The following is an 86,862-nucleotide window of genomic DNA, read 5'->3' as shown; positions in this document are numbered from 1 at the left end:
ACTTATGGCAAACTGATGTCTCAGGCATAGCAGTTGTGACTTATGTGGGTTGTGGTGATTTACATAAGATCATAAATTGCTGTGCCTGTCACGTTTTGGGGATTCGTCAGCCCTTCGGGCAGCGCATGTTTGGCATCTATGCTACGTTATCGCCTATTTATGGGGAATAACCACATTACATCGGCTCTGCCTTGCCTAAATACCAAACAGCCTGCTGCAAATTTAACCTCGAAAGATAAACAGGCCTGATAAAACTCATAAAAAAGGCGCCGATATAGGCGCCTTTCATGATTTACATTAACTGTTAAATCAGTTTTTTAATAAATGACTTTAATTCATCAGCAAATTCATCGCGACGAAGTGCAAATTCAATAGTCGCTTTTAAATAACCAATTTTACTTCCACAATCGTGGCTACGGCCTTTTATAGCGTATGCATCTACTTTTTCGTGTTCCATTAACATCGCAATTGCGTCAGTTAATTGAATTTCATTGCCTGCTCCTTGCGGAGTTTTTGCAAGTAACGGCCATATGTTTTCGCTTAATACGTATCGACCCACTACAGCTAAGTTAGATGGCGCTTCGTCTACTGGCGGTTTTTCTACCATGTTAAAAATTGGCGAGCTTTCACCTTGTTTTAAGTCAACATCGCCTAAATCAACCACACCAAACTTATCTACTTCATCCATTGGTACTGGCTCAACCATTATTTGGCTATGCTTGTTTTGCTCAAAATTAGCGATCATTTCTGCTAAGTTATCTTTTTTAAGATCGCTCTCTACATCATCAATAATTACATCAGGTAGAATAACTACAAACGGTTCGTTACCAATAATAGGCGCAGCACAACTAATAGCATGGCCTAAGCCTTTTGCTTCACCTTGGCGTACGTGAATAATGGTTACGTCTTTAGGGCAGATTGCTTGCACTTCGGCAAGTAGTTGCCGCTTTACACGCTTTTCTAAAGTAGCTTCTAGTTCAAAGCTCGTATCGAAGTGATTTTCGATTGAATTTTTACTTGAGTGCGTTACTAACACTATTTCTTTAATGCCTGCAGCAACGGCTTCGTTTACTACATATTGAATTAAAGGACGGTCTACCACTGGCAGCATTTCTTTAGGAATTGCTTTAGTGGCTGGTAACATACGAGTACCAAGGCCTGCTACTGGGATGACTGCTTTCATTTTATGTTTTCCTTAATCTTTTATTATACTGAAAATGGATATTGAATCGCTTCGTGGCATTGATAGCCTGTTACTTCAAAGTCGTCTCGTGTTACCCACGTTTCTATGTCTTCTAATGATTTAATTTTTGGATTAATTTTTAACTGAGGAGATGCAAATGGCTCACGCGTTAACTGCACATCACGCATCAGCTCAAGTTGGTTTTCGTAAATATGTGCATTAGCAATTTTATGATACGCCTTACCCGCTTTGTGGCCGGTAATTTGAGCCACTAGCGCAAGCAACACAAAACACTGAATTTGATTAAAATTAAGGCCAAGTGGCACATCACAGCTTCGCTGGTATGACGTTAAATATAGCGTATCACCAAGTAAGGAGAAAGTGTGTGTATGCATACACGGGCGCAGGCAACCAAGCTCAAACTCACCTGGATTATAAAACGTGATTATTTCACCACGGTCATCAATGCCATTTTTTAAGTTATTAATAACTTTGGAAAGCTGATCAAGCGTTGAGCCATCTGGTCGTTGCCAACCACGACCTTGTACGCCGTAAACACGCCCCATGTCATCCTCACCTTTACGGTTAGGATTATTAAGCCATGCATTGTTATCGTTTGCGTTAGCATCCCACGTTTTACAGCCAATTTCACGAAATTGCGCAGCGCTGTCGTACCCGCGTAAATAGCCTAGCAATTCAGCAATCGCTGCTTTGTAGTAACTTTTGCGTGTAGTGATCATCGGAAACTGATTATTAGCCACATCGTATTCTAAATCAGCATTGATAACGGTTAAACAACGCGTACCTGTACGTTTATTTTCGACCCACTGTCCTTCGTCAACAATACGCTGACATAATTCTAAATATTGTTTCATGCGTTACTTCTTATTATGCTTTAGCTGTGGTTATTTGTTTAGGTTGTTTATATGCCCAAATTAATAAGCCTAAACCACCTACAATCATAGGTAACGAAAGTATTTGTCCCATTGATATAAAGTCGGCAAATAAACCTAATTGTGCATCGGGTTGGCGGAAATATTCAATACAGAATCTAAACACGCCATAACCTAATAAAAATACACCGGCTACGCTGCCTGCTGGGCGCGGTTTTTTAATAAACCATTGCAGGATTAAAAACAGCACTAAGCCTTCAAAAAATGCTTCGTATAATTGCGATGGGTGACGCGCAAGCGGACCGCCCGTTGGAAATACCATTGCCCATGGCACGTCGGTAACTCGGCCCCATAATTCACCGTTTATAAAGTTACCAATACGTCCAGCTAAAAGCCCTACAGGAACCAGTGGTGCAACAAAGTCGCCCACTTGAAGAAGCGACTTTTTACGCGTCCACGAAAAAATTGCGACGGCAGTTATAACGCCAAGTGTTCCACCATGAAACGACATACCGCCCTGGTCTATTCTAAATAAATACAGTGGGTTTTCTATAAAGTAACTAAACTGGTAAAACAATACGTAGCCAATACGCCCGCCTAGTATTACCCCTAACATGCCGTAAAACAGTAAATCGCTTACTTGCTCTTTAGTCCAACCCGAATTTGGCTTTGATGCTTGACGATTTGCAAACCACATCGCAAATGCAAAACCTATTAAATACATTAAGCCATACCAACGTACGCTTAGCGGTCCAACAGAAAAAATAATTGGATCAATTTGAGGAAACTCAAGTGCCATAAAAAATAAACCTTTAGCTAAAAACCATTTTAATTGCGATAACTACAAGCAGCACCGCGAAAACTTTTTTAATTGTATTAACAGGTAAATAGTGAGTTGCTTTGGCGCCAATAGGCGCAACAAACCACGAGGTAATAACAATTCCAAATAATGCAGGTAAATAAACAAATCCAGCAAAACCATGCTCTAAATCGGTAACATGCCAACCTGCGCTGATGTAACCAATAGAGCCAAATAATGCGATAACAATTCCGCACGCGGCTGCGCAGCCAATTGCTTTTTTTATATCAACCGAGAAATAATTAAGCATAGGTACTATTAAAGCACCACCGCCAATACCAATTAAACCTGATAATCCGCCCATTATCGCAGAAAATCCACCTAAAATAGGACCTGCCGGTAACGGTTTATCTGACATCGGTTTATTACGCGCAGATAGCACCATTCTTGCTGCAATAAATACAACACTTATAGCAAACACTGTACGCAATATTTGTTCAGGGATTAAACTTGCTGCAAAGCCACTAATAAGTGCACCTAAAGCCACGCCCGACATAACCCATGGGGCAATATCCCAAGGCACGTTATCATTTTTATGATGAGCCAGCGCTGAAGACGTTGAAGTAAATAAAATAGAAGCGAGTGAGGTTGCAATAGCAATTACTAATACATGATCAGCCGACGTTACATTAAATGACAGTAGCAGAGTGCTTAGAACTGGAACGATAATTAAACCGCCACCAATGCCTAGTAACCCAGCTAAAAACCCAACAATACAGCCTAGTAGTGCGCAGCTTGCGACTAACAAACCTAAGTCATACATAGTAATCTCAAATACCCTTTTAAGGTTTATATATTAAAGGATTATAAAACTAATAGCATCTGTGTATTGCAATTAATTAGGCGTATAAGCTTATTTGGGAGTGTAAAACAAATCACCTAATTTATGCTCTAGCATAAAGCTTCGCGTTAAACGTAGTACTTGTTTGGCTGTGGATTGCGCTAAGCATTCACTTAATAGTTGTTCCATGTCACTGACATTTAAACGCCTAAGTACCCATTTAACTTTATTAAGCGATGATAAATTCATACTAAGGCGCCTGTAACCCATGGCAATAAGCAAAATAGCCCCTTCAGGATCGCCACCTAGTTCACCACACAAACTAAATGGCAGTTCATATTGTTCACATTCACGCGCTACTTTATTTAGTACCCTGAGTACGCCCGGGTGATAAGGGTTAAAAAGTTCGGCAACTCGTGCATTAGCCCTGTCTACTGCTAATAAATACTGTGTTAAATCGTTACTACCTACTGAGCAAAAATCGACTTTTTTTGACCACTCTGGAAGCATAAATACACTTGAAGGTACCTCTAGCATTATACCTATGTCGGGTCTTTCTATGGTTTGCTCTGGGTATTTTTCACTTAACTCAAAATAAGCCTGTTCAAATAACGCAAGTGACTCATCAACTTCTTCAGTGCCACTGATCATAGGGAGCATTATTTTTAAATTACCCAAACCAATGTTTGCTTTAAGCATCGCTTTTAGTTGATCTAAAAATAACTCTGGGTGATCAAGGCTAATACGAATGCCACGCCAACCTAAAAATGGGTTTTCTTCGGTAATGTTAAAGTAATCGAGTACCTTATCGCCCCCAATATCCAATGTACGCATAACCACAGGATTAGGATGATAGCTAGTTAGTACTTCTCGGTACCAATTTTCTTGCTCTGATTGCGAAGGAAACTGACCCTTTTGCATAAACCACGCTTCGGTACGGTAAAGCCCCACACCGTCACAAATATGCGCGCTACTTTGCTCGGTATTAAGCTCAAGGCCTGCGTTTAATAATAAGCTAACATGCTCACCGTCAAGCGTAATTGATTCTGAGTCTTGCTCTGCTAAAAAGCGGTTATTAAGTAGGTTATCTTGATGCTGTAACTCTGTGTATTCATCCATCAACATTTGCGAAGGCGATATATATAAACGCCCAGCAAATGCATCTAAAATCATCGGTTTGCCATTAAACTGCAGTAGAGGTAAATCTTCTATACCCCAAATGGCAGGGATCCCCATCGCACGCGTTAATATAGAAGCATGGCTATTTGCAGAGCCATTTACGCTTACAACGCCTGTTAAGTGACCTTTTGGCACCTCAGCTAGCATGGCGGGTGTTAAGGTATTAGCAATTAAGATAGTGTTGGCCGGATAATTTTTAACAGCGTGCTCGGTATTTACAAGATGGTGTAATACGCGAAGACCAATGTCTTTAACGTCAACAGCACGCTCTTTTATATAAGGGTCTTGCATGGCATTAAATTGAGATATTAAACGCTCTATTACAATTTTTAGGGCGCTTTTAGCACACCAGCCTTCTTGTAATTGCATTTCAACATTATGCCCTAAACTTTTAGCGTCAAGCAGTTGTTGATACACATCAAATACCGCAAGAGCTTCGTGCGGAATAGAATCGCTTAGCGTCATAGATAGGGTATTAAATTCTTTGCGCGTTGCAGCTACAGCTTGTGTAAACAAACGGCGCTGCTCAGTAACGTCACTGTCTTTTAAAAGCTCAATAGATTTAAAATCGAGTTTTGGTAATACAACAAATGCTTGCCCTATACCTATTCCAGGCGCGCTCGATACGCCTTTTAAAACAGACGTTTGATGAGATGACTCATCTTGGCGGAGTATTTCTTTAATTTCAGCATGCGCTAACTGTGAAGCAAGCTGGGCAGAAAGCGTTATTAAAAACGACTCTTCGTCTTGGCTAAATACACGTGCCATTTTTTGTTGAACAACAATAACACCCAGTACTTTTTTTTGATGAACAACGGGTACAGATAAAAAAGCGTTGTAGCCTTCTTCATTTACTTCGGGGGAGAGCTTAAAGCGAGGATGTGATTTAGCAAATGCAATATTAATAGGTTCTTCGCGTTGTGCTACTAGGCCCACTAAGCCTTCGGTAAACCCAATTCTAAACTTACCCACCGCATCAGGATTTAACCCTTCGGTAGCCATAAGTACAAAATTGTCTTGGCTGTAATCTGCAAAATAAATGGAGCAGCACTGGGTTTTCATGGCATCTTTAACCATTTGCACAAAGCACACTAATGCGCTGTCTAAATTCGCTTGTCGCGATACAGACTCCGCAATAGATCTCAGTGTAGCCAGCATACCCTGCTCCTTTATTGTATCGAGAAATTACTACCTTTTACTTCGCCAATGATCTTTATGTTGTTCTCTCTTATTAAAAGGCATGGCGAAAGGAGCAAACTCTTTCATTACTCGTCGATAAACATCCCGTTTAAACGATACAACCTGTCTTACAGGATACCAATAACTTACCCAGCGCCAATCATCAAACTCTGGATGATGGGTTTTAAGTAAATTTACATCTTCGTCTTTACAGCGTAATTTTAGTAAAAACCATTTTTGTTTTTGCCCAATACACACCGGACTAGAGTCTCGGCGGATTAATCGTTTGGGTAATTTATAGCGTAACCAATGTTTTGAGCTTGCGACTATTTCTACATCTTCTGGTCGCAACCCTACTTCTTCGTGTAATTCACGGTACATGGTTTGTTCTGCAGTTTCGCCATCATCAACACCACCTTGGGGAAATTGCCAAGAGTGTTGACCATAACGTCTGGCCCAAAAAACCTGTCCCTGATTATTGCAAATCACAATTCCGACATTGGCACGAAAACCTTCGGCATCAATCACCTTAGTGCCTCATTTGTAAGTCGATTTTTAATGATTGTTCCACATTAGCCGCAATACGGCAAATACTATTATACCCAAGCCAATTAGTGAGCTAAGTTTGAGCTTTTAGTATGTTGATAAATTAATAGAGAATAGGTAAATATTTAGAAAATAACTCAGCAAAGCTATTGCGGTTCTTGTTTTCCTCTAGTTACTCACAGTTTGTGCATAACTTTTGTAAAACACGCTCATTTTGCAAACAAATCCACAATATTAGATCTTAAAACTTAGCTTCTCCACAGATTCTGTGGATAAACATGTTCATATAGTTGTATTTATCCTTACAACTTTGAAATGGCTTAATCAAAACTGAACGTGCACATTTAAAAAAACCTGCAGAGTCAGTAACTTAAAGTAAAGTAGCTTAATTTCAATATGTGCAAAATTAACACAAACAACAGGCGTGCAAAAAACGTACAACCCTAAAGATATCCACGGCTTAGCCTATTTGCTATCATGGCTATGGTATTTATACAACCGAAATTAAGAATATGCGACCTACAAAACCACACTCAATAAACGACTTAATGCAGCGCGTTAACAGTATTGCCGGATTAACACTTGGGCAACTTGCAAACCAGTACTATTTTAAAACACCTGATGATTTACTACGTGAAAAAGGCTGGACTGGGCAACTCATTGAATACGTACTAGGCGCTACTGCAGGCTCAAAACCCCTCCCCGATTTTGAAGATTTAGGAATTGAGCTAAAAACACTGCCTATTTCTTATAAAGGTAGGCCACTGGAAACTACGTTTGTATCGGTTACACCTTTAATGAACGTGACGGGAATGACGTGGCATACCAGCTCTGTGCGTAAAAAACTAAATCATGTTTTATGGCTGCCAATTTTAAGCGAACGTGATATTGCGCCGTTTGACAGAACCATCGGCAGCGGCTTTTTGTGGCAGCCTTCACCTGAACAAGACGCTTTGTTACAGCGCGACTGGGAAGAGCAAATGGAGCTAATTGCGCTAGGTAGAGTCGACGAAATATCAGGCCATTTAGGCGATGCTATGCAAATACGCCCCAAAGCTGCTCATAGTAAAATAGTCACTGATGCTATTGGCCCAAATGGGCAAATAATTAAAACCCTACCCCGTGGTTTTTATTTAAAAACCAGTTTTACAGGTGATATTTTAAAGCAGCAGTTTCAGCTATGAGTGCGTAAGAAGTTAAAGCATGAGTAAAGCGTTATACTTTTGTGCTCCACTCTTTAGTGCTGCGTACATCAACAAGCTTAAAGCATACAATTTATTTTCATCTCTTTGGAAAAAGTATCAGGCATAAAAAATCCCCGCATAGGCGAGGATTTTATCATCTAAAATTAAAAGTTATATTCTATGTAAAATAGAATTACTGACCTTTAACTTCTTTAAGACCGTTGTACGGTGCTTTATCACCTAATTGCTCTTCAATACGTAGCAATTGGTTGTACTTTGCAACACGGTCAGAACGGCTCAGTGAACCTGTTTTGATTTGACCTGCAGCAGTACCCACTGCTAAATCAGCAATTGTTGAATCTTCAGTTTCACCAGAACGGTGAGAAATAACAACAGTAAAACCAGCATCTTTAGCCATTTTGATTGCAGCTAAAGTTTCAGTTAAAGAACCGATTTGGTTAAACTTAATTAAGATTGAGTTAGCAATACCGTTGTCGATACCACGTTTTAAAATCTTCGTGTTAGTTACAAATAAATCATCACCTACTAATTGGATTTTATCACCCATTAGTTTAGTTTGGTGTGCAAAGCCATCCCAATCAGACTCATCAAGACCATCTTCGATAGAAACGATTGGGTACTGATTAGTAAGATCTTGTAAGAAGAAGTTAAATTCTTCAGAAGTGAATTTTTTACCTTCACCTTTAAGATCGTAGATGTTTGCTTCTTTGTCGTAAAACTCAGATGCAGCACAATCCATCGCTAAAGTAATATCTTTACCTAGCTCGTAACCTGCGTTTGCAACAGCTACTTTGATTGCAGCAAGAGCCGCTTCGTTAGATGCAAGGTTAGGTGCAAAACCACCTTCATCGCCAACCGCTGTTGAATGACCATCAGCTTTAAGCACTTTAGCAAGGCTGTGGAATACTTCAGCGCCCATACGTAGGCCTTCGCGGAAGTTTTTAGCGCCAACAGGTTGGATCATGAATTCTTGAATATCTACAGAGTTATCTGCGTGCTCACCACCATTGATGATGTTCATCATTGGAAGTGGCATAGAGTAAACACCTGGTGTGCCATTTAAGTCAGCAATATGTTCATAAAGCTCAACTTTTTTAGACTGTGCAGCTGCTTTCGCAGTTGCTAGTGATACAGCTAAGATTGCGTTTGCACCTAATTTTTCTTTATTTTCGGTACCATCTAAATCTAGCATCACTTTATCAACAGCGTTTTGATCTAATGCATTTTGACCAGCTAAAGCATCAGCAATTTCTTTATTAATATAACCAACTGCTTTTAATACGCCTTTACCTAAGTAACGTGATTTATCACCGTCGCGTAACTCTAATGCTTCACGAGTACCAGTAGATGCGCCTGAAGGTGCTGCTGCACGACCCCAAGAACCATCTGCTAAATGTACGTCTGCTTCAACAGTTGGGTTACCACGCGAGTCCATAATTTCGCGACCGATTACTTTTACGATTTCTGACATCTTGATTCCTCTATATTCCCAAAATGGTGAGTTCAGCTAACTTTACTACGTTTTATATAGCTTAGTCAGCCCTTAAAACAAAAAAGCCGTGCAATATGCACGGCTTTTAAAATTACGAATTCGCTTTTTGGTGGATGTGCGCAGCTGCTACAAACCCTTCAAATAACGGATGACCATCACGTGGCGTTGACGTGAATTCCGGATGGAACTGCGCGGCAATAAACCATGGGTGATCTTTATTTTCGATAATTTCTACCAGTTTTTTATCTTCTGATAAACCAGTAAAGCTTAAGCCTGCTTTTTCAAGTATTTCTACGAAGTTATTATTTACTTCGTAGCGATGACGATGACGTTCAACAATTTCGTCGCTGCCATATACTCCATGTACTTTAGAACCAGGCGTTAAATGACACTTTTGTGCGCCTAAACGCATAGTGCCACCTAAATCAGATTTTTCGCTACGTGTTTCAACATTACCTTCAGCATCTAGCCATTCAGTAATTAAGCCAACTACCGGTGCTTCTGAATTTGCATTAAATTCTGTAGAGTTTGCATCTGTTAAACCTGCAACATTACGTGCATATTCAATTAATGCTACTTGCATCCCTAAACAAATACCTAAGTATGGTACTTTATTTTCACGTGCATATTTAGCTGCTAAAATTTTACCTTCAACACCACGTCCGCCAAATCCACCCGGTACTAAAATAGCATCTAAGTGTGAAAGTAATTCAACACCTTTGCTTTCTAAGTCTTGTGAATCTACGTATTCAATGTTGATTGTTAGGCGGTTTTTAAGACCCGCATGCTTTAATGCTTCGTTAACCGATTTGTACGCATCTGGTAATTCAATATATTTACCAACCATACCAATGGTCACTTCACCCGTTGGGTTAGACTCTTGATAAAGTACTTGTTCCCACTCAGCTAAATCAGCTTCTGGTGGATCTAAGTGAAAACGACGACATACAAAGTTATCTAATTCTTGTGTTTTTAATAACGCAGGAATTTTATAAATGCTGTCTACATCGGGTAGTGAAATAACCGCTTTTTCTTCTACGTTTGTGAATAATGAGATTTTTGCACGCTCATTATTAGGTAGTTTACGGTCTGAACGACAAATAAGAATATCTGGTTGAATACCTACTGAGCGTAACTCTTTAACAGAGTGCTGAGTTGGTTTCGTTTTAACTTCACCGGCAGGGCCTAAAAATGGCACTAGCGTTAAGTGAATAAATAGCGCGCGTTCGCGGCCAATTTCAGTTCCCATCTGACGAATTGCTTCAATAAACGGTTGTGATTCAATATCACCTACAGTGCCGCCAATTTCTACAATAGCAATATCATAACCTTCAGCACCGTCGTATACACGCTGCTTAATATCGTTAGTGATATGTGGAATAACCTGAATAGTAGCACCTAGGTATTCACCACGGCGCTCACGACGTAATACGTCTTCATATACACGGCCTTGTGTGAAGTTATTACGACTAGTCATTTTGGTACGGATAAAACGCTCGTAGTGACCTAAATCAAGGTCAGTTTCTGCGCCGTCTTCTGTAACGTAAACTTCACCGTGTTGAATTGGGCTCATTGTGCCTGGGTCAACGTTGATGTAAGGATCCAGCTTTAAAATGGTAACATTTAAACCACGGGCTTCTAAAATAGCGGCCAGTGAAGCTGCGGCAATACCTTTACCCAACGAAGAAACAACTCCGCCAGTAACGAAGATAAATTTTGTACTCATGCGAACCCTAGAATATCAGGAATTAAAAGGAATATAACACCCAAAGAAGAGCCTAAGGGTATATCATCAAGACGGGGCGAAATTGTACCAAAACACTGCTTATCAATCCAGCTAAAATTAGCTAATACGCGCACAAAAAATGTGCACTATTTAACATTAAGCCTATTTTACTTTTTTAATCGCATCCCACGCACTATCCATCTCTTCAAAGGTTGCTGTATCTAAGCTTTTACCTTGCGCATGCAAATAAGCGTTTACCTTTTCAAAACGCGCTGAAAACTTATCATTAGCGCTACGAAGCAGTTGTTCGGGATCTCGTTTAACATGGCGTATAACATTAACAGTGGCAAAAAGTAAGTCGCCGAGCTCTTCCGCTGTATGATCAGATAGCGGGTCTTGCTCAATCGCTTCTTTTACTTCAAGCACTTCTTCACTCACTTTATCTAGTGCACCATGATACGTTGGCCAATCAAAGCCAAGGGAAGCCACGCGTTGTTGAATTTTTTTGGCTTTACTTAAGCTTGGCATACTGCCAGGAATATCTTGCCAAAAAGAAGGGGGTTCGGTTTGCGCTCTAGCACTTCGCTCCTGTGCTTTGATTGCTTGCCACTGCTGCGATAATTGATCGTCTGTTAGCTCTTTTTTTTCACCAAACACATGCGGGTGACGACGGGTAAGCTTATCGTTTAATTGCTCTACTAGATCATTAAAATCAAATAGATTTTGCTCTTGTGCAAGTTGCGCATAAAAAACTATTTGAAATAGCAAATCACCCAATTCACCTTTAAGCTCATCTAAGTTGCCTGATTCAATACAGTCGGCAACTTCGTACGCTTCTTCTAGCGTATGCGGCACAATAGATTTAAAATTTTGCTTGAGATCCCACGGACAACCGCCCTTGGGATCTCGCAGTGTTTTCATTATGCTAAGAAGTTGTGTAAGCGCTGTATTATCATTCATGATTAATGACCACGCTTGGCATCATGTACACCTTCAATTTGGTGTAATTTAGAAAGAACACGGTTAGTACCCGATAAGTCATGTACTTCTATTTGCATTGTAAATATAGCTAACTGATTATCTTCAACCGTATTTACGTTCATGTTTAAAACATTTACTTTTTCATTAGCAAGTACTGAGCTTATATCGCGTATCAACCCTGAACGATCGGTGGCTTCTATTTTAATACTTAGTGCGTACGAGCCGTTAATATCATCTGACCAACTTACCGAAATAACACGCTCAGGATGCTGGTTTTTTAAGTTATTAAACGAATCACAGTCTTCCTTATGAACACCTATTCCTCGACCTTGGGTTATATAACCTATTATTTCATCGCCAGGTACTGGGCGACAGCACTTGGCTACATGGCTCATTAAGCTGCCAACACCATCAACCACAATGCCGTTTTTATCACCAGTTACTTTACTTGGTGCTTTAATGCGAATAACCGGCTCATCTTCTGTCCGATCACTTACAAAGTTAAGCATTTGATTGAGGCGAACATCGCCCGCACCAATCGCAACCATTAAGTCATCCAGCTCTTTAAAGTTAAAACGCTTAATGGCTGGCTCTAAATCTTTATATGTTAAATTGAGCTTTTGTAATTCACTGTCGAGAATTTCTTTCCCCGCACTTAAGTTTTTGTCGCGGTCGAGCTGTTTAAACCAGTGGTGGATTTTAGCTCTAGCACGGGATGACTTAATGTATCCTAATGACGGGTTTAACCAATCACGACTTGGATTTGGTTGTTTTTGGGTGAGTATTTCTACCTGATCCCCTGTTGTAAGTTGATGCGTAAACGGCACTATTTTGCCGAATATTTTTGCACCAATACAACGATGCCCCACATTTGAGTGAATGTAGTAAGCAAAATCAAGCGGTGTAGCGCCAAGTGGTAAATCGATAATATCGCCGCTTGGGGTAAATATGTATACGCGATCTTCTACTACTTGGTTTTTAAGCTCTTCTGCTAAATCGCCACCATCAACCACTTCTTCTTGCCATTGGAGTAGCTTACGCAACCAGCTGATTTTTTGCTCATAACCCGAGCCGCGCCCTGGTAATGCACCTTCTTTGTACATCCAGTGTGCAGCCACTCCTAACTCAGCATCTTGATGCATGTCGCTGGTACGAATTTGTATCTCTACCGTTTTACCTTCAGGTCCAAATACCACGGTATGAATTGACTGATAGCCGTTTTGCTTTGGGGTTGCTACATAGTCGTCAAACTCTTTATTAAGATGACGCCAATTGGTGTGCACAATGCCCAGCGCACCGTAGCAGTCTTGCAGGCGTTCAACGACGATACGCATTGCCCGAATATCAAAAAGCTGATCAAACTCGTAGTTTTTTTGCTGCATTTTTTTATAAATGCTGTAAATGTGCTTAGGACGACCATAAACTTGGGCTTCTATGCCCGCTTCACTTAAACGGTTTTTTACTTGCTCAACCATATCTTCCATGTAGGCTTCGCGTGTAAGGCGTTTGTCGTCAAGTTGTTTGGCTATGCTTTTATAGGTGCCTGGGTGCAAATATCTAAACGATAAATCTTCCAGTTCCCATTTTAATTGCCCTATTCCTAATCTGTTTGCCAATGGTGCAAAAATATCAGCCGTTTCTTTAGCGGCAATGACGCGGTCTTCTTCATCCGCATTTTTTACATTGCGTAAATGACATACCTGCTCGGCAAGCTTAATGACCACGGCGCGCACATCTTCAACCATGGTTAATAACATTTTTCGAATATTATCAACTTGCATAGTGCCTTTACCTTGATGCGATAAAGTACTAATAGTGGCCATTTGTGCAACCCCAGTTAGCAGCATGGCAATGTTATTCCCAAGCTGCTCTTCGATGGTTTCAAGCGATATTAAGTCGTTTAAAAAATACGGGGTTAAATACGCAGTAGCTAACGATTCGGGGTCGAGATTTAGCTCAGCTAAAATTTCAACCATTTCGATTGCAGTAGTTTGCCTGCTTTCACTATCACATTTTACGCAGAGCGCTTGGGCTTTAGTAAGTAGCTCTGTTTTTTCTTCAGACAAGGCAAGAAATGAAAGCCGAGTGCTAAAATCTGTTGTCTCATCTTGTTGATGTGATTGTCGTGTAGCTACCATAATGCGTTCTACCTCCGTTGAAATAACGCCATAGTTTCAATATGCCCTGTATGAGGAAACATATTCATTAGCCCAATTTTATTAAGATCAAAGCCAGCTTGTGAAATAATTGCGCTGTCACGGGCTAAAGTAACAGGGTCACAAGAGACATATAAAATAGTTTTAAACTGCTTTAAAGGTAATTCCTCTAATACAGCCATAGCACCAGTCCTCGAAGGATCGAGTACAAGCACATCTAAGTTTTTGCTAAACCATGGGGCGCTCTGTATGCTTTGGGTTAAATCAAAGCAATGAAACTGCGCATTGGTAATAGAGTTAGTTTGCGCATTTTGAGCAGCCATTGCAACCGCTGAAGTCACACCTTCTACACCAATTACAGATTTTGCTTGTTTTGCTAACACTAATGAGAAATTACCAATCCCACAAAATAAATCCAATAAATTTTCATCACCTTTTAAATCAAGCCAATTTGCAGCTTGCTTTAACATAGCTTCGTTAACTTGCGCATTTACCTGAATAAAATTACCTAAACCAAATTCAAATTTTAGATCAAATTCTTTAAGATAATAAAATGGCATGGCTAAGTGTGAATGTTCTATTGCATCGCTCTCGCTTTGCCATACAATTTTAAACTGCTGGCTTTTTGTTATGTGCTCAACCAAAGCCTTTGTATCATCATTAATTGCTTTAGTGTGACGAATAACAACAAAGTTTTGTTTATCACTTTGGCATAACTGTAAATGGCTTATACTGTGCAGTGCTTTGTGTTGATTAATTAAATCATCAAAAAGTGTAAAAACATCTGTAAATACTTCATCAAGTACTGCACATTTATTAATACTCACAATATTTTTTGAGCCACTTGCTCTGTAACCCACGCGCATTTTTTTAGCTGCTTTATCAAACATAACAGCTATACGAGCGCTGCGTCTGTAATGCACAGGTTTACTTAATAATGGGGCTTGCCAGTTTAAGCTGTTTAATTTAGCAAACTTACTAAATAACTGAGTAACTGCAGTTTGTTTTTCTACAACTTGTTGGCTTACTTCTAAATGCTGTAATTGGCAACCACCACACTGATTATAGTGCTCACAAAAAGCATCTACTCTTGATTCACTCGCTTGAATAACTTTAGTTACTTTTGCACTACTGTATTTAGCTTTATCTTCGACGAGTGTTGCTTTGACTGTTTCGTTTGGTAATGCACCGCTTACAAAACATACTTTATTGTTATGTTTAGCAATGCCACGCCCTTGATGATCCATTCCCGTTATAGTCAATTCTAGTGTTTGTTGCTTTAACGGTTTTTTTTTCGCTTTAAAAATTTGCGCCATTAGGCATTACCTTAACTTTATTTATGAAGCACCTATATTTAGATGCTTTAGAATGCGTGTTGAACCGTATATACTCAAGTCATACTAATAACGATAAAACGCTCTCATTATGACCAAATTAGGCTTACGCGATTCTGTTTTAACACTGACCCTGATCCCAACGGTGATCATAGGATTACTACTTGGTGGCTATTTTACAATAAATCGTTACATTGAGCTTGATGAAATTTTATATCAGCAAGGCACTACTATTTCTGAGCCCCTTGCTATTGCGCTTGAGCAACCCATGCTCGAAAAAAACAAACAGCTATTGAATCGCCTTATAAGCTACACACATAACAAGCACTCCCCTACAATTAAGTCGATTGCAATTTTTGATAAAAATAATGCGCTATTAATGACCAGTAATTATCACCGCTCATTTGAAAAGTTAATTAGTCAAAAAACGCTCATAAATTTAAAAACCACCCATGTGCAAAAGTCAGATGAGCTTGTTACATTTTTCACACCCATTATTAACCATACAAGTCACGATTCTAAATGGGACCCGTCGGCTTTTCAGTCATCTCTGGGCACCGTTATTATACAGCTAAATAAAGACCAAGCTGTTATAGGGCAACAACGAGCTTTATTAATTAGCGGTATTGTAATTATTTTATCATTGGTGTTTGCAGCTATTTTAGCTTTAAAGTTAAGCCGCATGTTTATGACGCCGCTTAATAAGTTAGTACTTGCAACCGACAAGTTAGTTGAAGGTAAAAGAAGTACTGGCCTTAACGACAACATGATTGGTGAGTTTGAGTTACTTCGAGAAGGCTTAAACACCATTGCTCACACTATGGTGATGCAAAAAGATGAAATGCAAAAAAATATTGATCAAGCAACAAGCGACTACCGCGAAACACTAGAGCAATACGAAACGTCAAATATAGAGCTCTCGTTTGCAAAAAAAGAAGCGCAAGATGCTAACCGTGTAAAATCAGACTTTTTAGCTAAAATGAGTCACGAGCTTCGTACTCCGTTAAACGGTGTTATTGGATTTACACGCCAGCTTTATAAAACACCGCTGAATAAACATCAAAAAGATTACCTTGACACTATTATGCTCTCAGCAAATAGTTTAATGACTATTATTAGCGACATTTTAGACTTCTCCAAACTAGAAGCGGGGGCAATGGAGCTTGAGTCGATTCAGTTTCAACTTCGTGATGCTGTAAATGAAGTAATGACACTACTCGCTCCTAGCGCACACGATAAGCAATTAGAGCTATCCATTTACATTAACCAACAAGTACCGGATGACTTAACAGGCGATCCCACTCGCTTTAAACAAGTCTTAATAAACCTGTTAAGTAATGCGATTAAATTTACCGAAAAAGGCTCTATTAAGGTCGACATAAGCCATCGGTTACTCGACGACGAACGCACTTCTTTACTTGTGTCAGTAACAGATACTGGCGTGGGTATACCTATGGATAAGCAAGACTCTTTATTCACTCCATTTGGGCAAGCAGACTCAAGCATTACACGTAAGTTTGGTGGTACAGGCCTTGGTCTTATTATTACCAAGCATATTGTTGAAGCAATGAGTGGTCGTATAACGTTAAATTCTGCGCCTGGTAACGGTACCTGCTTTACATTCAATAGTGTGTTTAGTTTGCCAAATCACGTATTTACAAATGACTTACCGACTAAATCGCTCATTGGAAAGCGTATCTTATATTTAGAGCCACATGAGCATACGCACCATGCCGTACTTTCGTTATTAACCCAGTGGGAATCAAACGTTACGGCATGCTTTAACGAAACTAGCTTTTTAGACGCTATAAAAAATACTGAACATAAATATGACGTTTGCTTAATTGGCCATATGGCATCAGTTGATGATATGCAGCAACTAAAAAGCTATGTAAAAGCCGTGCGTGAATCTACTGATTACTTATATTTAATGCTTAATACTGTATCGCACAATATGCGAGAAGCCTTTATAGGCAGCGGAGCTGATGCATGTTTAAGTAAGCCACTTAATCACCGTAAGTTATGTGAAGTACTTGCAGCACCTTACAGACTTGACCACCCGACTCATAATATTGAACAAAACGATCAAGCTCTACTGCCGTTAAAAGTATTGGTTGTTGATGATAACGATGCTAATTTAAAACTTCTCCATACTTTGTTAAGTGAACAGATTGAAGTAATAGAAACGGCTCATAATGGTTCACAGGCATACAGTTTAAGTAAAAGTCATAAATACGACATAATTTTTATGGATATACAAATGCCAATTATGGACGGTATAACCGCATGTAAGCTTATACAAGAATCATCACTTAATGAAGACACACCCATTATCGCTGTAACGGCACACGCCCTTCAAAGCGAAAAAGAGCAACTACTAAAAGATGGCTTTAAAGGCTATTTAACTAAGCCTATTGATGAAGATATGCTTAAACAAATTATTAGCGACCATAGTCCACAGACTCCTGTTAATCGTGACAAAGCTAAGACAGATACACCACAAAGTCCTGCACCATTTCAAAGTAGTAGAATTGATTGGGCACAAGCCCTGCAGCGTGCTGGCGGAAAGAGCGAGTTAGCGCTAGAGATGCTTAACATGCTACTTTTAAGTGTCCCTGAGACCCTTACATTACTTGCTAAAGCAATAGAGAGTAACGATTGCCAGCAAGTGTTAAGTATTGTCCATAAGTTTCATGGTGCATGTTGTTACACTGGTGTACCTAAACTTAAATCACTCGCAGAAACAATCGAAACATCGCTTAAAAATAAATGCTTGTTAGAGAATATTGAACCTGAATTATTTGAGTTACAAGATGAGCTTGAAAACCTACTTGCAGATGCAAGTGTGACCGAACTACAAAGATAAGCTTTGAATTTTAGATACAAAAAACGCGGTATTTACCGCGTTTTTTAATTAAGCTCTTTAAATGCTTATGTTTGCTTATCTTACATTCTTGCTTCAATCATTAATCGTTTCATGTCACGTACGGCTTTATCAAGCCCATCTATAGCTGCACGAGCAATAATAGCGTGACCAATATTTAGCTCATAAATCTCAGGCATTGCAGCGATTGGTTTCACGTTATGATAATGAAGACCATGGCCAGCGTTAACAATCAAACCTAAGCTTGCTGCGTATTTGACACCTTCACGAATGTGCTCTAACTCTTTGTGTAAATCAGTATCATTTGTTGCATCGGCGTACGCGCCTGTGTGTATTTCTACATAAGGAGCACCACATTCTTTGGCTGCATCTAACTGTGCTTTATCTGCATCAATAAATAGCGATACTTTAATACCCGCTTCGGTAAGCGTTTTTGTTGCTGCTTTAATTTTATCTATATTACCGGCTACGTCTAAGCCACCTTCGGTTGTTAATTCTTCGCGCTTTTCAGGTACTAAACACACGTACTCAGGTTTTACTTCAAGCGCTATTTTTATCATTTCATCGGTAACAGCGGTTTCAAGATTCATACGAGTTTGAATGGTTTTAGCCATTACATAAACGTCGCGATCTTGAATATGGCGTCTGTCTTCACGTAAGTGAATCGTAATACCGTCTGCGCCTGCATGCTCTGCTACACTGGCTGCATGAGCTGGATCAGGATAGCTTGTTCCACGCGCTTGGCGAAGTGTTGCAATATGATCTACGTTTACACCCAAAAGAATATCTTTCATTTTCTTACCTGTAAAATTACGTTTGTTGAGAGGCCATAAATAGCTCGCGGCTTTTTAATGGTTTACTACCTAATAAGGGTTTTAATAAATAGCGACTTAATTGCTTTGCCATATATAGCACATCATTTTGGCTAAAGTCATGATTTGCTATGGCGTTGAGTTGTTTGCCACTAAATCCAGAACGCGTATCTTCTTGTACTAAAAAACCAAGTTCGGGGAAATAACTATACGTCTGCTTTTCATCTATTGGTTCACCACTGGCGTCAAAACTAAAATCCACGCCATAACCGAGTAATTCCAATAGTTGAAACTCGTATGAGCGAAGCACTTCTTGTAAATTGGCCCCGCTGTTTAGGTTTGATAGATGAGTTTTATATAGCTCAAATACTTGTTCAATTGGCTCGTTAACAGGAACGATACGATTAGTAAGCTCATTTAAATAAAAACCACAATAAAGCTCATCACCTTTTAAAAAGTGCGAGTTCCCATGCAGTTCAAACTTATTGATATATTTTAAATCGTACTTGCCACTGTAATTAACAAGCAGTGCCTGAAACGGCTGAAGTTGTGCTTTATGTTTAGTGGCCTGGCGACCACTAATTCGGGCCAGCATTCTTAACTGACCAACGCCTTCTACAAGCATATCTAACATTACTTGGGAGTCACTATAAGGACGCCGATGTAATAAATACGCGGTGTAGAAGTCGCTATCCATTCACTAAGCTACTGCTTGGCTTAGTCTTCACTGTAACCTAAGCTTCTTAGTGCACGTTCATCGTCAGCCCAACCCGACTTAACTTTAACCCAAAGCTCTAAGAATACTTTGTTATCAAGCATTTCTTCTATGTCTTTACGGGCTTCACGGCCAATGGTTTTTAGCTTTTCGCCTTTATTACCAATAACCATGCGTTTTTGTGTTTCGCGCTCAACAAGAATCAACCCGTTGATATGCCAAATACCATTGTCTTGCCATTTAAACTGCTCAATTTCAACAGTTACAGAATACGGCAATTCTTCGCCCATAAAACGCATTAGTTTTTCACGAATTACTTCAGCTGCCATAAAGCGCATTGAACGGTCAGTTACATAATCTTCCGGAAAGTAAAATTCGCAAGGAGGTAAGCGTTTAGTTACTTCTGCTTTGATTAAATCAACATTTTTACCTTGCGTTGCCGATACTGGCATAATTCCAACAAAATCAAACTTGTCACTTAACCACTTCATATGAGGCAACACAAGGTCACGGTCTTTAACTTGGTCTATTTTATTAATAACCAATAATACCGGCTTACCACTTTGCGATACTTTATTAAGTACCATGTCGTCATCGGCATTCCAATGAGTGCCCTCAACTACAAAAATAATAAGCTCAACATCGCCGATAGAACTAGACGCGGCACGGTTCATTAAACGGTTAATCGCACGTTTTTCTTCAACGTGTAGACCTGGTGTATCTATGTATACCGCTTGGTGTTTACCTTCGGTATGAATACCCATAATACGATGACGCGTGGTTTGTGGTTTACGTGAGGTAATACTCACTTTTTGCTCAATAATTTCATTAAGCAAAGTCGACTTACCTACGTTCGGGCGCCCTACAATAGCAACCATTCCACAAAACGTATCTACATCACCTTCATGAGGCTGTATTAGGGTATCAAGGTTCATTTTTAAGTATCTTCAATGCTTTTTCAGCAGCTTTTTGTTCGGCTTTACGGCGCGAGCTACCTACAGAAATTATGCTATCCATTCCATCAACAATACATTCGACCGTGAATGTTTGATTGTGTGCTTGGCCTTTGGTATCAACCACAGTGTAACCCGGTAAAGATAATTTACGGGCTTGCAAATACTCTTGCAGCAGGGTCTTCGGATCTTTTTGGTTAAGCCCTGGTGAAATAGCATCTAATCGTGATTCGTACCATGACAATATAAGATCGCCACAGCTATCAATACCTGAATCTAAAAATGCAGCGCCAATAATAGCTTCTACTGCATCAGCAAGCGTTGACTCGCGACGGAATCCGCCACTTTTAAGCTCGCCCGGCCCTAAGCGTAAATAATCGCCTAGGCCAAATTCAAGACCAAACTCGGCAAGTGTTTGACCACGCACAAGCGTTGAGCGCATGCGGCTTAAATCGCCTTCACGCGCTTTAGGAAATTTGGCATAAAGTGCATTGGCAATCACAAAGCTTAAAATAGAGTCGCCTAAAAATTCTAGTCGCTCATTATGCTGGCCTTTGTGGCTGCGGTGCGTCATTGCTTGCTCAAGTAAACCTTGATCGGCAAATTCATAGCCAATTTTTTTATATAATTCTGTTACATTTTTTTTCATCGTTACTGAATATTACCTAGGCGCTCAAAGCGAACACCAGTTGGAACCCATCCTGGTAAAATATCATCAGGGCCATTCTCAAATTCAAAACTCATCCATATAAAGACAGCTTTACCCACCAAGTTTTCTTTTGGTACAAAGCCCCAAAAGCGACCATCTTGGCTGTTGTCGCGGTTATCACCCATCATAAAATAATGATCAGCAGGAACAGTCCATTCATCAGAAGGCGTGCCCGGTTGCTGGTAGTAACGCCCTTTTCTCTCAGGCGCTTGTGGGTTGATTAATATATCATGCGTAACTGTTGTTAAATTTTCATTTACACGAGCTAGAGGCATTGGGCCTTGTTTAAATTCGTTATCATTAATTAGTTTAAAATCAATTTTATTGAATTCATTACATAAAAGCTCACCCTGCTGGGTTTCGCCTTCTTTACAATTTGGCTGAATATATAAACGTTTATCGCGATAAACAATTTTATCGCCAGGTAAACCAATTGTACGTTTAATATAGTCAACATTTTCATCTAAAGGGTATTTAAAAACAACAATATCACCACGCTCAGGCTGCCCAATATCAACTAATTGAGTACGCCAAACAGGGTCTTTTATTCCATATGAATACTTTTGTACTAAAATAAAATCACCTACTAATAATGTAGGCATCATTGAACCGGATGGAATTTGAAACGGTTCAAAGATAAATGATCTAAAAATAGTAATTGCTGCAATCATCGGGAAAATCGACTTTGCTGTTTCTGTTAGTACTGGTTCTGGTGCAATTAATGCCGCCGTTTCTTCATCTAACGGAGCTCCAGCAGACGTTTGCGCTATCGCTAAGCGCTCCTGTCTTTTAGGTGCATACATTAAGTGATCTATTAACCATATTAAGCCTGAGCCTAAAGTTAATAACACCAATAAAACTGAAAAATAACCAGCCATTTATAATCCTTTGTTTTTATTTGCCAACTTTTAAAATAGCTAAAAACGCTTCTTGAGGCACTTCAACATTACCTACTTGCTTCATACGTTTTTTACCATCTTTTTGCTTTTTAAGTAGCTTTTTCTTACGGCTCACATCACCACCGTAACACTTAGCAATTACGTTTTTACGTAATTGTTTTACCGTGGTACGGGCAATAACATGTTGTCCGATAGCAGCTTGAATCGCTATATCAAACATTTGACGTGGTATAAGCTCTTTTAACGCATCAGCTAACTGGCGACCACGAGACTGTGCACCATCTCTGTGAACAATTATCGCAAGTGCGTCAACGCGCTCACCATTGATTAAAATATCAACACGCACCATATCTGATGTTTGAAAGTGTTTAAAGTTATAATCAAGCGACGCAAAACCACGGCTAGTAGATTTTAATTTATCAAAGAAGTCCATCACCACTTCAGCCATAGGTAGCTCGTAAGTTACAGCTACTTGCTTTCCGTGATAAGTCATTTTTGTTTGGCTACCACGTTTTTCAATACACAAAGTAATAACGTTACCTAGGTATTCTTGTGGTACCAAAATATTAGCTTCAACAATCGGCTCACGAATCTCTATAATATCGTTTACTGCAGGCAAATCAGATGGATTATCAATCTGAAATGTACCTTCTTTAGTAACTATCTCATAGATTACCGTAGGTGCTGTTGTAATTAAATCAATATCGTATTCACGCTCTAAACGCTCTTGAATGATTTCCATGTGTAGCATACCTAAAAAGCCACAGCGGAAACCAAAGCCAAGTGCAGTTGAATTCTCTGGTTCAAAGAATAACGACGCATCGTTTAAGCTTAATTTATTAAGTGCATCACGGAACGATTCATACTCATCTGATGCAATTGGGAACATACCCGCATAAACCTGAGGCTTAATTTTTTGAAAGCCAGGTAAGCGAAGTGGAGCTGCATTTTTTTGATGAGTAATAGTGTCACCTACTGGCGCACCATGTATCTCTTTAATACCAGCAATAACAAACCCTACTTCACCTGTTCTTAAAATACCGGTGTTGGTTTGCTTAGGAGTGAACACACCTACTTGGTCGGCAGTATGTATATGCTCGTTCGACATTATTTTTATTTTGTCGCCAGTGCGTAATTCACCGTGCTTAATACGCACTAGTGATACAACGCCTTGGTATGGGTCAAACCAAGAATCGATAATAAGTGCTTGTAAAGGTGCATCTTTGTCGCCTACTGGCGGCGGTACATCTTTAACAATCATTTCAAGAACTTCGGCAATACCTACACCTGTTTTAGCGCTACACTGCACTGCATCAAGGGCATCAATACCAATAATCTCTTCAATTTCTTCTGCAACACGTAAAGGATCCGCTTGCGGTAAATCGATTTTATTAAGTACTGGAATTACTTCTAATTCCATTTCAATAGCGGTGTAACAGTTAGCTAGTGTTTGTGCTTCAACGCCTTGGCCTGCATCAACAACAAGCAACGCGCCTTCACAAGCAGCTAAAGATCGTGAAACTTCATACGTAAAATCAACGTGTCCTGGAGTATCAATGAAATTAAGTTGGTAGGTTTCGCCGTCGTTCGCTTTGTAATTCAACGTTACACTTTGCGCTTTAATGGTAATACCACGTTCGCGCTCAATATCCATTGAATCCAAAACTTGTTTTTGCATTTCACGGTCGGTTAAACCGCCACAAACTTGGATCAAACGATCTGAAAGGGTCGATTTACCATGGTCAATATGGGCGATGATCGAAAAATTACGGATATGCTTCATAAACTGGATTCTATACTTCTATTTTAATGGACTAAATATGAATACCTAAGTGACTTGAAAATACTTGCTTTAGGATGCCATAAGCTAGATTTGTATATAACAAACTGTACTTACGCTTTTTAAGATGGGTTACAACCATTTTATGTATTGAATAACAATAAGTTATATTTACTTAACTTAAATAATTCAGCCAGATAAAATAATTTAAAAAACCACGATTCCCTGTATTTCCAAGTTACTTTGGTATAAAACGGCAATTTTACATTTAATTGGCGTCAATCACCATCTATTTGAGTTAAAGGGATACTAATTGGGTGAATTTTTATAACTTTTATATCGTGCTTTAGAGATTTCACGCGAGTTTTAGCTATAAAAAAGCCAGTAACGCCACCTAGAGCAGCAGCTAAAATCTGCCAGCCTTCGGAAGCTATAAACAATTGCGCCGCAACAAATGCAAAAATAAGACTCAAAAGGAGCGGTAGCATGTAAACCGCAAAAGCATGCTTAACAACATGACTATCATCTAGTGACAAAGTGACCTTTTGCCCTATTTCTACAGAGGATTCAAATTTATAAGGAAAGGTTTTTTTTGCAGTGCCAAATAATTTACTAAACACTTGTGAGCCGCAACGACCATTGCAGCCTTCACAAGCTTGTTTTTGCTGTGCTTCTAAATGAGCAATGTGGCCATCGAGGGCCACAACAGTGAGGGTTTGTTCAATCATAACAATCCTTACGGAATCGTCTATAGTGCGCGGGTAACTGACTCTGCAATCGCTTTTGCGGTCATACTCGGTACATTACCAACAACCGAAACATCAAAATTACCGCCATTATGCACATATACTGTCGTTGCACCAGAAGTGAGTGCTCCACTTAAACGCTTACCTGGTAATGGGCGCTGAATAAATACAGAAACCTCAACAAAACCATCAGAGAACAAGTAATAATCAGTTAACTCGTTATTTAAATCGAGCTTATGTCTGTCTGATTTTAGCAACTCAAAGCCATCTGGTAACCAGCTAATTTTCCAATTAGTGGCAGTACTATCTTCATTTATAAGTGCATCGTTTGGCAAAGGCGTTGGAAAGTTTCGATTGAGCACTTCAACTAGCATACCGGCTGGCTGCTCTGTCACACTAATATGTGTAAGCTGTAACTGCTCTAAGGCTTCACCTTCATGGTTAACGTACGCGGCTTTTAGCAACAACGACGATTCCATATCCAGCCAAATCCAATAATTATATTTATACTCGTCTTTAGATTCAATGCGAACAAGTTGCGCTGCGCGCCCTGCAATACGCCCTTTGCCGCCTAGTACAAAATCATAGTGCGCACTTAAGCGATCTATATCTTTAAATAGTACTTCAGGGATTGGACCTGCTATTGAATCTGTTTTTAGAGAATATGGTTCAGACTGAGGTTCAAAATAAGTAACTTGATTATCGATACGGACCATTTCAAGCCCAGCACCGTTAAGTAAACTTAAATGCTCAAGTTCGGTGTCACCTTGTAAAGCATGCACCCATCGGTAGGGTTCCATTGTTTTACCTTTGACAACCACAAACGAGGCGTCAAAATTACGGGTGTGAACGGCATTAGCCATTTTGAGTAATAAATCTTTGGCAGGATTTGTGTCGTTGGCAAATGCATTGAAGCTTACTACCAACGACAGAACAAAAGTGATTACTTTCATTTAATTAGTTTTTTTCCTCAGACGCTTTGGTATTAGTTTGCGCTGTTTCTAAAGAATTCGCAACTCGTGCTTGGCGTTGATGCTCAAGAACTAACGCACCAATACGCTGTTGCTGTAGTTCACGTAAACCTTGCTCAGCATTTTCAAGCGCAGGCTCAGACGAATAACTTACTGGCGAGGCCATACCTGCTAGCGGTGTGGTTTGCAGTAATGGAATTTCACTTTGCTGCTCATTGTTACTTTGAGGAAGCGTATTAACGCCCACAATAGCAAACATCGCTACACTTGCTGCAATAGCTAATTGGGCAACTGGTTTGCGCCAATTAAAAGCGACTACTTTATTATCTTGTACTGTTTCAGTGATTGCTTGAGGCTGTGTTTTTGACTGACTAAAGTCAGCATAAACAGGCTCGCTTTCTAGTGCTAATGCAACGCGATCGCTAATATCAATATGTATGTCGTTATTATTTTTTTGAGCACGCATCGCATCACCAATTAACGCATAACGGCCAAACGTAGTTACATCTTGCTCTGCAATTTTTGCATCAGTTAGATGTTGCTCGCCATCAAGTAATGCCGATAACGCTTCGTTATCTAACTTGTTAAGGTGTGCTTTTGTCATACTAAGACTCGCCTATTAATGGGTTTAATTTGTTATCTATTGCTTCACGGGCACGAAATATACGCGAACGCACAGTCCCGACTGGGCAATCCATTACCACTGCTATTTCTTCATAGCTCATCCCTTCTATTTCTCTAAGGGTGATTGCGGTTTTAAGATCTTCAGGCAAACTATCAATCGTATTAAAAATAACAGCGCGTACTTCTTCGCTTAAAAGTAGGTTTTCAGGAGATGCATTCGATCGCATTGAATCTGCACAATCATAAAACTCGGCATCTTCAGCGTCTATATCATTTGCTGGCGGCTTACGCCCCTGGGCTACTAAGTAATTTTTAGCACAATTAACGGCAATACGGTATAACCACGTGTAAAAGGCGCTGTCACCTCTAAAGTTAGGAAGTGCACGGTAAGCTTTAATAAAAGCTTCTTGTGCTACATCAGCAATATCGCCTTGGTTAGATACATAACGTGAGATCAAACCTGCAATTTTGTTTTGATACTTCTTTACTAATAGGTTGAAGGCGTTTTTATCTCCTTGCTGGACCCTTTTTACTAGCACTAAATCTAATTCCTGCTCGCTCATTCGAGCCGGTACTCCTATGTCTGATTTTTGCTTGTTATTCATATTGTCGTCATTGTTCACAAATACTCTGACCTCTTTATGAATAAAAAGTTCTGCTTAATATTATTTTTTTATAAAATAGATGATAATAACGGCGCTAAGCCTTTAAAATCACTACGTAGTAGTATGACAAATATGATACAACTACAGATATTAAAAACAAATATTGCTCTATATGAGCATTGTAACCGCAAAGTACCTCTGACATGAACCAAAATAAACATCACATTGCAGATGTCGCTATTATAGGTAGCGGCGCAGCAGGCTTATCACTTGCATTATCTCTAGCTAATTATTGTAACGTTACCGTGATCAGTAAAGGAGCGCTTACCGAAGGTTCTACTTTGTATGCCCAAGGCGGTATAGCTGCTGTATTTGATAAACAAAACGACAGCATAGAATCTCATGTTGAAGATACTCTCGATGCAGGCGGCGGTTTATGCGATAGAGACGCTGTTCATTATACCGCCAGCAATGCTCACGATTGCCTACAGTGGTTAATCGACCAAGGCGTACCCTTTGATATGGAGTTTGATAGCAAAGGAAAAGAGCGTTTTCACTTAACACGTGAAGGTGGTCACAGCCATCGTCGTATATTGCATGCAGCCGATGCAACAGGCAAAGCGGTGCAAACAACACTTATCAGCCAAGTTAAAATTCATAAAAATATAACGCTTTTAGAGCAATACAACGCCATTGATTTAATCACAGATAAAAGCGCCGGAAAAACAGGCTCACACATTGAAGGCATGTATGTGTGGAACAAAAAAGCTAAAAAGGTAGAAACCATTTCAGCTAAATTTGTTGCTCTTGCAACCGGTGGTGCAAGTAAAGTGTATTTATATACATCTAATCCAGACGTATCAAGTGGTGATGGTATTGCAATGGCTTGGCGTGCAGGTTGTAAAGTTGCCAACATGGAATTTAATCAATTTCATCCAACAAGTCTTTATCATCCAGAGCTACAAAACTTTTTAATTACCGAAGCCATGCGCGGTGAAGGGGCTTATTTAAAGCGCCCTGATGGAACTCGGTTTATGAAAGACTTTGATAGCCGTGAAGAGCTTGCTCCACGCGATATAGTGGCACGCGCAATCGATTTTGAAATGAAGCGCTTAGGCGCCAATTGTGTTTATTTAGATATTAGCCACAAAGATAAAGACTTTATTATTGAGCACTTTCCTACTATTTACGCAAAATGCTTAAGTGTAGGCCTCGATATAACGAAAGAAGCAATCCCAGTTGTGCCTGCTGCGCATTACACCTGTGGTGGTGTAATGACTGACTTTAACGGCAAAACAGATCTCGATAACTTATATGCTGTAGGTGAAGTTGCTTACACAGGCTTACATGGTGCAAACCGTATGGCAAGTAATTCACTATTAGAGTGCATTGTATTTGCCCACGCTGCAGCTAAAGATATTTTAAGTAAAATTGAACATGCACCAGAGCCGATAGCGCTTCCTCATTGGGATGAGAGCCGTGTTAGTAACTCAGATGAAGAAATTGTTATTACCCATAACTGGCATGAACTACGTTTATTTATGTGGGATTATGTAGGTATTGTACGCTCTACTAAACGCTTAGAACGAGCTCTGCATAGAGTTGAGTTGCTACAGCAAGAAATACACGATTACTATGCAAACTTTAGAGTAAGTAACAACTTACTTGAGCTTCGTAATTTAGTGCAAGTATCAGAGCTAATTATTAGAAGTGCTATGGAGCGAAAAGAAAGCAGAGGCTTGCATTACACTATTGATTACCCTGAACAAAGTGAAAACCCAACGCCGACTATTTTGACTCCAAAACGCAATTAATTGCGCCGACAGTGGCACGTTTTAGACGCGCATAACTTTGCTCATTAACGCCATTGGCTGAAATTATAAGCCAATGGTTGTTACTAAAACCTTTAATATGAAGCCATATATTATTACCATAAAATCGGCTTTTGTTACTTATTTCACCCTGAATTTTTAAGCTCTCGCCCTCAAATCTAAATAACTTTGGTTCTAATATTATAGTTCCCTCATTTGGGTGGATTGCTAATACTTTGCGCCACATTATCAAGCCAGCTAGTGCATTTAGTATTAAACAAAAAAGCATGGCTAATAGTGAATCTAAAAATAAACATAATATAAAACTGAGCATACAAAAAAAGACCACAATTGGTTTGTGGTCAGCTTTATTATTTGTAACCGTAAACCTATACACGAACTCGGTCTAAGATCAGCGAAACCATACCGTTTAACTGCTCGTCTTTACATTCTTCATGACCCATAAACCATGCAAATAAGTCAGGGTCTTCTTCTGTTAGCAAACGCTGAAAGATAGCCTGTTGCTCTGCGCTCAAAGAGTCGTATGCTTCTTCTACAAACGGCATAAACAAAACATCTAGCTCTAACATGCCACGACGACAAGCCCAACGAATACGTGCTTTACTATGAATTTCAACCATTTTAAACCTCATACTTAATTGACTCGAGTTTAACAAACACAAGCCTATTTAGCAGCTATTAATCTCTCATTAAATAATAAACCCGCACCAATAAGCGCTTGTCTGTACCATACGTAACAACTGCGTTATTATGTCACTTCATTTATATTGCAAAGAAGGTTTTTATGTCGAGCGTTTATGCATGTCCGTTATCTCATCAACTTATTAGCCTCTGCGGTGCTGATAAATTATCTTATTTGCACGGACAAATCACTCAAGATCTAAATAAATTAACCAGCAGTAATTATTTGTGGGCTGGCCATTGCAGCGCCAAAGGTAAACTTTGGGGTGTATTTAAATTATTTTCTTACCAAGATAGCTACTACCTTGCGGGTAGCCAAGCTGAAGTTGAAAAATCATTAGCTGAACTTAAAAAATACGCTGTATTTGCAAAAGTTGATATTACTGAATGCTCAAAGCGTTTAATTGGTTTAATTGGTGATGATTTATCGGATGTACTGGCACAACTTGATATTAGCTTTGAAGGCGATGCAAGCGCGTGTGATTTTACGAATGGTAAAGCGCTAAAATTAGCTGATAACCGTGTTTTAATAATGGTTGATAACCAATTTAGCATGCCTGATAACGTATCCACACTTGATAACGAAGCCCCTTGGCAACAAGCAGCGATGCTTGCCGGTGAGCCTCAGCTAAGTGCAGATGCAATTGGCGAGTACGTTCCTCAAATGGTAAACCTACATGCTATTGGCGGTATAAGTTTCAAAAAAGGGTGTTATACCGGTCAAGAAACAGTAGCCCGTATGAAGTACCTTGGTAAAAATAAACGTGCAATGTATATCGTTTCAGGGCAAAGCGAAGGGATTCTTTCAGAGCCTGATTTAGAAACCCAATTAGGCGAAAATTGGCGCCGTGCAGGTAAACTTATTGCACAAAGCTTTGATGAGCAAACAAATAAATTAACAGGCCTCGTTGTGTTGCCAAACGATACTGATGTAACTCAGGTACTTCGTGCAAAACACACACCTCAGGTGGAGCTAAGTATTCTGCCTCTACCCTACTCTCTTGAAGATGAATAAATAGGAATGACTATGATCGTTGCGGCAAACAAAGTGGTAAAAATGCATTATTCAGTAATGGATAATGATGGCAATAGCATTGATAACTCGTTCGGTGGTGAGCCACTACACTTTATCATTGGCACAGGCTATTTAATTTCAGGCCTAGAAAATGCTTTGCTGGGCAAGCAACCAGGCGACACGCTTAGCGTAAAGGTTGAACCTGAAGAAGGTTACGGCGAGCGCCACGAAAACCTAATGCAAGCAGTACCTAAATCAATGTTTGAAGGTATGGAAATTGAAGTTGGCATGCAATTTCGTGCATCAACAGATGATGGTGACCAATCAGTAATGATCATCGATATCCAAGATGAAGAAGTGATTGTAGATGGTAATAACCCACTTGCAGGTATTACACTTAACTTTGATGTAGAAATACTAGAAGTACGTGATGCTACAGAAGATGAATTAACTCACGGCCACGTACATGGCGAAGGTGGGTGTGGCCACGACCACTAATGCACTGCTAAACAGATAAAAAAAGCGCCTAAGGCGCTTTTTTATATCATATTGTTACGCTTTACCGTTTCAGCTTTTGGCTTACTAGGCAGCGCGATTGATACGTTTTTTTCTTTTAAAGCAGCTAGTAAACCTTTTTGATCGTTTGTACCAACTCTATACAAGGTGCCATCTTTGAGCGTTAACTGTATTGCACTAAAGCCAGATACTGTATACACCCAACCATCGTGAGTAATTCGCATACCAATACCGTGCCTGTATGAGTTTTGAACTGCTTTTGCTTCTACTACTTCGCTAAGCTCAATACTTTGCCCAGCAACACCTGGACCAAACGCCCAGCTAATATTTTTATCATCTACTTTTACTGTTAGGCCATGGAACAAAAAGCCCACCAGCACTAAAATCCCAGTAAATATTATTAAAGGTCCATCAGCGCCTAACAAGTTCCACGCAAGCGCCACAAAACCGCCAATCCACGCTAATACAAAAAAGATAAACACCGCATACTGTTTATGCTGATACATAATATTCTCTAAATTAAATAAATACTTAAAAGCTGTATACCAATGTAGCACTCAGCTCTGAGTCAAACTTGAGTTTATCATCTTCGGGTTTTGAATTATAACGATACATGTAGGTAAATTTGAGTGATACCGCGCCAATCACTTGGCTTATCAGTGCGGTTTCCGATTTTAAGCGAGAATTAAGACCTGAAAGCGACTGCTCTATACTCACATCTTGATTAAAACGAGTGCGCTTAGAAACCAAGCGTTCCCACTGCATTGCAACACGTACTAAATAACCGGTTTTATCAATTTCATCTTCGCTCACATCCGAATCTTCATCGGCGACTGAACGGTATAAACCAGGTCCTATATCAATATCTACTTTGTTTTTAGAGCCTTGATATACACGCGCACCATAGCCTGTCGCCACCGTGCTTTTAAAATCAAGTCCACTAAATTCATCTTCTTCGTAATCACCGTAAATAAAAAATGAGGAGTTTTTAACACCTACTTTATAGTTACCTTGCGCTGATACAAAAATACGATTAGCTGTAACATCAGTGCCACCGCTTTCATCGTTTTCATCACGCTTATAAAGAGAGTCTATTTTAAATTGGTTACGCCACTTTTCAAAATCTTGGTATAAATTACCTTTGAGCTTAAAACTGGTCGAATTGGTGTTACCTTTACTTAGAATAAAACCAAATTCAGTATCACCGTAAAGCATATCACCTTTGTGTAACTCATGAATTTCTTCATCAGAGAGCTTGCCATATTCATGAAAATCTTCAAATGGATCAACAGCCCAACTTGGGCAGCTAATTATTAAAAAAATTAAAAATAAATACTTACGCACAACACTCTCTCTGCACACAATTATAAAAATAAGCGGTATTGCTTATTCACTCTCTTTCCATAAAATATGACAAAACGGAGCATCTTTATCACGACTAATCAAAATTTTAGCAAACAAAACATCATCATTTTCAAATTCTAAACCAACTAGCACCTGAATAAAGTGCTCTGGCTCTATCTCAAGGGCAACAAAATCTTGCCACTGATCGTCTGGCTCGTCTTCTTCAATAAAGCCTAGGTCTTCTCTAAACTCATTAAAGTCTTCAACATCTTTATCACTCAAGTTATTTGGCGCTAGCTCTAAAAAAATATCATAAGCTTGGTGAGTAGCTTCTTCTACCGTATATAAACGTGGACCCGACATATGTGCTTAACCTTAAGCTTTTAAGTTGCGCTATATTATCAAATCTCATCATCATTTTGATAAAAAAAAGCGTAAAACACTGACTTTTTTGTAACTGAGTCATGCTTTATTCAGCATGCAGCTCAAACAATAAATAACAATTTAACTAACCCATTGAATATCAAGATTACTTTTTTAATTTAAGCTTAAAATAACAACGTAAAAAATTTTATTATCTCAAGTTCTAATTGTTTAGCTTTTTCTCATCTAAATCTAACCCTTTAAGACTACAGCTTTAGCAATAAATTCCATTTATTTAAAAAATACCGTCACTTTACTTAATTCTTATAACAACATAAGCTCAACTAACAGGTCAGAGGAGTGTGTAATGATAAAACTAGAAAAACAAAATGGCATTGCAACCGTCACGCTTAGCAGAGCAAAAAAACAAAACGCATTAAGCTTTGAAATGTTTGTAGAACTAAACAAAGCCATTAAAAACATAAAAAGAGACCGCAGTATTCGTGCTGTAGTAATAAAAGGCGATGGCGAACATTTTTGTGCAGGGCTTGATATATCAGCCGTAATGGCGGCACCATTGAATATTATAAAATTATTGCTTAAATGGTTACCTGGCAATCAAAACTTAGCGCAAAAAGTAGTATTAGGCTGGCAGTCACTGAGTGTGCCCGTTATTGCACAAATTGATGGCAACTGTTTAGGGGGTGGTTTACAAATAGCACTGGGTGCCGATTACAGGATTGTTCATATTGATGCCAAACTTGCCATTATGGAAGCACGTTGGGGGTTGTGCCCCGATATGGGCGCCAATGTAATGATGAGCGGTTTAGTTAAGCGTGACCAAGCACTTTGGCTTGCAAGCCACGCAAACCCAATCACAGCACAACAAGCAAATGAGCTAGGTTTAGTTACTCAGCTTACCGATGATACTCAACAAGCCACGCAAAACATGATCAATACATTACTTGAGCGCTCACCCGATACGCTTGCTGCTATTAAACGTGTTACACAACTTAGCTATAAACCAAACCAACGAAAAATACTCGCTAAAGAAACTTTCAGCCAAATTCGCTTACTGCTAAACCCAAACACTAAAAAAGCAATTGCTAAAGCAAAAGGAAAAGCGGATATAACCTACGCAAATACAAAGCATTGGTAGACTATTGCACAATGCATAAAAGAGTTTGATTTGTTAAAGTTAAGCTCTTATCTTTTCTGTGAGCCACTTTGATGAAATATCTGCTCAGTAGCGCTATTATATTACTATGTTTAGCCTGCGCTAAACTCATTATGCACTTTATTGGTGGAAGCTTTCCTGCACCGCTACTCGCTATGGTTATTTTATTAGTTTTACTCTTATCGGGTATTGTAAAAGAGCAACATGTAAAACCATGCGCCTCCCCTATTTTAAATATTATGCCTATCTTTTTCATTCCAGCTGGCGTGGGATTTATTGAGCATCTCGGCCTTATAAAATCGCACTGGGCATTTTTAGCCTCAGTTGTGGTGCTTGTTCCTATAACTACCTTATTGCTTGTTAGCAGTGTAATTGCGTACTTTAAGGGAAGAGAAAATAATGACTAATTTTACTTTTTCCGATATTTCAGAGCTACAGCCTAATTTATGGTGGCTAAGTATTCCTTTCATTATTGTATTATTTTTAGCGCTAAGGGCCGTAAACCAAAGTATAAAAAGCAGCGTATTTAAATCGCTCACCAACCCCGTATTTTTAAGTATTAGTATTATTGCTTTATTACTCGTTAATCTAAATTTGCCTTATACGCAATTTGCCACGCACAGCAAATTACTAAGCTGGTTATTAGAGCCCGCAATTGTGGCTCTAGCGCTTCCTTTATATCAGCAGTTTACACACGTACGAAAAAATCTATTACTCATAGTCGCAACATGTAGCTTAGGCATTGTTAACGCAACCGTTGTGGCATTTTTGCTAAGCATATTATTTAACGCACCTGCACAGCTAAGTGCATCTGTTGCCGCACTCAGTGTGACGACCCCAATATCTTTAATTGTTACCGACTCGTTAGGAGGGATTAGCTCACTTGCTGCGGCTTTAGTTATTTTTATTGGTTTATTAGGCGCTTTATTTGGTTTTATGCTTTTTAAACTCATTAATATTTTTAATCACGAATCTCAAGGCGTTGCCATGGGCACAGCTTGCCATGCAATTGGGACCGCTGCTGCTATTGCTGAGCATCCAAAAGTAGGCGCTTACTCATCAGTTGCAATGGCACTAAGTGCTTTATTAACAGCGATTATAGTGCCGCTGTTATATCCATTTTTAGTCAACATTTTGCTATAGTTGGAAAAATACAACATAGCCCTAACATAGAGCGCTTTATGATCAGTTCTGAAATCGAACAGTTTGAAAAATATTACACCATGCTTACTGAGTATATGATTACCTACAGTATGCAAATTGTTGGCGCTATTTTTATCGTCCTCATTGGTTTGTGGATAGCACAAAAGCTTGCCAAATTTGTAGCCGCGTTAATGACCCGCCATAATGTTGACATTACGCTCACTAACTTTGTCAGTAGCGTGGTAAAAGTACTGCTCATTGTAATGGTTATAATTATTGCACTTGGCAAAATAGGTATCAGCGTTACACCATTTGTAGCAGCCATTGGTGCTGCATCTTTAGGTGCTGGTTTAGCGCTGCAAGGAATGCTTTCTAATTATGGTGCAGGCCTTGCCATTATAGCCACGCGACCTTTTGTTGTTGGTGATACTATTGAAGTTAAAAATGTAAGCGGCCAAGTTAAAACAATTGAGCTTGGCTACACTATTTTAATCAATGAAGAAAAAGTAGAAATCACCATTCCAAATAAGCACATAGTGGGTGAAATACTTCATAACTCATTTAGTTACTCATTGGTCAAAGGTGAAATAGATATAGCTTATAGTGCATGCTCTGATAACGCGATTAGCCTCATTGAAGACGTACTTAAAGCACATGAATTAGTCGCACAAAATCCGTTATCACAAGTGGGTATTGAACGCTTTGCCGATAGCGGTGTTACAATAAGCTACCGATATTGGGTGCCTACTACTAAAATTATCGAAACCAAACTGGCTATTAACGGTGGTGTTTATAAAGCAATTAATAACGCTGATATTGAAATTCCATTCCCTCAACGCGTCATTACAATTAACAAAGCCGACCTAGAAAGCTAATTTATTTTTATAGTGAGCTTGCACATCTGCAAGCTCATCCTTTCCTACCCCCTCTGCTCAGAATAAACTCAAATAGTTGTGTTATAGATTTATTTGCCATATAAATAGTGTTAATAAATATCAATACGCACTTAATTTTAATAATAAAAAAACAATAATGAGTAATGATGATGCGCAACCCCTTCTACCTAGGCGATTGGCAAGTAACACCTTCAACTAACTCAATTCAACTCACTGGTAAAGCCAAACAGTTAGAGCCCAAAGCGATGGAGGTTTTATTGCATTTGTGTCAACAAAATGGCGACATTGTAAGCAGCGATGAATTGCTCAATAAATGCTGGAAAAATACTGATATTGGCGATAATCCATTACATAAAACTATCACTCAGCTAAGAAAAGCGCTCGGTGATAAAGCCAATGAACCACATTATATTGAAACTATCCGTAAACGTGGCTACCGCATTATTGCAAAATTATCTTTTCCGTTAGCAGATCCTATCCCAAGCACTAAAAGTACATGGCAGGGAGGATCCCCTTTCTTAGGCCTGCGTGCATATAACCCAAATGATACCCACGTTTTTTTTGGCCGTACCCAATCTATAGCTACCCTGCTGGAAAGGATATCTAGCCAGGTAAATTACGGTCGTGCTTTTTGCTTAATACTTGGCCCTAGTGGTACAGGTAAATCCTCGCTTGTTAATGCTGGAATTTTACCAAAACTGCTAGATGAGCGAGGCTATAATGGCATCGGTGTTATTTCCTACACCCAGATCGACTTTGCAGATGTGCATAAAAATAGACTTTTTCTAGACTTAGCTTCTGCATTACTTGATTGGGATATAAACGACCAGCCTGTGTTTGAAGGATTAAGCGCGCAAACACTTGCAGAGCAACTAGAATTGGCAATAGATGGCGTAATTAACGCCATACAAGCTGCACTTAGTAAAGCCTCTACACAACTTAAAACACCCCAGTTATTTTTATTTATTGACCGCTTAGAAGTACTGCTTTCTTCTCCTATATTTAGTAGCGAAACACGCAGCCATTTTTTGTCGGTTATTGAGCGCTTAGCAATCTCTAAAGCCGTGATTGTATTTAGTGCGTGTCGTAACGACTTTTACCCTTTAGTTGTTGAACAACCAAGTTTAATGGCAGGCAAAGCTCATGGCGCGCACTACGATTTAACACCGCCAAACCGCCAAGAACTCCAACAAATTATTCGCCTGCCAGCGTTAACCGCTAATTTAACGTTCTCCAATGACCCACAAACTCAAACACCACTGGATGAAATATTGTGCGCCGATACCGCCAATAACCCCGATGCATTGCCCATGCTGCAATACACATTGCAAGAGCTGTACTTACAGCGCAGTGATAATAACGAGCTACTGCACAGTGTTTACAAAAAACTCGGGGGTATTGAGGGGGCCATAGGCAAAAAAGCAGAAGATATATTTATTGACCTTAGTAATGAGCAACAGCAGCAACTAAAAAGCGTATTATCACAACTGATCACTTTAAACCCAGATGGTAAAACCATTACGAGCCGCGCTGCCCGCTGGCAAACATTAACCAACACAAGTCAAAAAGAGCTTGTGCAAGCCATGGTCGATAGCCGTTTATTTGTATCGCATTTACAAAACCAAGAAGCCTGTTTTAGTCTTGCTCACGAGGCATTATTGCGTCAATGGCCGCGCGCAAAACAATGGATTAATGACCATAAAGATGCCTTAGCAATAAAAAGTCGTTTACAACATCAAACACGAAATTGGGTAGATGAAGGCAAAAGTAGTGCTTACCTCCTAGCGCCAGGTAAACCACTACAAGAAGCGCAGCTATTACTTAACGACAAACTGTTTAAATTAGATGATAACGAGCATGCTCTTATCAAAAGCTCTGTAAACAAAATAAAAACAAAAATAAGAGCAAAACGAGTGACCGTTGCTTTATTGTGCTTACTTACATTTACCGCGTTATTGATGAGCTTCATTAGTTTTAAAGCCCAACAGCATGCGCAAAACAAGCAGCTTGAGGCCGAAAGCTTACTAGGGTTTATGGTCGGCGACTTTGCCGATAAATTACGTAGCGTTGAACGTATGGACTTACTTGATGGTATTAGTAATAAAGCACTTGAGTATTTTACTAATCAAACTGACGATTCAAGTTCACTTTTTAGCTTTAGCGATAATAAAGCACAATTTAACAACCGTTTTCAGTACGCACAAACCCTCGAAGCAATGGGTGAAGTAGCTTATTCCCGAGGTAAAACTGATGAAGCCTTTACCGCCTTTGAAAACGCCCGCACCCGCCTTGAGGCATTATTAAAAATACAGCCTAATAACTTAGAGCTACTAACGCTTGCAGGTGCCAATGCCTTTTGGCTTGGTCAATTAGCTTATGATCAAAATGATCATCAAGCTACTGAGCAAATGTTTAAAAAATACCACGCTTACAGTAAAAAAATGTATGCGCTGGCAGCCAATGATTTTAACTCCATTATGGAATTATCGTATTCATCTAATTCTTTAGGTTCTTTATACATAGAAAAATCCAACTACAGCGCTGCAAAAAAGAACTTTGCAGAGTCACTTTTACTTAAAAATAAAGCGCTTAAACTGAAACCTAATAACAAAGATTTACTTCGAGATAAATCCGATACGATTAGTTGGCTTGCAAAAACAGAAGAGAAGCTAAGTAACTTTAATGAAGCAGTTAATATATTGGAAGGTGCAGTTGACGTAATCACAAAATTGATTGCTGACTACCCTAGTGATGCAAGCCTTTTTTACACGTCAGCAAACCTATATATGCAACAAAGTTATTTACTGAGCTATTTGAGTGATAAACGGATGGCCCATAAAAAAGCCAGCTTGGCTAATCAAGTTATCAATGAAGCTTTAGTACAAGATCCAAAAAACAATAAATTTCAGCTTATGTATTATCGCTCTTTAGCACATTCACTAATGCTATCTACTGATGAAGCTACTGACTCAACAATTGAAAAAATAATTAATTTTTTAAAATCTCAAAATTTTAAAAATACCAGCACTATTAATACACAAATTACACTGATTCAATATTTTATAAATAGACAATCACCACTCAAAGCGCAGGAGTTATTAACTGAGCTTGAGAATAATGAAAACTACAAACATCAATTAGCCAGCCTAACTAAAACTGGTGATTACTTAGTATATACAAGAATAAACTTAATCAAAGCAAACTTAGCTACAACTAATAAACAGCGAGAGCAATTTTGCTTAAGTGCTATCAAAGCAATTTCTGAAGCTGCAAAAATAAGTCAGAGCGTAAAAATAACATACCCACTAGTACAAGCTTATACCTGTTTAAACAGAGAAGACGAGATATCAGAAATAAAAACAAGCCTAGTTAAATTAGGCATTACGAACTTCCAACTATAATTACTCATAAAGGAAATGATATGAATAACACCCTAGAAAATGTCGACTTTCAAGTAAATATTGAACTTAACAACGGTGAAGCTATTTTAGCTATACAAAAAATGGCGAACCCGCTACTGGCGGTGGTGTTGTAAGAACTGAAACCGCTGGCAACTACAATTTAGACGATGCCACAATTCAAAATGGTTTCGTATTTACTGGCGCTACTATCACCAATATCGACACACAAAAACCATGCGCCCAAGACTTCAGCTATAAAGTAAGTGACAACGGCCACACAATTATCATTACCGACACAGATGAAAATAATGGCTCTGTATGCTTAATCTTTAACGTTGAGTGTAATGGCAATAAATATGAAAGCGCTGATCCTCAAGTTAAGAATGAAAAAGAACTCTAATTAGTAATGCTTATTTTTAAATTGCAAAGGCATATTAATTGCGGTGTAATTTATTTAAAAACGCCCCTTAAATAAACTTAAATAAACTTAAATAACAACAACTTAAATCAGAAGGTTACCGAAAGGTTTAAAAACGATAAATTGAATAAACTGCTAGACATAAAGTTTCATTAACAATAAAAATGAGCAACACCATGTCTAACAATAATGAAAATAGCAAAGCAAACAACACCGACAGCGCTGTATCTGCATTAATCAGCAGCATTTCTAATACCGTTAACAATGAAAAAATAAGCGCAATTATTAATGTCACTAATGTCATGGCCGATGCTATTTTTATTGTTAATGCAGATGGGGTGTTTGAATCAGTCAATCCCGTAGCAGCACGTTTTTTCAATGTAACGTCTGATTCATTAATAGGTAAAAAATGGCAAGATTGTTTACAAGAACAGTATCGCGATGACTATAAATACATGTTTGAAAGTTGGAAAAACAACTATCAAACACCACTCAATCATGGTCCGAAAGAAGTTAAAATAAGAAAAAACAATGGTAACTGTTTAGATGTTGAGTTATCTATATCATGTTTTCCCGAATCGGTAGTCGCAAGTACCCCACTTTTTATTTGTATAATGCATGATATTTCAAAGCACGTTAAAAAATACAAAGTACTGGAAAACGTAGCCAGACTTGATCATCTCACTGGTATTGCTAATCGCTGTACTTTAGAAAAAACCATCATTAAAAATTGGCAAGAGTGCATAGTTAACAAGCAGCCTCTTAGCTTTATACTTATTGATATTGATTACTTTAAATTATTTAACGATAACTTTGGCCATGTAAAAGGTGATAAGTGCCTTCAAAAAGTCGCTCGTACAATTGAAGAGTGCTTACCATCTAAAGACAGTTTAGTAGCACGCTATGGTGGTGAGGAGTTTGCTGTTGTGCTGCCTCGTTCGCACATTTCAAATGCACAAATGATTGCTAAGCGTATTCAAGAAAAAATACTCAACATTAATTTTAGAGATCTCGGTTTACCAGCGAATGTAAAAATAAGTGTAAGTCAGGGTTTAGCGTGTGAATACAATAATCAATACAGAACATCTGAGGCATTAATATGCGCGGCGGATACTGCCTTATACAGAGCGAAGTCGGAAGGTCGTAATAAATTATGTATAAGGTGATGTACTAACTATTTGGTATAGCATTTATCTACTAAAATAAAAAAACCGCAATTGCGGTTTTTTTATGACTTGAGAAAAGCTTAAATATCGATTAACAATCCTTCATCCTTTTTAATCTTTTCGATCACCATATAAGTATGATGAGTACCCACGCCGGGAATATCTACTAAGTCGCCAAGAACTTGTCTATATTCTTCCATATTAGAAACGCGAATTTTTAATAAGTAATCATAACCACCAGCAACCATGTCACATTCGACTACTTGTTCTATCCTTAATATGTGCTCTCTAAATACTTTAAATACAGCTGTATTTGAAGCAACAAGCGATACTTGAACATGCGCTACTAAGCTCTGATTAAGTTTAGCTTCGCTAAGCTTGGCATAATAGCCTTCAATATACCCTTCTTGCTCTAATCGTTTAACCCGATCTAGGCACGGGCTGGCACTCAAATTAACCTGTTTTGCGAGGTTAACATTAGAAATTCTGCCGTTCTTTTGAAGAACGTCTAGTATGGCTAAATCAATGCGATCTAGCATGCGTAATCTATTTGGAATTGTCATAACAGAATTTTATGCGGATAAGTTAAATTTATACCCTGTAAATTATCGTAAATCGCGAAATTTAACCAGCATATTCTGCTGAATTTTAATTAGAATGCACTCACAATATCACTGGTAATTTATTGGTAATTAATTTTACTTTAATTCTTAACATCCTGAGGGTTGCTTATGTTATTCAACGGCGATTTAACTACTACTTGTCCTATCAGACAAAGAATCCGTGACTTCTACCGCATAGATGAAAATGCAGTTATTGATCATATTTTACCGCTTGCAGAAGTAGGCGTAAAAGCACGAAGTCGTGCCTGGGAAAGAGCCCGCCAGATTGTTTTGAACATTCGTAAAGAGCAAGATGGGCAAGGCGGTGTTGATGCGCTTTTAAATGAATTTTCACTCTCTAGTGAAGAAGGCGTTGTATTAATGTGTTTGGCCGAAGCACTGCTTCGCGTACCAGATAAAGCAACTCAAGATGTACTTATTCGTGACAAGTTAGCCAAAGGTGATTGGAGCTCTCATCTAGGAAGCAGCGATTCTTTATTTGTAAACGCATCTTCTTGGGGATTATTAGTTACCGGTAAAATGGTTAACTACACAGACAAAACTAAAGAACAACAGTTCGGCATGCTTAAAAAGACTATTGGTCGTTTAGGTGAGCCAGTTATTCGTAAGTCTGTAAACTTTGCTATGAAAATTATGGGCAAGCAATTCGTAATGGGTCGTACCATTGACGAAGCAATTGAACGTGCAGCCGAAACAGAGCAAAAAGGTTATGTGTATTCTTACGATATGCTAGGCGAAGGCGCGCGCACAATGAAAGATGCGAAGCGTTACTTTGACAGCTACATGAATGCTATACACTCAATTGGTAAGGCGGCCAATGGTCGTGGTCCAATTAAGAGCCCTGGTATTTCAGTTAAGCTTTCTGCTATTCATCCGCGCTATGAGTTCACTCATAAAGACCGTGTGATGGAAGAAATAGTCCCTAAGTTAAAAGAACTTGCTCTTGCCGCTAAAAAATACGATATCGGCTTTACCGTTGATGCAGAAGAAGCAGACCGTTTAGATATTTCATTAGATGTAATTGAAGCGGTATTCAGTGATGAAGATCTTGGTGATTGGCAAGGATTTGGCTTAGCAGTTCAAGCGTATCAAAAACGTGCTATTTTTGTAATTGAATGGCTTACTGACCTTGCAACCCGCGTTGGTCGCAAGATGATGGTACGTCTAGTTAAAGGCGCATACTGGGATACTGAAATCAAAACCACACAGCAAGATGGTTTAGATCACTACCCAGTATTTACCCGTAAAGCAACAACAGACGTTTCTTACAAAGCGTGTGCTATTAAAATGCTTGAAGCGCGCGATGTGCTTTATCCGCAATTTGCTACACATAACGCTTACACTGCCGCGACTATTTTAGAAGTAGCCAAAGGCGACAACACAGGTTTCGAATTTCAGCGTTTGCACGGTATGGGTGAGTCATTATTCGACCAAATCGTTAACGAAGAAAAAATTCAATGCCGCGTATATGCCCCAGTTGGTCAACACGAAGACCTCCTTGCGTACCTCGTTCGTCGTTTGTTAGAAAATGGTGCTAACTCATCATTTGTAAACGCAATTGTTGATACAACAAAACCTGTTGAATCACTACTACCAGACCCTGTAGAAACATTGCAAGGCTTGCGTAACAAGTACAATACGCAAATCAAAATGCCAATTGATTTATACGGTGAAGAACGTGCTAACTCTAAAGGCATGGATTTAACCGACATTAACGTTATTACCCCTTTTAAAGAGAATCTTGAAACATGGTTTAACGAGCACTTAATTGAGCAAAGCCAAGTACCTGAAGGCTCATTAGCTGTTAAAAACCCAGCAAATCACAAAGAAATCATTGGCCACGTTAAATTGCAAACTGGCGAAGAGATGAAAGTATTACTGGCTAACGCTGAAGCTGCACTTGAGTCATGGTCACAAACACCAGTAAGAGAGCGAGCTAACTTACTGCGTCGAGTTGCTGATATCTTAGAGCGTCATCACGACGAACTTGTTGCTATCTGTATTAAAGAAGCAGGTAAAGTAGCGCAAGATGGTATTGATGAAGTACGTGAAGCGGTTGATTTTTGCCGTTACTACGCGGCGCGCGCTGAGGAGCTATCGCAAGATGAGCGTTTTGAAGCCCGTGGCGTTATTTTATGTATTAGCCCGTGGAACTTCCCGCTTGCAATATTCTTAGGCCAAGTTGCCGCTGCGATTGTTACAGGTAACACTGTAATTGCAAAGCCTGCTGAGCAAACAAGTTTAATCGCCCTTCGTGCTATTGAACTAATGTTGTCTGTTGGTTTACCTGAGCATGTTGTTCAACCGGTTATTGCTCGTGGTTCAGAAGTAGGCAAAACAATTGTTCCTGATGAGCGCATTCAAGCGGTTATGTTTACAGGCTCTACTGAAACAGGCACATTAATTTCTCAAACACTTGCTGCACGTAACGATATTCAAGTACCGTTAATTGCAGAAACAGGTGGCCAAAACTGTATGATTGTTGACTCAACGGCGCTTCCTGAGCAAGTAGTTGACGATGTGATCAGTTCTGGTTTTCAAAGTGCTGGGCAACGTTGTTCTGCTCTTCGTGTTTTATTCATTCAAGATGACGTAGCAGATGGCATTATCGAAATGCTTAAAGGTGCGCTAGCTGAGTTACACATTGGTGATCCATCGTTACTATCAACTGATGTTGGTCCTGTAATTGATGAAAAAGCACTTAAAAACTTAAATGAGCACGTTGAGTACTTAAAAGGTAATTCTATACTTCATTACGAGTGTAAAATTCCGGATAACACGCAAAATGGCGCATACTTTTTTGCTCCTCGTTTATACGAAATCAAAGACTTATCAGTACTTAAGCGTGAAGTATTTGGCCCATGTGTTCATATTGTTCGCTTTAAATCGAGCGAACTTGATGATGTGATGGATCAAATTAACAACACAGGTTATGGCTTAACAATGGGTGTACATTCACGTATTGAAGAGCGCTGTGAGTACCTTGCTAAAATGTCACGTGCGGGTAATGTTTACATTAACCGAAACATGATTGGTGCTATTGTTGGTGTGCAACCATTTGGTGGCCGTGGTTTATCAGGTACTGGCCCTAAAGCCGGTGGCCCTAACTACCTTCAACGTTTAGTAAAAGAAAAAGCATCACCAGATAACGTGCAAATGACAAACCTGACGCCAGATGAGCTTGATTTACACCACTACAGCGGTGCAAATGAGCAAGTTAAAAAGCTAATGGCTAACTCAATGCGCGATGAAAAAATCTGGCGTGCAACACCACTAAACGACCGAGTTTCGGCTGTACGTCAGTTGCTTGCTAAAATCGCGACGGTAGAAATTATCGACGATTTAGCAGACGATTTAGCATTAACATTATCAGAAGCTCGTGCACAGCTTAACCGCCTTGAAAAGCACATGCGTAAATTTACTACCCTGCCAGGGCCAACGGGTGAGTCTAATACACTTCATCTAGAAGCGCGTGGTTGTGTAGTGTGTTATGCAGATAAGAGCACATCATTTAACTTCTGGGCATTGTCTATCATTACCGCTATTGCCGCAGGTAATACGGTAATTACTGTAGCGTCTGAGCTGTTTTACGATGAAGCTGTTGCCTTTAAAGATAAATTTATCTCTACAGGTGTTGCTGAAGGTGTTTTCCAAGTAGCTAAACCTAATCAGTTACAAGCTATCTTAGCTCACCCTCATTTAGCTGGTGCGGTAGTTGCCGCTCGCTCGTCTCGTTTAGGCTACTTTAGCCAACAGCTTGCACAGCGTAAAGGCGCAATTTTACCGGTAATTAGCTCTGAGTATTACGATACATTAATCAAGCGCTTAATTACTGAAAAAACAATTAGTATTGATACAACAGCATCAGGCGGTAATACCTCGCTAATGACGCTTGTTGAAGATGATGAATAATTAAGCTAATAGTTTTTCACTAAAAAATAAAAAAAGGCACTGTAAAGTGCCTTTTTTATTTGGTCGTTACGTATAAGTTTGTTAGTTTAAAAGTAGATTAACAACTGAAGCCGTGAAATTGAAAACCATTCCTATTACTAAGTTAGTCCCAGGTATGTTTGTGCAAAGCGTTACCAAACAAACTGGCAGCATTAAAATTAAAAACCAAGGCTGGGTTAAAACTCAAGCTGGTATTAATAACCTGATAAAAGCAGGTATTTTAGAAGTAGAAATCGACCCAGATAAAACCCTCATTGATTCAGTCCCTGAAAAAGATCCAATCGCTACACCTACAACAAAAATAAAGCGTAATCCTTGGCAAAAAATAAACAGCGCTGAGCAAGAAATGGGAAAAGCAAAAAAGCTTTATGACGAAGCAAAAACACTGCAAATAAAAGCATTTAAAGATATAAAAGCTGGCCGTGATATAGATGTAGGGCCGTTTAGAGAACTGGCAAGTGGCTTTATGGATTCTGTTTTTAGAAATCAAGATGCCCTAGCCTGCCTTACCCAAATGCGCCAAAAAGATGCCTACCTACTTGAGCACTCAATTAATGTATCAATATTAATGGGTATTTTTGCAAAACACTTAAATATAGAGAAAGACACTATTGTTGAGCTGACTACCGGCGCACTATTACACGACATTGGAAAAATAAAAATCCCTGATGAAGTGCTAAACAAACCTGGCCGCTTTACAGACGACGAATTTAAAATAATGAAAATGCATTCGCTTTTCAGTAAAGAGATATTAGAAGACTCTGGCTTAACAGGAATCGCGGTAGATATTGCAGGTATGCACCACGAAAGACTCGATGGTAAAGGCTACCCGTTTGGTAAAAAAGGTGACGAGATAAGTCAGTATGTGCGTATGGCGTCAATTGTAGATGTTTATGATGCACTTACCGCAGAACGTGTTTATAAAGCAGGCATGGAGCCAATAAAGGCGTTTAAAATATTAAAAGACGGGTGCCCTGATAGCTTTGATCCTGTGCTGCTTAATAAATTTATTCAATGTATTGGCATCCATCCGGTAGGAACGCTTGTAAGGTTATCGAGTCAAAGAGTGGGTTTGGTCACCGAGAGTAATCCGGGGGCACCACTAAAACCTGTCGTTAAAACATTTTACAGCGCTAAGCATAGCCGCTACACCGAAGTAAAAGATATTGATTTATCTAATAAAAAAACTGTAGACACTCTTGAGTCAGCGATTAAACCTAAAGAATATAACATTGATTTAGAACGCTTTTATAAAAATTCAATATTATCCTAAGCACTATTGAGAGCTCAATATTCTACCGAGCTCTCAACATGATAACTAAGCGCTTACTGCGGCCAGTCTTGCAAAGCTTTTAAGCTAAACTCATAACCATCAAAATCTAGCACACTTTGCTCAGGTGTAATTTCTGTGACTGTTAGAGCTCCTATGCTTTCTCCTTCGTGTAATTCTCGGCCATTTAGCTTGATCCAACGTTTATCAGCACTCGATGAATATATATGCGCTTGATATTTAATACTAGGTAACATTGATTGCAAACCATCAGGTAATAACTCAACAGGCTCAACACGTGATGACGTTTTTGACGCTTGAGTAACTTCATAATCTTGGTTTTTTTCGACATCTTGTATAGCTTGCGCAAATGCATTTTTAAGAGTTGTAGGCACAGCATCAAGCTCAGGGTCACTCGTCTGTTGAGATTGGGTGCTGCCATTAATTGGCTTACCCAATACTTTATATTTACTCATATCAAGTTGAGCCGATGCGGTATTTTGATTTTGCCCAAATACCGCAGTGTTTTGTGCATTATTTGGATTGTAATTACTTTGTGGGTTAAACGCTGGCTGATTATAATTTTGAACAGGCATTACTTGTTGCATGTTTTGCTGATTATAACCTGCTGCGCTCGTGACCTGGCTCGACGGCATAGGAATATACTGACCATTTGGGGTTAATAACATTTGCTGTACACCATTGGGGGTTTGCACATGCACAAGTTGCCCTTCAATCGTTGCAGTATTTGTTGGAGCTACTTTAGCAGGCTCCAACTTAGCTACTTGCTGTTTTTCAGCTTCAGCATCTTCCTCTTTAACGTCTTTGTTAGGCGATGGTTTTTCGCTTTCCACCACCTTAATTACAGCGGGTTCCGCTGCGTTTAATAAAGTCGTACTTTGAAACCACTTTCCGGCGGTAAAGCCACCCGCTACCGCAATAAAAGCAGCTAAGCTTGTACCAAATACTAATGCTAATCGTCTATAACGCTTAAGTGCTTGCTGTTGCTTTAACTGCTCAGATTGTAAGTCGTACTGTTCAGCACTCATATCTGATTGCTGCGACTGCTTTAGCGCATCTAATAAATAAGACATAACTTACCTAACTATAAAATAAATGAAAGCCCAATGCCTACGGCAAATAAAGCAGCGAATGCAAGGCTATAGGGTACAAATGACGTTGCTTTGTTAGCTTCGTTAACCGGTGCGACAAAATCCATGGGTAATGACTCATGGGCTGATTTTTTTATTATATCGCTATCAACTATCAACTGCTGCTTTGCAAAAGTCCCAACTAAAGCACGCTCACAGACCAAGTTCATTAATCGTGGCACACCGCCAGTTAATTGATGAACAGCTTGCATGGCATCCATCGAAAAGATTCCTTTATCACACCCTGCAATATGTAACCGATGCTTTATGTAAGCGACTGTTTGGCCTTGCGTAAGTGGTAATAAATGGTAACGAGCCGTTATCCTCTGGGCAAGTTGCCTTAATTCGTTGCGCTTCAAAAGTTCTTGCAGCTCTGGTTGACCAACCAATACTATTTGTAATAATTTTTTATGATCGGTTTCTATATTTGTCAGCAAACGTAATTGCTCAAGCACGTTAGGGGCAAGTAATTGTGCTTCGTCAATAATAAGTATAGTGTGCCCGCCCGATTTATTATTAGTCTCTAAATGCTTTTTTATAATATCGGTAAGACTTTTAAGCGTCGCATTATGAACATCGTAACTAATATTGAGCTCATCACAAATACTGGCTAATAACTCCAGCTCTGAAAGCGCTGGGTTATGGATCATCGCTACTTGAGTGTTTTCAGGAAGCTGCTCTAACATACTGCGGGTAATTGTAGTTTTACCTGTACCTACTTCACCTGTTAATAATACAAAACCACCGTCTTCACCTAATCCATAGGTAAGGTGTGCTAAGGCTTCTTTATGTCGTTCACTTAAAAATAAGTAATGAGGGTTGGGCGAAATCGAAAAAGGTTTTTCGTTCAGGCCAAAATAGCTTAAATACACCGTGATGTTCCTTCGTAATTAAATCACGGCCTATAATGGCAAAAAAATGCGCTGAGTGACAACGTTGTAAGCGCTTTATTATTGAAATAACGTAAATTTATGTAAAACAAAAAAGTGCAGCTGTTTTAAGGCTGCACTTTTGTCTGTCTAATCTTAGTATGCATTTTACTCTTCGTAGCGCACTAATCGTAAATACACATTACTGGTTTTAGCATGTAAGCTATTCAACCCGCTATCAAATTGATAAACCCACGCTGAGCTCATCGTGCTTACACCCGATGTATTTGACCAATAGTTTTGAAGCTTAGTGCCCAAAAATACGTCTTCATTAATACTCGGCTCTGTGCAACTGTGCTCTAAAATACTCGCCAATTCTTTAATGTTAGGCATTTGCCAATCATCGTAATCTGCGGTTGTATCATTTTTAGCACCGCGTAGTGCCTCTTGCCAAGTAAGAGAAGGTGTTGAACCTTCACAAAGTTGTGTCTCTGTATTATAAGTTTGCCCATAACTACAGCGTTGCCACATAAGGCCTGTTTTACTATCAGACACTGTGCCATCTGTATTTATAGTAAATCTATCTGTCGGTGTTGTGGTATCTGCACCGTCGTAGCACGTTTGCGCCGCTGCAATATTAAAGCTCAAGCTTATAGTTGCTAGTGCATAGAGTAATTTTAATTTCATTATTTTCTCCTAACGACTTCTAACTAAACGTACATAAGCAGTATTTTCTTTTGGATAAGCAAGGTCGTTACCATCACTCATATCAATGATATACGCTTGAGATAAACTGGTACCATCAGCTGCTGTCTGTGAGGTCCAGTAACGTAAATGGCTTAATGCACTTTCACTTGGCATATTAGGAAAAAATGCCTCATCAATTAATATACTTTGCCCTTGTTTACCGTAATCAATTAAGCTCAAAAGCTCTGTATAAGTAGGTAATCGCCAGTTTGTACCACCACAAAAATCTAAATCATTAACTTCGTTTATATAACTTTGTACTCCACAACTTGTATTATCCGGACACGTTGAATTGGCTGTACTGGTATCGGTAAAAGTCGTATTCCCTACATCCCAAAAGTAATGATTTTGACCATCACGTAACGAAGTATTTGGTACCGTGCCAGATGCCACACTTTTCACCTCCCATACAAGCCCAGTAACATTATCGCGTATACAGGTAAAGTCACTACTATCATCACCAACTTCATCAGCAAACTCATTAAGTTTAGTGTAATCAAACGCTAAATTACCTTTGCCAACTTTATCTAAGCGGTTTGCATAGCTATCGCGTCCAAGCTCTGCATCTTGCGCTGGAAAGTCATCACTCTCACAATTAATACGTTGAGTATTGTTATAACACTCACCAACACCACTATCGTTGATGAGTCCAAGTGCTTTGGGTGATACATCAACAAATAAAGAGTCTGTATCGGTGCGTCCTTTAGAGTCGGTTACCGTGACTTCAAAGCTCAATGTAGACTCAGTATCAACATTTGAGGCAAAAAATGTCGTTGTACATTGGTCGCTATTGCTTAATGTTTCGCTATTACCGGTAAGTTGTTGCCATTTACACTTATAGGTATCGGTAACTGTTTCGCTATTTGTTGCATCAAGCGTTACTTGTTCAAACTCTTCAACATTTTGATCTGCGCCTGCATTTGCATCTACTAACTCATTTGTTTTGTTGAGTGTCATTGAATATTGAGTGCTCGCCTCGCCACCCTCATCATCAGTGACAGTTAGCTGCCAAGATAAATTCACGTTGCTTTCAAGTAATGGATGAGAAAAGCTAAGAGTTGATTCATTAAAACTCTCAATATCTAAATCAGGACCCGATAGCAATTGCCACAAATAACTATCAATTTGACCATTATCATCAGGATCGCTCGACTCTAGGGCACTCAAAGTCACTGTATCTTTGTATACAGAGGGAAGTGTTTCAGGAGATGTTTGTGTAACAACAGCAAGAGGTAGTTGGTTATTAGAGCTCACTGAAATAGAAATGTCGTCACTAACAGCGCTACTACCTGTACTTTGATAGCTCACTCTTAATATTATTTCACTATCAGTTTTTACGTCAGGTGCAGTAAGTGTTTGCTCAGCGCCTTCAAGGGGGAAACCTTCTATGCTTGGGCCACTAACTTGTTGCCATGAAAACGTACCATCAGCGGGGGAACCTTGTGCTGTGATGGTAAATTCAGATTTTTCGATAATTTGTAAATCGGCTCCAGCATTAACAGACGTTTCAACAACTGTATTATCGCTATCACCGCCACCGCCTCCACACGCACTCAGTAAACCACACGAAATGAGGGGGATTAAAGCAAACGCTTTCATACGCAGCACCTTATTATGTCAAATAATTACTATAGTGTAATCACTAGCAATAAAGATGCCATTAAAGTACTACATATATGTGTCTTGATGAATACGTACAAACAACTTCGTACCGATTTTACTGTAATCTATTTTGTATTCACGCCCGTCTAGAGCTTGAATAAACAGCAACTGCTTTTCTTCGCCAAATACATCAGCGCTACTTACATATACCATTTCTAAATAACGCTCTTTTGCATCACGGCGGTTTTTAGGTAATTCTTCTTTAAATGGCTCCAGACCATGTTGCGTTACTTTAATTCGAGGATGAATTTCAGAGTTTACAATCACTAAATCATGCTTTTTATCTTTATGTATTATGGTGTTTCGACCACTTTTTAAAAAGGCTCTCTCTTGACTCATTTTTCTTTCCTACAGTCGTAGCTTAATTACTAAGCTGCGACGCTATAAACTGACTAGGCTCGCGCTTCCACTTATTTAAGTTAGCACTAAATGCCCAAATATCTCTATCTAACACGCTGGCAGGCAATAATAAATCGTAATCTGTTAGCTGCTGAAGGTGCTTAGTTCTATTAGCAAACATGGCTATAAGCCCAGTATAGCTTATCCCTTTATGGGATGTGTAATGTGTATCTTCTATTAACCATTCTGATGGGCAATTGCCATTTTTGCAATGTTTTTGAACAACTTGCATAAATAAATTACGCTGCTCTATTAATAATTTCCCTGCAATTCTAGGCGCTATGCTTGATAAAAAGTCGTCTATATCATTTACCTTAACGCCAACCGCATTTAATTCTAAATAGTCAAAGCCATCTTCTACTTTGGGTATTCCACTGTGATGAAAGTTACTATGAGGCATACACCAAGCTCCGTACTTGTGGCAATAAACGAGCTCAGATTCGCTCAATATAAGGCTATGGTATGGTTCTTGAGATTTTAAAAATCCAATAAAAATAGCCACAAGGCACAAGCTCACTAAAAATATTTCAAGTATGCTAATCTCACCCGGCCTCAGTAAATTAAATAACATAATAAAGACTAAGCCTATAGCACCTACAACAATCGCCTCAATTGCGTTTCGCGCGCCCTGTGCCCGAAACTTAATGACATTGTCAGATTTATCCATATCGGTAAAACACCATATAAAAAACAAACATAATAATGCCCCAAATTATGACCTTTCTTATTGTTATACATAAGTTACAGCTAGTTTTAAATTTCATACATTACCGCTTTTTCCTCAACAAAATAGGAACAATGAATAAATCTTACTTACTTTTACGCTTAACGCACAAATTTATGAGATACATAACCGTCTTTTCACGGTCTTATTTCGTACAATACTTACAATTCATTTTCAGGTATGAAATCAATGTACTCAAGACAATCAGGTAAAGCACTTTTTCCATTTATTATTACGTTACTTCTAATATTTAGCGTTTATTTATATTTACCCGCTAGCCACGGCGAACAAGCCGATTCATCACAAATGTCTACCCAAGTAACGGCTCATACTGTTACTTCTGAGGAAAACGCAGTGATGATAGAGGCCATCGGTAGTGCACGTGCAAACCAAGCTATTTATATAAAAAGTGCGCAAAACGATTATGTCACAGATATATATTTTAAAGATGGCGACTTAGTCAGTAAAGGACAAAAATTAGTACAGTTACAAAGCCAACAAGAGCAACTTGCAGTTAAAGAACTCGGTATTAACTTACGTGAGGAAAAACGCCAGTTAGATCGCCTTACCGAACTTTCACGCTCGCAATCAACGGCAAAGTCATTACTTGAAGAACAATTATCTCGTGTTGATGCCACTGAAGCTCAACTAGAAAGCGCTAAAACAAAGTTAAATGAAATGACTATTACCGCGCCATTTTCAGGCCTGTTAGGTAAGCGTGAAATATCAGTTGGCGCCTACGTAAGCAACACAACAATAATCACCACACTTGATGATATTAGTATTATTAAAGTTGACTTCAAAGTACCTGAAAAATATTTAGCACAATTAAACATAGGTATGAAAGTACTTACCCAAAACGATGCCTACCCAGGGCAGACATTTAACGGCAAGGTAACGCATATTAGCTCGCGTATTGATTCGGTAACACGCAGTGTTGAAGTAACTGCAAGTTTTGCTAATAAATCAGGATTACTTCGCCCTGGTATGTTACTAAATACAGCACTTGAGCTAAGCAGTAACCAAGCTTTAATGGTGCCAGAAAAAGCGGTTATCCCTTTACAAGACAAACACTTTGTTTTTCAAATTCAAGACGGAGTAGCCAATAAGGTTGAAGTGCATGTTGCTGGCAGAAATAATGGCTGGGTTGCTATCGATGAAGGTTTAAATGATGGCGAGCAAATTGTTACTGAAGGGCTAATAAAAATTCGCTCTGGTAGTAAAGTAAGCGTAAAGGGGTAATACGTGAAAATTACTGATACTAGCGTTAAACGCCCCGTTTTTGCCATAGTAATTAATTTACTGCTTCTTACTTTTGGTCTGGTTGCATTTACTATGCTGCCACTTCGTGAGTACCCTGATATTGAAACACCAATAGTAAATATCAGCACTGAATACACAGGTGCTTCTGCCGAAATTATAGAAACAAAAATAACGCAAATAATAGAAAATCGAATTTCCGGTATTGAAGGCATTAAAAGTATAAACTCATCTAGTCGTAATGGGCGTTCAAACATTACCATTGAGTTTGATATTAACCGCGATATAGATGCCGCATCTAACGATGTACGCGAACGTGTAGCACGTGCACTTGATAGTTTACCCGATCAGGTACGCCCACCAGAAGTGTCTAAGTCAAATAGTGATGAAAGCCCAATCGCATGGTTTGTATTAAACAGCGAAACAATGGACTCGTTACAGCTCTCTGATTACGCACAGCGTTTTATTGTTGACCGTTTAGCCGTTGTAGATGGTGTATCTAACGTGCGTATTGGTGGTGAGCGCCAATACGCCATGAAAATTTGGCTAAACCGCCAAGCAATGGCTGCACGTGGCATTACCTCGAGCGATATTGAAAATACACTGCGTACAGAAAACGTTGAATTACCTGCCGGCGAAATAGAATCAATAGATCGCGACTTTACCGTGCGTACCGCACGTAGTTATAAAGATCAGCGCGATTTTAAAAACCTTGTTATTAAACGTGGTGAAGAAGGTTATTTAGTGCGTTTAGGTGAAGTTGCCGACGTAAAATTAGAAGCTGCCGATGACGAAAGCTTATTTCGTGGTAACGGGCGCAACATGATTGGCCTAGGAATTGTAAAACAAGCTAAAGCAAATACGCTTACCGTAGTAGATAACGCACGCAGTGAACTTGAAAAAATAAAACGTAACCTACCTGAAGGCACCACAATTCAAGACAGCTACGATTCATCAGTATTTATTAAAGAATCAATTAATGAAGTTTACAGCACACTTGCCATCTCTATGTGTTTAGTCGTACTCGTTATATTTTTGTTTTTAGGCAATATACGAGCAACGCTTATTCCTGCGGTTACCGTACCGGTCGCACTTGTTGGTAGCTTTATGTTTTTATTAGCAATGGGCTACTCAATCAACTTACTCACTTTACTTGCCTTAGTACTGGCTATTGGTTTAGTAGTAGATGATGCCATTGTAATGCTTGAAAACATTCACCGTCGTATTGAACTGGGTGAGCCGCCATTACTAGCTGCATATAGAGGCGCGCGTGAAGTTGGTTTTGCCATTGTCGCAACCACGCTTGTACTAATATCGGTGTTTGTGCCATTGGTGTTTATGGATGGCCGTATAGGGGCATTATTTACTGAGTTTGCAATGGCGGTAAGTGCTGCCGTATTTTTCTCAAGTGTTACAGCGCTGACTCTCGCACCAGCCTTGTGTTCTAAAGTACTTAAAGTATCAGACAAACCAAATAAATTTAGCCAATGGATGGACCGCCAGTTTACTAAAATTGAAGTAAGTTACCGTAATTCACTCTCCACCAACATAACCCGTAAATGGGGTTTAATGGTGAGCCTATTATTAGCGGGCTTTGTTAGTTACTCGTTGTTTTTACAAGTCCCCTCTGAGCTAACGCCAAAAGAAGACCGTGGCACGTTCTTTATTATGATGAGCGGCCCTGAGGGCGCAAGTTATGAAAATAACGCCGCTAATATGGCTAAAATTGAAGAACGCTTAATGCCTTACTCGCAAGCAGGTGAGCTAAGTCGCGTACTTGTTCGAGTACCTGGCTGGGGTGGCAGCGGCGGTGTTGCTATTGTTGGTATGGCCGATTGGGATAAACGCAAACGCTCAACATGGGAAGTAATGGACGAAATAAGCGGTAAAATGCAAGAAGTTACCGATGTTCGTGCATTTGCCATTATGCGCCGTGGTATTGGCGGTGGTGGTTCATCTCGCCCTATTGAGTTTGTATTGCAAGGTAATGATTATGCACAACTTGCCGATTGGCGTGACCGTATAATTAAGCGTGCCGAACAAAACCCAGGTTTAGTAAGAATCGATCATGATTATAAAGAAACCTTCCCGCAGTTTTTAGTCAGCATAGATAAAAACAAGGCCGCTGATTTAGGCGTTTCTGTATCTGATGTAGGCCGTACACTTGAAACAATGCTTGGCCAGCGCCGTGTTACAACCTTTATTGACCGTGGTGAAGAATACGATGTAATTTTAAAAGGGACTAAAGAAGACTTTACTAACCCTACTGACATTTCAAATATATATCTTAAATCACGAAGCGGTGAACTAGTTCCACTTGATAGCCTTATCAGCTTAAAAGAAGAAGCAACCGCATCGCGCTTAAACCGATACAACCGTATGCGCGCAATTACATTAAGCGCCAACTTAGCCGACGGTTATACGCTTGAGCAAGCGCTTAACTTTTTAAACGAAGTAGCCGCGCAAGAAAACGATATAGATGGCGCCGTAGATTACAAAGGCGAGTCGCAGCTTTATTACGAAGGCGCATCAGCGATGACCTACGTATTTATACTTGCACTCACTGTTACCTTTTTAGTACTGGCAGCACAGTTTGAAAGCTTTATGCATCCGTTCGTCATCATGCTTACCGTACCACTTGGTTTAATGGGCGCTATGTTCGGACTTTGGGCTACAGGACTTACCTTAAATATTTACAGCCAAATAGGTATTGTCATGCTCATAGGGCTAAGTGCTAAAAACGGTATTTTGATTGTAGAATTTACTAACCAACTACGCGATAAAGGCGTTGAATTTAGTGAAGCTATTTTGCAAGCAGCAACTCAGCGTTTGCGCCCTATTATTATGACCTCGCTGACTACGGTTATGAGTTCGGTACCTTTAGTACTTGCTTCAGGTCCGGGCGCTGAAAGCCGTATGGTGATAGGTGTAGTCGTGTTTACTGGGGTTATTGTATCGACCCTACTAACTCTTTTTGTTGTACCTGCTGCATATTATGCACTTGCACGTAACACTCAATCACCTGAATTTTTACAGCAAAAATTAGACAAACAAGCCGCTGAAAAACCTTTCGAAGAGATCTAGCCTCTTAATTGCGCCGTAACCTTGTTGTTGCGGCGCATACAATTTATGCTCGCCTTTAAACCCCATATACATTTTAGGAATACTTATGAGCTCAACAACGCAAGTAGCAACATTTGGTGGCGGCTGTTTTTGGTGTATAGATGCTGCATTTAGACGTGTAAATGGCGTACTAACCGTAAGCTCTGGCTACACCGGCGGTGAAACAAATAACCCAACATATGATTCTGTATGCTCAGGCACAACCGGTCACGCTGAGGTTGTTAAAATTGAATTTGACGCGACTGTAGTTAGCTTTGAAACACTCTTAGCAATGTTTTTCACACTGCATGATGCAACACAATTGAATCGCCAAGGTAACGATATAGGCACACAATATAGAAGTGTGGTTTACTATCACGATGAAGCTCAACTTAAGCAAACCAACGAAATGATAGCTCAACTGCAAAGCCATGTCGCTGAGCCAATTGTGACAGAAGTCAGCCCTGCCACTACGTATTATCCAGCAGAGCATTATCATCAAGATTACTATAACGAAAACCCACAGCAGGGTTACTGTAGTATTTTAATAGCACCTAAGTTACACAAGTTTGAAACCGTATTTAAAGAGTTCTTAGCTGACTAGCTAATTTTAGTAGTTAAACTTAGCTACACATTAAAAAGCCCGACATAAGTCGGGCTTTTTAATATTAATAAATACCGTTAAAACTGGTAGCTTGCGCCTGCAAAAAAGCGACGCTCTGGCGTGTTGTAGTAATACACTTCACCCGTTGTAAAATCAGTGTTTGAATCAACAGCGTTATATTCTTTATCAAATAAGTTTTCTACACGAAGTGAAACTTCAATATGTTCATTTACTTGATAATTACCCGCTAGGTTCCAGAGTGTATAAGAGCCTAAGCGCGTCACAGCACCTTGTCGGTCGCTACGGTATTGCATGTCTAAGCTTGCATCAAAAGCACCAAACTGTTTTGCAAGTTCCCAGTTAAAAGTACGTTTAGCAACATTACGCAACTCTGCGCCCGTTTCTTCGTCTTCAGCGCTTAAGTAAGCAAAGTTAAGGTTGCTATCAAAACCAAAAAACTGCTGAGATAAGCTAAATTCAACCCCTTCGTAACGTGCTTCATCGATATTAGCCAATGCAAAGTTTGCATCGTAATCAATCTTATCTTCTATATCGTTTCTAAATATTGCAATATCAACTTGCGCGATATCAAAATCTACACTCAAACCTAACTCACGGTTTACTGATTTTTCAGGTTGTAAATCAGGGTTACCATAAAGTGGATAATATAAATCGTTAAATGTAGGAGCTTTAAAGCCAGTACTTTGGCTTATACGAAATGTTGCATCTTCAGATAAATGATAACCTGCAGCGGCTGTATACGTTGTTTCGTCGCCAAATTGCTCATCATCATCTTGGCGAACAGTTAAATTAGCCAGTACTTTATCTGCATCATAGTAAGCACCTACAAACACAGCAAGTACATCGCGGCTGTCTTCAACAAATGGTTGCGAACTATGCGACACATCATCGTTGTACCAATTAATACCACCACTAATGTTAAGTTCATTAGATGACAGGTACTGGCCGTTATAATCAATTTGTGTGCGTTTAGTTATAAAGGTACTTGTTGTTGGCCCAACTGAAAAATCGACATATGTATTGTCTGAATCATCTGTTGAAAGCGCTAAATCAATACTATGCGTTTGGTTAGTGTAGTTTTTGCTCCAACCTGCAGAAAGTTGATAGTTTTTAAAGTCATCTCGTTCAATCGTACTATCTGCTGGGCTAAAGCTACTGTCGTAATCTGCATAACCTTCACTGTATTGGCCTAATAACTTAAAGTCGCCGTAATGTGCATCGGTGTAGTTTACTTTAAACCCAAGGTTTTTATTTTCATAGCCATCTTCATCAGGTGCTACGCCTTGCAGTACATCAAAGTTATCTGTTTTTTCAAAGCCTGCGTTAAATGCTGTTGTTATATCATCTGATTTTACAGAGCCTGCAACTTGATAATTTTGATAAGAGTCAGAACCAAATGTAGCGCTTAGGGATAAGTTATCTGACTCACGCGTAATAATATTAATAACACCAGCGAGTGCATCAGAGCCATAAACAGCCGCGCGAGAGCCTTTAATAATTTCTATGCGTTCAATACTATTTAAAGGGACATTATTTAGTGCTTTTTGACCAAGTGTTGCTGAGCCTGTACGTACACCGTCAATTAAAATCAACGTATCGCCAGAGCCTGTACCACGAAGTGACACACCTGTATTTTGACCAAAACCACCGTTTGGATTAACTTGAAAACCCACTCGCGTGCTTAAAAGTGTAGGTAAATCGCGTACGTTACTAGCTTCTATTTCAGCACGTTCAATAACATTTACACTCACTAAAACGTCGTTAATTGATTGCTCAAACTTATTAGCTGTAACGGTTATTTTTTCAATTGATTGCTCTGCACCAGACACAGAAAATGAAAGCGCAGCAGAAATTGCAACGCCTAGAGTTGTTTTGTTTAACATGAGATCCCCTACCTTTGCCCACCGCAAAGATTTAAGTAAGTAAGATTGCATCAAGGCCGGTCTCCGGACTCAGTAAGCACATAAAAACATGCAATACTCTACCGTTGCGGGGGCAGTGTTGGGCTTGTAGTCATCATGAAAACGCACCAACTTCCCGATTATCCTGCTAAAAAAATCATTACATGAAGTGGCTAGCAAGCACCTTGAAAATATGCCGTCATTGTGAGCATTTTGTTTACAAATGTCAATGGACGTCTATATAGCTAAAAGCTATTTCAGTTCAGTGCTGTATTATTATAGCTTGAAGGAATACCGTACTTATCAAGTAGCTTCTGAAGTTGCATTTGTGTAGTAGGTAAATTTAATATTTCATCCATTTTGCGACTAGATATTTTATTTGATTGTGAGTTAATCAAAAAATGTGTTTCATACACTGCATCTGGTACGTCACTCTTAAATAGTAAATCCATATTTAAGATATTCTGCTTTTTAAAATACTGATAAGCAATACTGTTTAAAACCCCGACTTCAGCGCGCCTTAATAGCAGCATTTTAACTACATTGAATTCATCGATTGTAAGGCTTACCTGGTGCTCTTCTCTCAAGTATTCGGCATTTGTATTAAATCCTGCAAATTGATACGAGTACCCTAAAACCCCAACTTTGGTTAATTTGTCCAGATTGTCAAAATAAGTTTGTTCTGATGCATTCTCTTTGAGTGTATAAAGCTCGTTTTTGGTGATGGTATAAAATTCAGTTTTTTCAATGTTTTTCTGCGTTGTTTTTGGCAGCCATTGCATTGCCATTAAAAATAAAACGTCGAAGTTATTTTTTTCAACAGACAAAGTAAGCCTTTTTACAGGTAAAGAAATAAGTATAAAGTTAAATTCCTCCTGTGCGTCGTTTAAAATATTAATAAACTCAGGAGCAAAGCCCTGCTTTTTTTGCGCGTTAATAATAATCGGAAAGTAGCCATCTTCGACCAATACATCAATATCAACTGGCTTTGATAAGCTTGGCTTGGTAAATATAAGCAAAACAAATAACAGAAATAATTGATGGGGTCTCATTTTAATACCTTCTAGAGTGAAATTTTTATTATATTCAATTAAATATAATAGCTTAAATATCAAAAGGTGGATTAATACATGCAGAACTACGAGAGGATAAGGTGGGAAAGTTGTAAAAAATTAAGTAGCTTTAATCTGTCTGCAAATATAGACAAATTAAAGCATTTTTATTAAAAACAGTTTATAAATTAGTCGCGAAAGTTTTTAAACTGAAAAGGCTGACCTAGTTCAGCGCTGCGTACTACTTGCATAGCCTCTTGAAGATCGTCACGTTTTTTACCCGTTACACGTACTTCTTCGCCTTGAATAGCAGCTTGAACTTTAACTTTAGAGTCTTTAATGGCTTTAACTACTTTTTTAGCCATATCTTTTTCGATGCCCTGTTTTAAGCCCACATTACGAAAAACATTTTTACCTGCGCGGCTAATATCTTGAAGTTCCAAGCTTGATACATCCATACCACGCTTAGATATCTTGCTTGCTAAAATATCAAATAATTGCATAACCTGAGAGTCTGCTTCAGCTTTAAGCTTAATTGTTTTATCATTTAGCTCAATAGATGCATCAACCCCTCTAAAGTCAAAGCGGGTCTCTAGCTCACGATTTGCATTATCAACTGCGTTTTTAGCTTCGTTCATTTCTACTTCAGATACAATATCAAATGAAGGCATTGGTTTGCTCCTAACTATTTAATCTTAATTTTATGTCGCAATTATAACGCTAAAATTATAAATATTTACATTTTTCTGCATCTTGTTCAGGTGCGATACTAATTTAGTTTGATATAATCCAGTTTCTTTTTTAAGCGATTTTAGGATTTGTCGTGACAAGGCGTGTTTATCAAGCAATTTTTTTAATCAGCATAGTAGCTTTTACCTTTTTATTTGCCAAAGAAGTAAAAGGTGGCGTTGTAAATTTATTTCCTCATGTTGATAAAGTCGCCCATTTTGGGATTTTTTTTATACTAGCCATAATAATGGATAAAGCGTTTAAGCTTCCTCTATATGCGCAAATACTTTTATTGGCTGGTTATGGCGCTTCTATAGAAATAATGCAAGATGCACTTCCATATAGGCAAGCATCACTCGGTGATTTTTTTGCTGATTTTGCAGGTGCTGCAAGCTACTTTTTACTTAGAGTAATTTTTACACCTCGAAAAAAGAATCCATATGGCTAATATTTTAATTGTTGGCGATGGTGCTATTGGCTTGTTACTTAGCCATTTTCTAAGCGCGTCGCATAATGTCAGTGTTTTAACTCGCAAGAGCCCAACAAATACCCGCTTTTATAGTCGAGGTAAAAGCGCATCTAAAAAAATTGACGCACAATTTATTTCATTAAATCAGCTAAATAAAGCAGCTGAATTTGATGTTGTTTTATTTACCGTTAAAGCCTTTCAAGTACTTGATGCATTTTCACAAATAAAGCTACTTTTACCAAATCATTGCACTGTTGTACTTTCGCATAATGGAATGGGTAATGTTGATGAGGTAAATAGCCAACTAAGCACTCACCAAGCGCTCTACTTTTTAACTACAAGCATAGCGGGCTTTAAATCAAACCAATACATTGTGCAGCACACTGGTGAAGGGCAAAGCGTTATTGGTGCTTGTAATGAATTAGCTCTTCAAAATAGTGCGCCAATAGCTGATATTTTTAAAGTAATACCCAACCTAAAGTTTACTAATAACATTCAGCAGCTTCGCTTTGAAAAACTACTCGTAAATATTGCCATTAACCCATTAAGCGCTTTAAATAATGTAAAAAATGGTGAATTACGCGCGCCTAAGTACAACGCTATAATTTTTAATGCACTCACTGAAGCATGCAATATAGCAAAGGTACAAGGGCTTAATATTCCATTAATTAAAGCACTTAACACTGCTTATAAAATAATGGAACTAACGTCTGACAATTACTCTTCAATGCAGCAAGACGTAGCGCATAGCAGAGAAACTGAAATATCAGCTATATGTGGCTATATTAGCCAACAAGGTAAACTCCACGGTATTCCAACACCTTACAATGATGAGTTACTTGCTAAAATTCAGGCAAAAAAAAGCGTGGTATAAACCACGCTTATATAAGTTTTTTACTTTACGGACGATAAACTTTTACAGTTTCAAAGCCCTGTTCGTGCAGCATAAGTGCCTGTAGTTGGCTCATTACACCTCTATCACAATATAAATAATAGTCAGTGTCTTTTGGTAAATCACCAAACTTAGTCGCCAGACGAAAGAACGGTAAATGCACCACTTCAATACCATCAATTTCTAAGGGTGCAGCTTCTTCTTCCTCAGGAGAGCGAATATCAACTACTACAGAGCCTATAGGTAAATCAGCAACCGACTCAGCTTCTTTAAGTTCTTGCTTAGCTTCTACATCAATATCACGCACGTCCATTATACGTGCATTATTTACAACAGTATCAAGCACATCAAAGTCGAATTTTTCTTCCTCACCAAGAATAACGTCTATTTTGGCTTTAACCGTTGGCTTTTTAGAAATAACACCACAGTATTCAGGCATTGTTTCTGCCATTTCGGCTGTACCAATTTGGCGAGCAATATTAATAATTTCTTGCTTATCGTGTTGAATAAGCGGACGTAAGATAAGCGTTTCAGTAACACGGTCAATCACGCTTAAATTCGCTAATGTTTGACTAGATACTTGGCCAATACTTTCACCAGTGACAAGTGCCTGAATGTTTAACTTTTCGGCAATTACACTTCCCGCGCGCATCATCATACGTTTAAGTACAACACCCATTTGGCTGTTTTCAACGTTTTCTAATATTTCAGCAACAACAGGTTCAAAATCAACCGTTACAAATTTAACTTTATGCGTAGAGCTGTATTTTTTCCATAAATAGTAACTTGCTTGCTTAACGCCAATTTCGTGGGCTGCGCCACCAAGGTTAAAGAATAAGAAGTGTGTGCGCGCGCCTTTACGAATCATTTGGTAACTTGCTACGCCAGAGTCAAAACCACCCGACATAAGCGAAAGCACATCTTCTTGCGTTGGCAGCGGAAAACCAGCCATACCAAAATGTGTTTGCGAAACAATGTAAGCTTTATCATCTTTTACTTCTAAGCGTATTGTTACTTCTGGGCGGCTAAGCTTTACGCTTGCGCCTTCGATATGTTGATTTAATCCACCACCAACATAACGCTCTAAATCAGTTGAGGTAAAGTCGTGTTGACCTATACGCTTTGCACGAACACAAAAGGTTTTACCTACAATTGTATGACCAACTAACGCTATTGTTTTTTGGTAGATATCATCAAGAGTTTCGAATTGTGTTTCGGTTACTTCAATAAATTGAACAATGCCAGGGATGCGTTTAAGGCTATCGATAAAATCAAGACGAACTTGTGCGTCTTCAAGTTTCGTAACAACTGAAATGTTATCCCAGTTATTTCTTACTTGTACTTTTTCGTCAACACGTCGCAATACAATTTTAATGTTATTTTCTAACACTTTAGTAAAGCGTTTACGGACCGAACGGCTTTTAATGGCTATTTCAGGATGTAGTTTGACGATAAATTTAAGCATAGTTCACTCTTAGACTGCGGGAATTCGCGCTCCCAGGCATTTGGCGCGGGATTATAGCAAAAAATTCAGCGCCTAGGAAACAACCAAGAGCAAAGGCTAAACAACAGTTGGGGCTTGTTGTGCTAATTCAGTATATTTTTCGCGTAGCAGGTTCATTTTATCAATGCTCTTATCGGTACTGTACGCTCTAAATAATGTAAGTACTTTTAAAATACCATGATATATATCTTGCTCAGCAAGCGTACCACTTGGCCTACGGGCTTTAATATAAGGCGTCCAAAAACTAACCGTTAACTTTAGTGTATGTGCTAAATCAATGACATCCTGCTCATCAATAGCAATCATTTCACTGTCGCGAAGTCCTAAAATAATTTTACGAACTTGCTCTAGTAATTCTAGTTGAAAATCAATATAAGCTTGTTTTAAATCAGCATCTCTAGAGAGAATATCACCGAGATTGTCGTAAAAAAAATGATAGCGCCACATCAGCTCAAATAGCGAATCTAGGTAAGCCGTTAAATGATTAAATGCATCATCATCTTTATTTATTGGTTTAAAGTGAGTATTTAAATGATCGCGATACAACGCAAAAATATGACGGATAATGTCTTCTTTATTTTTAAAATGATAATAAAGATTACCCGGGCTCATCCCTAAGTTTGATGCAATATGATTTGTCGTTATTGCACGCTCACCATTTTCGTTAAACAACAAAATACTGGTGTGTATTATTTTATCCTTGGTATTCATATGCTAATACTCAAATTATCTATAGGCTAGATTACACTCAAAAGAGGTAAACAGTATAAACAAATATGAATCATTAAAACACTCAAACCTTGGACTGACCTGTTCAAAGAAAGTAAGTGTTTATATGCTCTATTCGCTAGGCTGCTTTGTAGCATAAACACTGTTAAACTAGCGCTAAAATCATAAATAGTGAACATTATGAAAGTTATTGCAATTTACCCCGGCACCTTTGATCCACTAACCAATGGTCATACAGATCTTATTCAACGTGCAGCTAAAATGTTTGATACTGTATTAGTTGCGGTTGCGAACAACCCAAGTAAAAAACCCTGTTTTAGCCTTGAAGAACGTGTTGAACTTGCAAACTCTATTTTAAGTCACTTAGATAATGTTAAGGTCATTGGTTTCTCTGGCTTATTGGCTGACCTTGCGCGCGACCACAATGCTAATGTGCTTATTCGTGGTATTAGGGCTGTATCTGATTTTGACTATGAATTTCAATTAGCTAACATGAACCGCCGTCTGAATCCTGATTTAGAAAGTGTATTTTTAACACCCGCAGAGCGAAATTCATTTATTTCATCAACGCTCGTTAAAGAAGTAGCACGTCACAATGGTGATGTAAGCGAGTTTGTAGACCCTGTAATTGTCAAAGCGCTAAAAACTAAATTGGGCTGTGGTGCCCAATAACACTTCCCGAATTAGCGCATAACTTGTATGCGCTAATTCGGCTTTTGTATAGATGATGATTTTAATTTTTTAATTAACCAAACAAGTTTTAGCAAATCTTTATTGATAATTAATATTAGTGCCATCGTAATATCAATAATAGGCATAAGAAAACCATACAGCATCCACAGCCACCAAAAGTCCCAATTGCCATAAAGAGTATTATCAATATACATGCTCATAAACAGTGAGGCATTGATACCAAGCCCTACAATAAGATAATAAAATCCGTACGGTATTTTGCGTCCTAAAAAAATACGCCACATAAAAATAACGGCAATTGTTAGTACATCAAATATAAACATCTTTAAATGCGGAGCTGCAGTAGTTATGTCCATAAATAAACTAGATGTGTACGAAGCCATCATAATAAAGCTAAGGTGAACTCGGCTTTTATCTTGCTTATTAATGGCAATTGATAGAGTGAACAAAAAAGCAAAAACAAAAAGCCATGTAATAAGTATTCCAAAATACACGTTAATTGAATTTAATTGCCAAAATAGATCCTCCATTCTATTCAACCTTTTGATGATTGCTTTTTCTACGATTAAGTAAATACCGTTTTAATGAAACCAAACCTAAAAAGTCTTTATTAATTAGGAGAACTAAAAGCATCGTTAAATCAAAAATTATTTGCCCTATTGCATATAAGGCCCAAAACCACCAGTAGTCTAAATTTCCTAAAACAATACTGTCGTAGTGCATTCCAAAAAAAACAAATGCGTTAAAGCTAAGTCCGACTAAAAGATAATAAAAGGCTACGGGGAGATTTTTACTAAAGTATATCCGCCATATAATCAGAAAAAATATAGTTACGATATCAAATATAAAAAGGGTCAAATGGGGTGTGTTGCTCAAGGGATCCATAAAAATACTAGAGGTGTAAGATACCATCATAATGAATGCAAGCTGTGTGCAGCTTTTGTCAGACTTGTTAATGCTTGCAGACAAATTATATAAAAAAGCGAGTACAAAAGACCATGTAGTAAAAATGGTTATATAGTCGTATAAACCAGCCAGCTGCCATAAAAAATCAAGCATTGCGTGACCTTTTAAATTTTTCAGTTAAAAATTTAGTAAGCTTAACTAGACCTAAAAAATCTTTGTTAAAGATAAGCGCTAATGGCATTATCAAATCTGTAAAGTACATACCAAATACATAAACGTTCCAAAACCACCAATAATATAGAGTACCTAAAATCTCTATATCGTAATGCATAGCTAAAAATAAAGATGCGTTAATACTCAAACCAAAAACAAGATAATAAAATGCGTTAGGAATTGGGCCACAACTGCAGTACCGAAACGTAAAAATAATAATTAGAGTTACAATATCGAAGTAAAAATAGTTTAAGTGAGACACTATAACCATATCGAACAGTGTACTTAAGGTATACGAAATCATCATAATACCAGAAAGGTACATTGTATTTTTATAGGGACTGTTTATGCTTGCTGACAAATTATAAAGAAATGCAATTACAAAGAACCATGTAATAAATATACCTACATAATCTCTAATCGCTACCAGATCCCACAGTATTTCAGCCATCATGCCCCTTTATGAATTTATTATTTCGCAACCACCCTTTTAGTTTATACAAACCTAAAATATCCTTATTGATGATTAATACCAATGCCATTGTAAAGCCGACAAAATACATTCCAAAAATATAAACTGTCCAAAACCACCAATAGTAAAGAGTACCTGCAATTTCAATATCGTAATGCATACCTAAAAATAAACATGCATTAATAAAAAGCCCTACAATTAAATAGTCAAAAGCAATTGGTACTAATTTTTTATATATAAATCGCCAAAGTATCAGGGCGCTAATAGTAGCAAGATCATAATAGAAGTAATTTAGGTGAGGATTTTCAATCAGTGGATCCATAAAAAGACTAGATATATATGAAACCATCATTATAAATGAAAGATGCGCTCTACTTTTATCATTTTTATTAATACTCGCTGATAGATTATATAAAAATGCGATTAGGAAGAACCATGTAAATAGTATTGCTACGTTGTATCCTAAATCTACCAGACCCCAAAGTATATCAGCCACTACTTCTATTCCTTTTCATAATACTATTGTGGAACCATATTTTAATTGCAGCTAAAGCTAAAAAATCTTTGTTTATAAAAAATATAGCTAGCATCATAAAGTCGGCTAAATTAACAACAATTGAATAAAAAAACCAAAACCACCAAGGTTCGTAATTATTAAAAACTGACACATCTATATACATACCAAGAAATAATGATGAGTTTATAATCAACCCTAACAACAAGTAGATCGATATAAGATTTTCAATAATGAACAACCTTAAAATAATAATGGCGAAAATAGTTGTTATATCAAACAAAAAGAGCTGAAGATACGATATGTGTTGTATATCTATAAACAGGCTTGAGGAGTAAGAAATTGACATAACAAATGATAACCATACAGCTTCTTTTCTAGGTTTGTTAATACTTATAACTAATGAGTACAAAAAAGCCATTAAAAAGCCCCACTGTACAAATGCACCTATGTAAAAAGAAATGGCTGGATTAACTAGAATATTATCCATTATTTTTGAGATTTTTGTTGAATACTAGTGACAGAATCATTAAAACATCGAACATATTTACACCAACAGAATAAACACTCCAATACCACCAAGGCTCATAGTTATACAAGACGTATAGATCGTAATGTAATATTAAGGTAAGCACAGCATTTATTATTAACGCAAAGATGATGAAGTGAAAAGCCATAGAGCGGTGAAGTACTTTAAAGTGCTCTAAAATTAATAAAGCTAAAATAGTAACAAAATCGTAGAGCATCGAGTTTAAATATAAACCTTCTAATAAGTCTATATAACCACTAGAAACATATGAGCAGAGCATAAGCGCAGATAAATAAACAGGAGACTTATTTTCTTTATTTATCGTAGAGGTCAAACAATACAGAAAGGCCATTAAAAAGCCCCACTGAGTGAAGGCTTGTACATAAACCATAAGGGGTTCAGTAACGTACATTTTAGCTACGTTGTTGGTTGTGTTTTACTCGTTTTAAACAATCGAGTTAATTTTCTTTTTATACCGTGTAGACCTAAAAAGTCTCTATCTACAATGAGAGCTACGACCATTAAAAAATCAATAATATTTACAGAAAACTGATAAACACTCCAAAACCACCAAGATTCAAGATTTTTATTAATATACACATCTAAATACATCAATAAGAAAAATATAGAATTAACAGAAAGACCTATAAGTAGGTATAAAAATGAAGGTGTAGTTTTTTTGATAAATGAAAATGCGATAGCTAAGCATAAAATTGTAGATATGTCGTAAATTGCCCAATCAAAATAAGTCGTATCGTAATATGAAAGCCAAGTAAATATATAATCTGTTGCAGTATAGGAAATCATCATAATGAATGAGCTGAGCAATAGTGTGGTATCCCTTTTAACATCTAAGCTATATACAAAGATATTAAAAAAGAATGCCATCAAAAAAGCCCACATTGAGAAGGCTGACAGCGAAAACAAACCAAAAAACTCAGCTAAAAACATTCAATACCTTGTATTACTTAGGGCGAGTGCCTGAACCACCTGAAAGGATTGCAGCGCCACCACGCTGTAATTCATTACTCGCAGCAGTCATCGCTTCTTGTGAGAAGCTTACTGTATCAGATTGCAGGGTTTTAGGGCTAGCAGTTTGTTCCATTGCAGGCTTTAATTGTTGTGTTTTGTTGTATGCTTGCATTTGTAATTGGCTATTAGCTGAAACTTGCATGTGATTGATCCTTGTAAAAGTTTTAATTATATTTGGTGCAACTTTTAACCACATTATTATGTAGATAAATGCATTACCTGTTTTAAGCAGTGATAGCTATTTTGCTATCTATCTTATACAAAGCAACCAATGTGCCAACTTTTTTTGACGCATTAAAATTCACTAAAAAAATATAATAAAACCAAACAACTCCGACCAGTTTACTGCAAATATAAAAAAACGCACAGGGATAACCGTACGTTTTTTGTATCCAGGGAGTTTAAGCTACGTATTTACACGGGATCTCCGCACGTGTACTTAGCTTCAAAATATATTCCATTGCTACTTCGTCACAATTTTCTTTACGAAGGCAAAGTTCACAATCTTTCATTACTTTTTCAGGCAAAGAGTCTTTGCTACAAAAAGTAAAACGTTGTTGTTCAAAAAAATCGGGTACACGGGTCAATACAATAACTCGGTTAAGTGCCAATTTTTTGGCTTTAGCAAGTAGGTGCTCTACAAGCTGTCTACCCTGCCCCGTCACTTTACTTTTTGGGTCTATACCCAATGAGCGTATTTCAGCAAGGCCGGTATCGTAAATGTATAACGATGCACAGCCCGACACTTTTCCATTTATTTCAGTAACTGCAAACTCGTTAATAGAGTGCACCATATCGCTTTTTGCACGAGGTAGGTTTTCGCCTACCGTTGCCCAATGCTGTATAAGTGTGGCTATTGCCTCTACATCATCTAAATTTGCATCACGTACCGTTATTTGCTGTTTTTTTTTGGCTTCTTTAACAGCATTAGTTACTTGCTCAATAGACGTCCCCCCAAGCGCTTGACGCGCTTTTATACACGCATCAATTTCAAGTACTGGGTAAACATCGTCTTCAAATACAGTGTTTACTGATTTGTACTGCTCAAGTGATAGCTCCTCAAGCGTTTTACCTTCGCTAATCGCAAGCTGTACAAGTACACCCACAATGTGATGCCCTTCTCTGAATGGCACACCTTTAGCAACTAAGTAATCAGCAAGCTCGGTGGCATTAGCGTGGCCGCCTTTTGCCGCTGCTAACGTTTTATCGCCATTTACTTTTACGCCTTTAATACATGCTTGCGCCATATGAATACATGCAAGCCATGTTGGCATAGCGTCAAACAGGCCTTCTTTGTCTTCTTGCATATCTTTATTGTATGCAAGTGGCAGTGCCTTTAATGTCATCATCATAGCGCTAAATGCACCAAATACACGTCCGGTTTTACCGCGAATAAGCTCGAGTGCATCAGGATTTTTTTTCTGAGGCATGAGCGATGAGCCTGACGTGACGTTATCAGCAAGCTCTATAAATCCGGCTTCACCCGAATTATAAAAAATCAGATCTTCAGACATACGAGATAAGTGAATCATCGAAATAGACGCACAACTTAAAAGATCTAACACGAAGTCACGATCAGATACGCCATCAAGGCTATTTTTTGTAGCCGCTGTAAAACCTAATCCGTGGGCTAATGCTTGGCGATCAATCGGATAAGCTGTACCAGCTAATGCACCACTGCCTAATGGGCAAAAATTCATGCGCGCTTTAGCATCTTGCAGGCGGCTTTCATCGCGCTCTAGCATTTCTACATACGCCATACACCAGTGGCTAAACAATACTGGTTGTGCGCGCTGTAAATGCGTGTAACCTGGTAATATTGTGCCAAGCTCACGCTCTGCAAGCGCTACAAACTCGCCTTTTAGCTGTGCAATGGCATCTAGTAAATGATCGGCTGTATCACGGCACCATAGTCTAAAATCGGTGGCAACTTGGTCATTACGGCTTCGGCCTGTATGTAATTTTTTAGCTAAATCACCTACTTTTTCAATTAGAGCAGCTTCAACATGTGAATGAATGTCTTCTGCACCTGAAGTAGCAACTGATTGTGGATCAGCTTTAACTTCTTCAAGTAGCTCATTTAATGCAGCAACTAATTTTGTATGCTCATCACTTGAAAGTACATTTACCTGTTCAAGTGCACCAGCCCATGCCACAGAGCCAATAATATCTTGCTCTGCTAACTGGTAGTCAAAGGGAAGAGAGTCGTTAAATTGCTTAAACGCCTCATCTGGACCCGTAGAAAAACGTCCGCCCCATAATGCCATGAAATCTCTCCAAACCCTGTAATGCCCCTTTTATAAGGGGCTATAAATAATTTACTTTTTAGCCAATGCTGAAATTCTGCTTGAAAGCGAGAATAAACGAATAAAGCCTTCAGCGTGTGACTGGTCATACACATCATCTTCGCCAAATGTAGCAAATGCTTCGCTGTATAAGCTATTTGGTGATTGCTTTTGAACCGCAGTTACTTGACCTTTATATAGCTTAAGTACCACTTCACCTGTTGCCACTTTAGAAAGTGCTTCTGCACCAGCTAAAATAGAATCTTTAAGTGGTGTAAACCAACGTCCGTCGTATACTAAATGTGAAAATTCACCACCTAGTACTTCTTTCCATTTACGGCTTGCTTTATCAAGCACTAGCTCGTCAATGGCTTGAAGCGCAGCCATAATTACTGTGCCACCTGGTGTTTCATAACAACCGCGTGACTTCATACCTACTAAACGGTTTTCTACAATATCAACACGTCCAACGCCATGAGGCGATGCAATATCGTTTAATTTAACTAAACAGTCATATGGTTTAAGTTCTTCGCCATTTACAGCAACCACTTCGCCTTCAACAACTTTTAAAGTTACTAGTTCTGCCTTATCTGGTGCTTGCTCTGGAGAGTTAGTCCAAGTCCATACTTGCTCAGTTGGTTGGCACCATGGATCTTCAAGCTCACCACCTTCGTGCGAAATATGCCAAGCGTTAGCATCACGGCTATAAATTTTTGTAGCAGATGCTGAACACGGAATGTCACGCTCTGCTAAGTAATCAAGTAATGATTCACGACTCGATAAGTCCCACTCACGCCATGGCGCAATTACTTTTAAATCTGGAGCAAGGGCTGCAAAACATGATTCAAAACGAACTTGGTCATTACCTTTACCAGTACAACCATGAGAAAGTGCATCAGCACCTACTTTACGTGCAATTTCAACTTGTGCTTTAGCAATAATAGGACGCGCCATAGACGTACCTAGTAAATAAGTACCTTCGTAAATCGAGCCCGTTTTAAGTGTTGGATAAATGTAATCACTTACCATTTCATCTTTTAAATCAACTACGTAACATTCTGAAGCACCTGAAGCGATTGCTTTAGCTTCTACGCCTTCAAGTTCTTCTGCGCCTTGACCTACATCCGCTACAAACGCAACAACTTCACAACCGTAGTTTTCTTTTAACCATGGCACGATAGCCGATGTATCAAGACCACCTGAATAGGCTAAAACGACTTTTTTAATTGAACTCATAGGTGTTCCTTAACAAAATTTGGATTTAGTAATGTAACTAGCAAAGCATTTTGCGCGTGCATGCGATTCTCTGCTTGTTGAATAATTTTCGATGCTGGACCATCCATTACCTCAGAGGTAATTTCAAATTCACGGTGTGCCGGTTGGCAATGTAATACCGTAGTTGCACCGGTTTGATCTAGCAATGCCTGATTTAATTGATAAGGCATATATTTTTCTTTAACTTGCTCAAGCGGTGTTGTATCACCCATTGATACCCATGTATCTGCATATACAACGTTTGCACCAACAGCCGCTTCAACACGGTCACTTACCATCACTGATGCGCCATTCATTGCCGCTATTTGCTCTGCCTTTTTAAGGATTTGCGAATCAGGCGAGCTGCCTTTTGGCGTTACAGCAACAAAATCAGTGCCAAGCGTTGCCGCTAAAAGCATTAATGAATGAGTTACATTGTTGCCCTCACCTAAGTAAGCCACTTTAAGCTCGCTCACATCGCCGTGAACTTCTTGAAGCGTTAAAAAATCAGCAAGCGCTTGGCATGGGTGGTATAAATCACACAAACTATTTACTACCGGTACTGATGCGTATTCACCTAATGTAGTTAATGTGCTGTGCTGATTTACGCGTGCAACAATACCATCGGCCCAAGTAGAAATATTAAGTGCGAAATCTTTAATTGATTCACGTGCACCCATAGCGCCATTTTGCTGATCTAAATAAACTGCATGGCCACCAAGGCGGTTAATACCTATATCAAACGATAAGCGAGTACGTAAACTTTGTTTTTCAAACAATGTTACGATTGATTTTCCCGCTAATACATTGCTGTATTTTTCTGGTTTTGCTTTTATATCTTGCGCTAACTTTAATAAATTAAGTGCGCCTTCTTGGTCTAACTCTAAACCCGTTAAAAAATTCTCAAACATAATAAACCTATGGTGTAATCTTAGTTCCGACATGCTCGCCTTGTAGCAGAGCAGTTAAATTTTCTGGCTTTTGCCAGCTGGAAATATACACACCGCGTCGTAAATGTTGGGCAGCGTGAAGGCTGGTCTTAACTTTGACCTCCATCCCGCCCACAATTACTCCATTTGTAATTAAAGTATCAATGTGTTTTGTGTCAAGTTGATGTAACGGCTGTTTATTTTCATCAAGCACTGCTTCAACATCCGTCATAAAAATAAGCTCGGCATTTAAGTTACTAGCAATAGCCGCTGCTGCTTCATCTGCATTTACGTTGTACCAAAGCCCTTGCTCATCAAAGCCTATAGAGCTAACAATGGGTAGGCGACCGATTTTAAGTAAATCATTAACAATAGAATCGTCGTTGCTTTTACATTTACCCACCAAGCAAAGCGCTTTTAGCTTTTGAGTGGCAGTAACACCTGCCTCAAAAAGACTTAAGCCGACAGGCTTGTGCCCAGCACTAATAGCTTGAGTCATTAATTGTTTATTAGCGCAACCTGCAAGCGCACCCACTATATAAGGCATTTGCTCTGCTGGGCTAATACGTAATCCTTGGTGTTTAGCACTGGCAAAACCCGCTTGTTTTAACCATGTATCAACTAAAGCGCCACCGCCATGTACAATCACAAACTCATCATTTGTTTGCTCATTTAATACATCAAACAACGCTTTTGCTGCATTTTCTGTATTAAGTACTGCACCACCTAGTTTAATTACCCACGTTTTTTTACTCATTTAAAACGCTCCTTTTAAACCAGTGGTATGATCTAAATTCATAGAAATATTAATACACTGCAAAGCTTGTCCAGCAGCGCCTTTTAATAAGTTATCAATAGCAGACATCACAATTAACTGCGTTCCTTGTTGCTGCCAGCCAATATCAACAAATGGCTGCTTAGCTACACCTTTAATTGAAGGTACTTTATCGCCTAATAAACGAATTAATGGCTCGCTCGAAAGTACTTGATAAGCCGATGCAACGTTTTCCTTGGTAACGCCTGGCTTAAGCTGTACATAAATAGTTTCTAAAATACCGCGCGGAAAATTACCTAGATGCGGTGTAAACAACACTTTGTGGCCAAGGTGTTGTTCAATTTCAGGGCCGTGGCGATGGTTAAACAAACCATAAGGTGCAAGCGACACTTCACAAAAATGCGTTCCTACACTGGCTTTACGCCCTGCGCCTGTAACGCCCGAAACCGCATTAATAATAATACTTTCGCTGCTTAATAAGCCTGCTTGCTTAAGCGGTTTTAGCGCATTAAGCGCTGCTGTTGGGTAACAGCCTGCAACAGCAATTAGCTTTGCATTAGCGATAGCATCATGGTTCCACTCAGCTAGACCGTAAGCCGCTTCATTTAAAAGCTCTGGATGTTGATGCTCAAAACCATAGTAAGTAACGTAGTCGTCATTGCTTGCTAAACGATAGCCACCAGATAAATCAAATACCTTTTTACCCATAGCTAAAAATTGCGGCGCTAGATCAACACTTACTTTGTGATCGGTACATAAGCATACGTAATCAGCATCACTTTGAATGTCATCAAAAGCTGATACGCTAAGAGGAAGTAAAGGGCAGTCTAGTAAGCCAAGGTGCTCTGGGTATAAATCACTTAGCAATTTATTTTTATCTAAGCTACCCTCAGATACATAACAGCCTGTTAAAGTTAAGTTTGGATGCTTAGCAACTAAACTTGCTAACTCTGCGCCGCTGTATCCGCTTGCGCCAATAATCACTACATTCATTTGTTACTCGTTATCTTAAAATTAATTACTACTTATCTATAATGTTCGCTTAAACTAGCTTAGACGCTAATTAAGTCTTTTTTATTAATGAATTTTGATTATCGTCGCATTATTTTCATGGCGTTACTTTTAATATATTTATGCTTAAAAAGTGAATTGATATTCATCATAAATACTTTTATATTGTTATGCAATTAAATTGAATAATAATTTTGGATTTTTTTATGCCTTTGCCTTCGTTTATTTCCATGTACCAACAATTGATTGCAGCCCCTTCTATTAGTGCTATTGAAGACAACCTGTGTATGAGCAATAAAAACGTAATTGAACTCCTAGCCAGTTGGTGCGAAACAATCGGTTTTACGTGTGAAATTATAGAATTAGAAGGAGGTAAAGGGCGCTATAATTTATTAGCAAAACGCGGAGAAGGTGATGGCGGATTAATGCTAGCTGGTCATACCGACACAGTGCCTTTTGATGACAGTCGTTGGAATCATAATCCATTTAAACTTACCGAACTCGATAACAAATTGTATGGGCTAGGAAGTATTGATATGAAAGGTTTTTTTGCTTTTGTATTACAAGCGATTAGTGAACTTGATGAAAAGCAGCAAACTCAGCCTATTTTAATCCTTGCCACCGCCGACGAAGAAACAACGATGGCTGGTGCACAACAAATATGTAAGCACCCGAATTTAAAACCTGCGCGTTGTATAATAGGCGAACCTACTGATATGACGCCAGTATTTATGCACAAAGGCCATATGAGTACAGCAATAAGAGTGGTTGGTCGCTCTGGGCATAGCTCCGATCCCGAACGTGGTCTTAACGCCATTGAAGTAATGCATAAAGTGATTACAAAATTGATGATCTTAAAAGAACAATTAAAGCATAAGTATTCAATAAACCACTTCGAAATCCCTTATCCAACATTAAACTTAGGTAATATTCATGGCGGCGATAACGCGAATAGAATTTGTGGTTGCTGTGAAATGCATATAGATATGCGCCCATTACCAGGTTTAAGTGTACAAGAACTACAAGCATTAGTACTCGATGCAACGAAAGAGATAAATCAGCAATACCCAAATGCGGTGAGCGTTATTGATTTACATGAACCAATACCGGCATTTAGTGGGAGCACCGACAGTGCTTTAGTAAAAATGGCTGAAAAAATAGCGGGGCAAAAAGCGGTCGCAGTAAATTACTGCACTGAAGCGCCGTTTATCCAGCAACTCGGTTGTGAAACGATTGTAATGGGCCCAGGCTCAATTAACCAAGCACACCAGCCTGATGAATTTTTAGCGATGGAAAAAATAAAACCATCACAACAAATAATCACTGATCTTATAAAAGCAAATTGCTTTAGCTAATAAGATTACAATAAAGGCGCCAATTGGCGCCTTTATTAATACAGAACTAAGGCCTAATCACCTTTAACTTCTAAGTTAATAAACTTAACTAGCTCTTCAGGTTGCCCTACTAGCATCATAACTTGTTGGTTAATTTCCATCATAGTTTTACCTTCAGGTAGCTTTGCAGACACACTGAATGAATTTAAACCTTTCGCAAAGCTAGTTAAAGCCTCTGCAATATCTTCAGTTACAGGAGCTTGTTGTAACTGTTGCTCTAGCGTCATTTCCATTTGCTCAAGCGTCATACCTTGCTTTTCAAGCTCGCTTGAGAGTAAATCTTTTAATTTACCCTGGTTATTTAAGGCAAAGCTAACATTACGCGGCTCTAATTTACTCATTGCTTGCATAACAAGTGTTTGCTGCTGTAATTCTTGCTCATACGTCAGCGGTTGATCACCCGCTTCTTGCTGCGCCTTGCTAATAGCCAATGAAGCATCCATTAACGCTTTTGAATTAGCTAAACCCATATCCATATTAAAACTAACAATGTCTTTTGCATCAAGCTTAACTACTACATCACTATTGCCAGACTCTTCATCGTAATCAAGTGATGAATGTAAGTCGTAACTTGCCGACGCTAACATTTCGTTTGCATCAGCTGGTAATTTTGATACGAAGCTTTTATCAAACTGAAAGCTTTTTACATCAAATGATGTATGTGGTGATATTTTATCCGGCTCGTAGCCAGTTATTTCAATGCTTTGAATATTAGCAACATTGTCACCTTCAGGGCTTATTACTTCCATGTTTGTTATTTCTACACTCTTTGAAATAACACTTGCCGATAAACCAGCGTATTTAAATGTAGCGCCAGTTTGCTCGCTTACTAAAGCAAGTTGCTTATCTACTTCTGCACGCACTTCTTGAGTTGCTACGTAGTTTGCGTAACTAACACCACCCACGCCTGCGGCCACAAGAGCTGCAACTATAACTAATTTTTTCATGTCATTTCCTTATTTAATTCTTTCTATAAAGTGTCTCAACTTAAGAGTAACACTGAAGAACATCACCGATAAGTGTTAATTAATCAAACTAAGTAACTCATGTACGGTTTTTACAGGGGTAATTTTAGCGCCTAGCCCTTCCATCGATTTATGGTAATTGCGAAATGGAATATATATTTCTGTAAAACCATGTTGTGCAGCCTCTTTAACACGCGGTACACCACTGTCTATTGGGCGTACATCGCCGTTTAAGCTAAGTTCTCCCATAATACACGTGGTACGAGGTACAACAAATTCGTTTAAACTGCTAAGTAACGCGGTTACTAATGCTAAATCGATGCAGGTTTCTGTCTCATCAATTCTTAAACCACCCACAATATTAAAAAACGTATCGTGAAATATTTTAGTTTTAGTATGCTTACGTAATATACCGGTCAGCATTTTTATACGATTCATATTTAAACCAACACAAACACGCTGCGGAAATTCAGCTTCTGTTTCGGTAGTTAAACATTGAATCTCAAGCAATAAATTACGATTCCCTTTACGAATACAGGTAATAGTAGAGCCAGGTGAGTCGGTGGTTGAACCCGATAAAAATATTTCACTTGGATTATCAACGCTTAACATTCCACGTTCACACATTTTAAAAATGCCAACAGTATCAATATCACCAAAGCGGTTTTTATTTGCCCTAAGGGTTCGTATTTGCCCATCGTTGGTATCTATGTGTAAAAGCGCATCAACAATATGTACAAGTGTTTGAGGGCCTGCTATTTCGTTATTTTTATTTACGTGAGCAATAATGAACATGGTTACATCATTTTGCTTACAGTACTGAGTTAATGCTTGGGCGGCGCTTTTTACCTGCGAAGGCGAACCTGGGCTACCATTTGCCGTATCGGTTACAACAGCTTGAATAGAGTCAATAACAGCAAACTTAATTTTATTTTTCTCGAGCTCTTCGATGATGGTTTCAACGCTCGTTTCTGAAAGTAAATAAAGCTCGTCCGGGTTATAGTTTAACTTTAAACGATTTACCCTGTTTTTAAACTGCGATAAAGATTCTTCTGCCGTACAGTAAAGTGACGGCATCCGTTGTGACATTCTCGCCACTAGGTCAGATAGCAAAGTTGTCTTACCCGCCCCCGGATCGCCGGAAATTATATTAACAGAGCCAGTAGTCACCCCGCCGCTTAGTACGCGATCAAGCTCGCCGATTTCAGTTAGCTGCTTTTCAGCCTCTGATGTAGCAATATCATTGATTTTTTTAGAGCCACCACCAACACCACCAGCATAACCACCAACGTTTGCTCGTATTGATGCTTTTTTACTGTGCCCTGCTGAAGGCTTAAATTCCGCTAATGTGTTCCACGCACCGCAGCGACATTGACCCTGCCAACGTTGATAGTTCATGCCACATTCGGTACAAACAAATTCTACTTTTGCCGCTTTAGCCATTGATAACTTTACCTACTATTCTTTAATTAAAAAAAATTCTTACTATTAAGCGCTTATTTTGCCATTTCAGGCATTTACTTAGCAACAAACTCTTGCCTGCTTAAAAATCTATCGTCACAATCAATAAATACACATGGTGTTTCTTTTTAGCTATAATTTAGGGCATACTTTTTGCTTTGTAATAGTTTAAAGTAACTTGCCAATAAAATGGCAAATAACACATACATAACAAGAGCTAAACAGTAGTAACTCAAATAATTGTACCTATATTAATAACATAGCGCGATTTAACGTTTATTGAACTTCTAATAAATGGACTTAACAGTATACCTACTTTTTCAATTAGACGGTGATGGTTTTATAAATGGCTGATGACATAATGCTCAAACACGAAGACCTCGTGAATGAGTTAAAAACATATTTAGGCAACGCTAAATTTGATCTAATTTTCAAATCAAAAACCGCAGGGTTAACTAAACCTGAGCAATTTTTAATGAAAATGGAAATGTCGCGTTTATCTCAGCCAGTGGCACGTTTTGTTGATCTTCGTGGATTAGTGACAGGCCAAGTAAAACCATATGAGCATAACGGCAAGCAACACTTTATGGATGACACAGCCATTGAAGTGTTTGAAAAAGCGCTTAAACAACATGGTGAATACACCTTAGCTGTTTACGAAGCCGTAATGAATACAGAAAATAACCACCGCGTATTACAAAAACAAGCAGCCGAAAAATCAGAGTTACAAGAGTTAGAAAATAACTTAAACACTGAAGTAATTAAGTTTGCCTCTTACGAGAGCCGCCGTGAAGAACGGATGAATTACTCAATAAAAGTAACGATTGATTACAAAGATAAAAAGAACATTGCTGCTAGCACCTCAGATATATCTTTAAGCGGTTGTAAAGTTAAGCTTGCAACGCGCTACTCTATAAAAAAAGGCGAACTCATCGCAATGCGCTTAGTAGGCCTTGAGCAAGACTTTGAACTTGGCCTAAAAAACGGTATTCAATACGAAGTTGTTGCAGTAGAAAATATCTCTCGTGAATTTAATCACATCCGCTTAAAGCGCACTTATATAGAAAACAACGATGCCTTTAATGACTTTTTAGAAAGTTTTATTCATGGTAATAAGCGTCGTTATAAAGTAAATCTAGATAATACGCTCGATGCTGTAGTATCAAAGGGGTATGAGCAGTACTACATTCCTCGCGTTACGTCTTTATATGTGTTTTTAAGTAAAAAAGATGAGCAATATTACCCAAGCCTTAGCCTTACCACTGAAAATAATATTTTTATTCAGCGCTACTTTACCGATGAAAGAAAAATACCGTGTTTGTACAATATACTTAATCATCAGCGTATTACACAATTACTAACTCAAATTACCGCAGTAAAAGAAGATTACCTCTATACATTTACACATATATCATCAGGTAAAATTTATTACTACTCAGCGACGCGTACAGAGTTAAATAACAACCCTAAATTACGTGATCTATTTTTAGGTTTTGGTAGCCAAAAAGAGAGCTGGCAGTGCTTTAAAATACAAGTAATGCCAAGTCATCCAGATGATTCTTTTATACCGCTTTCACTACCTAATAGTGCCGGTGAAAATATAGAAAAATTAAATAAGCCGCCTTCACCTCGTGTAAAAGGCCTTATAAAAGATGTTAAGTATATTGTTGTACTTACAAATATTGGCAATAAAGCTGAACAAGCAAATTATAAACAACTTACTTTTGATAAAGCATTAGTAAATCAGCTCAAGCACTTTGGCCACGCAAAACACAAAACACCACCCTACTTAGATATTGTGCCACTTGAATACGTAAATTTACGCTCGCATAAGCGCTACCTTTATAAAACACCAGTTAGTGTCACTATTAATGATGAGGTATTTAACGGCTATACACGTGACTTTTCGGTAATGGGTTTGCAGTTAGAGTGCGAACAACCTGCCACATTTAAAAAAGGCGATATAGTACTTTTAGCATTCCCTGAACTTCAAAAAATAACTAAAATGCATAAGCTTAGTGAACTAAAGTACGAAGTAATGGCCATCAGTAAGTCATTTACTACTATTAACCTAAAAGCAAATCGTATTGCTGATTTACCCCATGCTGGCGTGACCTTTTTCACTCAGCTAATAGAAGGTAATAAAGACAAACTTAAAGTATCTGAAGAAGCACCTAAAGTAGAAGGCTTATCTACCGCACTTAGAAATATGGTTACAAAAAGCGTTTGCCAATTTCCGCTATATTTACACAAAGAAGCTGCACACTTTAAAACCGGCGCAATTGGATATGGGTTATACGCCAGCCCTATGCACGTGATTTTGCAAAACTTTGGTTTATTAAGTAACAAAACTGACTTTTCGAGCATTCTGACCGAAGAGCAAATTATTAATGTAATAACACCAAATATTAAAGATCGCAGCCGCCAAGATGCACCGCTTGCTTTTACACTTGCTATTAACTTCGATCCTCGAAAAGGCAGTATTGAAGAGGCTATTGTTAGCCAATGCGCTTTAGGTGAAGACTACTCAAGCTTTTATAAACAAATTAGTAAAGGTATTACATCGCAACTTATATTCGTAATGCGTTTGTATATATCGCGCACAGGTCGCCCCGATACTGATTATCTTTCTAATGAGCTAAAATACGTAAGTCAGTACGCAATGCACAAAGCTAAAGATTTAGAAGAAGCCTTATGGGCCGTAGCTGGTGTAGGTGATGTAGTAGATATAACTGAAGAAGCGCTAAGCCATTTAGAACTAAAAAAAGAGCAAGTAGCACAAATGAGCCGCCGTAAGCTAATTTGGTTAAACCGCTTACGTTAAGCGGTTTAACTTAATTTATTTTAAAGTGTTGGTTGTTTTTCTAACGGAATAGCCAACATATACAACAATTGCAATAATGACCCATCACAAATAGCCGCCTGTGCTTGCTCAACCACTTTTGGCTTACCATGTACGGCCACACCTAGGCCTGCTTTTGCCATCATGACTAGATCATTTGCGCCATCTCCAATAGCTACAGTTTGTGCTTTTTTAAGCCCTAGCTTTTGCTGAAGCACCTCTAAAACGACCGCTTTTTGCTGCGCATCGACAATCGTACCCAGTACTTTACCTGTTAGCTTGTCGTCTTTAAATTCGAGCTCATTAGCGTGCACTTCATCTAAATTAATCAGCTCTTGTACACGCTCTGCAAAAGGCACAAAACCACCTGAGGCAATCGCCAAATACCACTTATGTTGCTTTAAAATTTGGCACAGTATTTTAATACCAGGCATCAATGGTAATGTACTTTTCAGCTCTTCAATTAAGCTTTTTTCAATACCTTCAAGCTTAGCTACACGCTGATATAAACTCTCACTAAAATCAAGTTTACCCGCCATTGCAAGTGCAGTTACAGAGGCAACTTCATCGTATACGTTCGCAAGGCGTGCTATTTCGTCTATGCACTCAATAGTTATTGCAGTTGAGTCCATATCCATAACCAATAAACCTGGCTCATATAAATTAGGCGGCGTAGCAACTTGCACTAATTGACAATCAAGCGTGTTTGAAAATTCTTGTAGTACTAACGGGTTTATAGTTTTATCTGCATTTTGCGCGTAAAAACACAGTGCTGGTGCAAGCCCTAAATCAGGTTGGTATTGGCATATAGCGGTGACTTTTTGGTTATGTGTCGCTAAAAAGTCAACAATACTGGCAATGTGTTTTTCCGCAAAATCACCTGCAAATGCGATGCTAAATAACCCTAATGCTTTGTTTGGAATATAATCGAGAAGTGTAGATACACCACCACTATAGCTAAACCATTTATTTAGAGTTAAGTGTTGTAATGGTTGCTCAGCAGCTTGCTGTGCCATGTTGATTTGCGACATGGGATCTCCGTGTTTATTTTTATTTTCCTGATAGTTGGCATCTCAAAACTGCTATTCTCAACACTAAATTCGCCATCAGGTGGGGTTTAAGGTTATAGTTAGTGTAGTTGTAACATCAAATCAAAATGCTGTCAGTAGCATAAACGGTGACTATGAAAAATAACCATATTAAAAACCCTATAAGCGCATCCCAAAGAAAGCGACTCGTTCGCTTAATTCTTGCGGCTGGCTGTTTTGTATTACTAAGCTGGGTGGGTGTTAATAGTAGTTTTCAGAGTCACCAGTTACTTTACGATAGCGCCGACAGCACCGCAAAAAGCCTCACTCAGTTTATGGCTTTAAATGTTAAAACACCTCTAATCGAAAAAAATAAACCCCAGCTCAATGCAATTTGTAACGATATAAGTAAAGATGAGTTCGTGCTTTCGGCCACTATTTACGATCAACAGGGTATTTTATTAGCCAGTAGCGACAATTGGCAGTCGCACCATGTTTATGGTCAACTTTCTGATTCTACCCCTGGAATAAGTAAGTTAAAAACACCTTTTATGGAACCTGTTATAAGCGATGATGACCGCCCTATAGGTTTTGTATCTATTACTTATTTAACTCGCGCTGCAATATCCGACAGCCACAATCATTTTCATGACTTAGGCAGGCAGGTTTTACTAATGCTAGTGATTGCTTGTATTTTTACGTGGCAGTTAGGCCGTGGATTAAAGCGCTGGCAGGTAAATCGTTATATGCAAAAAACATCTGAACAAGAATCATAAAGTTGCTTTGCAAGCGTCTCTTTTTCGCTGTGTGGCTTTAAATCACATAGTGCGTCAAACACATCAGGTATATGCAATGGCGTGTTAACCTCCCCTTGGTAGCCACTTAAAGGCATTGAAGGTGAATCTGTTTCAAGCACTAAGTGCTCGGGCTCAATAGCGGCAATAACAGCACGGGTTTTAGCTGCACGTTGATAGGTAATAACACCGCCTACGCCAAGCTTAAAGCCCTGTTTGATATAGTACTTCGCTTGTTGGATTGAACCTGAAAATGCATGAATCACTCCCCCATTTTTTGGCTTACAACGTTTAAACGCTTGCGCAATTAAATCATGGCTTTGCCTGTGATGTACAATGAGCGGTAAACTTAGCTCATTAGAAAGCCCTATTTGCTGTTCAAATAAATAAGTTTGTTTAGAGAGGTTTTCAATGCTTCGATCAAGCCCACACTCACCAATAGCCACCAGCTGATGCTTATTTGTAGTTGCAAACTCGAATAACGCTTCTATGTGCAATTCTTTATGTTGATCTAAGAAGTAAGGATGCAGCCCTGCCGCTATTTTTATACTTGGATAGGTTGCTTTGAGCCCTATAAGAGTATGCGATTGAGCAAGCGTAATACCCGGTACAACAAACTGATTCACTCCCTTTGCGACGCACTCGCCTATGAGCGATTCACGACTTGAATCAAACTCACTAAAATCGAGGTGGCAATGAGAGTCAATAAATTGCACGGTTACTTACTCATCTATTTATTAAGGATTTAAGCGTGTAATTTGCCAGCTATTATCTGCTTGGCGCTGATACATAAAACGATCATGTAAACGATGCGCCCCACCTTGCCAAAACTCAATTTTAGTGGGCACTACACAATAACCGCCCCAAAAATCAGGTAATGGAATTGCACCTTTAGCAAACTTATTTTTCATATTAGCAAAGGTTTCCATTAGTACTTTACGTGATGACACCGGACGGCTTTGCGCTGATGCCCACGCTGCTAATTGGCTTTCTTTAGGACGAGATAAAAAGTACTTTGCCACAGCAGAGGTAGGTAATGGTTTAGCCTCACCGTATACAATAACTTGGCGTTCCATGTGGTGCCACGGAAAGTGCAAGGAAATTTTGTTATTGCCTTTAAGCTCCTGCGCTTTACGCGAACCTGTATTGGTAAAAAATACAAAGCCGTTATCATCCAGGTGCTTTAAAAGCACAATACGCTGTGAAGGCTGACCGGTTTCATCAACAGTTGCTACAACCATCGCTGTTGGATCGGGTAATTGGCTTGCTACAGCATGCTCAAGCCATGTTTCAAACTGCTTGAATGGGTCATCTTGCAAGTTATCTTCGCTTAACGCGTCTTGCAGGTATTCACGGCGGATATCTTCGAGTTTCATAACAAATCCTTTAAATAAAGACTTAGAAAAGAGCTTAGAGTAGCGAGCTTAAAACAATAGATATTGAGTAATAAAAAATATTAAGATTCAGGTATATGCGATAGCAATAACACCGAGTCTCGGGTGTATTCCATAGCAGTAAACATAGAGTCTCAGGTGTATCGTTGGGTTTCGTTTCACTCAACCCAACCTACAACGCAAACTACACAGCTCAGATATCTGCAAGTGTAGAAGTGCTGACAAGGCGGAGTGCTTTTTATGCCAAGGAGCATACATTTAGTATGTGACTTAGGCTAAAAAAGCACGACAACGCAGTCAAAGCGAACTACACGCAGCAGACGGTTCACCTAAGTAGTTTAGCCTAAGACAAGGCATTCAACCCGACTTATCCCTATGGACATACGGTTTGTATGTGATTAGGGTAAGTCGGATTGGATAACGCAGTATTAGGTTAAAATACGACGGTGATTACATTTGCTCCATAACTTCAATGCCTAGCAAATCCAATCCCGTTTCAAGAGTTTTAGAAACCAAATTACACAACACTAAACGGCTATCGCGCACGCTTGGCTCTACGCCTTCTTTAAGTACTGGGCAGGCTTCGTAAAATGTCATGTATAAGCTTGCAAGCTCGTATAAGTAACCACATAGTACGTGCGGTGTTGCTTCGCTGATCATTAAATCAAGTACTTCTTCGAGCTGTAGTAGCTTAAGTGCAAGTGCTTTTTCTTGAGGCTCGACAATTGCAACGTCTGAATTTAATGTAGCAGCATCAACGCCTGATTTGCGGAAAATACTGCGTACGCGTGTATAAGCATATTGTAAGTAAGGAGCAGTTGCGCCTTCAAAACTTAGCATGCTGTCCCAGTTAAAAATGTAATCACTGGTACGGTGCTTAGAAAGGTCGGCGTATTTAACTGCACCAATACCTACTTTACGGGCAATTTCGCTGCGATCGCTATCACTTAAATCAGACTCACGTTCAGCTAATTTTGCTGCTGCGCGGTTAATTGATTCTTCTAATAAATCAGCAAGTTTTACTGTGCCGCCAGTACGTGTTTTAAATGGTTTATTATCGGCGCCCATCATGGTGCCAAACGGGCAAAACTCGTAACTTGTTTCGTCTCTTAATAAACCAGCTTTACGCGCTGTTAGCTCTACTTGGTTAAAGTGTAGATTTTGACGTGCATCTACAAAAATTAAGATGCGATCAGCACCTAATTTATTTGAACGGTAGTCACATGCCGCTAAGTCTGTTGTTGCATATAAAAAACCACCGCCAGATTTTTGTACGATAAACGCTGATGGCTCGCCATCTTTATTAGCTAGCTCATCTAAAAACACCACTTGCGCGCCTTGCGACTCTACGGCAATGTTTTTATCTTTAAGTAGGCTAATAATATCGTTAAGCTCTGCGTTGTATGCGCTTTCAGCCATAATATCGGCTTGGGTAAGCGTTACATTTAAACGCTTGTATACTTCTTCAGAGTGTTTAACTGAGGTGGCTATAAATAGTTTCCAAAGTTTTTCACAATGCGCATCGCCGCCTTGTAATTTAACAACGTA

At 38.8% G+C, this 86,862-nt stretch carries 76 protein-coding genes, 1 pseudogene and 1 riboswitch (1 of these 78 running past the window's edge); of the genes and pseudogenes, 23 read left to right on the top strand and 54 right to left on the bottom strand.

The window, feature by feature from the left end:
* Nucleotides 1-304: 304 nt before the first annotated feature.
* The 6 genes from galU to rppH form a co-directional block, all read right to left on the bottom strand.
* A complete protein-coding gene (gene galU, locus H5118_RS02930) occupies nt 305-1,183 on the bottom strand; it encodes a UTP--glucose-1-phosphate uridylyltransferase GalU (protein WP_002958699.1) in 879 nt (292 codons plus the stop codon).
* A 23-nt stretch (nt 1,184-1,206) separates the two neighbouring features.
* A complete protein-coding gene (locus H5118_RS02925; RefSeq protein WP_024594909.1) occupies nt 1,207-2,058 on the bottom strand; it encodes a thymidylate synthase in 852 nt (283 codons plus the stop codon).
* Nucleotides 2,059-2,071: 13 nt separating this feature from the next.
* Nucleotides 2,072-2,875: a prolipoprotein diacylglyceryl transferase gene (gene lgt / locus H5118_RS02920; RefSeq protein ID WP_002958701.1), complete on the bottom strand. Its 804-nt coding sequence runs from the start codon at nt 2,873-2,875 to the stop codon at nt 2,072-2,074.
* A gap of 13 nt (nt 2,876-2,888) precedes the next feature.
* Entirely contained in the window at nt 2,889-3,698 is an 810-nt protein-coding gene (locus H5118_RS02915) for a sulfite exporter TauE/SafE family protein (RefSeq protein WP_002958702.1), read from the bottom strand.
* 90 nt (nt 3,699-3,788) lie between these two features.
* Nucleotides 3,789-6,053, bottom strand: a complete 2,265-nt coding sequence (gene ptsP / locus H5118_RS02910; RefSeq protein WP_002958703.1) for a phosphoenolpyruvate--protein phosphotransferase — start codon at nt 6,051-6,053, stop codon at nt 3,789-3,791.
* 30 nt (nt 6,054-6,083) lie between these two features.
* Nucleotides 6,084-6,602 carry an RNA pyrophosphohydrolase gene (gene rppH / locus H5118_RS02905; protein ID WP_002958704.1) on the bottom strand — a complete coding sequence of 173 codons (519 nt, stop codon included), beginning with the start codon at nt 6,600-6,602 and terminating at the stop codon, nt 6,084-6,086.
* A 530-nt stretch (nt 6,603-7,132) separates the two neighbouring features.
* Here rppH and mutH point away from each other — a divergent pair.
* Nucleotides 7,133-7,804: a DNA mismatch repair endonuclease MutH gene (gene mutH, locus H5118_RS02900; RefSeq protein WP_182693772.1), complete on the top strand. Its 672-nt coding sequence runs from the start codon at nt 7,133-7,135 to the stop codon at nt 7,802-7,804.
* Between the two features lie 193 nt (nt 7,805-7,997).
* Here the strand turns inward: mutH and eno are convergent, their stop codons facing one another.
* From eno to rlmD, 5 genes are all read right to left on the bottom strand, one after another.
* Nucleotides 7,998-9,296, bottom strand: coding sequence for a phosphopyruvate hydratase (gene eno, locus H5118_RS02895; protein ID WP_002958706.1), 1,299 nt, complete (start codon nt 9,294-9,296; stop codon nt 7,998-8,000).
* A 112-nt stretch (nt 9,297-9,408) separates the two neighbouring features.
* A complete protein-coding gene (locus H5118_RS02890; protein WP_033020682.1) occupies nt 9,409-11,043 on the bottom strand; it encodes a CTP synthase in 1,635 nt (544 codons plus the stop codon).
* A gap of 162 nt (nt 11,044-11,205) precedes the next feature.
* Complete coding sequence (gene mazG, locus H5118_RS02885) at nt 11,206-12,003, bottom strand: nucleoside triphosphate pyrophosphohydrolase (protein WP_182737162.1); 798 nt, start codon at nt 12,001-12,003, stop codon at nt 11,206-11,208.
* 2 nt (nt 12,004-12,005) lie between these two features.
* On the bottom strand, nt 12,006-14,162 hold the full coding sequence (gene relA / locus H5118_RS02880) for a GTP diphosphokinase (protein ID WP_024594977.1): 2,157 nt from the start codon (nt 14,160-14,162) through the stop codon (nt 12,006-12,008).
* 8 nt (nt 14,163-14,170) lie between these two features.
* Nucleotides 14,171-15,496: a 23S rRNA (uracil(1939)-C(5))-methyltransferase RlmD gene (gene rlmD / locus H5118_RS02875; protein ID WP_182747728.1), complete on the bottom strand. Its 1,326-nt coding sequence runs from the start codon at nt 15,494-15,496 to the stop codon at nt 14,171-14,173.
* 109 nt (nt 15,497-15,605) lie between these two features.
* On the opposite strand from rlmD, the gene barA reads away from it, so the two are divergent.
* Nucleotides 15,606-18,380 (top strand): two-component sensor histidine kinase BarA, encoded by a 2,775-nt coding sequence (gene barA / locus H5118_RS02870; RefSeq protein WP_024594975.1) that lies wholly within the window; start codon nt 15,606-15,608, stop codon nt 18,378-18,380.
* A gap of 80 nt (nt 18,381-18,460) precedes the next feature.
* Here barA and pdxJ read toward each other — a convergent pair whose 3' ends face one another.
* From pdxJ to rpoE, 10 genes are all read right to left on the bottom strand, one after another.
* A complete protein-coding gene (pdxJ, locus tag H5118_RS02865) occupies nt 18,461-19,192 on the bottom strand; it encodes a pyridoxine 5'-phosphate synthase (protein ID WP_002958712.1) in 732 nt (243 codons plus the stop codon).
* Between the two features lie 16 nt (nt 19,193-19,208).
* Entirely contained in the window at nt 19,209-19,907 is a 699-nt protein-coding gene (gene recO / locus H5118_RS02860; RefSeq protein WP_182747726.1) for a DNA repair protein RecO, read from the bottom strand.
* A gap of 20 nt (nt 19,908-19,927) precedes the next feature.
* Nucleotides 19,928-20,860: a GTPase Era gene (gene era / locus H5118_RS02855; protein WP_002958714.1), complete on the bottom strand. Its 933-nt coding sequence runs from the start codon at nt 20,858-20,860 to the stop codon at nt 19,928-19,930.
* Nucleotides 20,850-21,527, bottom strand: a complete 678-nt coding sequence (gene rnc, locus H5118_RS02850) for a ribonuclease III (protein ID WP_002958715.1) — start codon at nt 21,525-21,527, stop codon at nt 20,850-20,852. Before rnc ends, era begins: the two co-directional genes overlap by 11 nt.
* A 2-nt stretch (nt 21,528-21,529) precedes the next feature.
* Nucleotides 21,530-22,465: a signal peptidase I gene (lepB, locus tag H5118_RS02845; protein WP_002958716.1), complete on the bottom strand. Its 936-nt coding sequence runs from the start codon at nt 22,463-22,465 to the stop codon at nt 21,530-21,532.
* Between the two features lie 16 nt (nt 22,466-22,481).
* Nucleotides 22,482-24,269, bottom strand: coding sequence for a translation elongation factor 4 (gene lepA, locus H5118_RS02840; protein ID WP_182747724.1), 1,788 nt, complete (start codon nt 24,267-24,269; stop codon nt 22,482-22,484).
* Between the two features lie 275 nt (nt 24,270-24,544).
* The gene (locus H5118_RS02835; protein WP_182737444.1) at nt 24,545-24,994 is read right to left on the bottom strand and encodes a SoxR reducing system RseC family protein; all 450 of its coding nucleotides are present in this window, start codon (nt 24,992-24,994) and stop codon (nt 24,545-24,547) included.
* Nucleotides 24,995-25,014: 20 nt separating this feature from the next.
* Nucleotides 25,015-25,965 (bottom strand): MucB/RseB C-terminal domain-containing protein, encoded by a 951-nt coding sequence (locus tag H5118_RS02830; RefSeq protein ID WP_002958719.1) that lies wholly within the window; start codon nt 25,963-25,965, stop codon nt 25,015-25,017.
* A gap of 4 nt (nt 25,966-25,969) precedes the next feature.
* Nucleotides 25,970-26,587 (bottom strand): sigma-E factor negative regulatory protein, encoded by a 618-nt coding sequence (locus H5118_RS02825; protein WP_002958720.1) that lies wholly within the window; start codon nt 26,585-26,587, stop codon nt 25,970-25,972.
* Between the two features lies 1 nt (nt 26,588).
* Nucleotides 26,589-27,170, bottom strand: coding sequence for an RNA polymerase sigma factor RpoE (rpoE, locus tag H5118_RS02820; protein ID WP_002958721.1), 582 nt, complete (start codon nt 27,168-27,170; stop codon nt 26,589-26,591).
* A 245-nt stretch (nt 27,171-27,415) separates the two neighbouring features.
* On the opposite strand from rpoE, the gene nadB reads away from it, so the two are divergent.
* Nucleotides 27,416-29,026 carry an L-aspartate oxidase gene (gene nadB, locus H5118_RS02815; protein ID WP_154903488.1) on the top strand — a complete coding sequence of 537 codons (1,611 nt, stop codon included), beginning with the start codon at nt 27,416-27,418 and terminating at the stop codon, nt 29,024-29,026.
* Here nadB and H5118_RS20535 read toward each other — a convergent pair.
* Both H5118_RS20535 and H5118_RS02810 read right to left on the bottom strand, forming a co-directional pair.
* Complete coding sequence (locus H5118_RS20535; RefSeq protein WP_259397881.1) at nt 29,001-29,357, bottom strand: hypothetical protein; 357 nt, start codon at nt 29,355-29,357, stop codon at nt 29,001-29,003. The two genes, nadB and H5118_RS20535, sit on opposite strands and share 26 nt — an antisense overlap.
* 55 nt (nt 29,358-29,412) lie before the next feature.
* Complete coding sequence (locus H5118_RS02810; protein ID WP_002958724.1) at nt 29,413-29,664, bottom strand: succinate dehydrogenase assembly factor 2; 252 nt, start codon at nt 29,662-29,664, stop codon at nt 29,413-29,415.
* 164 nt (nt 29,665-29,828) lie between these two features.
* Here H5118_RS02810 and H5118_RS02805 point away from each other — a divergent pair, with 164 nt between their 5' ends.
* Complete coding sequence (locus H5118_RS02805) at nt 29,829-30,740, top strand: folate-binding protein YgfZ (RefSeq protein ID WP_002958725.1); 912 nt, start codon at nt 29,829-29,831, stop codon at nt 30,738-30,740.
* Between the two features lie 12 nt (nt 30,741-30,752).
* Complete coding sequence (locus H5118_RS02800) at nt 30,753-31,238, top strand: peptidylprolyl isomerase (RefSeq protein ID WP_002958726.1); 486 nt, start codon at nt 30,753-30,755, stop codon at nt 31,236-31,238.
* A 41-nt stretch (nt 31,239-31,279) separates the two neighbouring features.
* Here the strand turns inward: H5118_RS02800 and H5118_RS02795 are convergent, their stop codons facing one another.
* Genes H5118_RS02795 through H5118_RS02785 form a run of 3 tightly spaced genes read right to left on the bottom strand, consistent with a single transcriptional unit; the run spans nt 31,280 to nt 32,963 of the window.
* Nucleotides 31,280-31,762, bottom strand: a complete 483-nt coding sequence (locus H5118_RS02795) for a hypothetical protein (RefSeq protein ID WP_165723566.1) — start codon at nt 31,760-31,762, stop codon at nt 31,280-31,282.
* Nucleotides 31,763-31,787: 25 nt separating this feature from the next.
* Nucleotides 31,788-32,600, bottom strand: coding sequence for a DUF481 domain-containing protein (locus H5118_RS02790; RefSeq protein WP_024597159.1), 813 nt, complete (start codon nt 32,598-32,600; stop codon nt 31,788-31,790).
* A 42-nt stretch (nt 32,601-32,642) separates the two neighbouring features.
* Nucleotides 32,643-32,963, bottom strand: coding sequence for an HI1450 family dsDNA-mimic protein (locus H5118_RS02785; protein WP_002958729.1), 321 nt, complete (start codon nt 32,961-32,963; stop codon nt 32,643-32,645).
* Nucleotides 32,964-33,330: 367 nt separating this feature from the next.
* On the opposite strand from H5118_RS02785, the gene H5118_RS02780 reads away from it, so the two are divergent.
* The 7 genes and pseudogenes from H5118_RS02780 to H5118_RS02750 all read left to right on the top strand — a co-directional run bounded on the left by H5118_RS02780 (nt 33,331) and on the right by H5118_RS02750 (nt 41,164).
* The gene (locus H5118_RS02780) at nt 33,331-34,122 is read left to right on the top strand and encodes a crotonase/enoyl-CoA hydratase family protein (RefSeq protein ID WP_182747722.1); all 792 of its coding nucleotides are present in this window, start codon (nt 33,331-33,333) and stop codon (nt 34,120-34,122) included.
* A 71-nt stretch (nt 34,123-34,193) separates the two neighbouring features.
* Entirely contained in the window at nt 34,194-34,547 is a 354-nt protein-coding gene (locus H5118_RS02775; protein WP_010553207.1) for a CidA/LrgA family protein, read from the top strand.
* On the top strand, nt 34,540-35,283 hold the full coding sequence (locus tag H5118_RS02770; RefSeq protein ID WP_182747720.1) for an LrgB family protein: 744 nt from the start codon (nt 34,540-34,542) through the stop codon (nt 35,281-35,283). The genes H5118_RS02775 and H5118_RS02770 overlap by 8 nt, the downstream gene beginning before the upstream one ends.
* 38 nt (nt 35,284-35,321) lie before the next feature.
* Nucleotides 35,322-36,158: a mechanosensitive ion channel family protein gene (locus tag H5118_RS02765; RefSeq protein WP_182747718.1), complete on the top strand. Its 837-nt coding sequence runs from the start codon at nt 35,322-35,324 to the stop codon at nt 36,156-36,158.
* 167 nt (nt 36,159-36,325) lie between these two features.
* Nucleotides 36,326-39,580 (top strand): winged helix-turn-helix domain-containing protein, encoded by a 3,255-nt coding sequence (locus H5118_RS02760; RefSeq protein ID WP_182747716.1) that lies wholly within the window; start codon nt 36,326-36,328, stop codon nt 39,578-39,580.
* Between the two features lie 20 nt (nt 39,581-39,600).
* A pseudogene (locus H5118_RS02755) lies at nt 39,601-39,980 on the top strand (DP-EP family protein).
* Nucleotides 39,981-40,174: 194 nt separating this feature from the next.
* Nucleotides 40,175-41,164, top strand: coding sequence for a sensor domain-containing diguanylate cyclase (locus H5118_RS02750; protein WP_182747714.1), 990 nt, complete (start codon nt 40,175-40,177; stop codon nt 41,162-41,164).
* A gap of 80 nt (nt 41,165-41,244) precedes the next feature.
* Here H5118_RS02750 and H5118_RS02745 read toward each other — a convergent pair whose 3' ends face one another.
* Complete coding sequence (locus tag H5118_RS02745; RefSeq protein ID WP_024596882.1) at nt 41,245-41,727, bottom strand: winged helix-turn-helix transcriptional regulator; 483 nt, start codon at nt 41,725-41,727, stop codon at nt 41,245-41,247.
* A gap of 168 nt (nt 41,728-41,895) precedes the next feature.
* Between H5118_RS02745 and putA the strand changes: the two genes are divergently transcribed.
* Nucleotides 41,896-45,699, top strand: coding sequence for a bifunctional proline dehydrogenase/L-glutamate gamma-semialdehyde dehydrogenase PutA (putA, locus tag H5118_RS02740; protein WP_024596881.1), 3,804 nt, complete (start codon nt 41,896-41,898; stop codon nt 45,697-45,699).
* A 118-nt stretch (nt 45,700-45,817) separates the two neighbouring features.
* Nucleotides 45,818-47,011, top strand: a complete 1,194-nt coding sequence (locus H5118_RS02735; protein ID WP_182747712.1) for an HD-GYP domain-containing protein — start codon at nt 45,818-45,820, stop codon at nt 47,009-47,011.
* A gap of 53 nt (nt 47,012-47,064) precedes the next feature.
* Here the strand turns inward: H5118_RS02735 and H5118_RS02730 are convergent, their stop codons facing one another.
* From H5118_RS02730 to H5118_RS02705, 6 genes are all read right to left on the bottom strand, one after another.
* Nucleotides 47,065-48,102, bottom strand: a complete 1,038-nt coding sequence (locus tag H5118_RS02730) for a general secretion pathway protein GspB (protein ID WP_182747711.1) — start codon at nt 48,100-48,102, stop codon at nt 47,065-47,067.
* A gap of 11 nt (nt 48,103-48,113) precedes the next feature.
* Nucleotides 48,114-49,031, bottom strand: coding sequence for an ExeA family protein (locus H5118_RS02725; protein ID WP_024596878.1), 918 nt, complete (start codon nt 49,029-49,031; stop codon nt 48,114-48,116).
* Nucleotides 49,032-49,196: 165 nt separating this feature from the next.
* A complete protein-coding gene (locus tag H5118_RS02720; RefSeq protein ID WP_182747709.1) occupies nt 49,197-49,715 on the bottom strand; it encodes a DUF1566 domain-containing protein in 519 nt (172 codons plus the stop codon).
* Nucleotides 49,716-49,724: 9 nt separating this feature from the next.
* Entirely contained in the window at nt 49,725-51,374 is a 1,650-nt protein-coding gene (locus tag H5118_RS02715) for a DUF1566 domain-containing protein (RefSeq protein WP_182747708.1), read from the bottom strand.
* A gap of 69 nt (nt 51,375-51,443) precedes the next feature.
* Complete coding sequence (locus H5118_RS02710; protein ID WP_024596875.1) at nt 51,444-51,776, bottom strand: hypothetical protein; 333 nt, start codon at nt 51,774-51,776, stop codon at nt 51,444-51,446.
* Between the two features lie 22 nt (nt 51,777-51,798).
* Nucleotides 51,799-52,503: a DUF2982 domain-containing protein gene (locus H5118_RS02705; protein ID WP_182747706.1), complete on the bottom strand. Its 705-nt coding sequence runs from the start codon at nt 52,501-52,503 to the stop codon at nt 51,799-51,801.
* Nucleotides 52,504-52,749: 246 nt separating this feature from the next.
* Between H5118_RS02705 and H5118_RS02700 the strand changes: the two genes are divergently transcribed.
* The 3 genes from H5118_RS02700 (at nt 52,750) to msrA (ending at nt 57,526) form a co-directional block, all read left to right on the top strand.
* Entirely contained in the window at nt 52,750-53,802 is a 1,053-nt protein-coding gene (locus H5118_RS02700) for an efflux RND transporter periplasmic adaptor subunit (protein ID WP_002958748.1), read from the top strand.
* Between the two features lie 3 nt (nt 53,803-53,805).
* Nucleotides 53,806-56,904: an efflux RND transporter permease subunit gene (locus H5118_RS02695; protein ID WP_182747704.1), complete on the top strand. Its 3,099-nt coding sequence runs from the start codon at nt 53,806-53,808 to the stop codon at nt 56,902-56,904.
* Between the two features lie 85 nt (nt 56,905-56,989).
* Nucleotides 56,990-57,526, top strand: coding sequence for a peptide-methionine (S)-S-oxide reductase MsrA (gene msrA / locus H5118_RS02690; RefSeq protein WP_024595951.1), 537 nt, complete (start codon nt 56,990-56,992; stop codon nt 57,524-57,526).
* 77 nt (nt 57,527-57,603) lie between these two features.
* Here msrA and H5118_RS02685 read toward each other — a convergent pair whose 3' ends face one another.
* The 3 genes from H5118_RS02685 to H5118_RS02675 all read right to left on the bottom strand — a co-directional run bounded on the left by H5118_RS02685 (nt 57,604) and on the right by H5118_RS02675 (nt 61,171).
* Entirely contained in the window at nt 57,604-59,430 is a 1,827-nt protein-coding gene (locus H5118_RS02685; protein ID WP_182747703.1) for a TonB-dependent receptor domain-containing protein, read from the bottom strand.
* Nucleotides 59,431-59,466: 36 nt separating this feature from the next.
* A riboswitch (cobalamin riboswitch) is annotated at nt 59,467-59,651 on the bottom strand.
* Between the two features lie 54 nt (nt 59,652-59,705).
* Nucleotides 59,706-60,500 (bottom strand): hypothetical protein, encoded by a 795-nt coding sequence (locus tag H5118_RS02680; protein WP_024595949.1) that lies wholly within the window; start codon nt 60,498-60,500, stop codon nt 59,706-59,708.
* A 188-nt stretch (nt 60,501-60,688) separates the two neighbouring features.
* On the bottom strand, nt 60,689-61,171 hold the full coding sequence (locus H5118_RS02675) for a YajQ family cyclic di-GMP-binding protein (RefSeq protein ID WP_024598605.1): 483 nt from the start codon (nt 61,169-61,171) through the stop codon (nt 60,689-60,691).
* Nucleotides 61,172-61,323: 152 nt separating this feature from the next.
* Between H5118_RS02675 and H5118_RS02670 the strand changes: the two genes are divergently transcribed.
* Together H5118_RS02670 and H5118_RS02665 are read left to right on the top strand one after the other, a co-directional pair.
* The gene (locus H5118_RS02670; RefSeq protein WP_076923583.1) at nt 61,324-61,677 is read left to right on the top strand and encodes a VanZ family protein; all 354 of its coding nucleotides are present in this window, start codon (nt 61,324-61,326) and stop codon (nt 61,675-61,677) included.
* Nucleotides 61,670-62,572, top strand: coding sequence for a ketopantoate reductase family protein (locus tag H5118_RS02665; RefSeq protein WP_182747701.1), 903 nt, complete (start codon nt 61,670-61,672; stop codon nt 62,570-62,572). The genes H5118_RS02670 and H5118_RS02665 overlap by 8 nt, the downstream gene beginning before the upstream one ends.
* Nucleotides 62,573-62,597: 25 nt before the next feature.
* Here the strand turns inward: H5118_RS02665 and thiI are convergent, their stop codons facing one another.
* Together thiI and H5118_RS02655 are read right to left on the bottom strand one after the other, a co-directional pair.
* The gene (thiI, locus tag H5118_RS02660) at nt 62,598-64,055 is read right to left on the bottom strand and encodes a tRNA uracil 4-sulfurtransferase ThiI (RefSeq protein ID WP_182747699.1); all 1,458 of its coding nucleotides are present in this window, start codon (nt 64,053-64,055) and stop codon (nt 62,598-62,600) included.
* A 96-nt stretch (nt 64,056-64,151) separates the two neighbouring features.
* The gene (locus H5118_RS02655; protein ID WP_007581663.1) at nt 64,152-64,805 is read right to left on the bottom strand and encodes a TetR/AcrR family transcriptional regulator; all 654 of its coding nucleotides are present in this window, start codon (nt 64,803-64,805) and stop codon (nt 64,152-64,154) included.
* Nucleotides 64,806-65,003: 198 nt separating this feature from the next.
* Between H5118_RS02655 and coaD the strand changes: the two genes are divergently transcribed.
* Nucleotides 65,004-65,495, top strand: a complete 492-nt coding sequence (gene coaD / locus H5118_RS02650) for a pantetheine-phosphate adenylyltransferase (protein ID WP_182716086.1) — start codon at nt 65,004-65,006, stop codon at nt 65,493-65,495.
* A 32-nt stretch (nt 65,496-65,527) separates the two neighbouring features.
* On the opposite strand, the gene H5118_RS02645 is transcribed toward coaD, so the two are convergent.
* The 10 genes from H5118_RS02645 to argC all read right to left on the bottom strand — a co-directional run bounded on the left by H5118_RS02645 (nt 65,528) and on the right by argC (nt 75,418).
* Nucleotides 65,528-66,046: a hypothetical protein gene (locus H5118_RS02645; RefSeq protein WP_182732745.1), complete on the bottom strand. Its 519-nt coding sequence runs from the start codon at nt 66,044-66,046 to the stop codon at nt 65,528-65,530.
* Nucleotide 66,047: 1 nt separating this feature from the next.
* The gene (locus H5118_RS02640; RefSeq protein WP_182732746.1) at nt 66,048-66,575 is read right to left on the bottom strand and encodes a hypothetical protein; all 528 of its coding nucleotides are present in this window, start codon (nt 66,573-66,575) and stop codon (nt 66,048-66,050) included.
* 503 nt (nt 66,576-67,078) lie between these two features.
* On the bottom strand, nt 67,079-67,603 hold the full coding sequence (locus H5118_RS02635) for a hypothetical protein (RefSeq protein ID WP_182747697.1): 525 nt from the start codon (nt 67,601-67,603) through the stop codon (nt 67,079-67,081).
* A 964-nt stretch (nt 67,604-68,567) separates the two neighbouring features.
* Nucleotides 68,568-69,101: a hypothetical protein gene (locus H5118_RS02630; RefSeq protein ID WP_182747695.1), complete on the bottom strand. Its 534-nt coding sequence runs from the start codon at nt 69,099-69,101 to the stop codon at nt 68,568-68,570.
* 13 nt (nt 69,102-69,114) lie between these two features.
* Nucleotides 69,115-69,324, bottom strand: a complete 210-nt coding sequence (locus H5118_RS02625) for a hypothetical protein (protein WP_149602223.1) — start codon at nt 69,322-69,324, stop codon at nt 69,115-69,117.
* Between the two features lie 259 nt (nt 69,325-69,583).
* Nucleotides 69,584-71,449, bottom strand: coding sequence for an argininosuccinate lyase (argH, locus tag H5118_RS02620; protein ID WP_149602222.1), 1,866 nt, complete (start codon nt 71,447-71,449; stop codon nt 69,584-69,586).
* 51 nt (nt 71,450-71,500) lie between these two features.
* Nucleotides 71,501-72,703 carry an argininosuccinate synthase gene (locus H5118_RS02615; RefSeq protein ID WP_154903484.1) on the bottom strand — a complete coding sequence of 401 codons (1,203 nt, stop codon included), beginning with the start codon at nt 72,701-72,703 and terminating at the stop codon, nt 71,501-71,503.
* A complete protein-coding gene (locus tag H5118_RS02610; protein WP_002958764.1) occupies nt 72,700-73,632 on the bottom strand; it encodes an ornithine carbamoyltransferase in 933 nt (310 codons plus the stop codon). The genes H5118_RS02615 and H5118_RS02610 overlap by 4 nt, the downstream gene beginning before the upstream one ends.
* Before the next feature lie 7 nt (nt 73,633-73,639).
* The gene (argB, locus tag H5118_RS02605) at nt 73,640-74,407 is read right to left on the bottom strand and encodes an acetylglutamate kinase (RefSeq protein ID WP_002958765.1); all 768 of its coding nucleotides are present in this window, start codon (nt 74,405-74,407) and stop codon (nt 73,640-73,642) included.
* Nucleotides 74,408-75,418 (bottom strand): N-acetyl-gamma-glutamyl-phosphate reductase, encoded by a 1,011-nt coding sequence (gene argC, locus H5118_RS02600; RefSeq protein ID WP_024596072.1) that lies wholly within the window; start codon nt 75,416-75,418, stop codon nt 74,408-74,410.
* A gap of 224 nt (nt 75,419-75,642) precedes the next feature.
* On the opposite strand from argC, the gene argE reads away from it, so the two are divergent.
* Complete coding sequence (gene argE / locus H5118_RS02595; RefSeq protein ID WP_149602219.1) at nt 75,643-76,791, top strand: acetylornithine deacetylase; 1,149 nt, start codon at nt 75,643-75,645, stop codon at nt 76,789-76,791.
* Between the two features lie 53 nt (nt 76,792-76,844).
* On the opposite strand, the gene H5118_RS02590 is transcribed toward argE, so the two are convergent.
* Entirely contained in the window at nt 76,845-77,777 is a 933-nt protein-coding gene (locus H5118_RS02590; RefSeq protein ID WP_182747693.1) for a hypothetical protein, read from the bottom strand.
* Nucleotides 77,778-77,852: 75 nt separating this feature from the next.
* Nucleotides 77,853-79,238: a DNA repair protein RadA gene (gene radA, locus H5118_RS02585; protein WP_002958769.1), complete on the bottom strand. Its 1,386-nt coding sequence runs from the start codon at nt 79,236-79,238 to the stop codon at nt 77,853-77,855.
* 364 nt (nt 79,239-79,602) lie between these two features.
* Between radA and H5118_RS02580 the strand changes: the two genes are divergently transcribed.
* Entirely contained in the window at nt 79,603-82,080 is a 2,478-nt protein-coding gene (locus tag H5118_RS02580) for a PilZ domain-containing protein (protein ID WP_182747691.1), read from the top strand.
* Nucleotides 82,081-82,100: 20 nt separating this feature from the next.
* Here H5118_RS02580 and serB read toward each other — a convergent pair whose 3' ends face one another.
* Nucleotides 82,101-83,129, bottom strand: coding sequence for a phosphoserine phosphatase SerB (gene serB, locus H5118_RS02575; protein ID WP_182747690.1), 1,029 nt, complete (start codon nt 83,127-83,129; stop codon nt 82,101-82,103).
* Nucleotides 83,130-83,281: 152 nt separating this feature from the next.
* Between serB and H5118_RS02570 the strand changes: the two genes are divergently transcribed.
* Nucleotides 83,282-83,902: an AhpA/YtjB family protein gene (locus H5118_RS02570; RefSeq protein ID WP_002958772.1), complete on the top strand. Its 621-nt coding sequence runs from the start codon at nt 83,282-83,284 to the stop codon at nt 83,900-83,902.
* Here H5118_RS02570 and H5118_RS02565 read toward each other — a convergent pair.
* The 3 genes from H5118_RS02565 to argS all read right to left on the bottom strand — a co-directional run.
* The gene (locus H5118_RS02565) at nt 83,869-84,636 is read right to left on the bottom strand and encodes a TatD family hydrolase (protein WP_182747688.1); all 768 of its coding nucleotides are present in this window, start codon (nt 84,634-84,636) and stop codon (nt 83,869-83,871) included. The genes H5118_RS02570 and H5118_RS02565 overlap by 34 nt on opposite strands.
* Before the next feature lie 21 nt (nt 84,637-84,657).
* Nucleotides 84,658-85,296 (bottom strand): pyridoxamine 5'-phosphate oxidase, encoded by a 639-nt coding sequence (gene pdxH, locus H5118_RS02560; protein WP_024596079.1) that lies wholly within the window; start codon nt 85,294-85,296, stop codon nt 84,658-84,660.
* A 468-nt stretch (nt 85,297-85,764) separates the two neighbouring features.
* On the bottom strand, nt 85,765-86,862 hold the 3' portion of the coding sequence (argS, locus tag H5118_RS02555; protein ID WP_024596080.1) for an arginine--tRNA ligase. It continues 645 nt past the right edge of the window; the window shows 1,098 of its 1,743 coding nt (coding positions 646-1,743); its start codon lies off the right edge, out of view; the stop codon is at nt 85,765-85,767.

Source organism: Pseudoalteromonas sp. SR41-1 (genome assembly GCF_014164015.1).
GTDB lineage: Bacteria > Pseudomonadota > Gammaproteobacteria > Enterobacterales > Alteromonadaceae > Pseudoalteromonas > Pseudoalteromonas distincta.
This window is presented reverse-complemented; position numbering and strand designations above follow the sequence as displayed.

Excerpts from the sequence above, each read along its gene's own strand:
- galU (WP_002958699.1), bottom strand. The coding sequence starts at position 1,183 with ATGAAAGCAGTCATCCCAGTAGCAGGCCTTGGTACTCGTATGTTACCA.
- H5118_RS02925 (WP_024594909.1), bottom strand. The coding sequence starts at position 2,058 with ATGAAACAATATTTAGAATTATGTCAGCGTATTGTTGACGAAGGACAG.
- lgt (WP_002958701.1), bottom strand. The coding sequence starts at position 2,875 with ATGGCACTTGAGTTTCCTCAAATTGATCCAATTATTTTTTCTGTTGGA.
- H5118_RS02915 (WP_002958702.1), bottom strand. The coding sequence starts at position 3,698 with ATGTATGACTTAGGTTTGTTAGTCGCAAGCTGCGCACTACTAGGCTGT.
- ptsP (WP_002958703.1), bottom strand. The coding sequence starts at position 6,053 with ATGCTGGCTACACTGAGATCTATTGCGGAGTCTGTATCGCGACAAGCG.
- mutH (WP_182693772.1), top strand. The coding sequence starts at position 7,133 with ATGCGACCTACAAAACCACACTCAATAAACGACTTAATGCAGCGCGTT.
- eno (WP_002958706.1), bottom strand. The coding sequence starts at position 9,296 with ATGTCAGAAATCGTAAAAGTAATCGGTCGCGAAATTATGGACTCGCGT.
- H5118_RS02890 (WP_033020682.1), bottom strand. The coding sequence starts at position 11,043 with ATGAGTACAAAATTTATCTTCGTTACTGGCGGAGTTGTTTCTTCGTTG.
- mazG (WP_182737162.1), bottom strand. The coding sequence starts at position 12,003 with ATGAATGATAATACAGCGCTTACACAACTTCTTAGCATAATGAAAACA.
- relA (WP_024594977.1), bottom strand. The coding sequence starts at position 14,162 with ATGGTAGCTACACGACAATCACATCAACAAGATGAGACAACAGATTTT.
- rlmD (WP_182747728.1), bottom strand. The coding sequence starts at position 15,496 with ATGGCGCAAATTTTTAAAGCGAAAAAAAAACCGTTAAAGCAACAAACA.
- barA (WP_024594975.1), top strand. The coding sequence starts at position 15,606 with ATGACCAAATTAGGCTTACGCGATTCTGTTTTAACACTGACCCTGATC.
- pdxJ (WP_002958712.1), bottom strand. The coding sequence starts at position 19,192 with ATGAAAGATATTCTTTTGGGTGTAAACGTAGATCATATTGCAACACTT.
- recO (WP_182747726.1), bottom strand. The coding sequence starts at position 19,907 with ATGGATAGCGACTTCTACACCGCGTATTTATTACATCGGCGTCCTTAT.
- era (WP_002958714.1), bottom strand. The coding sequence starts at position 20,860 with ATGAACCTTGATACCCTAATACAGCCTCATGAAGGTGATGTAGATACG.
- rnc (WP_002958715.1), bottom strand. The coding sequence starts at position 21,527 with ATGAAAAAAAATGTAACAGAATTATATAAAAAAATTGGCTATGAATTT.
- lepB (WP_002958716.1), bottom strand. The coding sequence starts at position 22,465 with ATGGCTGGTTATTTTTCAGTTTTATTGGTGTTATTAACTTTAGGCTCA.
- lepA (WP_182747724.1), bottom strand. The coding sequence starts at position 24,269 with ATGAAGCATATCCGTAATTTTTCGATCATCGCCCATATTGACCATGGT.
- H5118_RS02835 (WP_182737444.1), bottom strand. The coding sequence starts at position 24,994 with ATGATTGAACAAACCCTCACTGTTGTGGCCCTCGATGGCCACATTGCT.
- H5118_RS02830 (WP_002958719.1), bottom strand. The coding sequence starts at position 25,965 with ATGAAAGTAATCACTTTTGTTCTGTCGTTGGTAGTAAGCTTCAATGCA.
- H5118_RS02825 (WP_002958720.1), bottom strand. The coding sequence starts at position 26,587 with ATGACAAAAGCACACCTTAACAAGTTAGATAACGAAGCGTTATCGGCA.
- rpoE (WP_002958721.1), bottom strand. The coding sequence starts at position 27,170 with ATGAGCGAGCAGGAATTAGATTTAGTGCTAGTAAAAAGGGTCCAGCAA.
- nadB (WP_154903488.1), top strand. The coding sequence starts at position 27,416 with ATGAACCAAAATAAACATCACATTGCAGATGTCGCTATTATAGGTAGC.
- H5118_RS20535 (WP_259397881.1), bottom strand. The coding sequence starts at position 29,357 with ATGCTCAGTTTTATATTATGTTTATTTTTAGATTCACTATTAGCCATG.
- H5118_RS02810 (WP_002958724.1), bottom strand. The coding sequence starts at position 29,664 with ATGGTTGAAATTCATAGTAAAGCACGTATTCGTTGGGCTTGTCGTCGT.
- H5118_RS02805 (WP_002958725.1), top strand. The coding sequence starts at position 29,829 with ATGTCGAGCGTTTATGCATGTCCGTTATCTCATCAACTTATTAGCCTC.
- H5118_RS02800 (WP_002958726.1), top strand. The coding sequence starts at position 30,753 with ATGATCGTTGCGGCAAACAAAGTGGTAAAAATGCATTATTCAGTAATG.
- H5118_RS02795 (WP_165723566.1), bottom strand. The coding sequence starts at position 31,762 with ATGTATCAGCATAAACAGTATGCGGTGTTTATCTTTTTTGTATTAGCG.
- H5118_RS02785 (WP_002958729.1), bottom strand. The coding sequence starts at position 32,963 with ATGTCGGGTCCACGTTTATATACGGTAGAAGAAGCTACTCACCAAGCT.
- H5118_RS02780 (WP_182747722.1), top strand. The coding sequence starts at position 33,331 with ATGATAAAACTAGAAAAACAAAATGGCATTGCAACCGTCACGCTTAGC.
- H5118_RS02775 (WP_010553207.1), top strand. The coding sequence starts at position 34,194 with ATGAAATATCTGCTCAGTAGCGCTATTATATTACTATGTTTAGCCTGC.
- H5118_RS02770 (WP_182747720.1), top strand. The coding sequence starts at position 34,540 with ATGACTAATTTTACTTTTTCCGATATTTCAGAGCTACAGCCTAATTTA.
- H5118_RS02765 (WP_182747718.1), top strand. The coding sequence starts at position 35,322 with ATGATCAGTTCTGAAATCGAACAGTTTGAAAAATATTACACCATGCTT.
- H5118_RS02760 (WP_182747716.1), top strand. The coding sequence starts at position 36,326 with ATGATGCGCAACCCCTTCTACCTAGGCGATTGGCAAGTAACACCTTCA.
- H5118_RS02750 (WP_182747714.1), top strand. The coding sequence starts at position 40,175 with ATGTCTAACAATAATGAAAATAGCAAAGCAAACAACACCGACAGCGCT.
- H5118_RS02745 (WP_024596882.1), bottom strand. The coding sequence starts at position 41,727 with ATGACAATTCCAAATAGATTACGCATGCTAGATCGCATTGATTTAGCC.
- putA (WP_024596881.1), top strand. The coding sequence starts at position 41,896 with ATGTTATTCAACGGCGATTTAACTACTACTTGTCCTATCAGACAAAGA.
- H5118_RS02730 (WP_182747711.1), bottom strand. The coding sequence starts at position 48,102 with ATGTCTTATTTATTAGATGCGCTAAAGCAGTCGCAGCAATCAGATATG.
- H5118_RS02720 (WP_182747709.1), bottom strand. The coding sequence starts at position 49,715 with ATGAAATTAAAATTACTCTATGCACTAGCAACTATAAGCTTGAGCTTT.
- H5118_RS02715 (WP_182747708.1), bottom strand. The coding sequence starts at position 51,374 with ATGAAAGCGTTTGCTTTAATCCCCCTCATTTCGTGTGGTTTACTGAGT.
- H5118_RS02710 (WP_024596875.1), bottom strand. The coding sequence starts at position 51,776 with ATGAGTCAAGAGAGAGCCTTTTTAAAAAGTGGTCGAAACACCATAATA.
- H5118_RS02705 (WP_182747706.1), bottom strand. The coding sequence starts at position 52,503 with ATGGATAAATCTGACAATGTCATTAAGTTTCGGGCACAGGGCGCGCGA.
- H5118_RS02700 (WP_002958748.1), top strand. The coding sequence starts at position 52,750 with ATGTACTCAAGACAATCAGGTAAAGCACTTTTTCCATTTATTATTACG.
- msrA (WP_024595951.1), top strand. The coding sequence starts at position 56,990 with ATGAGCTCAACAACGCAAGTAGCAACATTTGGTGGCGGCTGTTTTTGG.
- H5118_RS02685 (WP_182747703.1), bottom strand. The coding sequence starts at position 59,430 with ATGTTAAACAAAACAACTCTAGGCGTTGCAATTTCTGCTGCGCTTTCA.
- H5118_RS02680 (WP_024595949.1), bottom strand. The coding sequence starts at position 60,500 with ATGAGACCCCATCAATTATTTCTGTTATTTGTTTTGCTTATATTTACC.
- H5118_RS02675 (WP_024598605.1), bottom strand. The coding sequence starts at position 61,171 with ATGCCTTCATTTGATATTGTATCTGAAGTAGAAATGAACGAAGCTAAA.
- H5118_RS02665 (WP_182747701.1), top strand. The coding sequence starts at position 61,670 with ATGGCTAATATTTTAATTGTTGGCGATGGTGCTATTGGCTTGTTACTT.
- thiI (WP_182747699.1), bottom strand. The coding sequence starts at position 64,055 with ATGCTTAAATTTATCGTCAAACTACATCCTGAAATAGCCATTAAAAGC.
- H5118_RS02655 (WP_007581663.1), bottom strand. The coding sequence starts at position 64,805 with ATGAATACCAAGGATAAAATAATACACACCAGTATTTTGTTGTTTAAC.
- coaD (WP_182716086.1), top strand. The coding sequence starts at position 65,004 with ATGAAAGTTATTGCAATTTACCCCGGCACCTTTGATCCACTAACCAAT.
- H5118_RS02645 (WP_182732745.1), bottom strand. The coding sequence starts at position 66,046 with ATGGAGGATCTATTTTGGCAATTAAATTCAATTAACGTGTATTTTGGA.
- H5118_RS02640 (WP_182732746.1), bottom strand. The coding sequence starts at position 66,575 with ATGCTTGATTTTTTATGGCAGCTGGCTGGTTTATACGACTATATAACC.
- H5118_RS02630 (WP_182747695.1), bottom strand. The coding sequence starts at position 69,101 with ATGTTTTTAGCTGAGTTTTTTGGTTTGTTTTCGCTGTCAGCCTTCTCA.
- H5118_RS02625 (WP_149602223.1), bottom strand. The coding sequence starts at position 69,324 with ATGCAAGTTTCAGCTAATAGCCAATTACAAATGCAAGCATACAACAAA.
- argH (WP_149602222.1), bottom strand. The coding sequence starts at position 71,449 with ATGGCATTATGGGGCGGACGTTTTTCTACGGGTCCAGATGAGGCGTTT.
- H5118_RS02615 (WP_154903484.1), bottom strand. The coding sequence starts at position 72,703 with ATGAGTTCAATTAAAAAAGTCGTTTTAGCCTATTCAGGTGGTCTTGAT.
- H5118_RS02610 (WP_002958764.1), bottom strand. The coding sequence starts at position 73,632 with ATGTTTGAGAATTTTTTAACGGGTTTAGAGTTAGACCAAGAAGGCGCA.
- argB (WP_002958765.1), bottom strand. The coding sequence starts at position 74,407 with ATGAGTAAAAAAACGTGGGTAATTAAACTAGGTGGTGCAGTACTTAAT.
- argC (WP_024596072.1), bottom strand. The coding sequence starts at position 75,418 with ATGAATGTAGTGATTATTGGCGCAAGCGGATACAGCGGCGCAGAGTTA.
- argE (WP_149602219.1), top strand. The coding sequence starts at position 75,643 with ATGCCTTTGCCTTCGTTTATTTCCATGTACCAACAATTGATTGCAGCC.
- H5118_RS02590 (WP_182747693.1), bottom strand. The coding sequence starts at position 77,777 with ATGAAAAAATTAGTTATAGTTGCAGCTCTTGTGGCCGCAGGCGTGGGT.
- radA (WP_002958769.1), bottom strand. The coding sequence starts at position 79,238 with ATGGCTAAAGCGGCAAAAGTAGAATTTGTTTGTACCGAATGTGGCATG.
- H5118_RS02580 (WP_182747691.1), top strand. The coding sequence starts at position 79,603 with ATGGCTGATGACATAATGCTCAAACACGAAGACCTCGTGAATGAGTTA.
- serB (WP_182747690.1), bottom strand. The coding sequence starts at position 83,129 with ATGTCGCAAATCAACATGGCACAGCAAGCTGCTGAGCAACCATTACAA.
- H5118_RS02570 (WP_002958772.1), top strand. The coding sequence starts at position 83,282 with ATGAAAAATAACCATATTAAAAACCCTATAAGCGCATCCCAAAGAAAG.
- pdxH (WP_024596079.1), bottom strand. The coding sequence starts at position 85,296 with ATGAAACTCGAAGATATCCGCCGTGAATACCTGCAAGACGCGTTAAGC.